Source organism: Micromonospora sp. SYSU B005 (assembly GCF_055362685.1).
This window is the reverse complement of record NZ_JAXCFU010000001.1, coordinates 168442-283244: the sequence shown is the minus strand read 5'-3', so window position 1 is coordinate 283244 and position 114803 is coordinate 168442. Positions and strand designations below refer to the sequence as shown.

98 protein-coding genes, 1 tRNA gene and 2 pseudogenes (2 of these 101 only partly in view) are annotated in these 114803 nt (G+C 73.4%); 53 read left to right on the top strand and 48 right to left on the bottom strand.

All coding sequences use genetic code 11. The features are described from left to right. Positions 1–1054: the 5' portion of a tetratricopeptide repeat protein gene (locus SM452_RS01300; RefSeq protein WP_463839183.1), read on the bottom strand. It extends 548 nt beyond the left edge of the window; the window shows 1054 of its 1602 coding nt (coding positions 1–1054); its start codon is at positions 1052–1054; its stop codon lies beyond the left edge, outside the window. 184 nt (positions 1055–1238) lie between these two features. Here SM452_RS01300 and SM452_RS01295 point away from each other — a divergent pair, with 184 nt between their 5' ends. Together SM452_RS01295 and SM452_RS01290 are read left to right on the top strand one after the other, a co-directional pair. Beyond that, a complete protein-coding gene (locus SM452_RS01295) occupies positions 1239–2267 on the top strand; it encodes an SIS domain-containing protein (protein WP_194800719.1) in 1029 nt (342 codons plus the stop codon). 25 nt (positions 2268–2292) lie between these two features. Continuing rightward, entirely contained in the window at positions 2293–3885 is a 1593-nt protein-coding gene (locus SM452_RS01290; RefSeq protein WP_355512291.1) for a histidine kinase N-terminal domain-containing protein, read from the top strand. Here the strand turns inward: SM452_RS01290 and SM452_RS01285 are convergent. Further along, a complete protein-coding gene (locus tag SM452_RS01285) occupies positions 3860–5710 on the bottom strand; it encodes a glycosyltransferase family 39 protein (RefSeq protein ID WP_355512289.1) in 1851 nt (616 codons plus the stop codon). The two genes, SM452_RS01290 and SM452_RS01285, sit on opposite strands and share 26 nt — an antisense overlap. A 496-nt stretch (positions 5711–6206) precedes the next feature. Here SM452_RS01285 and SM452_RS01280 point away from each other — a divergent pair, with 496 nt between their 5' ends. Genes SM452_RS01280 through SM452_RS01265 form a run of 4 tightly spaced genes read left to right on the top strand, consistent with a single transcriptional unit; the run spans position 6207 to position 9548 of the window. Then, complete coding sequence (locus SM452_RS01280) at positions 6207–7916, top strand: nitrite/sulfite reductase (RefSeq protein ID WP_463839182.1); 1710 nt, start codon at positions 6207–6209, stop codon at positions 7914–7916. Next, complete coding sequence (locus SM452_RS01275; RefSeq protein WP_262013941.1) at positions 7913–8071, top strand: hypothetical protein; 159 nt, start codon at positions 7913–7915, stop codon at positions 8069–8071. Before SM452_RS01280 ends, SM452_RS01275 begins: the two co-directional genes overlap by 4 nt. Then, on the top strand, positions 8068–8817 hold the full coding sequence (locus SM452_RS01270) for a phosphoadenylyl-sulfate reductase (RefSeq protein WP_463839181.1): 750 nt from the start codon (positions 8068–8070) through the stop codon (positions 8815–8817). Before SM452_RS01275 ends, SM452_RS01270 begins: the two co-directional genes overlap by 4 nt. After that, entirely contained in the window at positions 8799–9548 is a 750-nt protein-coding gene (locus tag SM452_RS01265) for a sirohydrochlorin chelatase (protein ID WP_194800504.1), read from the top strand. The genes SM452_RS01270 and SM452_RS01265 overlap by 19 nt, the downstream gene beginning before the upstream one ends. 63 nt (positions 9549–9611) lie before the next feature. Here the strand turns inward: SM452_RS01265 and SM452_RS01260 are convergent, their stop codons facing one another. Continuing rightward, positions 9612–9869 carry a WhiB family transcriptional regulator gene (locus SM452_RS01260; protein ID WP_013288358.1) on the bottom strand — a complete coding sequence of 86 codons (258 nt, stop codon included), beginning with the start codon at positions 9867–9869 and terminating at the stop codon, positions 9612–9614. A gap of 447 nt (positions 9870–10316) precedes the next feature. After that, positions 10317–11267 (bottom strand): diacylglycerol/lipid kinase family protein, encoded by a 951-nt coding sequence (locus SM452_RS01255; RefSeq protein ID WP_135241886.1) that lies wholly within the window; start codon positions 11265–11267, stop codon positions 10317–10319. Positions 11268–11310: 43 nt separating this feature from the next. Here SM452_RS01255 and SM452_RS01250 point away from each other — a divergent pair, with 43 nt between their 5' ends. Beyond that, a complete protein-coding gene (locus SM452_RS01250; protein ID WP_262013938.1) occupies positions 11311–11712 on the top strand; it encodes a hypothetical protein in 402 nt (133 codons plus the stop codon). 29 nt (positions 11713–11741) lie between these two features. Here SM452_RS01250 and SM452_RS01245 read toward each other — a convergent pair whose 3' ends face one another. From SM452_RS01245 to sodN, 3 genes are read right to left on the bottom strand one after another with little or no spacing between them, the layout of a single operon-like run. Further along, entirely contained in the window at positions 11742–12149 is a 408-nt protein-coding gene (locus SM452_RS01245; RefSeq protein ID WP_262013937.1) for an ATP-binding protein, read from the bottom strand. A gap of 32 nt (positions 12150–12181) precedes the next feature. Beyond that, entirely contained in the window at positions 12182–12706 is a 525-nt protein-coding gene (locus SM452_RS01240; protein WP_355512282.1) for a GNAT family N-acetyltransferase, read from the bottom strand. Next, positions 12703–13107, bottom strand: a complete 405-nt coding sequence (sodN, locus tag SM452_RS01235) for a superoxide dismutase, Ni (RefSeq protein ID WP_135241884.1) — start codon at positions 13105–13107, stop codon at positions 12703–12705. Before sodN ends, SM452_RS01240 begins: the two co-directional genes overlap by 4 nt. Before the next feature lie 78 nt (positions 13108–13185). Here sodN and SM452_RS01230 point away from each other — a divergent pair, with 78 nt between their 5' ends. The 3 genes from SM452_RS01230 to SM452_RS01220 all read left to right on the top strand — a co-directional run bounded on the left by SM452_RS01230 (position 13186) and on the right by SM452_RS01220 (position 15896). After that, positions 13186–13524, top strand: a complete 339-nt coding sequence (locus tag SM452_RS01230) for a S26 family signal peptidase (RefSeq protein ID WP_463839180.1) — start codon at positions 13186–13188, stop codon at positions 13522–13524. A gap of 157 nt (positions 13525–13681) precedes the next feature. Continuing rightward, the gene (locus tag SM452_RS01225; protein ID WP_262013934.1) at positions 13682–14857 is read left to right on the top strand and encodes an NAD(P)-dependent malic enzyme; all 1176 of its coding nucleotides are present in this window, start codon (positions 13682–13684) and stop codon (positions 14855–14857) included. 76 nt (positions 14858–14933) lie between these two features. Then, entirely contained in the window at positions 14934–15896 is a 963-nt protein-coding gene (locus SM452_RS01220; RefSeq protein ID WP_355512279.1) for a zinc-binding dehydrogenase, read from the top strand. A gap of 4 nt (positions 15897–15900) precedes the next feature. On the opposite strand, the gene SM452_RS01215 is transcribed toward SM452_RS01220, so the two are convergent. The 3 genes from SM452_RS01215 to SM452_RS01205 form a co-directional block, all read right to left on the bottom strand. After that, positions 15901–16866, bottom strand: coding sequence for an alpha/beta hydrolase family protein (locus SM452_RS01215; protein WP_355512277.1), 966 nt, complete (start codon positions 16864–16866; stop codon positions 15901–15903). 39 nt (positions 16867–16905) lie between these two features. Then, a complete protein-coding gene (locus SM452_RS01210; RefSeq protein ID WP_355512275.1) occupies positions 16906–17439 on the bottom strand; it encodes a nucleotidyltransferase domain-containing protein in 534 nt (177 codons plus the stop codon). Between the two features lie 124 nt (positions 17440–17563). Next, a complete protein-coding gene (locus tag SM452_RS01205) occupies positions 17564–18562 on the bottom strand; it encodes an alpha/beta hydrolase family protein (RefSeq protein ID WP_366622368.1) in 999 nt (332 codons plus the stop codon). Between the two features lie 181 nt (positions 18563–18743). Between SM452_RS01205 and SM452_RS01200 the strand changes: the two genes are divergently transcribed. Further along, positions 18744–18917 (top strand): hypothetical protein, encoded by a 174-nt coding sequence (locus SM452_RS01200; protein ID WP_262013929.1) that lies wholly within the window; start codon positions 18744–18746, stop codon positions 18915–18917. 81 nt (positions 18918–18998) lie between these two features. Here SM452_RS01200 and SM452_RS01195 read toward each other — a convergent pair whose 3' ends face one another. Together SM452_RS01195 and pta are read right to left on the bottom strand one after the other, a co-directional pair. Next, positions 18999–20111, bottom strand: coding sequence for an acetate/propionate family kinase (locus tag SM452_RS01195; RefSeq protein WP_463839179.1), 1113 nt, complete (start codon positions 20109–20111; stop codon positions 18999–19001). Continuing rightward, positions 20108–22183 (bottom strand): phosphate acetyltransferase, encoded by a 2076-nt coding sequence (pta, locus tag SM452_RS01190; RefSeq protein ID WP_262013927.1) that lies wholly within the window; start codon positions 22181–22183, stop codon positions 20108–20110. The genes SM452_RS01195 and pta overlap by 4 nt, the downstream gene beginning before the upstream one ends. Before the next feature lie 94 nt (positions 22184–22277). On the opposite strand from pta, the gene SM452_RS01185 reads away from it, so the two are divergent. After that, positions 22278–22802 (top strand): hypothetical protein, encoded by a 525-nt coding sequence (locus SM452_RS01185; RefSeq protein WP_402807405.1) that lies wholly within the window; start codon positions 22278–22280, stop codon positions 22800–22802. After that, positions 22795–25104, top strand: coding sequence for a bifunctional polysaccharide deacetylase/glycosyltransferase family 2 protein (locus SM452_RS01180; RefSeq protein ID WP_463839178.1), 2310 nt, complete (start codon positions 22795–22797; stop codon positions 25102–25104). Before SM452_RS01185 ends, SM452_RS01180 begins: the two co-directional genes overlap by 8 nt. Positions 25105–25108: 4 nt before the next feature. On the opposite strand, the gene SM452_RS01175 is transcribed toward SM452_RS01180, so the two are convergent. From SM452_RS01175 to SM452_RS01155, 5 genes are all read right to left on the bottom strand, one after another. Beyond that, a complete protein-coding gene (locus SM452_RS01175) occupies positions 25109–25288 on the bottom strand; it encodes a DUF6104 family protein (protein WP_030503218.1) in 180 nt (59 codons plus the stop codon). Between the two features lie 63 nt (positions 25289–25351). Further along, a complete protein-coding gene (locus tag SM452_RS01170) occupies positions 25352–29095 on the bottom strand; it encodes a multifunctional oxoglutarate decarboxylase/oxoglutarate dehydrogenase thiamine pyrophosphate-binding subunit/dihydrolipoyllysine-residue succinyltransferase subunit (protein ID WP_262013924.1) in 3744 nt (1247 codons plus the stop codon). A 258-nt stretch (positions 29096–29353) separates the two neighbouring features. After that, positions 29354–30181, bottom strand: coding sequence for an ABC transporter permease (locus SM452_RS01165; RefSeq protein WP_262013923.1), 828 nt, complete (start codon positions 30179–30181; stop codon positions 29354–29356). Beyond that, positions 30178–31119: an ABC transporter ATP-binding protein gene (locus SM452_RS01160; RefSeq protein ID WP_402807394.1), complete on the bottom strand. Its 942-nt coding sequence runs from the start codon at positions 31117–31119 to the stop codon at positions 30178–30180. Before SM452_RS01160 ends, SM452_RS01165 begins: the two co-directional genes overlap by 4 nt. Positions 31120–31257: 138 nt before the next feature. After that, positions 31258–31914: a hypothetical protein gene (locus SM452_RS01155; protein ID WP_463839380.1), complete on the bottom strand. Its 657-nt coding sequence runs from the start codon at positions 31912–31914 to the stop codon at positions 31258–31260. A gap of 173 nt (positions 31915–32087) precedes the next feature. On the opposite strand from SM452_RS01155, the gene SM452_RS01150 reads away from it, so the two are divergent. The 9 genes from SM452_RS01150 to SM452_RS01110 all read left to right on the top strand — a co-directional run bounded on the left by SM452_RS01150 (position 32088) and on the right by SM452_RS01110 (position 41221). Further along, entirely contained in the window at positions 32088–32864 is a 777-nt protein-coding gene (locus SM452_RS01150) for a GNAT family N-acetyltransferase (RefSeq protein ID WP_355514230.1), read from the top strand. Next, positions 32861–33748, top strand: coding sequence for a lysophospholipid acyltransferase family protein (locus SM452_RS01145; protein WP_402807390.1), 888 nt, complete (start codon positions 32861–32863; stop codon positions 33746–33748). The genes SM452_RS01150 and SM452_RS01145 overlap by 4 nt, the downstream gene beginning before the upstream one ends. A gap of 125 nt (positions 33749–33873) precedes the next feature. Then, the gene (locus SM452_RS01140) at positions 33874–34704 is read left to right on the top strand and encodes a DUF4097 family beta strand repeat-containing protein (RefSeq protein ID WP_135241867.1); all 831 of its coding nucleotides are present in this window, start codon (positions 33874–33876) and stop codon (positions 34702–34704) included. Continuing rightward, positions 34701–35321: a PadR family transcriptional regulator gene (locus tag SM452_RS01135; RefSeq protein ID WP_355514224.1), complete on the top strand. Its 621-nt coding sequence runs from the start codon at positions 34701–34703 to the stop codon at positions 35319–35321. Before SM452_RS01140 ends, SM452_RS01135 begins: the two co-directional genes overlap by 4 nt. Positions 35322–35384: 63 nt before the next feature. Beyond that, positions 35385–36086, top strand: coding sequence for a response regulator transcription factor (locus SM452_RS01130; protein WP_030271847.1), 702 nt, complete (start codon positions 35385–35387; stop codon positions 36084–36086). Beyond that, the gene (locus SM452_RS01125; RefSeq protein ID WP_402807384.1) at positions 36083–37639 is read left to right on the top strand and encodes a sensor histidine kinase; all 1557 of its coding nucleotides are present in this window, start codon (positions 36083–36085) and stop codon (positions 37637–37639) included. Before SM452_RS01130 ends, SM452_RS01125 begins: the two co-directional genes overlap by 4 nt. A 62-nt stretch (positions 37640–37701) precedes the next feature. After that, the gene (locus SM452_RS01120) at positions 37702–39219 is read left to right on the top strand and encodes a S1C family serine protease (RefSeq protein WP_262013917.1); all 1518 of its coding nucleotides are present in this window, start codon (positions 37702–37704) and stop codon (positions 39217–39219) included. Between the two features lie 135 nt (positions 39220–39354). Further along, on the top strand, positions 39355–40026 hold the full coding sequence (locus SM452_RS01115) for a BON domain-containing protein (protein ID WP_355512666.1): 672 nt from the start codon (positions 39355–39357) through the stop codon (positions 40024–40026). A 133-nt stretch (positions 40027–40159) separates the two neighbouring features. Next, the gene (locus tag SM452_RS01110; RefSeq protein ID WP_402807953.1) at positions 40160–41221 is read left to right on the top strand and encodes a glycosyltransferase family 4 protein; all 1062 of its coding nucleotides are present in this window, start codon (positions 40160–40162) and stop codon (positions 41219–41221) included. Positions 41222–41225: 4 nt separating this feature from the next. On the opposite strand, the gene SM452_RS01105 is transcribed toward SM452_RS01110, so the two are convergent. Then, complete coding sequence (locus SM452_RS01105) at positions 41226–42719, bottom strand: serine/threonine-protein kinase (protein WP_463839177.1); 1494 nt, start codon at positions 42717–42719, stop codon at positions 41226–41228. 179 nt (positions 42720–42898) lie between these two features. Between SM452_RS01105 and SM452_RS01100 the strand changes: the two genes are divergently transcribed. From SM452_RS01100 to SM452_RS01085, 4 genes are read left to right on the top strand one after another with little or no spacing between them, the layout of a single operon-like run. Then, the gene (locus SM452_RS01100; RefSeq protein ID WP_135241860.1) at positions 42899–43732 is read left to right on the top strand and encodes a patatin-like phospholipase family protein; all 834 of its coding nucleotides are present in this window, start codon (positions 42899–42901) and stop codon (positions 43730–43732) included. Then, entirely contained in the window at positions 43733–44755 is a 1023-nt protein-coding gene (locus SM452_RS01095) for a 1-acyl-sn-glycerol-3-phosphate acyltransferase (protein ID WP_262013914.1), read from the top strand. 55 nt (positions 44756–44810) lie between these two features. Further along, positions 44811–45131 (top strand): divalent-cation tolerance protein CutA, encoded by a 321-nt coding sequence (gene cutA, locus SM452_RS01090; RefSeq protein WP_030503202.1) that lies wholly within the window; start codon positions 44811–44813, stop codon positions 45129–45131. Positions 45132–45178: 47 nt separating this feature from the next. After that, on the top strand, positions 45179–48565 hold the full coding sequence (locus tag SM452_RS01085; protein WP_463839176.1) for an SCO7613 C-terminal domain-containing membrane protein: 3387 nt from the start codon (positions 45179–45181) through the stop codon (positions 48563–48565). A gap of 58 nt (positions 48566–48623) precedes the next feature. Here the strand turns inward: SM452_RS01085 and SM452_RS01080 are convergent, their stop codons facing one another. Further along, positions 48624–49403 carry an SDR family NAD(P)-dependent oxidoreductase gene (locus SM452_RS01080; protein WP_355512659.1) on the bottom strand — a complete coding sequence of 260 codons (780 nt, stop codon included), beginning with the start codon at positions 49401–49403 and terminating at the stop codon, positions 48624–48626. Between the two features lie 285 nt (positions 49404–49688). Between SM452_RS01080 and SM452_RS01075 the strand changes: the two genes are divergently transcribed. After that, positions 49689–50741 (top strand): fatty acid desaturase family protein, encoded by a 1053-nt coding sequence (locus SM452_RS01075; RefSeq protein WP_355512657.1) that lies wholly within the window; start codon positions 49689–49691, stop codon positions 50739–50741. A gap of 50 nt (positions 50742–50791) precedes the next feature. Here SM452_RS01075 and SM452_RS01070 read toward each other — a convergent pair whose 3' ends face one another. Further along, positions 50792–51553, bottom strand: coding sequence for a hypothetical protein (locus SM452_RS01070; protein ID WP_262013910.1), 762 nt, complete (start codon positions 51551–51553; stop codon positions 50792–50794). Between the two features lie 228 nt (positions 51554–51781). Here SM452_RS01070 and SM452_RS01065 point away from each other — a divergent pair, with 228 nt between their 5' ends. Next, a complete protein-coding gene (locus SM452_RS01065) occupies positions 51782–52930 on the top strand; it encodes an FHA domain-containing protein (protein ID WP_135241854.1) in 1149 nt (382 codons plus the stop codon). Positions 52931–53010: 80 nt separating this feature from the next. On the opposite strand, the gene rocD is transcribed toward SM452_RS01065, so the two are convergent. The 5 genes from rocD to SM452_RS01040 form a co-directional block, all read right to left on the bottom strand. Beyond that, the gene (gene rocD / locus SM452_RS01060) at positions 53011–54225 is read right to left on the bottom strand and encodes an ornithine--oxo-acid transaminase (protein ID WP_355512668.1); all 1215 of its coding nucleotides are present in this window, start codon (positions 54223–54225) and stop codon (positions 53011–53013) included. Then, on the bottom strand, positions 54225–54971 hold the full coding sequence (locus SM452_RS01055; protein WP_463839379.1) for a dimethylarginine dimethylaminohydrolase family protein: 747 nt from the start codon (positions 54969–54971) through the stop codon (positions 54225–54227). The genes rocD and SM452_RS01055 overlap by 1 nt, the downstream gene beginning before the upstream one ends. A gap of 286 nt (positions 54972–55257) precedes the next feature. After that, on the bottom strand, positions 55258–56136 hold the full coding sequence (locus tag SM452_RS01050; RefSeq protein WP_463839175.1) for a thrombospondin: 879 nt from the start codon (positions 56134–56136) through the stop codon (positions 55258–55260). A 113-nt stretch (positions 56137–56249) separates the two neighbouring features. Further along, positions 56250–57707, bottom strand: coding sequence for an RICIN domain-containing protein (locus tag SM452_RS01045; RefSeq protein WP_463839174.1), 1458 nt, complete (start codon positions 57705–57707; stop codon positions 56250–56252). 5 nt (positions 57708–57712) lie between these two features. Further along, positions 57713–58462: a cellulose binding domain-containing protein gene (locus SM452_RS01040; protein WP_463839173.1), complete on the bottom strand. Its 750-nt coding sequence runs from the start codon at positions 58460–58462 to the stop codon at positions 57713–57715. Between the two features lie 277 nt (positions 58463–58739). Between SM452_RS01040 and SM452_RS01035 the strand changes: the two genes are divergently transcribed. Continuing rightward, entirely contained in the window at positions 58740–59555 is an 816-nt protein-coding gene (locus SM452_RS01035; RefSeq protein ID WP_463839172.1) for an Fpg/Nei family DNA glycosylase, read from the top strand. A gap of 48 nt (positions 59556–59603) precedes the next feature. Here SM452_RS01035 and SM452_RS01030 read toward each other — a convergent pair whose 3' ends face one another. The 4 genes from SM452_RS01030 to SM452_RS01015 all read right to left on the bottom strand — a co-directional run bounded on the left by SM452_RS01030 (position 59604) and on the right by SM452_RS01015 (position 64642). Next, positions 59604–60476 (bottom strand): aminoglycoside phosphotransferase family protein, encoded by an 873-nt coding sequence (locus SM452_RS01030; RefSeq protein ID WP_355512648.1) that lies wholly within the window; start codon positions 60474–60476, stop codon positions 59604–59606. Positions 60477–60569: 93 nt separating this feature from the next. Further along, a complete protein-coding gene (locus SM452_RS01025) occupies positions 60570–61991 on the bottom strand; it encodes a WGR domain-containing protein (protein ID WP_463839171.1) in 1422 nt (473 codons plus the stop codon). 78 nt (positions 61992–62069) lie between these two features. Then, positions 62070–63452: an FAD-dependent oxidoreductase gene (locus SM452_RS01020; RefSeq protein ID WP_355512644.1), complete on the bottom strand. Its 1383-nt coding sequence runs from the start codon at positions 63450–63452 to the stop codon at positions 62070–62072. Positions 63453–63493: 41 nt separating this feature from the next. Beyond that, a complete protein-coding gene (locus SM452_RS01015) occupies positions 63494–64642 on the bottom strand; it encodes a carboxylate-amine ligase (protein ID WP_355512642.1) in 1149 nt (382 codons plus the stop codon). A 205-nt stretch (positions 64643–64847) separates the two neighbouring features. On the opposite strand from SM452_RS01015, the gene SM452_RS01010 reads away from it, so the two are divergent. The 4 genes from SM452_RS01010 (at position 64848) to SM452_RS00995 (ending at position 69204) form a co-directional block, all read left to right on the top strand. Next, positions 64848–65123: a DUF6412 domain-containing protein gene (locus tag SM452_RS01010; protein ID WP_030503186.1), complete on the top strand. Its 276-nt coding sequence runs from the start codon at positions 64848–64850 to the stop codon at positions 65121–65123. Positions 65124–65249: 126 nt separating this feature from the next. Continuing rightward, on the top strand, positions 65250–65996 hold the full coding sequence (locus SM452_RS01005) for a YidC/Oxa1 family membrane protein insertase (RefSeq protein WP_262013901.1): 747 nt from the start codon (positions 65250–65252) through the stop codon (positions 65994–65996). A 78-nt stretch (positions 65997–66074) separates the two neighbouring features. Next, the gene (locus tag SM452_RS01000) at positions 66075–67499 is read left to right on the top strand and encodes a carbohydrate-binding protein (RefSeq protein ID WP_463839170.1); all 1425 of its coding nucleotides are present in this window, start codon (positions 66075–66077) and stop codon (positions 67497–67499) included. A 142-nt stretch (positions 67500–67641) separates the two neighbouring features. Next, a complete protein-coding gene (locus tag SM452_RS00995) occupies positions 67642–69204 on the top strand; it encodes a cellulose binding domain-containing protein (protein WP_463839169.1) in 1563 nt (520 codons plus the stop codon). A gap of 13 nt (positions 69205–69217) precedes the next feature. On the opposite strand, the gene SM452_RS00990 is transcribed toward SM452_RS00995, so the two are convergent. Beyond that, positions 69218–69880, bottom strand: a complete 663-nt coding sequence (locus SM452_RS00990; RefSeq protein WP_355512638.1) for a DedA family protein — start codon at positions 69878–69880, stop codon at positions 69218–69220. A 78-nt stretch (positions 69881–69958) separates the two neighbouring features. Beyond that, the gene (locus tag SM452_RS00985; protein ID WP_355512636.1) at positions 69959–70552 is read right to left on the bottom strand and encodes a DUF1349 domain-containing protein; all 594 of its coding nucleotides are present in this window, start codon (positions 70550–70552) and stop codon (positions 69959–69961) included. Between the two features lie 53 nt (positions 70553–70605). Between SM452_RS00985 and SM452_RS00980 the strand changes: the two genes are divergently transcribed. Next, positions 70606–72258 carry an alpha-amylase family protein gene (locus SM452_RS00980; RefSeq protein ID WP_262013896.1) on the top strand — a complete coding sequence of 551 codons (1653 nt, stop codon included), beginning with the start codon at positions 70606–70608 and terminating at the stop codon, positions 72256–72258. A 12-nt stretch (positions 72259–72270) separates the two neighbouring features. On the opposite strand, the gene SM452_RS00975 is transcribed toward SM452_RS00980, so the two are convergent. Continuing rightward, the gene (locus SM452_RS00975) at positions 72271–73263 is read right to left on the bottom strand and encodes a helix-turn-helix domain-containing protein (RefSeq protein WP_262013895.1); all 993 of its coding nucleotides are present in this window, start codon (positions 73261–73263) and stop codon (positions 72271–72273) included. A 177-nt stretch (positions 73264–73440) separates the two neighbouring features. Here SM452_RS00975 and SM452_RS00970 point away from each other — a divergent pair, with 177 nt between their 5' ends. Continuing rightward, entirely contained in the window at positions 73441–76422 is a 2982-nt protein-coding gene (locus SM452_RS00970; protein ID WP_315985934.1) for a S8 family serine peptidase, read from the top strand. Positions 76423–76525: 103 nt separating this feature from the next. Beyond that, on the top strand, positions 76526–77284 hold the full coding sequence (fabG, locus tag SM452_RS00965; protein WP_262013894.1) for a 3-oxoacyl-ACP reductase FabG: 759 nt from the start codon (positions 76526–76528) through the stop codon (positions 77282–77284). Here fabG and SM452_RS00960 read toward each other — a convergent pair. Together SM452_RS00960 and SM452_RS00955 are read right to left on the bottom strand one after the other, a co-directional pair. Further along, positions 77257–77732, bottom strand: a pseudogene (locus tag SM452_RS00960) (hypothetical protein). The gene fabG and the pseudogene SM452_RS00960 overlap by 28 nt on opposite strands. After that, positions 77725–78141, bottom strand: a complete 417-nt coding sequence (locus SM452_RS00955; protein WP_114921128.1) for a hypothetical protein — start codon at positions 78139–78141, stop codon at positions 77725–77727. Before SM452_RS00955 ends, SM452_RS00960 begins: the two are co-directional and overlap by 8 nt. Before the next feature lie 131 nt (positions 78142–78272). Here SM452_RS00955 and SM452_RS00950 point away from each other — a divergent pair, with 131 nt between their 5' ends. Beyond that, positions 78273–79169, top strand: a complete 897-nt coding sequence (locus SM452_RS00950) for a Gfo/Idh/MocA family protein (protein WP_355512632.1) — start codon at positions 78273–78275, stop codon at positions 79167–79169. Between the two features lie 424 nt (positions 79170–79593). Continuing rightward, positions 79594–80400 carry an ErmE/ErmH/ErmO/ErmR family 23S rRNA (adenine(2058)-N(6))-methyltransferase gene (gene erm, locus SM452_RS00945; protein WP_463839168.1) on the top strand — a complete coding sequence of 269 codons (807 nt, stop codon included), beginning with the start codon at positions 79594–79596 and terminating at the stop codon, positions 80398–80400. Here the strand turns inward: erm and SM452_RS00940 are convergent. Beyond that, complete coding sequence (locus tag SM452_RS00940; RefSeq protein ID WP_091422483.1) at positions 80384–80578, bottom strand: DUF2795 domain-containing protein; 195 nt, start codon at positions 80576–80578, stop codon at positions 80384–80386. The genes erm and SM452_RS00940 overlap by 17 nt on opposite strands. Positions 80579–80667: 89 nt before the next feature. On the opposite strand from SM452_RS00940, the gene SM452_RS00935 reads away from it, so the two are divergent. Further along, a complete protein-coding gene (locus tag SM452_RS00935) occupies positions 80668–81924 on the top strand; it encodes an erythromycin esterase family protein (RefSeq protein WP_463839167.1) in 1257 nt (418 codons plus the stop codon). A 35-nt stretch (positions 81925–81959) separates the two neighbouring features. Here the strand turns inward: SM452_RS00935 and SM452_RS00930 are convergent, their stop codons facing one another. The 3 genes from SM452_RS00930 to SM452_RS00920 form a co-directional block, all read right to left on the bottom strand. Next, positions 81960–84140 (bottom strand): MMPL family transporter, encoded by a 2181-nt coding sequence (locus SM452_RS00930; protein ID WP_358176250.1) that lies wholly within the window; start codon positions 84138–84140, stop codon positions 81960–81962. A gap of 28 nt (positions 84141–84168) precedes the next feature. After that, complete coding sequence (locus SM452_RS00925) at positions 84169–84714, bottom strand: TetR/AcrR family transcriptional regulator (protein ID WP_120574154.1); 546 nt, start codon at positions 84712–84714, stop codon at positions 84169–84171. 91 nt (positions 84715–84805) lie between these two features. Then, on the bottom strand, positions 84806–85396 hold the full coding sequence (locus SM452_RS00920) for a PadR family transcriptional regulator (protein WP_463839166.1): 591 nt from the start codon (positions 85394–85396) through the stop codon (positions 84806–84808). 56 nt (positions 85397–85452) lie between these two features. Here SM452_RS00920 and SM452_RS00915 point away from each other — a divergent pair, with 56 nt between their 5' ends. After that, entirely contained in the window at positions 85453–86631 is a 1179-nt protein-coding gene (locus SM452_RS00915) for an FAD-dependent oxidoreductase (RefSeq protein WP_463839165.1), read from the top strand. A 1-nt stretch (position 86632) separates the two neighbouring features. On the opposite strand, the gene SM452_RS00910 is transcribed toward SM452_RS00915, so the two are convergent. After that, entirely contained in the window at positions 86633–87034 is a 402-nt protein-coding gene (locus SM452_RS00910; protein ID WP_463839164.1) for a winged helix-turn-helix transcriptional regulator, read from the bottom strand. Positions 87035–87123: 89 nt separating this feature from the next. Here SM452_RS00910 and ligD point away from each other — a divergent pair, with 89 nt between their 5' ends. Then, the gene (ligD, locus tag SM452_RS00905; RefSeq protein WP_463839163.1) at positions 87124–88083 is read left to right on the top strand and encodes a non-homologous end-joining DNA ligase; all 960 of its coding nucleotides are present in this window, start codon (positions 87124–87126) and stop codon (positions 88081–88083) included. A gap of 12 nt (positions 88084–88095) precedes the next feature. Here the strand turns inward: ligD and SM452_RS00900 are convergent, their stop codons facing one another. Further along, the gene (locus SM452_RS00900; protein WP_091422508.1) at positions 88096–88827 is read right to left on the bottom strand and encodes a DUF1275 family protein; all 732 of its coding nucleotides are present in this window, start codon (positions 88825–88827) and stop codon (positions 88096–88098) included. A gap of 186 nt (positions 88828–89013) precedes the next feature. Here SM452_RS00900 and SM452_RS00895 point away from each other — a divergent pair, with 186 nt between their 5' ends. Both SM452_RS00895 and SM452_RS00890 read left to right on the top strand, forming a co-directional pair. After that, the gene (locus SM452_RS00895) at positions 89014–89259 is read left to right on the top strand and encodes a hypothetical protein (RefSeq protein ID WP_450067546.1); all 246 of its coding nucleotides are present in this window, start codon (positions 89014–89016) and stop codon (positions 89257–89259) included. A 34-nt stretch (positions 89260–89293) separates the two neighbouring features. After that, entirely contained in the window at positions 89294–90394 is a 1101-nt protein-coding gene (locus SM452_RS00890; protein ID WP_120573329.1) for a cupin domain-containing protein, read from the top strand. A 46-nt stretch (positions 90395–90440) separates the two neighbouring features. On the opposite strand, the gene SM452_RS00885 is transcribed toward SM452_RS00890, so the two are convergent. The 8 genes and pseudogenes from SM452_RS00885 to SM452_RS00850 all read right to left on the bottom strand — a co-directional run bounded on the left by SM452_RS00885 (position 90441) and on the right by SM452_RS00850 (position 97706). Continuing rightward, the gene (locus SM452_RS00885; protein ID WP_450067545.1) at positions 90441–92399 is read right to left on the bottom strand and encodes a helix-turn-helix transcriptional regulator; all 1959 of its coding nucleotides are present in this window, start codon (positions 92397–92399) and stop codon (positions 90441–90443) included. 137 nt (positions 92400–92536) lie between these two features. Continuing rightward, positions 92537–93514, bottom strand: a complete 978-nt coding sequence (locus tag SM452_RS00880; RefSeq protein WP_120573331.1) for an ABC transporter permease subunit — start codon at positions 93512–93514, stop codon at positions 92537–92539. After that, positions 93511–94409 (bottom strand): annotated as a pseudogene (locus SM452_RS00875) (ABC transporter ATP-binding protein). The gene SM452_RS00880 and the pseudogene SM452_RS00875 overlap by 4 nt, the downstream one beginning before the upstream one ends. Further along, entirely contained in the window at positions 94406–94801 is a 396-nt protein-coding gene (locus SM452_RS00870; RefSeq protein WP_120573333.1) for a GntR family transcriptional regulator, read from the bottom strand. Before SM452_RS00870 ends, SM452_RS00875 begins: the two are co-directional and overlap by 4 nt. Positions 94802–94932: 131 nt before the next feature. Next, positions 94933–95004, bottom strand: a tRNA-Arg gene (locus SM452_RS00865). A gap of 76 nt (positions 95005–95080) precedes the next feature. Further along, a complete protein-coding gene (locus tag SM452_RS00860) occupies positions 95081–95776 on the bottom strand; it encodes a winged helix-turn-helix domain-containing protein (RefSeq protein WP_026267749.1) in 696 nt (231 codons plus the stop codon). Positions 95777–96184: 408 nt separating this feature from the next. Further along, on the bottom strand, positions 96185–96859 hold the full coding sequence (locus tag SM452_RS00855) for a DUF305 domain-containing protein (protein WP_262013878.1): 675 nt from the start codon (positions 96857–96859) through the stop codon (positions 96185–96187). Between the two features lie 10 nt (positions 96860–96869). Beyond that, entirely contained in the window at positions 96870–97706 is an 837-nt protein-coding gene (locus SM452_RS00850; RefSeq protein WP_355512466.1) for a DUF3105 domain-containing protein, read from the bottom strand. Positions 97707–97804: 98 nt separating this feature from the next. On the opposite strand from SM452_RS00850, the gene argS reads away from it, so the two are divergent. The 10 genes from argS to SM452_RS00800 form a co-directional block, all read left to right on the top strand. Next, the gene (gene argS, locus SM452_RS00845) at positions 97805–99472 is read left to right on the top strand and encodes an arginine--tRNA ligase (protein WP_262013876.1); all 1668 of its coding nucleotides are present in this window, start codon (positions 97805–97807) and stop codon (positions 99470–99472) included. Between the two features lie 60 nt (positions 99473–99532). After that, entirely contained in the window at positions 99533–100918 is a 1386-nt protein-coding gene (gene lysA / locus SM452_RS00840) for a diaminopimelate decarboxylase (RefSeq protein ID WP_355512464.1), read from the top strand. Further along, a complete protein-coding gene (locus SM452_RS00835) occupies positions 100915–102219 on the top strand; it encodes a homoserine dehydrogenase (protein ID WP_262013874.1) in 1305 nt (434 codons plus the stop codon). The genes lysA and SM452_RS00835 overlap by 4 nt, the downstream gene beginning before the upstream one ends. A gap of 112 nt (positions 102220–102331) precedes the next feature. After that, complete coding sequence (gene thrC, locus SM452_RS00830) at positions 102332–103381, top strand: threonine synthase (RefSeq protein WP_262013873.1); 1050 nt, start codon at positions 102332–102334, stop codon at positions 103379–103381. 116 nt (positions 103382–103497) lie between these two features. Continuing rightward, a complete protein-coding gene (locus SM452_RS00825; protein ID WP_463839162.1) occupies positions 103498–106743 on the top strand; it encodes an efflux RND transporter permease subunit in 3246 nt (1081 codons plus the stop codon). A 117-nt stretch (positions 106744–106860) separates the two neighbouring features. Then, positions 106861–107682 carry a polysaccharide deacetylase family protein gene (locus tag SM452_RS00820; protein ID WP_262013871.1) on the top strand — a complete coding sequence of 274 codons (822 nt, stop codon included), beginning with the start codon at positions 106861–106863 and terminating at the stop codon, positions 107680–107682. A gap of 9 nt (positions 107683–107691) precedes the next feature. Beyond that, positions 107692–108936: an MFS transporter gene (locus tag SM452_RS00815; protein ID WP_366622468.1), complete on the top strand. Its 1245-nt coding sequence runs from the start codon at positions 107692–107694 to the stop codon at positions 108934–108936. A gap of 64 nt (positions 108937–109000) precedes the next feature. After that, complete coding sequence (thrB, locus tag SM452_RS00810) at positions 109001–109903, top strand: homoserine kinase (RefSeq protein WP_463839161.1); 903 nt, start codon at positions 109001–109003, stop codon at positions 109901–109903. 336 nt (positions 109904–110239) lie between these two features. After that, a complete protein-coding gene (rho, locus tag SM452_RS00805; RefSeq protein WP_463839160.1) occupies positions 110240–112357 on the top strand; it encodes a transcription termination factor Rho in 2118 nt (705 codons plus the stop codon). A gap of 141 nt (positions 112358–112498) precedes the next feature. After that, positions 112499–114803: the 5' portion of a phosphodiester glycosidase family protein gene (locus tag SM452_RS00800; RefSeq protein ID WP_463839159.1), read on the top strand. It continues 1124 nt past the right edge of the window; 2305 of the gene's 3429 nt are visible here — the first part of the coding sequence; it begins with the start codon at positions 112499–112501; its stop codon lies off the right edge, out of view.

Sequence of the window (114803 nt, the reverse complement as noted above, 5' to 3'; positions counted from 1 at the left end):
CCGGGTGCGCGAGCTGCTGGAGCCGCCGTACCGCCGCCGCCGAGGGAGCGGGACCGTCCGGGGCCGGGGTGTCGTCGCCCGCCGGGGTCACCTGCCCGAGCCAGGGGCGGCCCCGGCAGCACTCGGCGAGGTCACCGTGCTCGTGCGTGTCGTCCGGGTGGTCGCGGACGAAGTCGGCGAGCGCCACCAGGTGGTCCACGTCGCCGTCGCGCAGGTAGCGCAGCCGGTGCGCGGTGTGTACCGCGCAGTCGAACGCGGGGTCCTTCGCCAGTGCCCTGTCGATCCAGCCCAGTGCCGCGTCGAGGCGGCCGTTGTCGGCCAGCGTGCCGGCGATGTCCGCGTAGACGGCGAGGTCGTCGGGGTCGAGCGCGACAGCGCGTTCCAGTGCGGCGAGCGCCTCGGCGGTCCGGCCGGCGCTGCGGTACGCGTACCCGAGCCACACCTCGCCGAGTTTGGTGGGCTGTGCGCGTACCCCCCGGGTGGCCCAGGTGACGGCGAGGGTGACCTCGCCGAGGCGCCGGGCCAGCGCGGACGCCGCGCCCAGCAGCAGCGGATGGGCCGGATGGACGGTGATCGCGTTGCGGGCCAGCGTGAGGTACGGCGCGAGCGGCTCGCGCAGCCGGCGCGGCGCGGGGTCCGGCGCTGCCGCGCAGACCTGCATGAGGATCCGGGCGGTGCGCTCGGGGTCGAGGCGTTCCGGCAGGTCGGAGGCGGTCACCCAGGGCACGGCGGCCCAGGGCGCGGTGGGCGCGTAGCCGGTGGCGGCGGCCAGCAGGTCGAGCCCTTCGGCGGGGCGGCCGGCGGCGGCGAGCAGGTGCGCGCGGGCCACCACGGCGCCGACGAACGCCTGCTGACCGAGCGGGAAGAGGTCCAGGTCGCCGCCGCTGGCCGCGTTCAGCCGGGCGAGCGTCTCGTGCGCCTCGGGCAGCGTGGGGGAGCGGACCAGCGCGGCGGCCACGTGGTCGGCGGCGTGCCGCAGGTCCCCCTCGCCCAGCGCCAGCCGGGCCAGTGCGAGTTCCTCCTCCGCGGAGAGCGCGGCGTCGTCCTCGGGCACGTCGTCCTCTCGCCGGTCGGGTCGGTCAGCCGGGCAAGCCTAGGGGATCTTCCGTCGATTAGTGATCCACTGCGCACTCCTGTTCGTTGCGTTGATTGAGGCTGCTCAAACGTGCAAGACTGAGCATCGAACGCGCGGGAAACGCGCAGAAGGAGGTTCTGGAGTGACGCGAGCAGGGGCCGGAATGGCCGCCGACATCGACGAGCAGCCGGCCGGTTACGAGCGTCTGCTCTCCACCGAGCACGCGGCGGCCATCGCCGAGGTGGCGGCCGTCGTCGCGCAACGGCGCCCCCGGCACGTCGTCTTCACCGCCCGGGGCACCTCCGACCACGCCGCGCTCTACGCGGCCTACCTGACCGAGATCCGCCTCGGGCTGCCCGCCGGGCTGGCCTCCCCGAGCGCGATCACCGTCTTCGGCGCCCGGCCCGACCTCTCCGACGCGCTCGTCGTCGGCGTCAGCCAGAGCGGCGGCTCGCCCGACCTCGCCGAGGTGCTGCGGGTCGCCCGCGCCTCCGGCGCGCTCACCCTCGCCGTCACCAACAACCCCGGCTCGCCGCTGGTGGAGACCGCCGAGCTGAGCGTCGACATCGCCGCCGGCCACGAACGCGCGGTCGCCGCCACCAAGACCTACACCGCCGAGCTGCTCGCGCTGCTCATGCTGATCGAGGGCGTACGCGCCGGCGACGGCGTGCTGCCCGCCGAGGAGCACGCCGCCCTGAGCCGCCTGCCCGAGCTGGCCGCGCAGACGCTCGCCGACGACACCCCGGCCCGGCTCGCCCCGCGCTACCGGTTCGCCGCCCAGCTCGTCACCACCGGCCGGGGGTACGCGTACCCGACCGCCCGGGAGGCGGCGCTGAAGCTGATGGAGACCTCGTACCTCCCGGCGCTCGCCTTCTCCGGCGCCGACCTGCTGCACGGCCCGCTCGCCATGACCGACCCGGACGTCCCGGTGCTCGCCGTGGTCGGCTCGGGTCCCGGCGGCACGTCGATGCGTGAGGTGCTGCCCCGCCTCGGCGAACGTCGCGCCGACGTGGTCGTGGTCGGCTCCGCCGAGGTCGGCGAGACCCGGATGGCGGTGCCCGAGGTCGACGAGCGGTACGCGCCGCTGCTCGACATCCTGCCGCTGCAACGGCTCGCGCTGGCCCTGGCGCTGGCCCGGGGCGAGGACCCGGACGCGCCGCGCGGCTTGAAGAAGGTCACGGCGACGATGTGAGGTCCGGCGTGGCACGCTGTGTGGCGTGTCCACCCTCCGTGACCTCGCCGAGGAGCACACCGCGCTCCGCCCGGCCGACATCGACCACCTGCACCGGATCGCCGGCGACTGGCAGCTGCTGTCCGACCTGTCCTTCGCCGACCTGCTGCTCTGGGTGCCGGTGGACGGTGACGGCACGTTCCTCTGCGTGGCCCAGGTCCGTCCCACCACCGCACCGACCGCCTACCTGGACGACCAGGTCGGGCGCATCGTCGGCGGGGCCGAGGTGGCCCACCTGGAGGTGGCCCACCGGCAGGGACGGATCTGGCGCGAGGGCGACCCGGTCTGGTACGGCGACGTCCCGGCCCGCCACGAGGCGATCCCGGTCCGGCTGCGCACCGGCGACGGTGAAGCCGGCGAGGTGATCGCCGTGGTGGGCCGGGACACCAACCTGTCCACCGCGCGCACCCCGAGCCAGCTCGAACTGAACTACCTGACCACCGCCGACGACCTCGCCCAGATGATCGCCGACGGCACGTTCCCGCCGCCCCGGCACCCCGGCGAGACCACCTCGGCACCCCGGGTCGGCGACGGTCTGGTGCGGCTCGACGCCAACGGCAAGGTCACCTACGCCAGCCCGAACGCGCAGTCCGCGTACCGCCGCCTCGGCTACGCCTCCCACCTCGTCGGGGAGGACCTGGCCAAGCTGCACCGCCGGCTCGCCGGCGACCCCCTCGAAGGCACCGACGCGGGCAACGCCGTGCTCGCCGCGCTGCGCGGCGAGGCGCCGCCCCGCCGGGAGATCGACGCCCGCGGCGCCACCATGCTCACCCGGGCGCTGCCGCTGATGCCCGCCGGAGTGCCGATCGGCGCGCTGGTGCTGGTCCGCGACATCACCGAGGTACGCCGCCGCGACCGCGCCCTGATCACCAAGGACGCCACCATCCGGGAGATCCACCACCGGGTGAAGAACAACCTCCAGACCGTTGCCGCGCTGCTGCGCCTCCAGGCCCGGCGGGTCGCCATGCCCGAGGCGCGGGTGGCGCTGGAAGAATCGGTACGCCGGGTCGCCTCGATCGCGCTCGTCCACGAGACGCTCTCCCTGTCCAGCGACGAGGCGGTCGAGTTCGACGGCATCGTGGACCGGGTCGCCAGCGCCGCCACCGAGGTCGCCGCCACCGAGGTGAGCGTGGGCATGCGCCGCCGCGGCACGTTCGGCATCCTGCCCGCCGAGATCGCCACCTCGCTGGTGATGGTGCTCAACGAACTGTTGCTCAACGCCGTGGAACACGGTTTCCCGCCGGCCGACGAGGAGACCGCTGCCCCCTCGCCCGCGGAAGCCCCCCGGCCCGAGGCCGAGGTCACCGCGCCCCGGCCCGAGGTGGTGGTCGCCGCGCACCGGGCCCGCAAGCAGTTGCACGTCACAGTCACCGACAACGGCCGGGGACTGCCCGAGCAGTTCGACGCCGAGCGCGGCGGCAACCTGGGCCTCCAGATCGTCCGGGCGCTGGTCACCGGCGAGCTGCGCGGCACCATCGAGCTGCGCAACGGCGCCGACGGCGGCACCGAGGCGGCCATCGTCGTACCGCTGGCCCGCGGTACCACCGACCGCCTCACCGGACGAGCAGGGCCACCGTGATCCCCGGCCGCGGCCACACCCGCCGCACCGTGTAGCCCGCGCGCAGCGCGTCCCCCTTCGCACCAGGCACCGCCGCCAGCGGGTCGGCGCGGCGCCCGGTGACCACCAGCCACACCCGGTCCACCCCGGCCAGGCACCGCGCCGGGTCGTCGCACTCCACGGCCCAGAGGCTCGCGTCCTGACGCTGGTCGCGGACCACGAGCACGTCGCGTGGCAGCCTCGGCCCCAGGTGGTACGCCATGCCGAGATCCGGGAACAGCCAGCCGTCCCGGGGCGAGTAGACGATCGCGTCGCCCGGTCGCTGCTCGGCGCGGATGATCCCGGCCGCGCCCGCGTAGTCGACGGGTGCGCTGCGCGGCCACTCATGGGTACGGCGCAGCGCCGCCTGATCGGGCAGCCCGAGCAGCCCGGCCAGGACCACCACCGCGATTCCCGCCGCGACCCGTCCGCGCGGCGACGTCGGTCCTTGCTCTGCTTCCGCGGGCGCGGCAGTGCGGCCGGCTGCGGCGGGTGTCGCCGTGCGCTCCGGTTCGGCGGGCGTTGCTGTGCCCGGCGTTCGGGTCGGTGCGGGAGTGACCCGCGCGGTGGCCAGCGCGGCGCCGGCCAGTACGCAGGCGAACGGCACGGTGAAGACGAGGTAGCGGGTCACCCACAGCGGCACCATCGTCCCGGCGGCGAAGACCAGCAGCACCGGCAGCAGTACGGCGGCGACCGGCAGCAGCGCCCGGCGACCCAGCCGGGCCGTGCCGAGCGCCGCGAGCGCGAGCACGAACCCGCCGACGACGCCGCTCTGCGCCAGCGCGCCCGGTAGTGCCGCCAGGTCGGGCAGGCGCGCCGGGTCCACCCAGTCGAGCTGTCGACCGCGCTGTCCCCGAGCGACGAGTGCCAGTGGGGTGACGAGCACGACGACCGGCAGCAGCGCCAGCAGCCACCCGGCCAGCGCCTCCCGAGCCTCGCCGGTCACGTTCTGCGGTTCCGCTTCCGGCGCGTCCGTGCCGTGCTCCCTGCTCCCGGGATGCGGTGACACCCGTGGCGTTCCACCGGCGCTCGATCTCGTGGCTGGATGGAACGCCATGGGTGTCTGCGGGGCGCCGTGAGACCCGTGGCGTTCCACCGGCGCTCGATCTCGTGGCTGGGTGGAACGCGGTGAGTGTCTGCGGGGCGCCGTGACCGCGTCGGGCATCTGGGCTCGGGACTGGCCGGGCGGATCGACGACCGCTGTGGGGCCACGTGCGGCGGTCAGCAGCACCACCACGGCGTGCGCGGCGAGCAGGGTGAGCGCGATCAGGTGGAGCAGGCCGAGCGCGGCGACCGCGAGGGCGTACCCGGCCCAGCGTCGCCAGGTCGGCCGGCGCAGCGCCTCGACCAGCAGCAGCGTGGCCAGCACGGCGAGCAGCGTCGCGAGGGCGTACGGGCGGGCCTCCTGGCCGTACCGCGAGGTGACCGGCAGCACCGCGAACAGCAGTCCGGCCAGCAGCCCGGCGCGACGGCCGACGAGCACCGCGCCGAGGCGGGCGGTCAACCCGGCGGCCACCGCCATCGCGAGCGCCGACGGCAGCCGCAACGCCGTCGGCGACGTACCGGCCAGCGCCGTCCAGCCGTGCATGAGGAGGTAGTACGGGCCGGTGGCGGCGTCGATCGTGCGGGTCATCCGGGCCAGGTCGGGGAGCGGGCGGGTGGCGGCGCTCCAGGTGGCCAGCTCGTCCCGCCACGGCTGGGCGTGCCCGATGCCCGCCAGCGTCACCACGAGCGTGAGCAGGCCCGGCGTCACCCACACCGCCCAGCCGGGAAGGGCGCGAACAGACGCGGGCGCGAACCTCCTCACCCCCGCAGCGTCACACGCCGGTCGCCGTCACCCCGCCCGCTCCACCAATTCCCACCCACCCGGCCCCACCCTCTCCCACCCCGGGCGCGGGCCCGACCCGGTCGATCATGAAGTTGACGGCACCCACCGTCCCTTTTGTCCCCGCCAACCTCATGATCAACAGAGTGGGTGGGTGGGCGGGGGTGGATGGGGGTCGATCTCGGGTGGTGGGCCCGTGATGTGGGATCACAGTGCGGAGCTGTGGTCGTGCGGGGCGTGGTGTGGCAGCATGAGGCACATGACCGCCGCTGTCGTCCGCCGCTTCGTGGCTCGTCGCCACGTCGATTACGGCCGCGTGCGCAGCGCGATCTGTCCGGCCCACTGACGACGCCCGACCTTTCCGTCTCGGGCGCGTACTCGCGCCGGCCGTCATCGACATCGCCGTCCACGGCCCTCTTCAGGGCCGGCCGCCGCGTCCGCGCTCCAGGCACCGCAGCAGACCATGGAGGACGCCGCGATGGCGGTCAGCAGCACCCCGACCCGTCCCGACACCCCGGCGCCTGCCGCCCGTGCGCCCCGCCGGCCACGCGGCGAGGGGCAGTGGGCGCTCGGACACCGTGAGCCGCTCAACCCCAACGAGCGGATCAAGAAGGACGACGACCCGCTGAACGTGCGGGACCGGATCGAGAACATCTACGCCCACCGCGGTTTCGCCTCGATCGACCCGCAGGACCTGCGCGGCCGGTTCCGCTGGTGGGGCCTCTACACCCAGCGCAAGGCCGGCATCGACGGCGGGCGTACCGCCGTGCTGGAGCCGCACGAGCTGGAGGACGAGTTCTTCATGCTCCGGGTCCGGGTGGACGGCGGCCAGCTCAACCTGGCCCAGCTCCGGGTGATCGCGGAGATCTCCCGCGAGTTCGCCCGGGACACCGCCGACATCACCGACCGGCAGAACATCCAGTACCACTGGATCCGAGTCGAGGACATGCCGGAGATCTGGCGCCGGCTGGAGGCGGTCGGCCTGCAGACCACCGAGGCGTGCGGCGACTGCCCCCGGATCGTGCTCGGCAGCCCGGTCGCCGGGGTGGCCCGCGACGAGGTGCTCGACCCGACGCCGGCGATCGACGAGATCGTCCGCCGGTACGTCGGCGACAAGGCGTACTCCAACCTGCCTCGCAAGTTCAAGACCTCGATCTCCTGGCTGGTCGACACGCCGTACGAGGCGAACGACATCGCGTTCCTCGGCGTGGAGCACCCGGAGCACGGGCCCGGGTTCGACGTGTGGGTCGGCGGCGGCCTCTCCACCAACCCGATGCTCGCCAAGCGGCTCGGTGTCTGGGTGCCGCTGAACGAGGTGCCGGACGTGTGGGCCGGTGTGGTCGGCATCTTCCGCGACTACGGCTACCGCCGCCTGCGCAACCGGGCCCGGCTGAAGTTCCTGGTCGCCGACTGGGGCGTGGAGCGCTTCCGGGAGGTGCTGGAGAAGGAGTACCTGGGCCGCACGCTGCTCGACGGTCCGGCCGCGGACCTGCCGGCGAAGCCGGTCGACCACATCGGCGTGCACCGGCAGAGCGACGGCGCGAACTACGTGGGCGCGGCCCCGGTGGTGGGCCGGGTGTCCGGCACCCAGCTGGCGCAGCTCGCCGACGTGGTCGAGGCGCACGGCAGCGACCGGGTGCGGCTCACCCCGTACCAGAAGCTGCTCGTGCTGGACGTGGCGCCGGAGCGGACCGACTCGCTGGTCACGGCGCTGCGCGGGATCGGCCTGGAGGCCCGGCCGTCGGCCTGGCGGCGCGGCACGATGGCCTGCACCGGCATCGAGTTCTGCAAGCTCGCCATCGTCGAGACCAAGCGGCGCGGCGAGGAACTGGTCGCGCGCCTGGAGGAGCGGCTGCGCGACTTCGACGCGGACATTTCCATCCACCTCAACGGCTGCCCGAACGCCTGCGCCCGCACCCAGGTCGCCGACATCGGGCTCAAGGGCCAGCTCGTGGTGGGCCCGGACGGCCGGCAGGTCGAAGGCTTCCAGGTGCACCTCGGCGGCGGCCTCGGCATGGCGCAGGGGCAGACCGCCGGCTTCGGCCGCAAGCTGCGCGGTCTGAAGACCACCGCCGAGGAGCTTCCGGAGTACGTGGAACGGCTCGCCCGCCGCTACCTGGCCGGCCGGACCGAGGGTGAGACGTTCGCCAACTGGGTGATCAGAGCCGACGAGGAGGAGCTCCGATGAGCGACGCCAGATCTGCGCCTCTCTACTGCCCGTACTGCGGGGAGGAGGACCTGCGACCGCACGAGGCCGGGCACGGCGCCTGGGAGTGCCACGCCTGCGCGCGGGTCTTCGCGGTGAGGTTCACCGGCCTGCTGGGCCGGGCGGTGACCCGGTGAGCGGCCTCGTCTCGGCCGCCGGCCTCGGCCTGATCGGCGCGGCCGAGCCGACGCGCCGCGACCCGGGGGAGCTGCGGGCGCTGGCCGAGGAGGCCGGCCGGGAGCTGGCCGACGCGCCGGCGATCGAGATCGCCCGGTGGGCGGTGGAGACGTTCGGCGAGCGGTTCTGCGTGACCAGCTCGATGGCCAACGGCGTGGTGGCGCACCTGGTCTCCCGGGTCGCGCCCGGCGTCGACGTGGTGTTCCTGGACACCGGGCTGCACTTCCCGGAGACGCTGCGGGTCCGCGACGAGGTGGCCCGGCGGATGCCGGTACGCGTGCGCTCGATCCGGCCGCGGATGACTGTGGGGCAGCAGGACGGCCAGTACGGTCCCCGCCTGTTCAACAGGTCCCCGGACGACTGCTGCCAGCTGCGCAAGGTGGAGCCGCTGGAGCGGGCGCTGTCCGGGTACGACGCCTGGGCCGCCGGGCTGCGCCGGGACGAGTCGCCGACCCGGGCGAACACGCCGGTGGTGGGCTTCGACGTGCGGCGCGGCAAGGTCAAGGTGAACCCGATCGCGGCGTGGACGCAGCGGGAGGTGGACGCCTACGTGGCCCGGTACGACATCCCGGTGAACGAGCTGTTCGCCCGCGGCTACGGCTCGATCGGCTGCTGGCCGTGCACCCGGCGGACGAAGGCGGGGGAGGACCCGCGCGCCGGGCGCTGGGCGATGTTCGAGAAGACCGAGTGCGGCCTGCACACCTGAGCGCCGGGCCGCCGGTGGTGCTGGTGGCCCACGGCAGCCGTGACCCGCGTGCGGCGGAGGCGACCCGGGCGCTGGCCCGGGCCGTGGCGGACACCTGCCCCGGTCGTCCGGTGCTGCCGAGCTGGCTCGACCATACCGATCCCGGGCCGGCCGAGGTGCTGCGCGGGCTGGCCGACGCCGGTCACTCCCGGGCGGTCCTTGTGCCGCTGCTGCTGACGGCCGCGTACCACCGGAAGGTGGACATCCCGGCGGCGGTCGCGGCGGCCGGCGCGGACATCGAGGTACGGGTGACGGACGTGCTGGGGCCGACCGGCGGCGGGGTGGACGGCGGGCTGCTGGACGGGCTGCGCCGCCGCCTGGCGGAGGCGACCGGTGACGGGCCGGACGGGCTGGACGCGGTGGTGCTGGCGGCGGCCGGTACCCGGGATCCGGCGGCGCGGGCCTCGGTGGGCCGGGTCGCCGCGGCGTTCGGCGCCGGGCTCGGAGTGCCCTGCCGCGTCTCGTACGCCTCGGCGGCGCCCCCGGAGGTCGGCGGTGCGGTGACGCGACTGCGTGCGGCGGGCGCCCGCCGGGTCGCGGTCGCCGCCTACTTCCTGGCGCCGGGCCGGTTCCACGACGGGGTACGCGCGTCGGCCCGTTCCGCGGGCGCGGTGGCGGTGGCGGATCCCCTGACCGACCTGCCGGAGCTGGCCGACCTGGTCCGGCGGCGGGTGGCGGCGGTGGCGGGCTGACCCGGTCCGGGACAGCAGAACGCCCCGGCCGGAAGCCCGGCCGGGGCGATCAGCGTGTACGGGTCAGGCGGAGTGAGCGCGCAGCACCCGGAGGCCGCCGCGGCGCTTCACCGCGCGACGCTCCTCTTCGCTCATCCCGCCCCAGACGCCGGCGTCCTGACCGGACTCCAGCGCCCACTGCAGGCACTGGTCGGTCACGGGGCAGCGCCGGCAGACGGCCTTCGCCTGCTCCACCTGAAGGAGGGCGGGGCCGGACGTCCCGATCGGGAAGAACAGCTCCGGGTCCTCGTCGCGGCAGACCGAATCGTGGCGCCAGTCCATGGCGGCAACACTCCTCATTCTTAGTGGGTGGCCAGATAACGCTTCGTTGCTATTTCTATATGCGTCCGCATTGCCGAATGGTGACGGTCAGCATCCATCAATTCGGCGCAGCGTGAGCAGGCTGTGGGGTGCCCGGACCTGCTGGAACAGCTCAACCGAACGAGCATATCCAGGCAATGTCCCGGCAACACGAGTTCGCTTGTGAATACTTTCACGAACTACAGCGATGTCAAGGGTGGCGCTCGGAAAAACTCCGAACAGTGAGCGGGCTCACCACCCATTTGTCCGGGTTTGCCAGAGCCCTGGTTACCCGGCGTGCCACAGTCGATAATCAATGTAGTACGGTCTGCGTGACGTTGCTGACATTTCCGGCACCCTTCCTCGGCGTGGCGGCCACCGCGCCCGCGCGGCGGGGGGTCCGCGTCAACCGACTGGGATACCCGAGACCTAGCAGATTACTCTCAGTGCGGCCGGTACGGATGTGAATCGGACTTTCTCCCGCTCGCCGAGGTAGTCCCCGTCCAGCTGGAACGGCAACGGGCGCTCCGAGACCAGCGTGAACTCCGCCACGTCGTGCAGCCGCAGCACCTGCTTGCCGTGTGGATCCGGTCGCTTCGAGAAGAACTGCACCGCCGTACGGGCGGTGCTGGCGACCCGCAGCCGCCGTAACGCGAGCACGTCGAGCCCCAGGTCGAACGACGCCTCCGGGTTCGGGTTGATCTCCCGGTCGCCCAGGTACGTCCACGGCGCGGTGTTCTGGATGATCGCGGTGGCCAGCTCCGTCGCGGGCGCCTCACCCGGGCGCTCCAGCGTGATCGACGGGTGACGGCGGTCCGAGCCGACGAAGTACTGACCCGCGGTGGAGCGGAAGTAGAGCGCCGGGGTGGAGACGCGCCCCTTCTTGCGGGCCTGCTCCACCCGGCGGATGACCGCCGCGTCCAGCCCGAAGCCGGCGCAGAACGTGAAGTAGCGGTCGTCGGCCCGGCCCAGCCCGATCGTGCGGGACCGGCCCAGCCGTAGCCCCTCCAGGATCATGCTGGTGCCGTCCGGCCACTCCCGGGGCAGCCCGAGTGCGCGGGCGAAGACGTTCGTCGAACCGCCCGGCACGGTGGCCAGCGCGGGCAGCCGCTCGGCCGAGGTCTGTCCGGTACGGAACGTCGGCGGCTCCGCCGCCATCAGGCCGTTCACCACCTCGTTGACGGTGCCGTCGCCGCCGAGCGTGACGACCAGGTCGACGCCCTCCTGGGCGGCCTCCCGGGCCAGGTCCATGGCGTGGCCCCGCCGGCGGGTGTACCGCACCGACAGGTCGACTTCACTGCGCAACGCCCGGACCAGCACGTCCCGGCTGCGCTCGCTGGTGGTGGTGGCCTTCGGATTGACCACCAGGACGGCCCGCATGGGCGGCACTGTACCGCGACTACCCACCGGTATCGTGGCGCCCGTGACGATCGACTCCGACCCGCTCCCCGGCACGCTGCGCGCCGCGGTGCTCCTGCTACGTGCCGAGGCGGTGGCGCTGGGGCTGATCGCGGTGTGGCTCATCTGGTCCGACCTCACCGCCGACACGACGGATCTGACCTCGGCGCTGCTGGTGACCGTCTTCGCGGTCGGCGGCGCGGTGGCGCTCTGGGCGCTCGGCGGCGCGCTGTCCCGCCGCCGCGCCGGTGCCCGCGCGCCGGCCATCGTGCTTCAGCTCATGCTGCTGCCGGTCGGCTGGTTCATGATCGAGGGCGGCATGGGCTGGCTCGGGGTGCCGCTGATCGCGCTCGGGATCGGCATGGTCGGGCTGCTGGTGAGCGGTCCGACCAACCGCGCGCTGGGTTTCGGCGAGCCGGCCGCCTGAGCGCCGCCGGGGCCGTGGCCGCGCGTCGGTCAGTAGATGCCGGCGCGGCGGGTCAGCAGCGAGATGGTGGCCCGGCCGCCGGACGCGTGGGCGTTCGCCCCGGTGGTCAGCGCGGTCAGCACCTTCCAGGCGAACGACGACTCGGACGGCAGCGTGGCGCCCCGGACCGTCGGCACCGTCACCTCGACGGTGAGGGCGTCGTCGGTGACCGCGAAGCGGCACTCCAGCTCGGCGTCGCGGGTGGCGATGGCGAGCAGCATGGCGCACGCCTCGTCGACGGCGATGCGCAGATCCTCGATCTCGTCGAGGGCGAACTGGAGCCGGGCCGCGAGGCCGGCCGTGGCGGTGCGGAGCACGCCGAGGTAACCACCGTCGGCGGGCACGGTGAGGTGGACGACGTCGTCATCAGTCGTCGGGTGCCCGGTCAGTTGAGTCACGGCTCCTCCCCCCGGTGCGGGACTCTACCCGGTCAGCGGGCGGGGCGCGTGGGCGCGGCGGTCGCGTGCGTGGCTAGCTCGTGCAACGCCGGCCCGGCCAGGCGGTACGGCGTCCACTCGTCCATCGGCGTGGCGCCGATCGCGGCGTAGAAGCGGGCCGCCGGGTTCCAGTGGATCATCCACCACTCCAGGCGCTGGTAGCCGCGCTCGACGCAGATCGAGGCCAGCGTGGCGAGCAGCATCCGGCCCGCGCCGGTGCCCCGGGCGTCCGGGTGGACGTAGAGGTCCTCCAGGTAGATGCCGTGCACGCCGGCCCAGGTGGAGAAGTTGAGGAACCAGAGCGCGAAGCCGATCGGCCGGTCCGAGGCGTCGACGGCGACGTGGCCGTACAGCGCCGGGGACGGGCCGAACAGCGCCGCGTCGAGCTGTGCCGTGGTGAGGTGGCACTGCTCGGGCGCGCGCTCGTACTCGGCGAGTTCGTGCACCATGGCGACGACGGCCGGTACGTCCTCGGGACGTACCGGCCGGATCGTCGGAGTGCCGTCGGGCGACGTCACGCCTGCTTGGTCTCCCAGAAGATCTTCGAGATCTCGTCGATCTTCGCCAGCAGCTCGTCGGCCTTGGCCGGGTCGGTGCCGCCCTTGGCGCCGGCCGCGCCGGCCAGCTTGGTGGCCTCGTTGAACAGCTGGTGCAGGTGCGGGTACTTCTCGAAGTGCTGCGGCTTGAAGTAGTCGGTCCAGAGCACCCACAGGTGGTGCTTGACCAGCTCCGCCCGCTGCTCCTTGATCAGGATGGCGCGGGTGCGGAACTCCGGGTCGGTGTTGGCCTGGTACTTCTCGCAGATCATTTTGACCGACTCGGCCTCGATCCGGGCCTGGGCCGGGTCGTATACGCCGCAGGGCAGGTCGCAGTGAGCGCTGGCCGTCACCCGGGGCGTGAGGATGCGGGGAAGGCGCATCAGGGTCCTCCATGGGTTGTTTGCGATGATCCAAGACGACATTACTCCTGGAGACGCCTTCCGGGGCTGGGAGGTGACATGGCGCCCACCGGGGAACCTCCGGCCCTGCGCGGCCCGCTGGTGCCGGTGCTGGTGACCGGCCCGTCCATGGCCCCGACGCTGCGTCACGGCGACGCGGTGCTGGTCCGCACGAAAGGCCGGCCGGTACGCCCCGGCGACGTGGTCGTCGCGGTGTTCCGCAGCCGTCCCGACCTGCTCGTCGTGAAGCGGGCTGTGGAACCGCGCGACGGCGGATGGTGGTTGCGCGGCGACAACGAGTTCGTCGCCGACGACTCCCGGGCGTACGGGGTGGCCGACGTCCGCGGCCGGGTGGTGGCCCGCTGGTGGCCGCGTCCGGGACGGGTCAGGGGCGGGTGACGACCGGAGCGGATATGACCCCGCTCACATACTGGGTGCCGAAGCGTGACTATGCTCGAAAAGTGCCCGGGTGACCCCCGCACCGCCGCGCCGCCGGTCGCTGACCACCGCTGACCACGCCGGCCGGTCCGTCTGCTCGACAGATCCTGGAGTCACCATGTCTTCGTCCACCCCGGACCCCGCCGATCCCGTCTTCCGCCTGCACGTCGGCGGCAAGATGGCAGTCGCCTCCACCGTGCCGCTGACCAGCCGCGAGGACCTCTCCCTCGCGTACACCCCGGGGGTTGCCCGGGTGTGTGAGGCGATCGCCGCCGACCCCGCGCTCGCCGACACCTACACCTGGGTGTCGCACACCGTCGCGGTGGTCACCGACGGGTCCGCCGTACTCGGTCTGGGCAACATCGGCCCGCGCGCCGCGCTGCCCGTGATGGAGGGCAAGGCGGTGCTGTTCAAGCAGTTCGCCGGCGTGGACGCGGTGCCGGTCTGCCTGGACACCCAGGACGTGGACGAGATCGTGGCCACGGTCAAGGCGCTCGCGCCCTCGTTCGGCGGGATCAACCTGGAGGACATCAGCGCCCCGCGCTGCTTCGAGGTGGAGCGCCGGCTCGACGAGGCGCTGGACATCCCGGTCTTCCACGACGACCAGCACGGCACCGCGATCGTGGTGCTCGCCGCGCTGCGCAACGCCGCGACGCTGCTCAACCGCAAGCTCGGCGACCTGCGGGTGGCGGTCAGCGGTGCGGGCGCGGCCGGGGTGGCGGTCACCAAGATGCTGATCGCCGGCGGCGTCGACCCGGACCGGGTGGTGGTGTGCGACTCGCGCGGCATCATCGGCCGGCACCGCGAGCTGACCGGCACCAAGGCCGAGCTGGCCGAGCTCACCAACGCCGAGGGCCGGCAGGGCGGCATCACCGAGGCGCTGCGCGACGCGGACGTGCTCGTGGGCGTCTCCGGCGGCCAGATCCCGGAGGCGGCGGTGGCCGGCATGGCCCCCGGCGGCATCGTGTTCGCGCTGGCCAACCCCACCCCGGAGGTGCATCCCGAGGTGGCCGCCCGGCACGTGGCGGTGGTCGCCACCGGGCGCAGCGACTACCCGAACCAGATCAACAACGTGCTCGCGTTCCCCGGTGTGTTCCGGGGCGCGCTGGACGCCGGGGCCACCCGGATCACCGACTCGATGAAGGTGGCCGCCGCCGACGCCATCGCCGGCGTGGTCGCCGAGTCGCTCACCGCCGACGCGATCGTGCCCTCGCCGCTGGACCCGCGGGTCGCCCCGGCGGTGGCCGAGGCGGTCGCCGAGGCCGCCCGCCGCGACGGCGTCGCCCGCCGCTGAGATGTAAGGAAGGGGCCCTTCCCAACGCCTCCGGTAGAGGACGGGCCCCTTCTTAACTCCTGCTCAGCTTGTTACCGTGCCGATCATGCGTGCTGCCTATGCCTCGGCCTTCGACGCCGACAACCCGCTCGCCGCGCTCGCCGTCGGCGACCGTCCCGAGCCGACCGCCCCACAGGACGACTGGGTCACCGTGCAGGTCCGGGCCAGCTCGCTCAACCACCACGACCTCTGGTCGCTGCGCGGTGTGGGCCTCACCGCCGGCCAGCTCCCGATGATCCTCGGCTGCGACGCGGTCGGCACCGACCCGGACGGCAACGAGGTGGTCATCTACCCGGTCGTGCCCACTCCAGGTGACCCGCGCGGGGTCTCCATCCTCTCCGAGCACTACCAGGGCACGTTCGCCGAGCGTGTCGCCGTACCCCGGATGAACCTGCTGCCGCTGCCCGACGGCCTGTCGGCGACCGACGCGGCGTGCCTGCCCACGGCCTGGCTCACCGCGTGGCGGATGCTGACCACCAAGGGCCGGGTCGCCGACGGCGAGTCGGTGCTGGTCCAGGGCGCCGGCGGTGGCGTGGCCACCGCGGCCGTCGCACTCGGCGTCGCACTCGGCAAGCGGGTGTACGCGACCAGCCGCGACGCCGGCAAGCGGGAGCGGATCGCCGAGCTGGGCGCGACCGCGCTGGAACCCGGCGCGCGGCTGCCGGAACGGGTCGACGTGGTGATCGAGACGGTCGGCGCGGCCACCTTCGACCACTCGCTGAAGTCGGCCGCCCCGACGGCCCGGATCGTGGTCTCGGGCGCCACCTCCGGGCACGAGCCGAAGATCAACCTGCGCCGGGTCTTCGCCATGCAGCTGGAGATCCTCGGCACGTCGATGGGCACCCCGGACGAGCTGACCGAGCTGCTCGCGTTCTGCGCCGAGCACGAGGTACGTCCGGTGGTCGACCGGGTGGTGCCGTTCAGTGAAATCTCCGAGGCGTTCGCCCGGCTGCACTCCGGTGACGTCTTCGGCAAGGTGGTCGTCGACCACACCTCCTGACGTCTCAGAGCCGGTCGTCCAGGGTGGCCAGGCCGCCCCGGGCGGCGTCGGCGGGGAGGCGCTTCTTCGCCGCCGGATCGCCGTAGAGCGTCCAGCGGAGGAACTCGACTGTGGTGTCGGCGACCACGCCCAGCGCCTTGCCGTCGCCGAGCAGCGCCCGGCCGTGGTCGCCCTTGGGCAGGCTGAGCATCGCCTTCGGCCACGGCACCGCGTCGTACACGGCCTTGCCCGCCGCGTACGACACCACCTCGTCGGCCTCGCCGTGCACGAACAGCTGCGGCGCGGCGGCGCCGGCGAACGCGGTACCCACACCGAGCGCGGTGCCGGCGAAGACGATTCCCGCGTCCAGCCGCTCGTCCCGGCCCGCGGTGAACAGCCCGATAGTGGTCACGCCACCGGCGCTGTGCCCGGTCGCGGCCACCCGCTCCGGGTCCAGCCGGCCGCGCAGCGGATCGCCGGCCTTCTCACCGAGCGCGAGCACCCGGGTCAGCACGTACGACACGTCGGCCGGCTGGTTGAGCACGTCCAGCGGGTTGCCGTCGGTGCCCCGGGAGGTGTGCGGGAAACGCGGCGCGGCGACCACGAACCCGGCCGCCGCCCAGCGGGTCAGCAGCGCCTGGTAGTCCTCCGGCCGGGCACTGAGCCCGTGGCTGAACAGCACCACCGGGAACCGCCCGTCCGCCGCCGGGGCGGACCGCTCGACCCCGCCACCGGCCGCGCCCGCCGCCGGGTACCAGAGCGTCACCGGCAACGGCCGGTCGCCGTCGCGGTTCAGCTTCACCTGGCGTACGCCGACAGCGAAGCTCTCCGCAGGCGCCTTGCCGACGGGTACGCGCGGAGTCGGCGCGGCACTTGTCGGTGGAGCGTCGGGAGCGGGCTGCCCGGCCGGGGCGGTGGGCTGCCCCGAGCAGCCGGCGAGGGCGGCGCCGAGCACGGCGGCGGTGAGCAGGGCGACGGGACGACGGCGCATGAACTCGATTGTGCCTCGCGATCGGGCGGCCAGGCCCGGTCAGCGCTCCGGGTGACCACCGGCTGACGCCCGGAGGCGAGCCAGGTCGGCGGCGTCCTTCGCCCGGCGCGGGCGCTCCGGCATCCAGACCGGGAACATCTCCTTGAACTCGATCTGCGCGGCCACGCTGATCACCGGTGCCGTGAGCGCGCCGATCCGGCCGGGCGGCCCGGCTAGCATCCCCTCCGGCAGGATGGTGCCCGCCCACGGTCCGGCGCCGACGACCACCCGGCCCTCCGCGTCCCGGTCGAGGTACGCGAAGCTCAGCTCGACGTCGTCGCGCAGCAGGTCGAGCTGCGTCGCGGCGGGCATCCGGGGATCGGGGCGCCAGCCGAGCGCGCCGAGCCGGTCGGCCAGCGTCGCGGCGTCGCGCCGCCAGCAGTACCAGTCGACGTCGACGTGCGGCCGGGTCACCTCGCCGAGGTGGAAGTCCATTGCCCAGCCGCCACGCAGCCACACGTCGATCCCGCAGGCGCCGGCCACATCGACGACCTCCCGGATCGCCCCCAGCTGCCGCCCCTCCAGCCTGTCCACCCCGGCACCCTACCCACCCCACTCCGCCCCAGGGGAGCGTCGATCATGAAGTTGACGGCGACAAACCGGACAGCGAACGCCGTCAACTTCATGATCGACGAGACAAAGGGGCGGGGGTGGGGCGTCAGGTGGGGAGGGCTCGGGTGGTGAAGGTGGTGGTGGCCGGCGCGGTCGCGTCGGTGGGGAGGCGGTGCAGGGCGGCGCGGTCGGCGTAGAGCGTCCAGCGCAGGAAGTCGGTGGTGGTGTCGAGCACCTGGGGGAAGCCGGGCCGCCCCGGTGTCAGGTATTCGCCGTGGCCCTGACCGGTGAGGCTCAGGAAGGCGGCCGGCCCGAGACAGCGGGCGTACGCGGCCCGGCCGATCGACTCCGGCACGATCCGGTCGGCGCTCCCGTGCACGAACAGCATCGGTGCGAGCGGCCGGGAGGGACCGGCGACCATGCGGCCACCGGCGATCACGATTCCGGCCCGCAGCGGGGACGACTGCCCGGAGGCGAACATGCCGAGCGTGGTGTGCCCGCCGGCCGAGTGCCCGGCGGCGGCGAACCGGTCCACCGCCAGGTGCGCCCCGAGCGGATCGCCGGGGCGGGCGCCCAGCCGGACCAGGTGACGGATCAGCCGCCAGGCATCGGCGGGCTGGTTGCGGACGTCCTCCCGGGTGAACGCGCGGGCGCGCTGGTTCGTCCGCGGGTAGGTGGGCGCGACCACCACGAACCCGGCGGCGGCCCAGCGGCTGGTCAGCGCCGCGTGCAACGCGGGCAGGCTGCGCAGTCCGTGGCTGTAGAGGACCACCGGGAACCGTCCGGCGGCGAACGGCGCTCCCGGCCGGACGCGCGGTCCGCGCGCCGGACCGGGGCTCGCCGGTACGGCCCGGGGGGAGCCGGAGGCAGTGGCGGAAGCAGACGTGGGCGGGCCGGGCGAAGACGGGGTGGCCGGGTACCAGACGGTGACCGGCAGTGGGCGCCTGCCGTCCGGGTCGAGCGTGAACTGCCGCATCCCCACCGCGTACGAGCGTTCCGGCGCGGGCCCGACGCCTGCCGGGACCGGGTCGGACGTGGCCACGGCCGGGCCGCAACCGGCCAGCAGCGCCGTCATCAGCGCGGCGACCAGCCGCTGCCCCCTCACACCTGCACGGTAGGCAGCCGAGCGGTCGGTCCGCGCCCGCCGTCCGGGCCGGTCGGGGTCGCCACCCGGGCGGCTCCCGCCTCCACCGGGTGGCCGGGTTTGCCCGATCCCGCCGACCGGATCCGCAGGTGGCGGCCCGGCGGGGCGGACCGGTCGGGTGGGCTTCGCTAGGGTCAGCCGCATGGCTGAGAACTACACCGACCCGAGTGGCAACACCGCGCAGTTCCGCGCATTCGTCGATTCTCCCGAGCCGGCCGCGTCGGCGTCGGCGCCGTCCCGCCTGCCGCTGATCGCCGGTGTGGCCGTTGCCGCCGTCGTGGTGGTCGCCCTGATCGCCTGGATCGCCCTGGGCTGACCGGGCTGACCAGGGCTGATCCCGGCCCGCCCGGCGCGTCCGACCCGCCCGGTCCGCGCGGGGAGGCCGGGGCGCACGCGGTCAGACGCCGAGCACCTCGCGGGTCTCGCGGGCGATCTCCCGCTCCTCGTCGGTGCCGACCACGAGCACCGCGACCTCCGCGTCGTCCGGGGAGACGACCCGGTCGCCGTGGCCGTCGTTGCGCGCCGGGTCGACGGCGACGCCCAGCCGCTCCAACCCGGCCAGCGACGCCGCCCGCACCGGAGCGGCGTGCTCGCCGACCCCGGCGGTGAACGCGATCGCGTCGACCCGGCCGAGCAGCGCGTAGTACGCGCCGACGTAGCCGGTGATCCGCCGGCAGTAGACGTCGAACGCCAGCGTCGCGTCCGGGTCACCGGCGTCGCGGCGGGCCAGCACCTCGCGCATGTCGTTGACGCCGGTCAGCCCGAGCAGGCCGCTGCGGTGGTTGAGCAGGTCGTCGATGTCGTCCACGACCATGCCGCCCTCGCGGCGCAGGTGGAAGATGACTGTCGGGTCGAGGTCGCCGCTGCGGGTGCCCATCACCAGGCCCTCCAGCGGGGACATGCCCATCGAGGTGGCCACGCTGCGCCCACCCTGGACGGCACACGCGCTCGCGCCGTTGCCCAGATGCAGGGTGATGGTGTTGAGCTGGTCGTACGGACGGTCGAGCAGGTCGGCGACGCGCCGCGAGACGTACGCGTGCGAGGTGCCGTGGAAGCCGTACCGGCGGACGCCGTACCGCTCGGCGGTGGCCTTGTCGATCGCGTACGTGGCGGCGGCCTCGGGCAGCGTGTGGTGGAACGCGGTGTCGAAGACGGCCACCTGCGGGACGTCCGGCAGCGCCTCCCGGGCCACCCGGATGCCGGCCAGGTTGGCCGGGTTGTGCAGCGGCGCCAGCGGCACCAGGTCCTCGATCGCGGTGACGACAGCGTCGTCGATGCGTACCGGCGCGCTGAACTTCCGCCCGCCGTGCACCACCCGGTGGCCGACGCCGGACAGCCCCGTCAGGTCGAGCCGGCCGATGATCTCCCGGACGGCGCTCTCGTGGTCGGCCGGCCCGCCGCCGGGTTCGCCGATCCGCTCGACGGTGCCCTTGTCCAGGACTACGTCGCCGTCGTACAGCCGGTACTTGACCGACGAGGACCCGCTGTTGAGGACCAGGATGCGGCTCATTCCGACGCCTCCGCGGCGGCCTGGATGGCGGTGATCGCCACCGTGTTGACGATGTCCGGCACGGTTGCGCCGCGGGACAGGTCGTTTACCGGCCGCCGCATGCCCTGCATGACCGGCCCGACCGCCACCGCTCCGGCGGACCGCTGCACCGCCTTGTACGTGTTGTTGCCGGTGTTGAGGTCCGGGAAGATGAACACCGTGGCCCGCCCGGCGACCGGGCTGTCCGGCAGCTTGGTGGCCGCCACCTGCGGGTCGATCGCCGCGTCGTACTGGATCGGGCCCTCGACGAGCAGGTCGGGCCGCCGTTCCCGGACCAGCTTGGTGGCCGCCGCGACCTTCTCCACGTCGGCGCCGGCGCCGGAGCTGCCGGTGGAGTACGACAGCATCGCCACCCGCGGCTCGATGCCGAACCGGGCCGCCGTGTCGGCCGACGAGATGGCGATGTCGGCGAGCTGGTCGGCGTCCGGGTCGGGGTTGACGGCGCAGTCGCCGTACACCAGCACCCGGTCGGCGAGCAGCATGAAGAAGACGCTGGACGCGACGGAGACGCCCGGCACGGTCCGGATGATCTCGAAGGCCGGGCGGATGGTGGCGGCTGTGGTGTGGGTGGCGCCGGAGACCATGCCGTCGGCGTGGCCGGTCTGCACCATCATCGTGCCGAAGTAGTTGGGCTGCGCCACGATGTCGTGCGCCAGTTCCACGGTGACGCCGCGGTGGGCGCGCAACTGCGCGTACGCCTGCGCGAACTCGTCCCGCCACGGGCTGGTCGCCGGGTCGACCACCTGGGCGTCACCGACGTCCACGCCCAGCTCCCGGGTGCGGCGGGCGATCTCGTCCGGGCGGCCGAGCAGGGTGATCTCGGCGACGCCCCGGCGCAGCAGCACCTCGGTCGCGCGCAGGATCCGCTCGTCGGCACCCTCGGGCAGCACCAGCCGGCGGCGCCGGGCGCGGGCCCTGTCGATCAGGTCGTTCTCGAACATCAGCGGGGTCACCCGCGCGGACCGGCTGACCCGCAGCCGGCGGGCCAGGTCGTCGGTGTCCACGCAGCGTTCGAACGCGCCGAGCGCTGCTTCGACCTTGCGCGGGTTGGCGGTGCTGGGGCGTCCCTCGATCCGGCTGGACGCGGAGACCGTGTCGTAGCTGTCGCTCGGCACCGACAGCACCGGCAGCCCGGTGTTCATCCGCTCGACCAGGCGCATGGCCCGCGGGTCGGGCTGCTCGCCGAGCGTGAGCACCAGCCCGGCCAGCGACACCTGCCCGGCCACGTGCGCGGCGCCGGCGGCGACCAGCAAATCCGCCCGGTCGCCCGGGGTGATCACCAGCGCCCCGTCGGTGAGGTGGTCCAGCAGCGTCGGCACGTGCGCCGCGCCGACCACGTAGTCGAGCACGTCGCGGTCGAGCGCGGTCTCGTCGCCGGTGAGCACGGTGCCGCGCAGCGCCGCGGCCACCTCGGCCACCGTCGGCGCCGACACGGTCGGCACCTCCGGGATCGCGTACGCGGGCACCGGCAGCTCGGGCAGCGTCATCGGCTCCGGTACGCGGTTGGCCAGCGCCGCGATCACCGTCGCGCCGAGGTCGACCAGATCGTGGTACGCGCCACGCAGCGCCGCCGCGATCGTGTCGGACGTCTGCCCGAACCCGTCCACGACGGGCACCACGACGCTGCCGAACTCGGTCGCCAGCCGGGCGTTGAAGGCCAGCTCACGGGGGCCGGTGCCGTCGCCGTAGGCGAAGTCGCTGCCGACCACCACTATCGCCGGGCAGCGCCGTTCCACCTCGCGGTAGCGGGTGACGATCCGGGAGATCAGCTCCTCCCGGCGGCCGTCCGCGACGAGCGCGCTCGCCTCGGCGTACGTGGCGCCGTACAGCTCGTCGACCGGCAGTTCCATCCGGTAGCGCTCGGTGAGCAGGGCGAGGATCGGGTCGGCGCCGTCACCGGCGACGAGCGGCCGGAACGCGCCTATCCGTTCCACCTGGCGGGACAACAGCTCGGCCAGCCCGAGCGCCACTGTCGATTTTCCCCCGCCCGAACCAACGCCGGTCAGGTACACGCTGCGCGCCACGGCACCCAACCTACAAGATCGAGGTCAGTGTTGCCTGTTCTGCCTGGTCACACGAGCTGCCCGGCGGAGAAGGTGGGGATTTTTCGCATCTACACTTGGCCGCGTGGATGGCCCGACCGCACTGATTCCTGTCGTACCGGAATCGCCCCCCGTCTTCGTCGACCCGAGCGGGCGGCGACGTCGGCGGCTGCGCCGTCTCGCCTACTGCGCCGGCGCGGCGGGTGTGGTCTACACGGTCATGGTCGGAGTCAGCTTCGCCGGCGGGCCGATCACTCCGGACAGCGTCATCCCGTTCGTCGAGCCGAGCACCGAGCAGCGGCTGCCGTCGCCGGGCCAGCCGGCGTCGCCGTCACCCGCGGTGACCCGGCCCACGCCGGACGCGCCCACCGACGTCCGAACCGCTCCGGTGCGGGTGCCGGCCACCTCCGTCGCCCCCGCCGCCACGGCCCCTCCGAGCCCTCGGTACCCCCGGCCGACCCGGACCGCCCCGACCGCGCCCCGGCCCGTCCAGACGCCGGCCACCACCGCGCCGCCCACCGCCCCCACCGCTGAGGTGCCGCCGCCCGTTGTCGACCCGCCGCCCGTCGTCGACCCGCCCGCCGCGCCGGCCGCGCCCGCCGATGAGTGACGAGGCACCCGCCCGCCCGTCGAACCGCGATCAGCCCACCGTCCCGCTGGACCCCCGCCGCGTGCACGCCCTCCGGCGGCACCGGGCCGGGCGGCAGCCGGACGACGCCACCGTCGTCCTGGACGTCCGGCAGATCCCCGGCGCGCCCCGGTCCCGTGGGCGGCGTCTGCTGCCCCGGCCGAGCTGGGCCCTGGTCGCCATGGTCGTGGTCGTCCTGGGCGGCCTGCTGGTCGTCGAGGCGTACACGAACGCCGCGTTCGTACCCGACAACCGGGTGACGCCCGGCAGCCAGCGGGAGGTGCCCAGCTCGGTGATCGGGGGCGGCCCGATCGTCAACGTCGGCGCGGAGGGCCGCACCCAGTCGCACCGCCTGCCGCCGCGCACCGTCGCGCTCACCTTCGACGACGGGCCGGACCCGCGGTGGACGCCGGAGGTGCTGCGCGTCCTGGACAAGCACCAGGTCAAGGCCACCTTCTTCGTCATCGGCTCGCAGGTCGTCCGCAACCCGGAGGTGACCCGCCGGCTGGTGGCCGAGGGGCACGAGCTGGGCGTGCACACGTTCACCCATCCAGACCTCGCCTCGCTGCCGCAGTGGCGGCGCGAACTGGAGTACGCACAGACGCAGCTCGCCATCGCCAGCACCACAGGCGTCCGGCCGTCGCTGCTGCGCTTCCCGTACTCGTCCCGCGCCGACGCCTACAGCGACCGGGACTGGCCGATGCTGCGGCAGGCCGGTGAGCTGGGCTACCTCACAGTGGTGAACGACGTCGACAGCCGGGACTGGGAGCTTCCGTCGGTAGAGGAGATGGTCGCCAGCGCCACGCCGGACGGGACGGCCGGCACGATCGCGCTCTGGCACGACGCGGGCGGCGACCGGTCCGGCACCGTGGCCGCGCTGGACCGGTACATCCCGATGATGCTGGAGCGCGGGTACCGCTTCACCACGGTCAGCGAGGGGCTCAACCAGACGTTCGCCGCCGCAGGCGTGTCCGGCCCGGTGGGCGGGCAGACGGCGGCCCCGCTCGACGAGCGGTGGCGGGGACACGTGCTGGTCGGCGCGGTACGCGTGGCCGACGGCATGTTCGGGGTGCTCGGCGTCTTCTTCGTGCTCGTCGGGGTGCTCACGATCGGCCGGACCCTGCTGCTGTTCGTTCTGGCCCCACGGCACGCGCGCCGCCGCCGTCGCCGCGACTGGTCGTGGGGTCCGCCGGTCACCGAACCGGTCTCGGTGATCGTGCCCGCGTACAACGAGCGGGAGGGCATCGCCGCGGCGGTCCGCTCGCTCGCGCTCGGTGACCACCCCGGCGGCATCGAGGTGGTGGTGGTCGACGACGGCTCGACGGACGGCACCGCCGACATCGTGGCGGCGCTTCGGCTGCCGAACGTCCGGGTCGTCCGCAAGCCCAACGGCGGCAAGCCGAGCGCGCTCAACACGGGCCTCGCGCTGGCCCGGCACGACCTGATCGTCATGGTCGACGGCGACACGATCTTCGAGCCGGACTCGGTCCGCCGGCTGGTCCAGCCGTTCGCCGACCCCCGCGTCGGCGTGGTCGCCGGGAACGTCAAGGTCGGCAACCGCCGCAGCCTGATCGCCAAGTGGCAGCACATCGAGTACGTCATCGGCTTCAACCTCGACCGCCGCCTCTACGAGACGCTGCGCTGCATGCCCACCGTCCCCGGCGCGATCGGCGCGTTCCGGCGCCAGGCGCTGGAGCAGGTGGGCGGCATGACCGACGACACGCTGGCCGAGGACACCGACGTCACCGTCGCCATCGGCCGGGCCGGCTGGCACATCGTGTACGAGGAGAGCGCCCGCGCCTGGACCGAGGCGCCGGCCACCATCGGCCAGTTGTGGAAGCAGCGGTACCGGTGGAGCTACGGCACCCTGCAGGCGATGTGGAAGCACCGGCGCTCGGTGATCGAGAGCGGCCCGTCGGGCCGGTTCGGCCGCCGGTCCCTGTCGTTCCTGACGCTGTTCGGCGTGCTGCTGCCGCTGGCCGCCCCGGTGATCGACCTGCTCGCGATATACGGGCTGATCTTCCTGGACCGCAGCGACACGGTGGTGGCCTGGCTGGCGATGCTCGCGCTCCAGTTCCTCACCGCGGTGCTGGCCTTCCGGCTGGACCGGGAGAAGCTCGGCGTGCTCTGGGTGCTGCCGTTGCAGCAGTTCGTCTACCGGCAGGTGATGTACCTGGTGCTGCTGCAGGCGGTCGGCACCGCGCTGACCGACGGCCGGCTGGGCTGGCAGAAGCTGCGGCGTACCGGAGACCTCCGGGTCGCCGGGCGGGGCGCGACCGGCTGACCCGTCAGTCGTCGTCCGGGTCGTCGAGGCGGGCCAGCCAGGTGGCGAACCGCTCGATCGGGGTCTCGAACTCCGGGTTCAGGTCGACGAAGTCACGCAGCCGCTCGCCCAGCCACTCCAGGCTGACCTGCTCGTCGCCACGGCGCTCGACCAGCTCCTCGATGCCACGGTCGGTGAAGTACACGGTTTTCCTCTCGTCGTACGGCAGCGGCCCGCCCCGGGTCGGGACGGGCCGCTGCCGGTGGTGTCACGGGCGGGGGAGAGCCGCCTCGATCAGCGCGTTCTGCTCGACCTCGTGCATCTTCGCCGAGCCCACCGCCGGCGCGGCGGCGGCCGGCCGGGAGATGCGGCGCAGCCGGACCTCGGGCAGGTGCTCCAGCAGGTTGAGCGCGACGAACGACCAGGCGCCCTGGTTGGCCGGCTCCTCCTGGACCCAGGCGAAGTCCTCGGCGTTCGGGTACTGCGCGAGCGCGGCCCGGACCTCCTCGACGGGCAGCGGGTAGAGCTGCTCCATCCGGATGATCGCGGTGTCGGTCACGCCCCGCTCCTGCCGGGCCTGGAACAGGTCGTAGTAGACCTTGCCCGAGCAGAGCAGCACCCGCTTCACCTGCTCCGGTGCCGGGGCCGCGGTGTCGGCCAGCACGGGCTGGAACGTCCCGGTGGTGAAGTCCTCCACCGGCGACACGCACAGCTTGTGCCGCAGCAGCGACTTCGGCGTGAACACCACAAGCGGCTTGCGCTTGGGCGACAGGGCCTGGCGGCGCAGCAGGTGGAAGTAGTTCGCCGGCGTGGTCGGGATGGCCACCCGCATGTTGTCCTCGGCGCAGAGCTGCAGGAACCGCTCCGGGCGGCCGGACGTGTGGTCCGGGCCCTGGCCCTCGTGGCCGTGCGGCAGCAGCAGCGTCACCGCGGAGCGCTGGCCCCACTTCACCTCGCCGGACGAGATGAACTCGTCGATCACCGACTGGGCGCCGTTGACGAAGTCACCGAACTGGGCCTCCCAGGCCACCAGCGCGTTGATGTTCTCCACCGAGTAGCCGTACTCGAAGCCCATGGCCGCGTACTCGGAGAGCAGCGAGTCGTGGACGAAGAAGCGCGACCGCTCGCCGTCGGCGGTGAGCGACATCAGCGGCAGGTAGTCCTCGCCGGTCTTGGCGTCGACCACCGAGGCGTGCCGCTGGACGAACGTGCCGCGGCGCGAGTCCTGCCCGGCGAGCCGGACGGTGACGCCGTCGTGCAGCAGCGTGCCGAACGCGATGATCTCGGCGAAGCCCCAGTCGATGCCGCCCTCGACGGACATCTTGCGGCGCCGCTCCAGCAGCTGCTGGATCCGCTTGTGCGGGGTGAAGCCCTCCGGCAGGTTGACGTGCGCCTCGCCGATCGCCTTGACCACTGCGGCGTCGGTGGCGGTGTCGACCTGCGGTTCCGGCTCCTCCTCCCGGGCCGGGCGGCTGAGCTGACGCGGGGTGGTGGCGGCGTCCCGGGTGGCCTTGAAGACCCGCTCCAGCTGCCCCTGGTAGTCGCGCAGCAGCTCCTCCGCGTCCTCCACGGTGATGTCGCCGCGCCCGATCAGCTCCTCGGTGTAGAGCTTCCGGACCGACCGCTTCGAGTCGATGATCTTGTACATCTCCGGGTTGGACATCGACGGGTCGTCACCCTCGTTGTGCCCGCGCCGGCGGTAGCAGACCATGTCGATCACGACGTCCTTGTTGAACGCCTGCCGGTACTCGAACGCGAGCCGGGCCACCCGGACCACTGCCTCCGGGTCGTCACCGTTCACGTGGAAGATCGGCGCCTGGATCATCCGGGCCACGTCGGTGCTGTAGAGGCTGGACCGGCTGTACTCCGGGGCGGTGGTGAAGCCGACCTGGTTGTTGACGACCACGTGCACGGTGCCGCCGGTGCGGTAGCCGCGCAGCTGGGAGAGGTTGAGCGTCTCGGCGACCACACCCTGGCCGGCGAAGGCGGCGTCACCGTGCACCGCCAGCGGCAGCACGGTGTAGCCCTCCAGCTTGAGGTCGATCCGGTCCTGCTTGGCCCGGACTATGCCCTCCAGCACCGGGTCGACGGCCTCCAGGTGCGACGGGTTCGCCACCACCGACACCTTGACCGCGTGCTCGCCGTCCGGGGTGGTGAACTTGCCGTTCTGGCCGAGGTGGTACTTCACGTCGCCCGAGCCCTGCGTGGACCGCGGGTCGAGGTGTCCCTCGAACTCGGAGAAGATCTTCTCGTACGGCTTGCCGACGATGTTCGCCAGCACGTTGAGCCGGCCGCGGTGGGCCATGCCGATGACGACCTCGTCCAGCCCGGCCTCGGCGGAGCACTCCAGCACCTCGCCGAGCAGCGGGATCAGCGACTCGCCGCCCTCCAGCGAGAAGCGCTTCTGGCCGACGTACTTGGTCTGCAGGAACGTCTCGAACGCCTCGGCGGCGTTGAGCCGGTTCAGCACGTGCTTCTGCTCGTCGGAGCTGGGCTTCTCGTACTTGCGCTCGACCCGCTCCTGGATCCAGCGCCGCTCCTCCGGGTCCTGGATGTGCATGTACTCGATGCCGACGCGGCGGCAGTACGAGTCGCGCAGCACGCCGAGGATCGAGCGCAGCTTCATCCGCTGCTGGCCGGCGAAGCCGTTGACCGGGAAGACGCGGTCGAGGTCCCACAGCGTGAGCCCGTGCTGGAGGACGTCCAGGTCCGGGTGCTTCCGGATCTTGAACTCCAGCGGGTCGGTGTCGGCCATCAGGTGGCCGCGGACCCGGTACGCGTGGATCAGCTCGTGCACCCGCGCGGTCTTGTTGATCTGGCCTTCGCTGTCGACTGCGACGTCGCGCATCCAGCGCACCGGCTCGTACGGGATCCGCAGCGAGGTGAAGATGTCGTCGTAGAAGCCGCGCTCGCCGAGCAGCAGCTCGTGCATGACCTTGAGGAACTCGCCGGACTGCGCGCCCTGGATGATCCGGTGGTCGTACGTGCTGGTCAGCGTGATGACCTTGCTGACCGCGTTCTCGGCCAGGGTGGCCTCGCTCATGCCCTGGTAGGGGGCCGGGTATTCCATCGCGCCGACGCCGATGATGGCGCTCTGCCCCTGCATCAGGCGCGGGATCGAGTGCACAGTGCCGATGCCGCCCGGGTTGGTGAGCGAGATCGTGGTGCCGGAGTAGTCCTCCATGGTCAGCTCGTTGCGGCGGGCGCGCCGGACCACGTCCTCGTACGCCTGCCAGAACTGCCGGAAGTCCATCTGCTCGCAGCCCTTGATGGACGGCACCACCAGGTTGCGCGAGCCGTCCGGCTTGACCAGGTCGATCGCGATGCCCAGGTTGACGTGCTCCGGGCGGACCATCGCCGGCTTGCCGTCGACCTCGGCGAAGGAGTTGTTCATCTCCGGGTGCTCGACGACCGCGCGGACGAGCGCGTACCCGATCAGGTGGGTGAAGCTGACCTTGCCACCGCGACCGCGGGTCAGGTGGTTGTTGATCACGATGCGGTTGTCGACGAGCAGCTTGGCCGGGACGGCGCGCACGCTGGTGGCGGTCGGGACCGACAGCGACGCGTCCATGTTCTGCACGATCTTGGCGGCGACGCCGCGCAGCGGCGTGGTGCCCGCGGCGCTCGCGGTCGGCGCCTTGGCGGCCGGCTTGGCCGGGGCGGACTTCTTGGCCGGCTCAGGGGCCTTCGCCGCCGGCTTGGCGGCGGGCTTGGCCGGAGCGGGCGTGGCCTTGGGTGCGGCCTTCGGCTCCGCCTTGGCGGGCTGCTCCTTGACGGTTGCCACTGCTTCCTGCTGCTCGGCCGGCTCCGGCTTCGCGGCCGGCTTGGCCTGCCCGTCCGGGCGCGGCGTGGCGGCGCCCGGGGCCGGCCGGTAGTCGGCGAAGAAGTCGTGCCAGGCCGAATCGACGCTCGAGGGGTCGGCGAGGTAACGCTGGTACATCTCCTCGACGATCCACTCGTTCGGGCCGAAACCCGCCAGTGGGTTCTCCTGCGAAGTCTGCTGGGTCGACACGGCCGCTAATCGCCTCTTTCACGCGGTTGTGAATGTCACGGTGGCCCCCGGTGACCCCCGGTTGCCGACGCTGGGTAAACCGATGCCAAGGCTACGCCGTGCGCTGCGCGCAGGCATTCTCGCCTCCGGCTGGTGGTCCGTTTCACAGAAGATGCCAGAAGTTCGGCAAACGCTGCGTGATCCACCGACTCCTGCTAGACGGAACGAACCCCGGCCGGTGACGTCCGTCACCGGCCGGGGTCCGTTCCGACCGCGAGGTCAGGAGATGTCGCGCTTGCGGATCGTGGCCACGCCGATCGCGCCGGCCACCACCGCGTATCCGATCAGCACGAGGGCGCCGGCCCACTGCGGCGGGTTGCCCGGGATGTCGGTGTCACCGCCCACCATGAGCCCGGAGGCCAGCGACGGCACCAGCAACTGGAGCTTGTTGATCCAGTCGCCGTACCGCGAGGCGAGCAGGCTCAGCACGATGACCGCGCCGATCGCGCCGCCCAGGTAGAACAGGATGCCGGTCACCGTGGCGCCGATCTGGCTGCGGATCAGCACGCCGAGCCCGACGCCGAGCACCGACCAGAGCAGGTAGGCCAGGCCGTTGAGCGCGATCGCCCGCCAGACGGCGCCGCTGCCGAGCTGCGAGCCGACGTCCACCGAGTTGAGGATCAGCGGCGAGATGATCAGGTTCAGCACTGTGGTGACGAGCCAGAACAGCAGCGCCAGCACGCCGGCCGCGACCAGCTTGGCCAGCATCACCGCGGTGCGGTGCGGTGCGGTGAGGAACGTGGTGGTCACCGTCTGGTGGAAGAACTCGCTGGTCACCACCACGATGCCCAGCAGCAGCACGATGAGCAGCCCGAAGAACTGCCCGTTGGTGTAGAGGTTGGCCGCCAGGTTGTCGGCGGCCGAGATGGCCTGCAACTGGTCGGACTGGTCGGCCGGCACCTCGCCGAAGTCTCCGCCGGCCAGCGCCTCGGTCTGCAACCAGTTGAAGAACAGCGTGAGCGCCCACAGCGCCAGGCTGATCAGGCCGAAGATCCACCAGGTGCTGGTGGTACGGATCTTGAGCAGTTCGGATCGGACAAGCGTCATCGGATCTCCGCCTTTCCGGCCGTCAGCTCCAGGAAGACCCCTTCGAGGTCGGGGCGCTCGGTGGTCAGCTCGTGCAGCTCCACCTTGGCGGCCAGCGCGACCCGGCCCACAGTCGGCGCGTCCACGCCGGTCACCAGCAGCGCGCCGTGCGGGTCGGTGTCGACGGTGGCCGACTGCTCGCGCAGCGCCGCGACCAGGTCGTCGGCCTGCGGGGTGCGCACCCGCACCCGCACGTCGTGCGTCATCGACGCCATCACCTGATCGACCGGGCCCTGCCGGACCAGCTTGCCGGCCGCGATGATCACCACGTCGTCGGCGAGCAGCTGCATCTCGGAGAGCAGGTGGCTGGAGACCAGCACGGTGCGCCCCTCGGCGGCCAGCCCCTTGAGGAAACCGCGCATCCAGCGGATGCCCTCCGGGTCCAGGCCGTTGGCCGGCTCGTCGAGGATCAGCACCTGCGGGTTGCCGAGCATCGCGGCGGCGATGCCGAGCCGCTGCTTCATGCCGAGCGAGTAGCCCTTGAACTTGCGCTTGGCCGCGGGCGTGAGCCCGACCAGGGCGAGCGCCTCGTCGGCGCGCTCCTTCGGCAGGCCCGCCGCCGCGCAGATCACCCGCAGGTGGTTGATGCCGGTGCGGCCCTTGTGCGCGCTGGACGCCTCCAGCACCGCGCCGACGGTACGCAGCGGGTCGGGCAGGTCGGCGTACCGGCTGCCGCCGATGGTGGCCGTGCCGGCGCTCGGCGTCACCAGGTTGAGCAGCATGCGCAGCGTGGTCGTCTTGCCGGCGCCGTTGGGGCCGAGGAAGCCGGTGACCCGGCCCGGCTCGACAGTGAACGACAGGTTGTCCACCGCGCGGACGGTCTTGTACTGCTTGGTCAGGCCGGACACGATGATCTGGCCGGTCCCGGCACTGGGGCGTGGCTGCCCGTCGGACATCATTCTCCTCTCCTGCCCCGGCGGGCTCGACGCGCGCCGGTGGGGGCGCTGTTGCGGGGGCGCCCCGCAACAGCCTTCCAACCCGGCGCAAGGGGGTCAATCAGGCGGGACGCGTACGCGCCGTCCTCCTCAGGGAGGAGATCACCGGGGCGGCAGCGCCACCCAGGTGGCCCGGGCGCGGCCGAGCAGCGCGCCGTCCGAACCGTACAGGCTGGTGTGCACCTCGGCCTTGCGTCCCTCGCCGCCGACTGCGAGGCCGGTCACCACGCACTCGTCGCCGGGCCGTGGCAGCGCCGTGACCTGCGCGGCGATCCGCCCCAGCACGTACGGCCGGCCGGGCGCCAGCACCGCCCAGCCGCCCGGGCAGTCCAGCGCCGCCCACACCGTCGCGGGAACCACCTCGCCCGGCGCGCGGAACGGCGCGGCGGTCCGCCCGTCCGGCAGCCGGCCGGGGAAGATCCGCAGCCCGTCCGGGTTCGCCGGGCCGCAGACGTAGCAGCGGGGGAACGGGTGGTCGACCAGACCGGGGTACGCCCGCGCGGCCTGTTCCGCCGTCGCCGGGTCCACCGGCGGCACCACCGCGTCGACCGGCTCGATCCGGCGCACCTGGGCGATCACGTGACCGTCCGGGTCGCGTACCTCGCCGTCGGCGGCGGTCAGCGGCGTGTCCAGCGGCGGCGGTCGGCGCAGGGTGACCTCCACCGGCCCCCGGTCGTCGATCAGCGCGGCGAAGATGCCGGCGCTCCAGCCGCCGTTGCCGGAGCCGTCCGGCCCCTGAAAGCGGGCCTCGACCAGCATGTGCACCTCCGGGTTCCCCTCCGCCGGCGCCGTCGCGGCGGTCCGCCCGGCAGCCTCGCACACGCCGGTCCCGTCCCGGCCGTCCCGGTTCGCACGCCGCCGCCGACCGGCGTTCACCGGATCGACACCCCTCATCCCGTCCGGCGGCAACCCGGCGCACCTACACAGGAGTCATGGCCGTTCTGCACGCCGCTGGCGCACCGCTCACGACCAGCGGTTACACCCTGCTGATCGCCGACGACCCGACACTGGTCGCGGCCGCGCAACGCCTGCGCCACGAGGTGTTCGCCGGCGAACTCGGCGCCACCCTGCCGACCGCCGCCACCGGGCTCGACACCGACGGGTTCGACGCGTACTGCGACCACCTGGTGGTGCTGCACGAGGGCACCGGCGAGGTCGTCGGCACGTACCGGCTGCTGCCGCCCGGCCGCACCGACCGCCGGTACGCCGACGCCGAGTTCGACCTGAGCCCGCTGGCGCCGCTCCGCGACCACCTGGTCGAGGCGGGCCGCTCCTGCGTCCACCCTGATCACCGCACCGGCGCGGTGATCAACCTGATGTGGGCCGGGATCTGCCGCTACCTGCACCTGCGCGGCGCCCGCTGGCTCGGCGGCTGCGCCTCGGTGTCGGTCGCCGACGGCGGGACCGCCGCCGCGCAGGTGTGGTCCGAGGTCACCGCCCGGCACCTCGCCCCGCCACTGCTGCGGGTCACCCCGCGCCGGCCCTGGTTCGCCGAGGCGCCGGCCGCCGACCTCGCCGCGCTTACTCCGACGCAACGCCGGGCGCTCGTGCCGCCGCTGCTGCGTGGCTACCTGCGGCTGGGCGCCTGGGTGGCCGGCGAGCCCGGGTACGACGCGGACTTCGGCTGCGCCGACTTCTACGTGTTGTTCTCGCTGGACCGGATGAACCCGCGCTACCTGCGGCACTTCCTCGGCGAGGCGAGGTCGTGACCACCGCCGCCGCCGAGCCGTGGACGGCCGGTCCGGGTGCCGGGGAGGGCCTGTGGCGGCCCGCCTCGGGCTGCGGGCCGGACTGCCTGCCGCCGCCCGCCGCCCCGGACGTGTCGCGGCTGCGCCGGGCCGGGCGGCTGCTCGGCGTACTCGGCATGCTGCTGGCCGGGGCGGGCCTGACCGTGCTGCTACCGCTGCTGTCCGCCGCCCGGGGCCGGGCCGCGTTGCGCGCCTGGGCACGGTGGACGCTGCGTACCCTCGGGGTCCGGCTGCTGGTCCGCGGCCGGGTGCCGCGCGGGCGCGCGCTGCTGGTCGCCAACCACGTCTCCTGGCTGGACGTCCTGGCGGTGCTCGCCGTGTCGCCGGTCCGGATGGTGGCGAAGCGCGAGGTCCGGAGCTGGCCGCTGGTCGGCGGCCTGGCCGCCGCGGCGGGCACCGTCTTCGTGGACCGGTCCCGGCCGCGTGACCTGCCGGCCACCGTCGCGCGGGTGGCCGGCGCGCTGCGGTCCGGGCGGTCGGTGGCGGTGTTCCCGGAGGGTACGACCTGGTGCGGCGCCGCGACGGACTGCCGCCCGAGCCGCGGCTTCCGGCCGGCGATGTTCGAGGCCGCACTGGCGGCGGGCGCACCGGTGCTGCCGCTGAGCATCGGCTATCGATACGCGGGCGACCCGAGCACGCTGCCCGCCTTCCTGGGTGCGGAGACGCTCTGGGCGTCGGTACGCCGCGTGCTCGCCGCCCGGGGCCTGACCGTGTCGGTGACGGTGAGCGCGGCGCTGCACCCGGCCGAGGACGCTGATCGCCGCGCGCTGGCCCGGATCGCCGAGGCCGCCGTCCACCCGGCCCCGCGTCCCGTGCTCGCGGCGCAGCTCGACCTGGCGGCCTGACCCGCTCAGCCGTCGGGGACGCGACACAGTCGCGATAGTGTCTTGTTCAGTCGCGATGTATCGCGTTATGCTCCTCGCAACACCTGGCACGCCGTGGGTCGGCGCGCCGACGAGGGGAGCGTGTCATGGCCAGTTGGACGGTCGAGAACCCGCAGCGCATCACGCTGGACGAGCCGATCACCCGGCTCGACGCCGAGCTGATCAGCGGCCGGCTCAACGTGGTCGGCGCCGACGGTCCGGCCCGGGTCGACGTGACCCGGGTCAGCAGCCGGCCGCTCCTCGTCGAGGTCCGCGACGGGCGGCTGACGATCCGGCACAAGCGCAAGCCCGGCCTGTTCGGCATCTTCTCGTGGTTCGGCAACCGGATCCGGGCCGAGGTGTCGGTAGCGGTTCCGCCGGACGTGCTCGCCACCCTGTCGGTGGTCAGCGGCGCGCTCGTCGCCTCCGGGCTGCGCCGGGAGACCCGGGTCGACGTCACCTCCGGGCAGGTCACGCTGCGCGGGCTGCGGGGACGCACCAGCGCGAAGGTCATCTCCGGGCCGGTCGAGGCGCTCGGCATCGGCGGCGACCTGGACCTGGAGACGGTCTCCGGTGAGCTGATCCTCGCCGACAGCGCGCCCGACCGGGTCCGCGCCCACGCCGTCTCCGGCTCGATCACCTGCGACCTGGACAACCCGCGCGGCAGCGAGATCCGGCTCAGCGCCATCTCCGGCAGCATCACCGTCCGGGTCCGCGAGGACAGCGACCTCACCGTGCACCTGCACACCACGTCCGGCAAGATCACCAGCGGCTTTCCCCAGGTGGACAGCGGTGGACGCGGGCTCGGCTCGATCAAGGACAGCCACGGTGTGCTCGGCGGTGGTGCGGGTAGGCTCTGGGCCTCCGCGACCTCCGGCAGCATCGCGCTGCTCGCCCGCCCGGTCGCGCCCGCCGACCATGTGGAGGACGTGCCGTGACCGCGGTGTTCAGCCACGGCCGGCTCCGGCTCTACCTGCTGAAGCTGCTCGACGACGGCCCGAAGCACGGCTACGAGCTGATCCGCCTGCTGGAGGAGCGCTTCCTCGGCCTGTACGCACCAAGCGCCGGCACCATCTACCCGCGCCTGCAACGGCTGGAGGCGGAGGGGCTGGTCACGCACACCGCGGCGGGCGGGCGCAAGGTCTACGAGATCACCGAGGCGGGCCGCGCCGAACTGCGCCAGCGCGCCGACGAGCTGTCGGCGCTGGAGAACGACATCGGCGCCGCCGTCGAGGATCTCTCCGCGCTGGCCGGGGAGATCCGCACCGAGGTACGGGGATCGGTGCGCGACCTGAAGCGGGAGCTGCGCGAGGTGGCCCGGCAGACCCGGCAGGGCGGCTGGGCGACGTCCGCCACCGCCCGGCCGGCGACCGGCGAGGGCGCGGCCCGTCCGGACGACTCACCGCTGCTCGCCGACTTCGACAAGCGGCTGGCCGCGTTCACCGTCGAGGTCGGGGCGTTGGTCCGGGCCCGGCGGCTGAGCGACAACCAGCTCCGTACCGCGATCCGGCTGCTCGACGGCGCGCTGGAAGGGCTCCGGCGGCTGCTCCGCTGATCTCACAGGTTGTTTCCAGGGAGCATCCAGCGCGACCGCAGCCGGAGCGCGGATGATGGGGCCATGGCGGCTACCCAGACCGAGGCCCGGCTTCTCGTCGTCGAGGACGACCCCAACATCCTCGAACTGCTCTCCGCGAGCCTGCGGTTCGCGGGCTTCGACGTGGCCACCGCGACCAGCGGCAGTGCCGCGCTGAACGCCGCCAAGGACCACCGGCCCGACCTGGTGGTGCTCGACGTGATGCTGCCCGACCTGGACGGCTTCGAGGTCATCCGGATGCTGCGCGAGGGTGGTACGCGTACCCCTGTGGTGTTCCTGACCGCGCGCGACGCCACCGACGACAAGATCCGCGGGCTCACCCTGGGCGGCGACGACTACGTCACCAAGCCGTTCAGCCTGGAGGAGCTGACCGCGCGGATCCGGGCCGTGCTGCGGCGTACCGCGACCGGTGAGCAGGCCCCGTCCCGCCTCACCTTCGCCGACCTGGAGCTGGACGAGGAGACCCACGAGGTGCACCGGGCCGGCCAGCGGGTGCAGCTGTCGCCGACCGAGTTCAAGCTGCTGCGCTACCTGATGCTCAACGCCAACCGGGTGCTCAGCAAGGCGCAGATCCTCGACCATGTCTGGAACTACGACTTCCGCGGTGACGACAACATCGTCGAGTCCTACATCTCGTACCTGCGGCGCAAGGTCGACAACACCCAGCCCCGGCTGATCCACACGCTCAGGGGAGTCGGTTACGTGCTCCGCAAGCCGGCGGCGTGAACGTCGTCCACGACGCGAAGGGCAGGCTGCGCAGCGTCCCGCTCCGGCTGAAGCTCGTCGCCGCGGTCCTCGCGCTCGTGGCTGTGGCGCTGGTGGTGATCAGCGGCCTGACGGCGTTCCTGCTGCGGAACTATCTGATCGGGCAGGCGGACGACCAGCTTCGCGGCGGCGCGTACACGGTGGCCAACACGCTCGACAAGGCCGGTGGCGGCCCGATCAAGATCACCATTCCGTCGGACTACGTGGCCTCCGTCATGGGTCCCGGTGAGCTGCCGGAGGAGCCGACGCGCTACGAGAACCTGCGCGAAGAGGAACTGCCCCGCTTCCCCACCGAGTTCGCGGGCTACCAGGAGCGGGTGGGCGACCCGTTCACCGTGCGCTCCGAGGACGGCCGGAGCCGGTGGCGGATGCTCTACACCGCCCTGCCCGACGGGCGGATCATCGCGCTCGGGCAGCACCTCACCGGCGTCGACTCCGCGGTCGGGCGGCTGGTGTGGATAGACCTCCTGGTCGGTGGCGCGGTGCTGATCTCGCTGGCGTCGGTGGGCGCCGGGATCGTCCGTACCAGCCTGAAGCCGCTGGTGGAGATAGAGCGTACGGCGGCCGCCATCGCCGGGGGCGACCTGACCCGGCGGGTGCCCGACCCGGAGATGGGGCGGCCGTGCCCCACCTCGGAGCTGGGCCGCCTGTCCCGGGCACTGAACGCCATGCTCGCGCAGATCGAGGCCGCGTTCACCGCGCGGGCCGCCTCCGAGGCGGCGGCGCGCAGCGCCGAGATGGGCGCGCGGGACGCGGCCGCGTACGCACAGGCGTCGGAGGCGCGGGCCCGCCGGTCCGAGGAGCGGATGCGGCAGTTCATCGCCGACGCCTCGCACGAGCTGCGCACGCCGCTGACCACCATCCGGGGCTTCGCCGAGCTGTACCGCCAGGGCGCGGCGCGCGCGCCGGAGCAGACCGCCGACCTGCTGCGCCGCATCGAGGACGAGGCGTCCCGGATGGGTCTGCTGGTGGAGGATCTGCTGCTGCTGGCGCGGATGGACCGGGAACGGCCGATCGCACTGGCCCCGGTCGAGCTGCCGGTGCTGGCGTCCGACGCGGTCGAGGCGGCCCGGGTGATCGCCCCGGACCGGCGGATCGAGCTGGAGCGGGAACCGGGCGCCGGGCCGCTGGTGGTGCTCGGCGACGACGCGCGCCTGCGCCAGGTGATCGGCAACCTGATGACGAACGCGCTCACCCACACGCCGCCGGACGCCTCGGTGACGCTGCGGCTGCGGGCGGAGGCGGGCAACCTCGCCGTGGTGGAGGTGGCGGACACCGGTCCCGGCCTCACCCCGGAGCAGGCCGAACGGGTCTTCGAGCGGTTCTACCGGGTGGACGCCGCGCGTACCCGCCGGGCCGGCGGGCCGATCAGCACCGGCCTCGGCCTGGCCATCGTGGCCGCGCTCGTCGCCGCGCACCACGGCACCGTCGAGGTGGCGGAGACGCCGGGCGGCGGGGCGACGTTCCGGGTGAAGCTGCCGCTGCTGCCGGAGGAGCCCGAGCCCGGGGAATGACATTCAGAAAACTTCCAGGCGGATTCCAGGCTGGTGACAGTGCTACGGGGAAAGCTGGTGACATGACCGACCACGAGACCGATCCGCAGCGGTCGCCGGCCCCCGCCGACGCCGAGCCGTCGCACCACACCGCCGAGCTGCCCCGCGTCGAGAGCGGGACGTCGGACTCCTCCAGCAACCCGGCCGCGGCGTCGGTTCCGGCCGACTCCCCGGCCGCCGGAACCGGCACACCCGCCGGAGACACGAACCCGGCCGGCAGTGCCGGAGACGCCGCGCCCGCCGGGCCGTACCCGCCGCAGCCGGCGACGCCGTCCGCGCCGCCGTACCCGGCCTCGGGGCAGCCGCACCCCTGGTACGGGCAGCAGCAGCACCAGCAGGGCGGCTGGAACCAGCAGACCGCGGGCGGCTACCCGTCCACCCAGCACGGCGGGCCGGTGCCGTCGTACCAGGCGCAGCCGTACCAGACGCAGCAGGGCTACCAGGCGTACCAGCCCGGGCAGCAGATGCCGCAGTGGGGCTCGCAGCAGCCGCCGCGCCCCAGCCGGGCCGGGAAGTTCGTCGGCGCGGGCGCGCTGGCGCTGGCCCTGATGTTCGGCTCCGGCGTGGCCGGTGGCGCGCTGGCCCTCGCGCTCGACGGGGACGGCCCCACCCGCACCTACTCCGCCGCCCCGGTGATCAACAGCGCCGACCTGCCCAAGATCGCGGCGTCCGTCCAGGACAGCATCGTCACGATCATGACGAACAGCGGTGAGGGCTCCGGGGTGATCCTCAGCGCCGACGGGTTCGTGCTCACCAACAACCACGTCGTCGCGGGCGCCGGTGGCGACACCGTGCGGGTGGTCTTCGCCGACGGCAAGAGCGCCTCCGCGAAGATCGTCGGCACCGACCCGAAGACCGACCTCGCGGTGGTCCAGGCCAGTGGCGTGAGCAACCTGAAGGCGGCCAAGTTCGGCGACAGCGACGCCATGCAGGTCGGTGACCAGGTGCTCGCCCTGGGCAGCCCGCTCGGCCTTCAGGGCTCGGTGACCGCCGGCATCCTCAGCGCCCGCGACCGCACCATCCAGGCGGGCGAGGGCGGCCAGCAGAACCCGCAGCAGGGCGCCAGCTCGATCTCCGGCCTGCTGCAGACCGACGCCCCGATCAACCCGGGCAACTCCGGTGGCGCGCTCGTCAACACCCGCGGCGAGGTGATCGGCATCAACACCGCCATCGCCACCGCCGGGCAGGGCAGCACCGGAAACATCGGCGTGGGCTTCGCCATCCCGAGCAACAAGGCCAAGAACGTGGCCGAGAAGCTCCAGCGCGGCGAGAAGATCAGCCACCCCTCGCTCGGGGTGAGCGTGAACGGCGCCGAGGACGGCGGGGCGCTCGTCGCCGCCGTCACGCCCGGCAGCCCCGCCGAGAAGGCCGGGCTCCAGCGCGGCGACGTGATCACCAAGTTCGGTGACAAGGTGATCAACGACTCGAACGACCTGGTCGGCGCCGTGCAGGCCGGCAAGGTCGGCGACCGGGTCGAGGTGCAGTACAAGCGAAACGGATCCAACGAGAGCGCAACCGTGACGCTCGCCGAGACGTCATAGTCCCGAGGACCTGCCTCCCTCCCGGGCGGCGGGTGACGGAGCCAAGGGGGTTGGCTCCGTCACCCGCCGCCCCTCCTCGTTTCTCACCCGGTCCGGGTGAACGCGCCTCACCCGTACCGGCGGGAGGCTCGGGGCATGACCACAACGTCCGCCGTGCGTACCGACCAGCAGATCCAGCGCGACGTCCTCGCCGAACTGGACTGGGACGCGCAGACCCGGGCCACCGAGATCGGCGTGACGGTCTCGCGGGGCGTCGTGACGCTCACCGGCCAGGTGGACAGCTACGCACGGCGGTGGGCCGCCGAGCGCTGCGCCCACCGGGTACGCGGCGTCCGGGCCGTCGCCAGCGACCTGGCGGTCGACCTGCCCGCCACGGACCGGCGTACCGACGCCGACATCGCGATCGCGGCGAGCCGGGCGCTGGAGTGGGACAGCTTCGTGCCCGCCGAGCGGCTGGACGTGACCGTCGCCGACGGCTGGATCATGCTGCGCGGCGAGGTCGAGTTCGGCTTCCAGCGCCGTACCGCCGAGCGGGAGCTGCGCCGGCTGCGCGGCGTACGCGGGCTGACGAACCTGGTCGAGGTGCGGCCCCCGACGCCGCCGAGTGACGAACAGAAGCGACTCGACCTGCGCGCCCTGCTGCTGCGGCGCACCGGAACCGAACGGATCGACGCCCGGGTCGACGGCGACACCGTGGTGCTCGACGGCGTGGTGAGCGCCTGGTGGCAGCGGGAGGACGCGGAACGGGCCGCCTGGGCGCTGCCCGGCGTACGGGAGGTGCACGTCGGGATCGTGGTGTCCGGCTGACCGCCGGTCGTTTACCGCGGGCCGGGCCGGGAACCCGCGCGCAGCGGGGTACGCCGGGGACCGACGGGGAGGACTCGTGGCCGTGAACCAGCAGTCCCCGGAGCGCGCCTGGGCCGGGCCGTTGCGGATCGCCATGGTGGTGCCGCCGTGGCTGTCGGTGCCGCCGCCCGGCTACGGCGGACTGGAGACGGTGGTGGCGGGCCTCGTCGACGCGCTTGTCGACCGGGGGCACCGCGTCACGCTGTTCGGCGCGGGCACCGAGCACGGCACCGCCGCCGACTTCGTCTCCACCTGCGACGACCTCCAGTACGAGCGGATGGGCGAGTCGCTGCCCGAACTGGCGCACCTGGCCCACGTGGACCGCCTGGTCGACCCGGCCGGCTTCGACCTGATCCACGACCACACCACGATCGGCCCGATGGTGGCCGGCCGCCGGCGCGTGCCCACTGTGGCCACCGTGCACGGCAACCCGGTCGGCGAGTACGGCACCGTGCTCGGCAACACCGACCGGGGGGTGGGCCTGGTCGCGATCTCGCACGCCCAGCGCCGCGCGAACCCGGGACTGCCCTGGGCGGGCACCGTGCACAACGCGATGCCGCTGCGGGACATCCCGCGCAAGCGCGTCCCGGGCGCGGGCCCGGTGCTCTGGCTGGCCCGGTTCAGCCCGGACAAGGGCCCGGACGTGGCGATCGCGGCCTGCCGGGCCGCCGGGCTGCCGCTCACGCTCGCGGGCAAGAGCAACGAGCCGGCCGAGCGCCGCTACCTGGAGCAGGTGGTCCGGCCGCTGCTCGGCGACGACGTGACGCTCGTGGTGAACGCGGACCGTGCCACCGCGCTGCGGCTGCTGCTGGACGCCCGCTGCCTGATCATGCCGATCCAGTGGGCGGAGCCGTTCGGCATGGTGATGGTGGAGGCGATGGCGACGGGTACGCCGGTGGTGGCGCTGGGCCGGGGCGCCGTGCCGGAGCTGGTCCGCGACGGGATCACCGGTTTCGTCTGCGAGCACCCCGGCGAGCTGCCGGCGGCGCTGCGGGCGGCGGCGGACCTGGATCCGCAGGACTGCGTCGCGCACGTCGCGGAGAACTTCTCGGTGGAGCGGATGGCCGCCGACTACGAGGCGGTCTACCGGGGCTTCCTGGCCGCGCGGGCACCCGCCCTGGCATCCCGGACGGTCGCGCCCGCCGTGGCCGGCTGACCGGTCAGGTCTGCCCGGCCACGAGTTCCGCCGCCGCGGCGTCGAGTCGCCGCGCGTACCCGGGGCTGATGCTGCCCTCCCGGCGACGCTCGTCGATCTTGCCGCGGAGCCGGTCCACTGCGGCGGTCACCTCGCCCTCGCCGTTCGCGGCGACCGCGTTGCGCAGCAGGTTGCGTAGGTCCACCCCGACGTCCTCGCGGATCTGGCCCTCGGTCAGCCCGGCCTCGATCAGCCCGTCCACCCGTTCGGCGGCGTCGGCCTGACCGGTGGCCGGCGGGCGGGCGCCCCCGCTCGGCGGCACTGACGTCGGCGCGGCCGGCGGCGTGGTGGCCGGTTCCTCGACCACCGGTGGGTCGGCGGGCGACGGCTGCACCGGCCCGGCGGTCGGCAGCACCCGCGGGTCGGTGGTCCGGTCCGGCGTCAGCGCGGGCGCCAGCAGCGCCGCGGCGGCGACCACAGTCACTCCGACGGCGGCCAGCGTGAAGGTGCGGCGCCGGCTCGGCGCCGGCTGCGCGGCGGGATCCTGCCCCGGCTCCGGGCTCGGCTGCGCGGCGGGGGCCGGGCCCGAGGTCGGCGGCTCGGCCGGTTCCGGGCCGGCCGGCGGCGGCGAGGTCAGCGCGGGCAGCGTCATGGTCGGCGCCAGCATGGTGGCGGCCTGCGGGTCGGCGGGCAGCAACTGGTCGCGCAGCACGGCGGCGACCCGGTGCGCGGTGGGCCGCCGGCGCGGGTCACGGGCCAGGCAGCGCAGGCAGATGTCCGCGACCGGACCGGGCAGTCCCGGTACGTCGTCCAGTGTGGGCTCCGGACAGTCCGCGAGGGCCGCGCTCAGTTGTTCCCAGGTCTCCGCCGGGTACGGCGGGTGCCCGGTCAGCGTCTCGAACAGCAGCACGCCCAGCGAGTAGACGTCGGTGGCGGGCTGGGCGGGCGCGCCGTCGAGCCGTTCCGGCGCCACGTACGCCGGGGTGCCGAACGTGCCGCCGTCCTCGTCGTCGTCCGGCGCGCCGATCCGGGTGGCGATGCCGAAGTCGAGCACCTTCGCGCCGGTGCCGGTCATCATCACGTTGGCCGGGGTCACGTCGCGGTGCACGATGCCGAGCCGGTGTGCCGCGGCCAGCGCCTCGGCCACCTGCGCGCCCGTCTCCACCGCCGCCGGCCAGGGCAGCGGACCCTCGGTGAGCCGGTGTTCCAGCTCCTCGCCGCTGAGCAGCTCCATCACCACGAACGAGGTGATCGAGCCGTCCGGGGCCACCGTCTCGCCGTAGTCGTGCACGGCGGTGACGTGCGGGTGGTCGAGCTGGGCGGCGGAGCGGGCCTCCTCGCGCACCATGTCGCGGAACCGGGCGTCGGCGGCGAGCGAGGGAGCGAGCACCTTGACCGCCACGATCCGGTCGAGCACCTCGTCGCGGGCACGCCAGATCACCGACATGCCACCGGCACCGATCCGGTCGATGAGCCGGTACCGCCGGGCCAGCAGACGGCCGGCCTGGAGTGTCGCCATCAGCTCGCACCTGCCTGGGCTCGGGAGCGCTATCAGGTTGCGGGAATGTGTCTGACCTGTCAACAGTCGTCCGGTTGACGATCGCGCTGCGTCACAACTCGGCCGGTGTCGCGTGACGGTCCGGTCACGGGCGGGGCGGCCGGCCGGCCGGGTGTGGGCCGCGTGCCAGGATGAACGGCATGGCAGCAGGTCCGGTGGCGTTCGTGCTCGGCGGCGGGGGAGTGCTCGGCGCGGTCGAGGTGGGCATGCTGCGCGCCCTGTTCCGCGCCCGGATCAAACCCGACATGGTGCTGGGTACGTCGATCGGCGCGGTCAACGGCGCCCTGGTCGCCGCCGACCCGACCGAGGCGGTCACCGACCGGCTGGTCCGGCTCTGGGCGTCGCCCGAGGCCAGCGAGGTGTACGGCGACTCGGTCGCCCGGCAGCTGCGCCGGTTCGCGGCACGTACCCACCTGCACTCGCCCCGCCCGCTGTACCGCCTGCTGGAGAGCGCGCTGGGCGAGGACACCACGTTCGCCGACCTGGCCGTGCCGTTCCGCTGCTGCGCCGCGAACATCGAGCGCGCGGCCGAGCACTGGTTCCACACCGGACCGCTGGTGCCGGCGGTGCTCGCCTCCGCCTCGGTGCCCGGGCTGCTGCCTCCCACCCAGATCGACGGCCAGCACTACATCGACGGCGGGGTGGTCAACTCGATCCCGGTCGGCGAGGCGGTGCTGCTCGGCGCGAAGCAGATCTTCGTACTCCAGGTGGGCCGGATCGAACGCGAGCTGACCCCGCCGCGCCGCCCCTGGGAGATCGCCCAGGTGGCGTTCGAGATCGCCCGCCGGCACCGGTTCGCGCGGGAGATGGCGGCGCTGCCCGAGGACGTCGAGGTGCACGTGCTGCCCACCGGCGGGCTGGAGCCGCGCGACGACAGCCCGTGGGCGTACCGGGACACGGCGGCGGTGGGACGGCGGATCAGTCGCGCGTACACTGCCTCCCGCCGATACCTGGACACCGCGCTGGAGCGCTGAATGCCGCTGCCACCCCGCTGGCTACGCCGGTTGGTGCTCGCCCCTGGTGTGGTGCTGCTGGCCTTCCTCGTGGTGACCACGCTGCCCGGCTGGGCGCTGCTGGCGCTGGCCGCGTCCCCGCTGGTGCCGGGGCGGCTGCGCCCGCTGCGGCTGCTCTGGATCGGCACCGTCTACCTGGTCTGGGACGCCGCCGCGCTGCTCGCCCTGTTCCTGCTCTGGCTCGCCTCCGGCTTCGGCGTGTACAAGCGCGCGCCGGCCTTCCAACGGGCCCACTACGTGCTGGCGGGCTGGTTCCTGCGGATCATGTTCTGGCAGGCCCGCTGGACGCTGCGGCTGAGCATCGACGTGGTCGGCACCGACCCGGACACCGCCCTGCCCGGCCGCCCCGAGCTGGTGGTCTGCCGGCACGCCGGGCCCGGCGACTCGTTCATCCTGATCCACGCGCTGGTGAACTGGTTCAACCGGGAACCCCGGATCGTGCTCAAGGAGACCCTCCAGTGGGACCCGGCGATCGACGTGCTGCTCAACCGGCTGCCCAACCGGTTCATCGCGGCCGGGCCGGACGGGCGCGAGTCGGTGGCCCGGCAGGTCGGGCACCTGGCCACCGGCCTGGACGACGACGACGCCTTCGTGATCTTCCCGGAGGGCGGCAACTTCACCCCGGCGCGCCGGCAGCGCGCGATCGACCGGCTGCGGTCGCTCGGTCTGGAACGGATGGCGCGCCGCGCCGAGCGGATGCGGCACGTGCTCGCCCCGCAGCCGGGCGGTCTGCTCGCCGCGCTCGACGCCGCGCCGGACGCGGGCGTGATCTTCGTGGCGCACACCGGGCTGGACCAGATGCTCACCGTCGCGGACGTGTGGCGCGAGCTGCCGATGGACAAGCGGATCGTGATGCGGTTCTGGTCGGTGCCGCCGGAGGAGATCCCGGCCGGCAAGCAGGAACGCATCGACTGGCTGTTCGACTGGTGGGCCCGCATCGACAGGTGGATCGCGGACAACCGCAACGGCACCGTGGACGCCTGAGCTGTTTCCCCGCGCCTGCTCGGCGTGGTGGCAGCGGGCCGCGTAGGGTGCGCTCGTGGAGCAGATCTGCGTGGTGACGACTGTGGTGGACGCCCGCGGGGTCGCGGACGTGCTGGCGGCCGCGGCCGTCGCCGGCCGGCTGGCGGCCTGCGCCCAGGTCGGCGGTCCGGTGGACAGCACCTACTGGTGGCAGTCGGCGATCCAGACCACCGCCGAGTGGCAGGTGCGGTTCAAGACCGCGCCGGACCGGGTGGACGCCCTGGTCGACCAGCTCCGCGCCAACCACCCCTACGAGGTGCCGGAGATCCTGGTCAGCCGGGAGGACAGCGGCAATCCCGGCTACACCGCCTGGGTGCGCGAGCAGACCCGGCCCTAGGTACTCCTACTCTGTCCGTCCGCCCCGCCGCCCGCGAAGCTGGCCGGGTGGAGAACACCGGCTACCCCTGCCCCGGTTGCGGCGCCCCGGCCGACCTCGTCGCCGGATGCCGCGGCTGCGGCCGTCCGCCCTACCCGCCCGCCGCCGAGGTGGTCCGGCTGGACCGGGAGATCACCGAGCTGGTGCCGCGCGTCGAGGCGGCCCGGCTCGCGTACCAGGATCTGTCCGGCCGGCTGGTCACGGCCCGGCAGCGGCGGGCGGTGCTGGCCGCCCGGGTCCGTCAGGAGATCCCCGCGCCGCGCGCCGCCGGTCCCGCGCCGCTCCCGGCGCCGCCGCCGCGTCAACTTCCGCAGGCCCCCGCCGCGGTACGCCCCGGCGGCGCGGAGACCTCCACCCGCGCGGTCCAGGGCCTGCTGTTCGTCCTCGGCGGGCTGCTGCTCGGCACCGCCGCCGTGGTGTTCACCGCCGTCGCCTGGAGCACGTTCGGGGTGGCCGGCCGGGCGCTGATCCTGCTCGCCGTCACCGCGCTGGCCCTGGTCGCGCCGCTCGTCGCCCGGGCCCGCGGGCTGCGCGGCACCGCCGAGACGCTCGCCTCGGTGGCGCTGCTCCTGGTGGTCCTGGACGGATCCGCCGCCTGGTCGGTGGACCTGTTCGGGGTGACCGGCCTGCCCGGCAGCCGGTACGCGGCGCTGGTGGCGGCGGTCAGCGCCGCGGTGGCCGCCGGTTACGCACTGGTCAGCCGCCTCACCGCACCCTGGTTCGCGGCGTGGCTGCTCGCGCAGCCGGTGCTGCCGCTGGCCGCGTCCGCGTTCCGGCCCACCGCCGCCGGTTGGGCGCTGGTGCTGACCGCCGTAGCGCTCGGTGACCTCGCGGTCGTGGTCGTGCTGCGCCGCCGTACCTCCGGCAATCGCACGGCGCTCGTGGCCGGGCGGGTGCTGGGCTGGACCGGGCACGGCACGGCGCTGGTCCTGGCGGCCGGCTGCGCGCTGGTGCCGCTGGCGGTCGGCCACGCGGCGGGCACGCCGCTGCTGGCCGGCGGCCCGCTGCTGGTGGTGGCGCTGGCGCTGGTCGCCGGCGCGCTCGCCGCGGGTGGCCGCCTCTGGCGTGCGACGACCACCGGGCTGCTGGTGCCGGTGCTCGCTCTCGCGCTGATCCGGCCGGTCGGCGAGCTGCGGCCCGGGCTGCTGCTGATCGCCGCCGGCCTGGTGGTGGCGGCGCTCGCCGGTGCGGTCCGGGCGCTGCCGGCGCCGGTCCGGACCGGTCCGCTCGTGGGCGCGCTCGCCGTGGCCGCCGTGCTGGGCCAGGTGGCGGTCGTGCTCACCGGCCTGGTCGCCGCGTCCACCGCGAGCGTCGGCTTCCCGGCCTGGCAGGGCGGGCGGGACGTGCCGGTCCCGTCCTGGGGCTGGCAGCTTCCGGTAGTCCTGCTGCTGACCGCCGGGGCGGTCGCGCTGCTGACGCCCCGGGCCGTCCGGCCGCTCGCCGGTGTGGCCGCCGCCGGGCTGGTCGCCCTCGCCGCGCCGGCCTTGACGGCGACGCCGTGGCCGCTGGTGCTGGTCGTGGACCTGGCGACCGCCGCCGCGCTGCTGCTGGCGGCGGTGGCCCGGCCGCGTGAGGGACGGGTCGTCGTGCCGGTCACCGCGTCGGCCGGGGCGGTACTGCTCGGGCACGCGCTGCTCGTCGGCTGCGCCACCCCGGGCGGGGTCGTCGCAGTGCTCGCCGTGACCGCGGTGCTCGGCGTGGCGCTCGCCGCGCTGGGCCGGCGCGGGCGGGGCGCGCAGCCGGTGGTGGGCGGTGTCGCGCTGGCGGTGGCGCTGCTCGCCGTACCGGCGGCCGTGGCGGTCGCGCTGCTCGGCCTGGGCGCGCCGCTCTGGTGGCAGCTGCGGGGTGCCCTCGCCGCCGTCGTGGTGCCGGTCGTCGTCGTCCTCGCCGTCCGTCGCCTGTGGACCGACCTGAGCGGGTACGCCTCGACGGGGCTCGCCGTGGCGCTCGCCGGGACCGGCCTCGTGCCGCTCGTCGCGCCGGGCGGGGAACCGGTGGCGCCGTACGCCACGGCGGGGGTGCTGCTGGCGCTCGCCGCCGGGGCCGGCTCCCGGCCGGCGGTCGCGCTGCGCGCGGTCGGCGGCGCGCTGGCCGTCGTGGCGTTGCTGGCGGTGTCCCCGGTGGTGCTGACAGTGCTCGTGGACCTGCCGGTGCAACCCTGGTCCGGGGTGCCCGCCGCCGCGGCGGCGTCCGCCGGGACCGCCCGCGCCGGGCTGGTGCTGCTGCTCCTGGGCGTCGCCGCCGGGGCGTACGCCGCGACGGATCGCCGCGTCGCCTGGTGGCTCGCCGCGCTGCCGTTCGGCGCTGTCGCGCTGCCGGTGCTGGCGGAGGCGGCCGGTGCGCCCTGGCCGGTGGTGCCGGCGGTCGCGTTCGGCATCGGGCTGGGCGCGCTGCTGGTCGCCGCGCTCACCGGTGCCCGCCCGGCGGTGCTCGTGCCGCTCGGGGCGGTGCTCGCCGTACCCGGGTTCGGTGGCCTGCTCGCCACCCGGGCGCTGACGCTCGCCGCACTCGGGGTGCTGGTGGTGGCCGGTGCCGTGACCGGGGCGGCCGGGCGGCCGGCGGTGGTCCGGATCGCGGGGTGGCTGGGCGCGGTCGCGACTGCCACCGGGTTCGCGGTCACCGCGTCGCTGGCGGCGGGGCTGCCGCTGCGTACCGCGGCGTTCGCCGCCCTGGCCGTCGCGGCGGTGACGCTGCACGCGGCGCCGCTGCTGCGCGCGGGCCGATCCGGGCGGCCGGGTGTGTGGGCGCTGGAGGCGGCGGGGCAGGCCGTGGCGCTGCTCGCGCTGCTGCTCACCGGCGGCTCGCTGCGGTACGCGGCGGCGGTCTGCGTGCTGTGGGGGGTGGCCGTCGCGGTCCGGGTGCCGCGCCGGGGTGAGTCGCCGGCCGGGCGTCGCGTGCTGGCCGCGGTGGCCGCCGGCAGCGAGCTGGTCGGCGGGTGGCTGCTGCTCGCCGCGGGCGGCGTGGTCGTGCTGGAGGCGTACACGCTGCCGGCGGCGGCGCTCGCCCTGGGCGCCGGGCTGCTGGCGCTGCGGCGCCGGCCCGGGCTGACCAGTTGGCTGGCGCTCGGCCCGGGGCTCGGTGCGGCGTTCCTGCCGAGCCTGGTGTCGGTGCTGGTCTCCGGTGAGCCGCAGCCGTGGCGGCGGCTGGCACTCGGCGCGGCGGCGCTCGCCGTCGTGCTCGGCGGGGCGACCCGGCGCTGGCAGGCGCCCGTGGTGCTGGGCGCGGCCACGCTGGTGCCGCTGGCGCTGCACGAGCTGGCCCGGGGCTGGGACCTGCTGCCCCGCTGGATCTTCCTGGGAGTGGGCGGGCTGCTGCTGATCGGGCTGGCCGCCACCTACGAGCGGCGCCGGCGCGACCTGGTCCGGTTGCGCGACGCCGTCGCCCGGCTCGGCTGACCCGAGCGGCGAGCCCTCTCACCGACTGTGGTGAGAGGGCTCGCCGCGCCGGTGCGTCTCACCTGATCGGCGAACCGCCGTCGACCGGGATGGTGTGGCCGTGGATGAAGGACGCGTCGTCGCTGGCGAGGAAGCAGACCGCGCGGGCGATCTCGTGCGGCTCGCCGTACCGGCCCGCGGGCGCCTGCATGGTCAGGTCGTAGAACGGGAAGTCGCTGGTGATCTCCGCACCCTCGAAGGCCGCGGTCTTGATCACGCCGGGGCCGATGCCCACAGCGCGGATGCCCTGGTGGCCGTAGTCGTAGGCGATCTGCTTGGTCAGCCCGATGACGCCGTGCTTGGCGGTGGTGTACTCCGCGCCGACCTCGCTGGCGACCACGCCGGAGGCCGAGGACACGTTGATCACGACGCCCTTGCCGCGCTCCAGCATGTGCGGCAGCGTCGCCTTGGTCGCCAGGAAGACGCCCTTCAGGTCGACCTCCATCACGCGGTCCCACTGCTTGTTCTCGATCTCCAGCAGTGGCACGTACGCGCCGAACACACCCGCGTTGTTCACCAGCACGTCGATGCGCCCGTACGCGTCGAGGGCGGCGCTCACCATGGCGCGTACCGAGTCCTCGTGGGTGACGTCGGCCGCCACCGCCACCGCGTCGCCGCCGGCTTCCTTGACGCGCGTGACAGTCGCCTCGGCACGTTCCAGGGAGAGGTCGGAGACGACCACCTTCGCGCCCTCGGCGGCCAGCTCGACGCACATGGACATGCCGAGTCCGGAGCCCACCTGGTCCGGGCTGAAGCCGCCGCCCGTCACCAGCACCACCTTGTCCGTCAATCCACGCACCGCGCTGTCTCCCGTCTCTCGATGACCGTGCAGCCTGCCTATCGGCCGTTCGGCTGAGTGGTACTCATCTTTACGTACAGATTAGCTGGTCAGAGGGGGTGCGCCCACCGGCGATAGGGTCCACTGCGGTGTGACGAAGATCGTTTGCGCTGCGCCGGCCCGGAGGGGTAGGGACAGCACCACCCCCGAGCCGGGGGTCTGCGGGATTACCCACGGCGACGATCATCGGCAAAATCGGTGACGGAGAGTCGCGTACGGACCGTGGCTCGCGGCATCGGGGGCGACATGACTACTTCCACGTCGACGGAACCCGCGGCACGGCGGGGCAGCGACTACGCGCGGCTGTCCCGCCGGATCGCCGAGGCGGGCCTGCTCGAGCGGCGGCCCGGCCGGTACGCGCTGCGGATCGCGCTCACGCTCGGCGCGTTCCTGGCCGGCTGGGTCGTGGTGGCGCTCGTCGGCGACTCATGGTGGCAGGTGCCGCTGGCGGTGGTGATGGCGGTGGCCACCACGCAGGTGGCGTTCCTCGGCCACGACGCCGGGCACCGGCAGATGTTCCGCCGGCGCGGGCCGAGCGAGGCGGCCGGACTGGTCGCCGGCAACCTCGCGGTCGGGCTCAGCTACGGCTGGTGGGTGGACAAGCACAACCGGCACCACGCCAACCCGAACCACACCGACGAGGACCCGGACGTCGGCGCGGGCGCGCTGGTCTGGACGTACGAGCAGGCGATGGCCACGCGCGGCCTGAGCCGGTGGATGGCCCGCCGCCAGGCGTGGCTGTTCTTCCCGCTGCTCCTGCTGGAAGGGCTGGCGTTGCACGTGGCGAGCGTGCAGGCGCTCGTCGGCCGGGAACCGGACGGGCGGTGGCGGGTGCCGATGCGGCACCGGGCCGTGGAGGCGCTGCTGCTCGCCGTGCACGCCGCCGGCTACCTCGGGCTGCTGTTCGCGGTCATGTCACCGGCGAAGGCACTGCTGTTCGTCGCCGTGCACCAGGGGCTGTGGGGTTTCTACATGGGCTGCTCGTTCGCCCCGAACCACAAGGGCATGCCGATGCCCACCGCCGACGACGAGCTGGACTACCTGCGCAAGCAGGTGCTGACGTCGCGCAACGTCCGTGGCGGACGGTTCGTCGACCTGGCGCTGGGCGGGCTCAACTACCAGATCGAGCACCACCTGTTCCCGAACATGCCGCGCGCCAACCTGCGCCGGGCCCGGCCGCTGGTGATGGCGTACTGCGCCGAGCAGGGCGTCCCGTACGCGGAGACCGGGCTGTTCGAGTCGTACCGGCAGGCCCTGGCGCACCTGCACGACGTGGGCCGGCCGCTGCGCGCGGCCTGAGCGCGGCGGGCCGGGCGGGGGCGAGTGGGGCGCCCCCGCCCGGCGCCGGCTCAGATCGGGGTGCCGGAGAAGGCCGCGGCGATCGCCGCGGGCGCCTCCTCCACCGCGCCGGGTGCGGGCGGGCTCAGCCGCACCGGCGTGCCGAACTCGGAGTAGGTGACAGACATCCGGCCGAGTGACGCGTCGATCGGCGTCATGTCCAGCGTGAACGTGCTGAGGCGCCCCTGCTCGTCCAGCGTCGCGGTGAACGGCAGCGCCTTCGCCTTGTCACCCGCCGCGGCGAGGGCCTTCCCGGTGGCGCCGCTGCGCGTGTAGTCGAGCGTCCCGGCGTACGAGCGGTCAGCCGAGCCGCGGACGTCGACCACCGCGGCGAGCAGCTTCTTCACCCCGCCCGGATCGTCCACCGGCATCACGCCGTCGCCGGTGTCCATGCGCAGCCACTTCCGGGAACCGCCGAGCTGCTCGCCCAGCTCGCCGTCGAACTTGACCCAGGTGTCGGGGCCGATGACCAGCATGCGCACCTCACCGAACGCGGCCATCGTCAGGGTGGTCTGCATGGTGCGGGCCCGCGGATCGGTCACCCCGTGCGCGCTGAGCATGGCCGAGTCCAGCTTGACCCGCAGCGTCTGCTCGTTGAGCTTCTCGATGGCGGCGGTCAGTTCGTCACGCGGCGTCGTCGGGCTCGCGGAGCCCGCAGCGGCGGCCCGTTCGGCCGGCGCGTCCGCTCCGGTCCGGTCGCCGCATCCGGTCAGACCGAGGCCGAGCACCGCGACGATCGCGACCCCCGTGGTCGCCAGCCGTCGTTTCGTCATCAGTGATGGTCCTCCGCGAAAGGGGCCCCTCACCGGGGCCGGACGATCAATGTAACGGCGCCCGCCGGGTGGCGTGCGCCCCTTTTCCGCAGTGCGCGGCGAGGCCGCCGACGGGGGTGGCCGGTAGGGTCGTCGCATGGTGGAGGGCGCGCCGCGGTGGTGGCGCGCGGCGCGGCGGGCCGACCGGCCCTGGCCGCGTCACGGGACGACATCGTGCGGAGCTGCGGCATGAGATTCGAGATCAGCAAGGTGCTCGACGCCATCGAGGGTCGGGTCTGCACCGATCCGTCGCTGGCCAGGGCCGTGGTCGACCTGGCCGAGGTGATCCGCTGGCAGAACCTGGACGGCGGCCGACCGGCCAGCCTGCTGCGGCTCGGCATGGTGATCGACGCGCTGTCCCGGCAGATCGGCGAGGACAGCGTCCCGGTCTACGCGATCGTGCACCGGGCGCTGCTGTCCGACGCCGACCTGACCTCCAACGAGCGGATGGTGGTGCGCCGGTGGGCCGACGACGGCCTGGTGGAGGTGCTCGACCAGCCCGGTGACCGGATGCTGGAGGTGGCCGACCTGCTCGGCCTGCCGGTGCTCACCCGGGCGCGGCTGGACGGGCTCGTCGGGCGGTACCCGTGGGTCGCGCAGGCGGGCCGGGTGCTCGCCCCGGTGCCGGGCGCCGGCGGGCCGGTCTTCATCGCGCACGTCGGCGGCGGCCAGGACCCGGCCACCGGGAGCCGCTCACCCGCCGGCGTCAAGGTGCTCTCCCGGAAGTGGCGCTGTCCCGAGCCGGGCTGCGCGCTGTTCGGCGGCGGTGGGGGCGGCGGAGCCTTCGCCGACCTGGCCGCCGTGGACCGGGTGCCGGCCGAGCAGCCGCCGCCCACGCTGCGGACCGGCGCGCCGACCTGCCCCCGGCACGGCGCGCGGCTCTCCGACGCCGGCCCGCGCCCGCGTACCGCGGTGCTCGCGGCGCGCATCGGCGGGCTGGTCCGCAAGCGGTTCGTGCTCACCGAGACCGAGCCGGTGGCGATCGGCCGGGCACCGGACGGCCCGGGCGGGGTGACGCTCGGCCAGTGGCTCAACGACGAGGCCCGTCGCTGGATCAGCCGCAGCCACATCCGGCTGGAACTGCGGGTGGGCGAGGTGGTGGTCACCGACACCAGCACCAACGGCTCCGGCGTACGCCCCGGCGGCTCGATGGCCGAGCACGAGCGGATCGCGCTGGCACCGCAGCAGTCCCGGGTGCTCGCCGAGGGCGACCTGATCGAGCTGTACCCGGGCGTGCAGGTCGGCCGCGCCGACGACATGACCAGCGACGCGAAGTACACCCCGAACTCGGTGATGGCCGAGGCGCCGACCATGGCGATGCGGCTGCCGCGTCAGTGACGGGCACGTGCGAAGGCGCCGGGACCGTCGTGGTCCCGGCGCCTTCCTCGCGTACGGAGTGAGCCTTCTCGCGTACGGCCTCAGCCGGCGAGCACGGCGGCGAGCTGCGCCACCGCGTGGTCGATCTCCTCTTCGGTGATCACCAGCGGCGGGGCGAGCCGGATGGTCGAGCCGTGCGTGTCCTTGGCGAGCACACCCCGCTCCATCAGCCGCTCGCACGCCTGCCGGCCGGTCATCAGCGCCGGGTCGATGTCCAGCCCGGCCCACAGCCCGCGACCGCGTACCGCCACCAGGCCCTTGCCGATCAGGCCGCGCAGGCCGGCGTGCAGCCGCTCACCCAGCTCGGCCGAGCGGCGCTGGAACTCGCCGGTCGCCAGCAGCCGGACCACCTCGGTCGCGACCGCGCAGGCCAGCGGGTTGCCGCCGAACGTCGAGCCGTGCTGGCCCGGCTGGAGCACACCCAGCACGTCGCGGTTCGCGGCCACCGCCGACACCGGCACGATGCCGCCGCCGAGCGCCTTGCCCAGCAGGTACATGTCCGGCTCGACGCCCTCGTGCTCGCAGGCGAACGTCGCGCCGGTACGCCCCAGACCCGACTGGATCTCGTCGGCGACGAACAGCACGTTGCGTTCGGTGCAGACCCGGCGCACACCCGGCAGGTAGCCCTCCGGCGGCACCACGACGCCCTGCTCACCCTGGATCGGCTCCAGCAGCACGGCCACCGTGTTCTCGTCGATCGCCGCGGTCAGCGCGTCCAGGTCGCCGTAGGGGACCACAGTGAAACCCGGGGTGTACGGCCCGAAGTCGGCGCGTGCGTCCTCGTCGGTGGAGAAGCTGACGATGGTGGTCGTACGGCCGTGGAAGTTGCCCTCCGCCACCACGATGTTGGCCTGGCCCGGCGCGACGCCCTTGACCTGGTAGCCCCACTTGCGGGCCACCTTGATGCCGGTCTCCACCGCCTCGGCGCCGGTGTTCATCGGCAGCACCAGGTCCTTGCCGCAGAGCGCGGCCAGCTCGCGGCAGAAGTCGGCGAACTGGTCGTGGATGAACGCACGGCTGGTCAGCGTGAGCCGGTCGAGCTGCGTGTGCGCGGCCTCGATCAGCTTCGGGTGCCGGTGGCCGAAGTTCAGCGCCGAGTATCCCGCCAGGCAGTCCAGGTAGCGGCGGCCGTCCACGTCGGTCAGCCAGGCGCCCTCGGCCGACGAGATCACCACGGGCAGCGGGTGGTAGTTGTGCGCCGTGTGACGCTCCGCGTCCCGGACCGCGGACGGAGTCCGCAGCATGTCGTCGATGATCACTTGCTCGCCTTTCCCTGACGGAGTCGCAACGTGCAGCACTTCGGTCCGCCGCCGGCCTTGCGCAGCTCGGACAGGTCGATCCCGATGGTCTCGTAGCCCCGGTCGCGCAGCTTCGCGGCCAGGTCGGTGGCCTGCGCGGGCAGCACCACGTGCCGGCCGTCGCTCACCGCGTTCAGGCCCAGCACCTCGGCGTCGGCCATGGTGGCGTGGATCGCGTCCGGGAACAGCCGGCGCAGCACCGCCCGGCTGCCGGGGGAGAACGCCTCCGGCAGGTACGCCACGGTGCGCTCGTCGAGCACCGTCAGCGCGGTGTCCAGGTGGTAGAAGCGGGGGTCCACGAGCTGCATGGTGATCACCGGGTAGCCGAAGACCTCCTGGAGCTGCGCGTGCGAGGCGTGCGCGGTGCGGAACCCGGTGCCGGCGAGCAGGTGGTCACCGGCCAGCAGGACGTCGCCCTCGCCCTCGTCGGCGCGCTGCGGGTCGCGGAACTGCACCGCCATGGCCTTGCCGTCGATCACGGTTCCGCCGTTCGCGGCGAAGACCATGTCCGGCAGGCCGGCGACCGGCTCGATCAGGTCGACCTCGTGGCCCAGGTCCAGGTACGTGCGCCGAAGCTGCTCCCACTGCCGGATCGCCAGGTCGGCGTCGACCGGGGCGGTGGGGTCCATCCACGGGTTGATCGCGTAGTCGACGGCGAAGTACGTCGGCCGGCACATCAGAAAGCGCTGGCGGATGGCGTCCATCGTCATGTCGTGCTCCCAGGGTCGGGCGCGCCCGGCCACCGTCGGCCCACGGGCTGGCGCCGTGGTCCAACGTTATGCGGCCCGGGTAGACGACATCCACCGTGGGAAGTTGCGTCCGGCAGCGGATCGTTGCGTTGAATCGGTCACCGACGAGCGATCGTTGCGCCGACGCCGGACACACTTCGGGGGCGGCGAACCGCCGCCCCCGAAAGAGGTGTTGCCCGGCCGGTGAACCACCGGAACTGATCAGGCTGGCCGGCCCTGCCGGCGATCGGGACAGTGCCCGTCAGAACCAGGCACCAAACTGTGAGTCAAGCCACTCGCGGAAGCGGCCCACCCAGTCGCCGTCGGTGGTCGGCCAGTCGAACTGGCCGGTCATCGCCACGATGCCGAGCACCACGGCGGCCAGGCCGACAGCGATGCCGATCAGCGCGTCGGTCTTGCCGGCCACGTGCCGCCGACGGGTGGCGATCAGGCCCAGCACCGCCAGCACGGCACCGACCGCGCCGACGCCGATGCCGTACCCGGCGAGCGTGCCGGAGAGCACGAACATCGCCCCGACCACGGAGACGATCAGGCCGAGCGTGGCGAGCAGGCTGGCCCGGGGACGCTTGGTCGTGTACGGCTCCGGGCGGTCCACCCGGCCGTCGCCGTCGGTGTCCGTACCGTCGGGCCGGCCGTCCCGGTCGAGGTCGGTGCGGTCCGGCCGGCCGTCGCGGTCCAGGTCGACGGTGCGCTCGGCGACGGGCGCCGCGCCGGCGGTCCGGGCGTCGGTCACCGGAGCGGTCCGCGTGTCGGCGTCGACCCGGCGGCCGGTGACCGCACGCGCCGCCGCGCCCCGGTCCGCCGCCCGTCGCCGGGCCTCCGCGTCCCGCTCGTCGTCGGCCGCCGCGATCCGGCCGTCGGTCGTCGTGGCCGCCGTCCGGCCGTCGGTGGCCGTGGCCGCGCCGAGGTCGCGTGCGTCCCGGTCGGTCGCCGCGTCCCGGGCGCGCTCGTCGTCGGTAGCGGTGGCGGCGCTGCGGTACGTGGTCCGCTCCTCGTCGCGGTCGGTGACCACGGGCCGGTCGGCCGGCTGCTCGGCGGTCCGGTCGCGCTCGTCGACCACGCCGTCGCCGTTGGTATCGGTACTGGTCGCCGGAGCGTTCCGGCGGGACAGGATCTTCACTGTGGCACCTCCTGATCCAGGCGCGGAGGCCGCGCATGACAAGCAGGAAGTACCCAGGTGTGCCGAAATCGACACCCCTGGGTCCACTCCGCACGCCGAGGTGCGCCACCCGGTCAGGACACCGTGCGTGACCACTGCTGGTTGGTGCCCGCACCGCAGGCGTACTGCTGGACGTCCGCGCCGTCGCCGGTGCCGGCGTTCACCACGTCCAGGCACTTGCCGCTGTGCCGGGCCCGCAGCTGGAACCAGCCGCCGAGCGCGGCCCACTGCCACTGCTGGTTGGCGCCGCTGCCGCAGGTGTACTGGATGATGTTGGCGCCGTCGGCGGTGGACGCGTTGGCGACGTCGAGACACTTGCCGCTCGCCGCGTTGACGAGGCGGAACCAGCCGCCACCGGCGTCCTGGAACTCCCACCTCTGGTTGCCGCCGCCGTTGCAGCCCCACTGCTTGACCTCGGCGTTGTTGGCCGTGGAGCCGTTGATCACGTCGAGCACCCGGCCGCTGTGCCGGGCGGTGACGCGGTGGTAGGTCGGCGAGTTGCCGGTGACGGTGCCCGCCGCCGTGTCGACGGTGACGGACGGATACCAGGTCAGGCTCATGCTGGTGGCGGTCGGGAAGGCGATCGGCAGCCACACGTACTGGGAGTCGTTGGCCGGGCCGCCCCAGGCGCCCGCCCACCTGTCACCCAGGTAGAGGTAGTTGGTGCCGGAGGTGCCCTGGATCGGCAGCACGAACGCCGGCTGGGAGTTGAACGTGGTGCCGTTGCCCACGTCGGTCCAGCCGCTCCACGGTCCCGAGATGCTCGGCGCGGTGGCGTACCGGGCCTGGTTCGGGCTCCAGCCCGTCGCCCCCGAGGTCAGCAGGAAATAGGTGGAGCCCCGCTTGAACATCGCCGGTGCCTCGCGGTGCGCGCCGTCCCAGAAGTTGCCCACCAGGGCGGCCACGTTGAGGTAGTCCGAGGTGAGCCGGTAGATGTTCAGGTCGTAGTTGTCGTCGGCCGCCGAGATCATGTACGCGGTGCCGTTGTCGTTGTAGAGCGTGATATCACGGGACATGTGCTGCCCGAGCGGCCGGAAGCTGCCGTGGTACGTGTAGTTCCCGTCCACGGTGGCCGACGAGGCGACGGCGGCCCGCGCCTCGTTGTAGTCGGACCCGTTCTCCTTGTGCATCCACATCACGAACCGGCCGGTGGCGGCGTTGTAGACGACCTTCGGCCGTTCGATGTTGGCGACCCGCAACTCGGCCGCCGACGACTGGGTGAGCACGTTGTTGCGGAACTCCCAGCTGCGCAGGTCCGTCGAGCGGTAGACGGACACCGCCCGGAACGTGTTGTCCGGGTTACGGTTCTCGCCGAACCAGTAGTAGTAGTCGCCCACCTTGAGCACGCCGCCGCCGTGGGCGTGCACCACCGCGCCGCTGGTGTCGGTGAACTGGGTGCCGTTGGTGACTGTCACCGGAGCCGCCAGCGCACCCGCCGCCGGACCCACCACCGTCGCCGCGAGGGCCACTGCGAGCGCCAGCCCGGCCGCCAGGAGGCGACCGGTGCCGCCGTGCCGTGCCGCCCGTCGCACGCCGGTCACCGCGCGCAGACCGGCGTGATCGTGGCGGGTGTCGCGCTGCTCGCCACGAGCAGGCCGAACGTCGCCGACGCGCCGGGCGCTAGCGTCCCGTTCCAGGAGGCGTTACGGACCGCGGCGTCCTGGCCGGAACCCTCGGCCACCCCGCCCCAGACCGACTGGATCCGCTCGTCGCCGGACCACCGCCACGAGACGAGCCAGCCCGGGACCGGCTCGGTGCCGCCGTTGCGCACCGTCACGGTGGCGACGAAGCCGCCGCCCCACCTGCTGTCGATCGTGGCCGTCGCGGAGCAGAGCGACAGCGTGCGCGCCGGTCCGCCGATCACGTACGGATCCCGCGTGCCCTTGGTGTCGCCGAACCGGAACCAGTACTCGGTACCAGGGGCCAGGCCGCCGATGGTCACCGTCCCGGATCGTTCCGGCCCGGTGACGGCCTCGGCCACCGGATCGCGCCACCCGGTGGCGTCCTCGCGGCTGGTGAAGAGGCTGATGAGGAGCGGCGGGTCGTAGCCGCAGGGCGGGCTGAGCACCATCCAGTAGGTGATGGTGAGGCTGCTGGTGGTGGCGCCCGTCACCTGGCCGGTGACCGGCAGCGCCGGCGGGCACGCGAACGTGGGCGTCGGGGTGGGCGTCGCCGCGGTGGCGGGCGTCATCGCCGTGGTGGCGGGCGACCGGTCGGCGCCGGCCGAGGCGGCCAGGCCGGTCAGGGCGAGGGCGGCGGCCAGTGCCGCGCCGAGCGTACGGAGCATCTGTCTCTCCCGAGCTGGGGGCGCCGGGGGCGGTCGGCGCCGGAGTGGTGGTGGACCGCGATGTCGCCGCCGCGGCGGCACGGCGGAGCGCCGGAGAGGACTGCCCGGCACCGGGGTGGCGCATCACCCCGCGCTTGTCCCTCCGGCGAGATCGAGCTGCTCGCACTGGCTCCCGAGCGCTGCCGCCGCCAGTCTTTCAGTCGACGACCGTCGATTCAATGGCGTCCCAGGACCCGACGTCGCCGGCGGCCCGATCCGCTGGCTACGCTTGGTCGTTGTGCCAGAGGGACACACCATCCACCGCCTCGCCGCCCGGCACGCCGAGCTGTTCGCGGGCGACAAGGTGCACGCCGACAGCCCGCAGGGCCGCTTCGCCGAGGGTGCGGCCCGCCTGAGCGGCACCGTCCTGGACGGCACCGAGGCGTGCGGCAAGCATCTGCTGCACCACTACGCGGGCGAGCTGACGCTGCACGTACACCTGGGTCTGTACGGGAAGTTCGCCGACGGGCCGGGGGAGCCGCCGGCCCCGGTCGGGCAGGTGCGGTTGCGTCTGCACAGCGACCGGCACTGGCTGGAGCTGCGCGGCCCGACCGCATGCGAGCTGCTGACCCCGCCCGAGGTGGCGGCGCTGCGCGACCGCCTCGGACCCGATCCGCTGCGCGCCGACGCCGACGCCGACCCGGATCGGGCATACGCGCGGATCCGCCGCAGCCCCACCCCGCTGGCCGCGCTGCTGCTCGACCAGTCGGTGGTGGCCGGCACCGGCCTGATCTTCGTGACCGAGGCGCTGTTCCGGGCCGGGCTGCCGCCGCTGCTGCCCGGCCGGGAGCTGACGCCGGGCGGCTGGGCCGAGCTCTGGGCGGACCTGGTGATGCTGATGGCCCGCGCGGTCGAGCGGGGCCGGATCGACACGGTGCGCGACGCCGACCTGCCGGAGGTGACCGGCCGTGCGCCGCGCGTCGACAGGCACGGCGGCGAGGTGTACGTCTACCGCCGCCCCGGCGCGCCCTGCCACGTCTGCGGCACCCCGGTCAGCCGGGGCGCGCTGGCCGGACGCAACCTCTACTGGTGCCCCACCTGCCAGGCGGGCTGACCCCTCGGCGTGCCTGCCGCTGCGCCCGCCCCGGGTGCGGCGGCGCTGTCACATCTCGTCGAGCAGCCAGCGGGCCGCCTCGACGTTGCCGGGGAAGACCTGGTCGCCGCCGATGCTCCAGGCCACCGTCTGGCCGATCGCCCAGCCGCGTACCCGCTCCCGGTTCAGGCCCAGCTCGGCGCCGAGCCGGTCGAGCCGGTGCCGCACCGCCGCGGGGGAGTGACCCAGCTCCGCGCCGCGCACGAGCGGCACCGCAGCGAACTCCCGCTCACCGACCAGCGGCTTCGGGTCGATCACCAGCCACGGTTCGCGCCCGGAGGCCAGGATGTTTCCCGCGTGCAGGTCCTGGTTGACCAGCACCTGCTCACCCTGACTCGGCGCCAGGTCGGCGAGCAGCCCGAGCGCGGTGTCGAGCAGCCGTCGCTCGTACGGGCGGCCGGCCCGCCGCCAGTTGCCGGGCATCCGGTCCGCCCAGCCGGCCGCCTCCTCGGCCAGCGGCGTGAACGGCGCGCCGGCCGGCACCGCGAGCCCCGGCAGCAGCCCGATCGCGACGTCGAGCGCCGCGTCGGGCGCCAGCGCGTGCAGCGGCGTACCCGGGTCGCACCGCTCGACGAGCAGTGCGCGCCGGTCGGGATCGTGGGCGAGCAGCCGGATCGCGCCCCGCCCGTCCCAGTGCGCCAGCGCGGTGGCCTCGTGGACGCTGTCGTCGTCCGGGTACTGGAGCTTCAGCACCGCCCGGGTCCCGTCCGGAAGCGTCGCGGGCAGCGCCAGCGAGGCGAACGCGTACGCGAACGGCGGGCCGACCGTCAGCTCCCACCGCGCGACGCAGTGGGCCAGCCGGCCGGGCAGCTCCGCGAGCCAGGCCCGGCCGGCCTCCGTCCGCTCGACCCAGCGCAGCCCTTCGGGAATGTCGCACCGCATCCGGACATCCTGACCGGTAGGGCGACGATCCGCTGTCCCCGGGCCGGTCTCGCGCTCGCCGGTGCGGCCGGCCCTGCGCCTCGCCGGTGCGCGTCAGCGCAGCCGGCGGATGTCCCCGTACGCCCGGTAGAAGCCGCCGCGGCCGGACTCGCGGACCTCGGTGACCAGGTAGCGCGCACCCGGCTCGCGGATGCCCTTGGGGAACTGCACCGACCAGTCCCGCCGGTAGCCGTCGGCGAGCACGTGCACGCGCAGCCGGCCGCCCTGCTCGACGCACTGCACCAGCACGCCGTCGCGCGCGTCGGTGGTCACCTCGACCGAGGTCCAGGCGGCCGTCTCGGGCATCCGGGCCGGTGCCTTCACGTCGACCACGTCGGGCACGCTGCCCGCCTCGGCCGCCCGGATCGCCGCCTCGCTCGCGTCGATGCAGGCCAGGTAGCCGCTCGTGGTGACCACGTAGAGCCGGTTGTCGTGGTACTGCATCGAGTACGCCGAGCCGCAGCCGGTGCCGAGCTTCCACAGCCGGTTGCCGGCCTGGTCGAAGCAGTAGATCGAGGAGGCGCTGTCGCCGGCGAACACGTACCGGCCGCCCTCGGCGGTGGCGCAGGAGAAGACCGCCGAGTCGCAGCGGTAGACCTGCTCGGCCCGGCCGTTCTTACGCAGGCGCACCACCTCGCGGGTGCCCGTGCCGGCGAACACGGCGTCCCGCTCCTGCCAGCCGAACAGCACCGCGCCGGTGCCGGTGTGCCACAGCTCGCGCCCGGTACGCCAGTCGTAGCCGGTGACCCCCTGCGAGTGGCCGTGGTAGAGCGCGTCGGCGTCGCAGCGCACCATCCACGCCGACCGGCCCCGTCCCGGCCGGCGCCAGAGGAACTCGTCCTCGTGGTCGATCGCCGAGATGCCACCGTCGCGGTCGGACACGCCCAGCACGCCGTCGTGGATGTCCAGCCAGTAGATGTCGATCTCGGGCGCGATCGCGTACGCCGCGCGGGGCACCTTGCCGGACAGGTCGTAGACGTTGCCGTCGTCGCAGCCCGCGTAGACCCAGGCGTCGTCGGCGACGATGCACTTCACCCCGTCGGGCAGCCGGACCTGGTTGACCAGCCGGGCGTCGTGGTCGAGCGTGGTGATCACGCCGTGCTCGTTGCCGACCATGCAGTGCCTGTCGTCGACGAAGATGCCGAAGGCCGGCGCGCCCGAGGCGTACCGCCACAGGACCGGGGCGGTGCGGGCGGTGGAACGGGTGCTGACGATCTGCCGGCGCGACACCGTGCGCTTCTGGCGTACGCCCGGCACCGCCGGGGCGTACCCCTTGCGGACCTTCTCGCCGATCTTCTTCGCGGCGGCGGCGCGGGCGCGGGCGTTGTCCGGGTAGGTGCTGGTCTTCACCTGGCCCTGGTCGCCGATCCGCCCGTAGCGCACTGTCATCGCGGTGTCGTCGACCACCACCTCGTAGAACTTGTGCGCTCCACCGTCCACTTCGGACAGTTCGAGGTAGGTCGTCTCCTGCGACATGGGGGGTTACCTCCGAGGGGAAGTGCCGGACCGGCAATGCGACAGCGCGCACACGCTAACGCCGGCCACCGACACTTCTCATCTGCCGTCGGCGGCCAGCGCGTCGACGGCCTTGCGGGCGGCGATCAGCACCGGGTCCCACACCGGGGCGTACGGCGGCGCGTACCCCAGGTCGAGCGCCGTCATCTCGTCCACCGTCATGCCGTTCCACAATGCCACCGCGAGCGCGTCGATCCGCTTGGCCGCCTCGGACCAGCCGACGATCTGCGCCCCGAGCAACCGCCCGCTGGGCCGCTCGGCGATCAGCTTGACCGTCATCGGCCGCGCGCCCGGGTAGTAGCCGGCCCGGTTCGTCGACTGGGCCAGCACCGTCACGAACTCGAAGCCGGCGTCCCGCGCGTCCCGCTCGCGCAGCCCGGTGCGGCCGACCTCCAGCTCGCACACCTTGGTGACGGCGGTGCCGATGACCCCGGGGAAGGTGGCGTACCCGCCGCCGATGTTGATGCCCGCGACCCGGCCCTGCTTGTTGGCGTGCGTGCCGAGCGGGATGTGCACCGGCATGCCGCTGACCCGGTGCAGCGACTCGACGCAGTCGCCGGCCGCCCAGACACCGGGTACGCCGGGTACCCGCATCCGGCGGTCGGTCCGTACCGCGCCGGAGGGACCGATCGGCAGGCCGGCGGCCTCGGCGAGCGCGGTGTTGGGGCGTACGCCGAGACCCAGCACCACGACGTCGGCCGGGATCGGCCCCTCGTCGGTGACCACTGCGGAGATCCGGCCGTCCCGCTCCTGGAGACCGGTGACCGTGAGGCCGGTGCGGACGCCGATGCCGGTGCCGCGCATCGCGTCGGCCACCAGCTCGCCCATGTCCGGGTCCACAGTCGACATCGGCTGGTCGGCCTGCTCCACGAGCTGGACGGAGAGCCCGCGCTGCACGAGCGCCTCGGCCATCTCGACGCCGACGTAACCGCCGCCGACGACGACCGCGCGCCGGGGCCGGGGCTCGCGTTCGAGCCAGGCGATCAGCGCCGCGCCGTCGTCCAGCGTCTGCACGCCGAACACGCCCGACACGTCGTCGCGTGCCCAGTCCGGCTGCACCGGGGACGCGCCGGTGGCGTACACCAGGGTGTCGAAACCGGCGCGGACCTCGCCACCGCCGTCGAGATCCCGCGCGAGGATCTCGCGGCGGTCCAGGTCGATGGCGGTGACCTCGTGCCGGGTACGGACCTCGATGCCGAACTCGTCGCGGAAGGTCTGCGGGTCACGGGAGATCAGCTCGTCCCGTTCCTCCACCAGGCCGCTCACCCAGTAGGGGATGCCGCAGGCCGAGTAGGAGGTGAAGTGTCCTCGCTCGAATGCGACGATCTCCAGGTCGGAGCGGTCGCGGCGGCGGCGTCGCGCCTGCGACGCCGCCGACATGCCGGCGGCGTCGCCACCGATGACGATCATGCGCTCGGCCACGTCGCCCATCCTGTCACGCCGGGCCGCGGCCGCACGGCCGCTCAGCCACGGGTCTGCCGTGCCACGTCCGCGACCACGTCGACGAGGCTGCCGGTACGCGCGAACACCGCCCGCTGCCGCGCCGCGCCGCTGCCGTGCCGGCGCAGCCCGCCCAGCAGGCCGGTCACCCGGTCCAGGTCGTCGTGCCGCTCCAGTTCCGGGCGCAGCCGGTCGACGAGCCGGTCCAGCAGCTCCCAGGCCGGGCGCAGCTCACCGTCGGTGAGGTCGACGCCCTCGCCCTCCAGCCCGTCGTGGGCGGCCCGCCAGTGCGCCGCCACCAGCAGGTGGTGGTCGGTGTTGACGGCCGGACGGCCGGCGGCGATGTCGGTGAGCGCGGTGGCGACGAGCGCGCGGACCAGCGCCGCCACCAGCACCGCGTCGTCCACGGACGGGCAGACGTCGCCGATGCGGATCTCCACCGTGGGGTACTTGGCGGACAGGCGGGCGTACCAGTAGAGCATCCCCTCGTCCAGCATCACGCCGCTGGCGATGAGCTGCCGGATCAGCCGCTCGTAGTGCTCGTGCGACTCCAGGAACGGGGTGGGCGCGACCGACGGCCAGCGTTCCCACTCCACCGAGCGCCAGCTCGCGTACCCGGTGTCCTCGCCCCGGGAGAACGGGGAGTTCGCGGTGACCGCCTGCAGGATCGGCAGCCAGGGCCGGACGTGGTTGAGCACCTGCACACCGGTGTCCGGATCGGGGATGCCGACGTGGATGTGCATGCCGTTGTTGCCGGGACCGGGCACCAGCAGCCGGAACCGCTCGATCATCCGGTCGAAGCGCGGCTTGTCCACCACCGGCGGCACCGGCCCGTCGACCGGCCCGGTGCCGATCGCGAGCAGCCGTACGCCGGCCCGCTCGGCCGCGTCGGCCAGCTCGGCGCGCAGCATCGACAGCGAGTGCCGGATCGAGGACAGGTCCAGCCCGGGCGGGCTGCCGATCTCGATCTGGCTGGTCTGGAACTCGCGCTCCACCTGACCGCGCAGCTCGGCCGGCACCTGCTCCATGACCAGGTCGACGGCGGGTACGGCGGTCCCGGTGTGCGGGTCGGCGAGCAGGAACTCCTCCTCGACGCCGACTGTCAGCAGGTCGGTTCCGCCCGATGCGGCGCTCCGCTCCCGCTCCGCCACTGAGCCACTCATCGTCACCACCGTCTCCTCCGGACCGCTCGCGGCACCGTGCCGCGTGGTCGAGGATCTGTTACCCACCGTGTCCGTTTCGGGAAACGTGCCGGTGGGCGTGTCGGCCGGTTCGCCCGTTCGGGGTACGCCGGCCGGGTCGGCCGGGCACGGACCGGTGTGCGCGCAGGGGCCCGCGGGGCGTGACACGGCGGGCTAGGGTGGCCGTGTGGCGGGGATGCTGGCGGTGCTGACGGGAGCGTGGGCGTACGCCCTCGCACTGTTCGCCGACCGCCCGGCCGGGCTGCTCGCCGGTGCGGCGGTCGTCGCCGCGCTGCTGCTCGCCACCCTGCTCGCGCTGCGGGTCCGCGCGCTGCCCACGCCGCCCGGCACCCGGTTCGCCGCCGCGCTGCGTGCCCGCGCCCGCCGTCGCGGGGTGCCCCGGCAGGTCGACCCGGACGCGCCGGGCCGTCCGCGGCCCCGCGCACCCGGCCTGCGCCCCTCGGCCGCGTAGCCACCTCCCGGCCCGCGTCGGCGGGCCGCCCTCCCCGGCTTCCGCGGCCGATTCCGTCGTCATCCGTCCCGCCGTGCGGCACGTCGCCGCCCGGGACACCCGGAATCGCCATCGAGGGGTCCACCCATGCTCGCCTTCGCACCGTTGCACTCCGCGGCCTCGGCCGCGGCCACCGTCGTCACCTGGCTCGCCGACGTGCTCGCCCCGCTCACCGGCGGCGCCGCCACGGCGGCCGCCATCGTCCTGTTCACCGTCGCCGTCCGGCTGCTGATCTCACCGTTAACGGTGGCCCAGGTCCGCGGGGAGCGGCGCCGCACCGCGCTCGCCCCCGAGGTACGGGAACTCCAGCGCCGGTACGCCGACGATCCGGCCCGCCTCCAGAGCGAGCTGTTCGCGCTCTACCGCAACGCCGGGGCCAGCCCGGTCGCGGGTTGTCTGCCGGCGCTGTTGCAGGCGCCGTTCTTCCTTGTCATGTACCGCCTGTTCGCCACCGGTGACGGCGCGCCGCAGCTGCTGGGGGAGCGGCTGGCCGGCGTACCGCTGGGGTGGCACCTCGGCGACGGGCTGGCCGGCCCGGTGCCGCTGGTGTTCGGGGTGCTGCTGGCCGCGCTGCTCGCGCTGGCCTGGTGGTCGTCGCGGCGGATGCGCCGGGCGGCTGCCGCCACCGGCACGGTGGCCGGGACGCCGGCCGAGGGTCCGGGCGCGGCGGTGCTCGGGCGGGTGCTGCCGTTGCTGCCGTACGGCACGGTGCTGGTGGCGCTCGTGGTGCCGCTGGCGGCGGTGCTCTATCTGGTCACCACCACCGCGTGGACGGCGCTGGAGCAGGTGGTGCTGCGTCGGCCGCAGCCGGCGGCAGCCATCGACAAGCGTTGACAAATGCGGGGGCGGGCGCGTAGAAATCGCTCTCAGAGAGCGCTCTCCCGGACCCGTCCCCGCAGAGAGGCACCCCGAATGAACCCGATCCCGGCGGCTGCGGCCGCCTCCGCCACCGTGCCCCGATCACGCCGCCGGCTCGCCCTGGCCGCCGGCGTCCTCGCGCTCACCACAGCGCTCGCGGGCGTCTCGATGACCGCCCAGGCCGCCGTGCCCCCGACGCCGTCCGGATGGAACCTGGTGTGGAGCGACGACTTCACCGGCTCCGCCGGCACGCTGCCCTCGTCCGCCAACTGGATCATCGACACCGGCACCGGCTACCCGGGCGGCCCGGCCAACTGGGGCACCGGCGAGATCCAGACCTACACGTCCAGCACCGCCAACCTGGCCCACGACGGCTCGGGCAACCTGCGCATCACGCCGCTGCGGGACTCGGCCGGCCGCTGGACCTCGGCCCGGATCGAGACGGTACGGGCGAACTTCAAGCCGCCGTCGGGCGGCGTGCTGGCACTGGAGGGCCGGATCCAGATGCCGAACGTGACAGGCGCGGCGGCGTCCGGGTACTGGCCGGCGTTCTGGGCGCTCGGCTCGCCGTACCGGGGCAATTACCAGAACTGGCCGGGCATCGGCGAGTTCGACGTGATGGAGAACGTCAACGGGATCAACTCGGTCTGGGGCGTCCTGCACTGCGGCGTCGCGCCGGGCGGCCCGTGCGGGGAGTTCAACGGCATCGGCGCGTCCCGGGCCTGCCCGGGCAGCACCTGCCAGTCGGCGTTCCACACCTACCGGTTCGAGTGGGACGCCTCGATCAGCCCGCAGCAACTGCGCTGGTACGTCGACGGCCAGCTCTTCCACACCGTCGGGCAGAACCAGATCGGTGAGCCGTACTGGAGTCAGATGACCAACCACGCCGGCTACTTCCTGCTGCTCAACGTGGCGATGGGCGGCGGCTTCCCGGACGGCGTGGCCGGCTCGGCGACGCCCACCGCCTCGACCGTGTCCGGCCGGTCGATGCTCGTCGACTACGTGGCCGTCTACACCCGCGGCGGCGGGAGCAACCCGTCGCCGACGCCGACCACGCCGCCGCCGGGCGGGGTGCGGGACGCCTACGCGACGATCCAGGCCGAGTCGTTCAACGCGCAGAACGGCGTGCAGGTGGAGACGTGCGCCGAGGGCGGCCAGGACATCGGCTGGCTCGCCAACGGCGACTGGGTCCGCTACGACAACGTCGACTTCGGCTCCACGCCGCCGCGCGACTTCGTGGCCCGGGTCGCCTCCGGCGCGGCGTCCGGGGTGAGTGGGCTGGTGGAGGTCCGGGTGGACAGCCCGACCGCGCCGCCGATCGGCAGTTTCGCGGTGGGCAACACCGGCGGCTGGCAGACCTGGCGCTCGGTGCCGGGCAACGTCGGTGCGGTGACCGGCCGGCACACCGTCTACCTGACGTTCAGTAGCGGCCAGCCGTCCGACTTCGTCAACGTCAACTGGTTCACCTTCCGCCGCTGAACGCGACCGGGGCGCGGCCCGGACCCCCTCCGGGGTTCGGGCCGCGTCGGTGCTGGACAGAAACAGTTAACACTCCTAATAATAGGCGCACGTCGACGGTTGTGAATTCCTCTCCACCCCCGCCCGTCCCCTGGAGGACGCCGTGAGACTCCGCCCCCGCCTGGCGACGCTCGCCGCCGCGCTGACCACCGCAGTGGTCGCCGGTGCCCTGCTCGCCGCGCCGCCCGCCTCCGCCGCCACCGCGGCCTTCGTCCGCACCTCCAGCTGGAGCAGCGGGTACGAGGCCCGGTTCACCGTCACAAACGACAGTTCCGCCGCGATCTCCTCGTGGAACGTCCAGTTCGACCTGCCGGCCGGCAGCACGCTCGGCTCTTTCTGGGACGCCCGGCTGACCACCTCCGGCCAGCACGTCACCGCCGTCAACCAGTCCTGGAACGGCGCGCTCGCCCCGGGCGCCAGCACCAGCTTCGGCTTCGTCGTCAGCGGCACCGGCGACCCGGTGAACTGCACAGTCAACGGCGCCTCCTGCGCCGGCGGCAACCCCGGCAACCCGGGCGCGCCCGCCACCCCCGGCGGGCTGCGGGTCACCGGCACCACCGCGTCCTCGGTCTCGCTCGCCTGGAACGCCGTCTCCGGGACGGTCACCGGCTACCGCGTGTACGAGGGCAGCACCGTCAGGGCCACCGTCACCGGCACCTCGGCCACCGTCTCCGGGCTGGCCGCGTGCAGCGGGCACAGCTACACAGTGACCGCGTACAACGGCAGCGGCGAGTCGGCGAAGTCGGCGGCGGTCGCGGCCACCACCAGCGGCTGCACCGGTGGCGGCGGCGGTGCCATGGCCGCCGCGCCCTACCTCTACCCGGGCTGGGGCGACCCGCCCGCGCCCGCCACCGTGATGGGCGCGACCGGGATCAAGTGGTTCACCATCGCGTTCGTGCTCTCCGGCGGCGGCTGCACCCCGGCCTGGGACGGCACCGGGCCGCTGACCGGCGGCACGCACGCCGCCACCATCGCCGCGATCAAGGCGGCCGGCGGCGACGTCATCCCGTCCTTCGGCGGCTGGAGCGGCAACAAGCTCGGCCCGAACTGCTCGACCGCCGCCGCGCTGGCCGGCGCGTACCAGCAGGTCATCAACGCGTACGGGCTGAAGGCGATCGACATCGACATCGAGAACAGCGACGAGTTCGAGAACGAGGTGGTGCAGGACCGCATCCTGGACGCCCTGAAGATCGTCAAGCAGAACAACCCGGGGATCAAGACCATCATCACGTTCGGCACCTCGACCACCGGGCCGTCGTACTACGGCACCCGGCTGATCAACCAGGCGGCGGCAAAGGGCACCGGGATCGACGTGTTCACGATCATGCCGTTCGACTTCGGCGGCGGCGCGAACATGTACCAGAACACGGTGAACGCGGCCGAGGGCCTGAAGACCGCGCTGCGCAACGCGTTCGGCTGGTCCGACGCCACCGCGTACGCCCACATGGGCCTGTCCGGCATGAACGGCCTCTCCGACCAGCAGGAGCTGACCTCGCCGGCCACCTGGACGCAGATCCGCGACTGGGCCAAGGCGCGCGGCCTGGCCCGGTTCACGTTCTGGTCGGTCAACCGGGACCGGCCCTGCCCGGGCGGCGGCGTGGTCGCCAACTGCTCCGGCATCGCGCAGAACACCTGGGAGTTCACCGGCATCACCGCGGGCTTCTGAGCCCGCGCGGCGGTCAGCGCCCGGCGGTCACCGACCGCCGGGCGCGCCGCCGGCGCACCTTCTTCACCGCCCAGCTCACGATCATGAAGCCGAAGACGGCGAAGATCGCGTAGTTGAACCACTGGCTGTACCTGTCGACGTCCTCCCACCGCGACCCGAGGGCGAACCCCGCGCCGACGATCAGGGCGTTCCACACGCCGCTGCCGAGCGTGGTGAGCAGGATGAACTCGCCCAGCGGCATCCGGTTGGCGCCGGCCGGGATCGAGACCAGGCTGCGCACCACAGGCACCACCCGGCCGATCAGCACCGCCCACCGGCCGTGCCGCTCGAACCAGCGGTCGGCCTTCTCCAGATCCTCCAGGTCGACCAGCGGGATGTGGTCCAGCCAGCGCTTGAGCCGGTCCTCGCCGAGCGCCGCGCCGAGCCAGTAGAGCACCAGCGCGCCGAGCAGCGAGCCGGCCGTCGCGGCGACCACGATCAGCACCACGTTGAACCGGCCCTCGGCGGACAGGTATCCGGCCATCGCCAGCACGATCTCGCTCGGGATCGGCGGGATGATGCTCTCCAGCGCCACCAGCAGCGCCACACCGACCGCGCCGAGCGAGTCGATCACGCTCGCCACCCAGCCGGTCAGCCCGGTGAACTGGTTCGGGTCGACGTCCTGGGCCAGGGCCATGGCGGTCCTTCCACGCGAGAGCCGGAGAGCCGGAGATCCGAAGGTGTTACCCGGACCGGCCGGTGTCACACCTGTGACTCAGGCCTCCGGGTGCAGCGCGGCGTCCGCCGGACCCCGCCGCCAGCCGGTGAAGCGGACCAGCAGCCCGCCCCGGCTGGGCGAGCAGCAGTACGGCCCGGCCGACGCCTGCGCCGCCGGGTCGAGCGGCGCGACCCGGACCAGCCGCCACGGCTCGTCCGCGCACCGGGCCCGTACGGTGAGCGCGTCCCCGGCCCGGCTCACCCGGACCGTCACCTCCCGGCCCGACCACTGCGGCACCGGCGCCACCGACCAGTCGGAGAACTCGTCGGTGACCACGGCGCCGACCTGCGGCGCGCCGTCGCTCACCTCCACCCCGGCCTTGGTCCACCGCCGGTCGTCCACCCGCACCAGCACGCCGGCCTGGTCGAACTGGGCCGTGTAGTCGAGCACGAACGACACCTCCACGGCGCTGTCCACGCCGAACGGCGCGAGCAGCGCCGAGCCGTCGTCGTGCACGAAGCCGTAGCTGGTGCGCCGCCAGAAGTCGCTGCCGCCGCGCGGCTCGACCAGCAGGCCGCCGTCGACCGGCTCGGCCCGCTCCGGCGGGTTCAGCCAGGTGCCGGCGGACCAGTCGTACGCCTCCTCGCTCATCGGAGCACCGTACCGGGTTTGCCGTCGCGCGCGTTCGGAGAAGTAGTCCTCGCATGGGTGACAGGTGGTATCAGGAGGCGGTCGTCTACTGCCTCGACGTCGACACGTACGCGGACTCCGACGGCGACGGGGTGGGTGACTTCCAGGGGCTGATCGGCCGGCTGGACTACCTGGCCCGGCTCGGCGTGACCTGCCTGTGGCTGAACCCGATCCACCCCTCGCCCAACGAGGACGACGGGTACGACGCGACCGACTTCTACAACGTCGACCCGCGCCTGGGCACGCTCGGCGACTTCGCCGAACTGCTGCACCAGGCGAGCAACAGGGGCATCCGCGTCATCATCGACCTGGTGGTCAACCACACCTCCGACCAGCACCCGTGGTTCCAGTCCGCCCGGTCCTCGCCGGACTCGCCGTACCGGGACTGGTACGTCTGGGCCGACCACGAGCCGGCCGACCGCCACCAGGGCATGGTGTTCCCCGGCGAGCAGCACGAGACGTGGACCTACGACCGGACCGCCAAGGCGTGGTACTACCACCGCTTCTACAAGTTCCAGCCGGACCTGAACATCGAGAACCCGAAGGTCCGCGCGGAGATCAAGAAGATCACCTCGTTCTGGCTCCAGCTCGGCGTCTCCGGCTTCCGGATGGACGCCGTGCCGTTCATCATCGAGCGCACCGAACCGGGTAACCCGAACTCGCCGAAGGACTTCGACTTCCTCACCGATCTGCGTCAGCACGTGCAGTGGCGGCGCGGCGACGCGGTCCTGCTGGCCGAGGCGAACGTCGAGCCGGACGAGCTGCCCGTCTACTTCGGTGACGGCAGCGGTTCGGGCAACCGGATCCACATGCTGTTCGACTTCATGCTCAACGGCCGGCTGATGCTCGCCCTGGCCCGTGAGGACCCGGAGGTGATCATCGAGGCGTTGCGCGACACCCCGAAGCTGCCCACCGGCGGCCAGTGGGCCACGTTCCTGCGCAACCACGACGAGATCGACCTGTCCCGGCTCACCGCCGACCAGCGCAACGACGTGCTGGCGAAGTTCGGCCCGGACGAGAACATGCAGCTCTACGGCCGGGGCATCCGCCGCCGGCTGGCGCCCATGCTGGGCAACGACCGCCGGCACATGGAGCTGGCGTACTCGTTGCAGTTCTCGTTGCGCGGCACTCCGGTGCTGCGCTACGGCGAGGAGATCGGCATGGGGGAGGACCTGTCGCTGGACGGGCGCGACGCGATCCGTACCCCGATGCAGTGGTCCTACGCCGACAACGCCGGCTTCTCCGCCGCCGAGCCGGAGAAGCTGGTCCGCCCGGTGATCGACAAGGGCGAGTACGGCTACCAGAACGTCAACGTGACCGCCCAGCGCAAGGACCCGCGGTCGCTGCTCGGCTGGTTCGAGCGGATGATCCGGACGCTGCGGGAGGCGCCGGAGACCGGCTCGGGCAGCACCACCCACATCGACGTGCCGATGCCGCCGGGCGTGCTCGCGCACCGCGCCGACGGGCGTACCGGGACGATGGTCTTCCTGCACAACCTGGGGACCGAGGACGTGGAGGTGGACCTGAGCACGCTGGCGCCGGAGGCGGACCTGCCGATCGACGTGCTCAGCGACCGCAACTACGAGGACGTGGGCAAGCTCGACCGGCTCAAGCTCGCCGGGTACGGCTACCGGTGGATCCGGCTCTGCCGGGGCCACGATCGGTAGGCGTGGACCCGGTCAGAGCCAGCCCCGCGCCGCCGCCTCGGCACCCGCCTGGAACCGGCTGGTCGCCCCCAGCCGGTCGATCAGGGCGGCGATCCGCCGGGTGGCGGTGCGGGCACTGACGCCGATCTGGCGGGCGATCGCCTCGTCCTTCAGCCCGGCCCGGAGCAGCCGCAACAGCAGCAGCTCCTCGTCGCTGGGCCCGTCCTCGACCGGCGGCCGGTCGCTTGTGAGCGGCGTGCCCTGGTTCCAGTACACGAGGAACAGTTCGATGAGCGCGTCGAGCAGCCCGGACGGGTGGATCAGCGCCAGGTTGTCGTAGCCGTCGCCGGTGAGCGAGACCACAGCCACCCGAAGGTCCACGATCCGGAGCTTGAACGGCAGGCTGGGCAGCATCCGTGCCTGTTCGCCCGCCTCGCTGAGCCGCACCAGCAGCTCGAACCGGCCGGGCCGGTACATCGAGTCCGGGCAGTAGACGGAGCGGAGATCCACCCCCTGGGCGACCAGGCTCGCGGTCATCGCGGCCTCCGCCTCGTTGGTGCGGGGGACACCGGCGATCTCCGTCCGGTACGGCGGCCGGTCCAGCACCCAGAAATGGGTCCGGATCGACGTGGTGACCTCGTCCATCCGGGCGGCGACCGCCGCGCCCGTCACCACCTCCACCCAACGTGCCGGGTCGCTCAGCCGTGCGGTGCGAAACAGGTGGTCGAAGTCGCCGATCGCGGCCTGTACGCCGTTGAGCGCCGTCTCGTGCGCCAGCCGCCGCCGGGCGACGAGCGTCGTCAGGGCCGCCTCCGGGCTCACCGCCTCGTAGTGGCCGGGTGAGATCCGCCGCACCAGGCCGAGTCGCGCCAGCCGGGTGACGGCGGTGCGTACCCGGGTCGGTGTGGCTGCCAGCGCGTCCGCGCTCGCGGCCAGCGGACGCCGGGGTTCCGCCAGCAGCAGCCGGTAGACCCGCTCGTCGAAAGCACCGACGCCGAGCGCGCCCAGGACCGGGTCGGATCGCATCGCACCTGCCTGTTGCCGTTGTTCCTCCACCGTGGCGGGTTCCGCCACGTGGCCGAAGAGGACACGAAGATATCTCGACTTGGATCCCTGCCAGGACGTTCACTACTTCCCATCCCAACCGGTGACCCTGCCGGGCGGGACCGGATCTGATCACCCCTGGTTCCCGGAAGAGGAGCAATGGCCCGTAGGTATCGACCATCCTTCCGCTACGGCGTCGCGCTGGCAGCCACCGCGCTGGCGGTCACGTTCAATCCCGTCCCCGCATCCGGTCAGACGACCCCTCCGGCACCGGCGGACGTGCTGACCGCCCGTTCCGGCGGCACCGTCGGCACCTACGTCGTCACACTCACCGAGAAGCCGCTCGCCACCTACGAGGGCGGGGTCGCCGGGATCGCCGCGACCAGGGCCGCCAAGGGCGGGAAGGTCGACGTGGGCAGCCCGGCCGCCCGGCGCTACCGCGACCACCTGACGAGCCGGCACCGCGAGGTGGCGCGCAACGTGGGCGCGCAGGCGCGGCGCAGCAACTACGTCGTCTCGAACAGCTTCGTCGCCGACCTGACCCCGGCCCAGGCGGCGCGGTTGCAGCTCAGTGGCGACGTGCTGTCGGTCTCGCCGAACAAGGTCTACACGACCACTGACGACCGCAACTCCGTGGACTTCCTCAAGCTGTCCGGCCGCGACGGCGTGTGGTCGAAGGTCGGCGGCACGGCCGAGGCCGGCAAGGGCGTCGTCGTCGGCGTGCTCGACACCGGGATCTGGCCGGAGAACCCGTCGTTCGCCGCCCCGGCGCTGGGCACCACCGCGCCGACCACCGCGGATCCCTACCGGCCGTACCGGGAGGGCTCGGCCACCGTCATGCGCAAGGCCGACGGCGGCACGTTCCGGGGCACCTGCCAGACCGGCGAGGAGTTCACCGCGAGCGCCTGCAACGAGAAGATCATCAGTGCCCGCTACTTCGGCGAGGGCTGGAAGCAGGCCGTTCCGCCGGAGGAGCGCGCCGACTACGAGTCGCCCCGCGACGCGCACGGGCACGGCACCCACACCGCCGGCACTGCAGCAGGCAACACCGCGGTCCCGGTCCGTGAGCGCGGCATCGACTTCGGGGCGATCTCCGGAGTGGCGCCCGGGGCCGCGATCGCCGTCTACAAGGTCCTCTGGAACGACACCGACGGCGGCGGCAGGGGCACCACAGTCGACATCGTCGCCGCTGTCGACCAGGCCGTCGCGGACGGCGTCGATGTGATCAACTATTCGATCGGCAGTTCGTCCGAGTCGAGCCCGGGGGACGCGGCCAAGCTCGCCTTCCTCAACGCCGCGTCGGCCGGCATCTTCATCTCCTCGGCCGCCGGCAACAGCGGACCGTCGAGCAGCTCGCTGGACAACACCACGCCGTGGGAGATGACGGTCGGCGCCAGCACCATCGCGTCGTACTCGGCCAGCGTGAAACTGGGCGACGGCACCCTCGTGAACGGCACCAGCACCACAGTCGCCACGACGTTCGGCCCGAAGCCGCTCATCGCGTCCCGGGCCGCGAAGGCCGGTGGAGCCACCGACGCGGACGCGGACTACTGCGCCCCCGGCACCCTCGACCCGGCGAAGGTCACCGGCAAGGTGGTGGTCTGCCTCCGGGGCATCATCGGTCGTACCGCGAAGTCCGCCGAGGTCGCCCGGGCCGGCGGCGTCGGCATGGTGCTGGGCAACCCGTCCGTCCAGGACCTCAGCGGTGACCTGCACGGCCTGCCGACTGTGCACGTCAACGCGCCCGACACGCAGACGGTGCTCGACTACGCCGCCACCCCCGGCGCGCAGGTCACGCTGCTGCCGACCGGCAACGACCAGCCGTACCCCCAGGTGGCGGCGTTCTCCTCGCGCGGCCCGTCGCTGAAGAACCAGGACCTGCTGAAGCCGGACCTCACCGCCCCCGGTGTCGGGATCCTCGCGGCCGTCTCCCCGCGCGGCGAGGGGAAGAACTTCGACTTCTACAGCGGCACCTCGATGGCCACGCCGCACGTCGCCGGCCTCGCCGCGATCTACCTCGCCGAGCGTCCGACCGCGACGCCTGCCGAGATCAAGTCCGCGCTGATGACCACCACCTACGCCACCAGGACCACCACCGGCGCACCGAACACCGACGTCTGGGCGCAGGGCACGGGTCACGTCGACCCGACCCGGATGCTCAACCCCGGCGTGGTCTACGACGCGTCGGCGGCCGACTGGCTGGGCTACCTGGAGGGCAAGGGGTACCGGACCGGCAGCGGGGTCGCCCCGATCGCCGGCAGTGACCTGAACTATCCGTCCATCCGCGTCGAGAACCTCTTCGGCACCCGGACGGTCACCCGCCGGGTCACCGCGGTCACCCCGGGCGTCTACACCGCGAAGGTCGACCTGCCCGGCGTCAAGGTCAAGGTGACCCCCTCGACGCTGCGCTTCCGCTCGGCCGGGGAGACCCGGGAGTTCACCGTCACGATGCAGCTCACCTCGGCCACCGGACCGGACACGATCCGCGGTGGGCTGACCTGGACGGGCGCCGGCACCACCGCGCGCAGCCCGATCGTCGTGACCCCGCACACCGCTACCGCGCCGGAGCAGGTGCAGGGCAGCGGCGCGAAGGGCTCGCTGAGCTTCGAGGTGACCCCCGGGCTGGCCAAGTTCCCGATCAAGGCATACGGGATGGTCGCGGGGCGGCCGGCATCCGACACCGTCACCCCCGAGGACATCTGGGGCAAGGAGTACGAGGTCTCGCTGGGCACCGGCACGAAGGCGGCCGAGGTCACCGTCCGCACCGACGATCCGCGGGCACAGCTCGGAGTCGTCATCTACCGCGTGGTGGAGGGCGTCGCGGAACTGGCCGACCTCTCCGACTACCCCGCGGCCGAGCAGCGGTTCGTCCTCAAGCCCGCGGCCGAGCCGTACCGCGTGGCGGTGGTCGTCTGGGGCGACATGGCGCCGGGCACCACCGCCACGCCGTACACGGTGCAGGCCAACGTGGTCACCGACAAGGGAGGAGTGGGGAACCTGACGGTGTCCCCGAAGAACCCCAGGGCCACGCCGGGAACCCCGCTGACGGTCACGACGACGTGGTCGGGGCTGCCCGGTGGGCGGCACACCGGCTACATCGAGTACGCGGGCGGCACCGGAACCGTGGTGAGCGTCAACTGACCCGCCGGTGAGCGCGGCGGGGCCGGACAGCGTCGTCCGGCCCCGCCGTCGCCGGCCCGGGTTAAGCTCCTCCGATCGAGCCACAAGTTACCGGGAGGTAAGCATGTCGGAGGAGCCCCGCGTCGCCATCGTCACCGGAGCCGCGCGCGGCATCGGCGCGGCGACCGCCCGCCGGCTGGCGGCCGACGGCATGGCCGTCGCCGTGGTCGACATCGACGAGTCCGCCACCAAGGAGGCGGTGGACGCCATCGGCTCGGCCGGCGGCCGGGCGCTCGGCGTCGGCGCCGACGTGTCCGACCGGGCCCAGGTCGAGGCCGCCGTGGAACGGGTCGCCGCCGAACTCGGCGCGCCGACTGTGCTCGTCAACAACGCCGGCGTGCTGCGCGACAACCTGCTGTTCAAGATGACCGACGGCGACTGGGACACGGTCATGGGCGTGCACCTGCGCGGGGCGTTCCTGTTCAGCCAGGCCGCGCAGAAGCACATGGTCGAGGCGAAGTGGGGCCGGATCGTCAACCTGTCCAGCACGTCCGCGCTCGGCAACCGGGGCCAGGCCAACTACTCGGCCGCGAAGGCCGGTCTCCAGGGCTTCACCAAGACGCTGGCGATCGAGCTGGGCCCGTTCGGGGTGACTGTCAACGCGGTCGCGCCGGGCTTCATCGTCACCGACATGACCGCCGCCACCGCGGCCCGGATGAAGGTCGACTTCGACGACCTCCAGAAGCACGCCGCCGCCGAGATCCCGGTCCGCCGTCCCGGCCGCCCGGAGGACGTCGCGCACACCATCTCGTTCCTGGCCAGCGAGGGCGCGTCCTTCGTCTCCGGCCAGGTCATCTACGTCGCCGGCGGTCCGAAGGACTGACCGGCCCGACCCGGCGCGGGCCCGCTCAGGCGGGGTCGCGCCGGGTGCGCCACAGCCAGAACAGGCCGAGCACCGGCAGCACCAGCGGCACGTAGCCGTAGCCGCTGCCGAAGTCGGACCAGACCGTCTCGTCCGGGAACAGATCCTTGTCGACGATGCTCAGCACGCCCACGCCGAGCACGCCGACCAGTTCGACCGTGCAGCAGGCGAGCGCGACCCGCCGTCCGGTGTGCCCGGCGCGGGCCAGCCCGACCGCCGCCACGATGTAGATCAGCGCCGCCACCGCGGACAGCAGGTACGCCACCGGCGCCTCGTCGAACTTCGTGGCGATCTGCAGGCTCGCCCGCGAGGTCGCGGCGATGGCGAAGACGATGTAGACGGCGATCAGCAGCCGGCCCGGGCCGCGGTTGGTGGCGCGCTTCTCGTGCGCGGTCGTCGGGTCAGCCACCGAGGACCTCCCAGGTCTGCTGGAGCCGTACCGCCACCACGGGCGTGACCAGGCAGATCGCGCAGACGATGCCGGAGCCCCAGCGGGTCGGCTCCATCCGGGCCAGCACCCAGGCCAGCGGCGGCAGGCAGACGAGCGTCGCCAGGTAGCCGAAGAACGCACCCGGCTCGCCCGGCCGCTCGCCGCCGCCGAGCGCGACGAGAGCCGTCACGGTGAGCGCGAGCAGCGCCACCTCCAGCACGGCCAGGCCGACGAACTGGATCCGGTCCGGCGGCCGGTGGCGTACCGCCGCCACCAGGGCCCAGACGGCGAGCGCCAGCGAGATCACGATCGCGACCGTGGCGAGCGGCCCGTCCACCGGGGAGGCGGAGGCGGCCGCCGCGCTGGTCGTCGACACGGTGTCGTTCACCGGCACAGCCTACTAATCCGTGTAGTAGCGGCTCGCCCGCCGGGTCGTGGCGCGCCGGACGGGCCGGGGGACTAGCGTGGATCACGGTCCCGGCGTACGCCGGTGGCGGACGTCGACGGCAGGGGGTCGGGGTGCGGTTCGGGTTGTTCGGCACCGGTTACTGGGCGGCGGAGACGCATGCCGCGGCCATCGAGGCGCACCCGCGGGCACGGCTCGCCGGCGTCTGGGGACGCAACCCGGCGAAGGCGGAGGAACTGGCGACCCGGCACGGCGTACCGGCCTTCACCGACGTGGACGCGCTCATCGACGCCTGCGACGCGGTCGCCGTGGCGCTTCCGCCGGACGTGCAGGCCGACATCGCCGTCCGGGCCGCCACCGCCGGGCGGCACCTGCTGCTGGACAAGCCGCTGGCGCTCGACCTCGCCGACGCCGACCGGGTGGTCGACGCGGCACAGGCGTCCGGGGTGGCCTCGGTGGTCTTCTTCACCCAGCGCTTCCACCCGAACGTCACCGGGTTCCTCGCCTCGACCGCCGCGGCGGGTGGCTGGCAGCACGCCCGGGCCACCATGTTCGCGTCGATCTTCCAGCCCGGGAACCCGTACGGCGACTCGACCTGGCGGCGGGAGCGCGGCGCGCTGTGGGACATCGGCCCGCACGCGCTGTCGCTGATCCTGCCGGTGCTCGGCCGGGTCACCCGGGTCGCCGCGATGGACGGCCCGAGCGGTCTGGTGCACCTGCTGCTCACCCACGACGGCGGCGCGACCAGCTCGCTGTCGCTGACCCTGGACGCGCCGTCCGAGGCGGTCACCCGGGACTTCGTCTTCTTCGGCGAGAACGGCACCGAGACCGTCCCGCCCGGCGACGGCAGCGCGCTCCAGGCGTTCGGCGCCGCGCTCGACCAGTTGCTGGAGGAGGTCGACGCCGGCACCCGCGACCACCGCTGCGACGTGCGGTTCGGCCGCGAGGTGGTGGCCGTGCTGGACGCCGCGCAGACCGCCCGTGCGCAGGGACGCACCGTCGACCTGTAGAAAACCGGTCGCCCGGGCCGGACCCGGTCGTTAGCGTGGCGGCATGTTCACGCATGCCCTGATCCGCGTGGCCGCCGCGCCGGCCGCGTGTGGGCTCCTCCTGGACGCCCGTCCGCGGTTCCGGCGCCCGGCCCTGGCCGGCCGGTACGCCGCCCGCGTCTGACCCGACCGCCGGTTCCCGACCCGCCCCGAGGGGCGCCGGTCGTGCCACCTCGCCGAGGTGGCGGTACCCGTGGTTCGTCCACGCCACCTCGCCGAGGTGGCCCGCTCAGGCATGCGCCGCGTCCCGGCCACTGTCCAGGGTCGTCCGAGTCCCGATCCGCTCGGACCGCCCGCCCGATCCGCCCTACGCCGCCTCGACGGCGGGGGACACCAGCGCAGCGGTCCGTACCCGTCGCCGTCCGGCGACAGACAGGACGAACCCGTGGCGCCCCGCCGAACCACCGCACGCGACCGGTCCCGTCGCGTACTGTCCCAGAACTTCCTCGCCGACCCGGCCGCCGTCGCGCGGATGGTCCGCGCGGCCCGGCCCGGCCCGGACGACCTGCTGCTGGAGGTCGGCGCCGGACGCGGCCGGCTGACCCGGCCGCTCGCCGCGCGGTGCGGGCGGCTGATCGCGTACGAGGTCGACCCGGCCGTGCTGCCCGAGCTGACGGCGGCCTGCGCTCCGCTGCCGAACGTCGAGGTACGGGCGGCCGACTTCCTGGCCGCTTCCCCGCCCGTCGGGCCGTTCTCGGTGGCGGGCAACATCCCCTGGTCGCTCACCGCGGCGGTGGTCCGCTGGTGCCTGGCCGCACCAGGGCTGGGCGCAGCGACGCTGCTCACCCAGCTCGACTACGCCCGCAAGCGCACCGGCGACCACGGCCGGTGGAGCCGGCTCACGGTGCTCACCTGGCCGGAACACCACTGGCGGCTGGCCGGGCGGGTGCCCCGGGCCGCGTTCCGGCCGGTGCCGGGGGTGGACGGGGGCATCCTGCGGCTGGAGCGCCGGACGACGCCACTCGTGGCGCCGGCCGCGCTGCCCGCGTACCGGCGGATGGTGGAGCTGGGCTTCGGCGGAGTCGGCGGCTCGCTCGCGGCCTCGCTGCGCGCGGGCCATCCCCGGCCGCGGGTCGACGGCGCGTTGCGGGCCGCGCGGATCGCGCCGGACACCCCGGTCGGGCTGGTCTGGCCGGAACAGTGGCTGGTGCTGTTCCGGCTGCTGCACGCGCCGGTCAACCGGCGAGGGTGACGAGCGCCTCGACCAGTTCGGCCGGGGTGTCGAACTCCTCGGCCGGCAGCGTGCGCAACCGCTGGAGCGTCTCGGTGCTGGCGCCGTTCTCCTGGCCCCAGCGGACCAGGTCCTCCCGGGAGACCGGGTAGTCCAGCCCGGCCAGGAACTCCTGCAACTGCGCGCCGGTGACGGTCATGCCGCCCGGCTACCCGCTGGGCCCGGCGGCATGCCCGCCGCCGGGCCGCGGCGGCGGTTTGTCCCGGCGGGCCCCGGGTAGCCGCGGACATGCTGGTACAGCGGCTCGGCGCGCCGAGCGACTTCGACCCCTTGCTGGACCGCGTGCGGGACGCCCGGGTGGTGATGATCGGTGAGGCGACGCACGGCAGCTACGACTACTACCGGCTGCGGGAGCAGTTGACCCGGCGGCTCATCGCCGAACAGGGGTTCGACTTCGTGGCGGTGGAGGGGGACTGGCCGGACTGCGACCGGGTGCACCGGTCGGTGGTGTGCGCGCCGGGCGGGGCGGCCGATCCGCTCGCCGCGCTGGAACGGTTCGAACGCTGGCCCACCTGGATGTGGGCGAACGCCGAGGTGGCCCGCTTCTGCCGCTGGCTGCGGGCGTGGAACCTGGAACGCCCCGAGGGGGAGCGGGCCGGCTTCCACGGGCTGGACGTGTATTCCCTCTGGGAGTCGATGCAGGCCATCTTCGACTACCTCGGTGAGGAGGATCCGGCCTCGCTGGAGGCCGCCCAGGAGGCGTACCGCTGCTTCGAGCCGTACGGCAAGCGGCCCGAGGAGTACGGGATGGCCAGCCGGTTCGTCTCCGCCCGGTGCGAGGAGGAGGTGGTCCGGCTGCTGGCGCGTACCCGGGAACAGGCCGCCGCGGACGGCCCGGACCGCTTCTCGGCCTGGCAGAACGCGGAGGTGGTGGCCGGCGCGGAGCGGTACTACCGGGCCATGGTCGGCGGCGGCCCCGAGTCGTGGAACGTGCGGGACGTCCACATGGCCGACACGCTCGACCGGCTGCTGGACCGGTACGGGCCGGGCTCGCGAGGGATCGTGTGGGCGCACAACACGCACGTCGGCGACGCCCGGGCCACCGACATGGCGGCGGACGGCATGGTCAACATCGGGCAGCTCGGCCGGGAACGGCACGGCCGGGACGCGGTGGCGCTGATCGGCTTCGGCAGCTGGCACGGCAGTGTGGTGGCCGCGCCGCGCTGGGGCTCACCGGCCGAGACGATGGTGGTGCCGCCGGCCCGGGAGGGTTCGGTGGAGCACCTGCTGCACGAGCTGATGCCGGACCGGGCGGTGCTGGTCTTCGGCGGCGACGACCAGCCGGAGTGGGTGACCGGCGAGGCGGACCACCGGGCCATCGGGGTGGTGTACGACCCGAGCTTCGAGTCCTGGGGCAACTACGTGCCGACCCGGCTGGGCGAGCGCTACGACGCGTTCATCTGGTGCGACGAGACGACGGCGCTGCATCCGCTGCCGACGCTCGTGACGCCGGGCGAGATGGAGACGTACCCGGCGGGTGTGTGAACGGGTGGGGCCCGGACGGACCCCACCCGCACGGATCACACGTTCGCGTGCTGCTTCTCGGCGAGGTGGGCGCGCAGGCCCTCACCCTCGACGTCCACGTTGGGCAGGATCTTGTTCAGCCAGCGCGGCAGCCACCAGGCGGCGTTGTTCAGCAGCGACATCACCGCCGGCACGATCGTCATCCGGACCACGAACGCGTCGATGGCGACACCGATCGCGAGCGCGAAGCCCATCGACTTGATGATCGGGTCCTCCAGGAACACGAAGCCGCCGAACACCGAGATCATGATGAGCGCGGCGGCGGTGACCACCCGGGCGCCGTGCCCCATGCCGTTGATGGTGGCCTGCTGGGCGGTGTCGCCGTGCACGAAGTCCTCGCGCATCCGGGAAACCAGGAAGACCTCGTAGTCCATGGCCAGGCCGAACAGGATGCCGATGAGCAGGATCGGCAGGAAGCTGACCAGCGGTGCCGGCGTGTCCAGGCCGACCAGGTCGGCCAGGTGGCCCTGCTGGAACACCGCGACGGTGATGCCGAACGTGGCCGCCACGGTGAGCAGGAAGCCCAGCGCCGCCTTGACCGGCACCAGGATCGACCGGAACACCAGCATCAGCAGCAGGATCGACAGGCCCACCACCAGCAGCAGGTAGACCGGCAGCGCGTCGGACAGCTTCTCCGACACGTCGATGCCGACAGCTGTGACGCCGGTGAGCAGCACGTCGGCGTTCTGGATGCCCGAGACCTGCTTGCGGATGTCGTGCACCACGGTCTCGGTGGCCTCGTCGGTCGGCCCGGTCTTCGGGATCACCCCGATCAGCGCGGTACGCCCCGACGGGTCGACCTGCGGCGGGGCCACCGCCAGCACCCCGTCGGTCTTCTGCACCAGCGCGGTCACCTGCGGGATGGCGGCCTGGGTGTCCTGCGGCGAGTCGGCGGTCACCACGACGGCGAGGCGGCCGGTGAAGCCGGGGCCGAAGCCTTCCCGGATCAGGTCGCTGCTGACCCGGGCCGGGGTGCCCTCGGCGGCGGCGGAGGCGTCCGGCAGCGCCAGGCGCATGTCCTGGGCCGGGATGGCGAGCAGGCCGAGGCCGAGCAGCCCGACCAGGATCACCGGGATGCGCAGCTTGGTCACCCACCGCGCCCAGCGGAAGCCGAAGCCCGAGCGGTCCTCGGAGCCGGTGGTCGGGTCCTCGACCGCCTTGCGGTCACGCAGCTTGCGCGGCAGCACCTTGTGGCCGGCGAAGCCGAGCAGCGCCGGGGCCAGCGTGATCGCCACCAGCACGGCGATCGTGACGGTGCCGGCCGCGGCCAGGCCCATCACGGTCAGGAACGGGATGCCCACCACGGCCAGGCCGGCGAGCGCCACCACCACGGTGGCGCCGGCGAAGACCACTGCCGAGCCTGCGGTGCCGACCGCCCGGCCGACCGCCTCCTCCGGGGAGAGCCCGTCGAGCAGGTTCTGCCGGTGCCGGGAGGTGATGAACAGCGAGTAGTCGATGCCGACCGCGAGGCCGAGCATCAGCGCCAGGATCGGCGCGGTGCTGGTCAGCTCGACCGCACCGCTGAGCGCGAACAGACCGGCCATGCCGACACCCACGCCGATCAGCGCGTTCAGCATGGTCATGCCGGCCGCCACGAGCGAGCCGAACGTGATCACCAGGACGATCGCCGCGACCAGCACGCCGATCGCCTCGGTCGAGCCGACCTCCGGCTCGGCGTTGAGCACCTCACCGCCGGGGGCGATCTGCCAGCCCTGCGCCTCGGCCTGCGCGCCGACCTTCTCGTACGCGTCGCGCTGCTCGTCGGTGACGTCGTCGGCACCGCCGGCGAACTGCACCTGGACCAGCGCGTACCGGCCGTCCGGGGTGAGCGCCTGCGCCTGGTACGGGTCGACCGCGCCGACCACGCCGGGCAGCGTGGCCGCCTCCTGCGTGACCTGCTTGACCACCGCCTGACCGGCGGGCGTGGTCAGGGCGCCGTCCTGTGGCGCCTTGATCGCGATCGTGCCGGTGGCGCCGCTGGCCGCCGGGAAGCGGTCGGCGAGCAGGTCGATCGCCTTCTGCGACTCGGTGCCCGGCATGGTGAAGTTGCTCGCCGTCGGGCCCCGCAGCGTGGCCGCGGCCAGGCCGAGGCCGACGAGTACGACGAGCCAGACGACGGCGACGAGTCGCCGCCGGCGCAGGGATGCCCGGCCGAGCCGGTACAGCAGGGTCGCCATGGACCTTCCTTGTCCTCGCAGAAACGGATCAGGTGGTGACTTCGAGCGCGCGGTACGCCACGGCGAGCAGTGCGGGTCGCAGCTGTTCGTCGGGGATGTCCAGGAACTCGCCGCAGGTCTCGGCGATGCCGGCGAGCACGACGAGCGCCGCGACGCGTGCCTCCGGACGGTCGGAGAAGCCGGCGAACGCGGCGACGAGCCGTTCGGAGATCTGCTGGATGTGGGCGAACGCGGGCTGCTGGAGCAGGTCGGGGAACTCTCCCCGGAGCAGGGCGATCTCCCGGCGGAAGCGGACCGCCAGGTCGACGAAGCCGTCCGCGGCGACGCGCTGGGCCTCTGCGCCGGTGTGCGCCGCGATCCGGGCGTCCAGCTCCTCCAGCACGGTGATGGCCGGGGCCATCAGCTCGCAGAGCAGGGCGTCCTTGCTGGCGAAGTGGTAGAGCACCGTCGCCTTGGAGCAGCCCACGTCGCGGGCGATGTCCTGGAGAGAGGTGCCCTTGTACCCGGTGACGGCGAACCGGCGAGCGGCCGCGGCCAGCAGCTCGTCGTGGGTGGCGGTGGTGGGTCGCGCCATGTCCTCCAGCATGCCTGACCGATCGGTCAGGTGCTGACCGATCGGTCAGATCCGCCGCGTGGCGTTCGCCACAGCGTCCTGTTTTCGCAGCTCAGTCCGGTGTTCCGGTCCAGTCGGCCAGCCATTCGCCGGACCAGGTGAGCGCGCCGGAGCGCAGGTCGGCGACGAGTCCGCGTACCCAGTCCAGCTCGGCGCGGAGCACTGTCAGCTGGTACTCGTCCTCGACCAGGAAGAGGCGGGGCAACTCCACGGCGCTCAGCGCCGCCTCACGCTCGCGCAACCGTGCCTCGATGGCGCCCGCCCGCTCGTCGAGCCGCCGGGCCGCCTCCTCGGGCGGCAGGATCGGCAGGAACGACAGGGCGGCGGGGAACTCCGGGAACTCCCGGGCGGGGGTGGCGAGCGCGTCGGCGAGCCACCCGTCGAGCGTGCGGCGGCCGGCCGGCGTGAGCGCGTACACGGTGCGCTCCGGCCGCCCCTCCTCGCGCCTGGTCTCGGCCACCCGGATCAGCTCGTCGCGGCGCAGCCGCTCGATGGTCTGGTAGATGCTGTTGCGCTGCGCGACGTTCACCACGTCCTGCTTCTCGCGCTCCCGGATGAGCTGCTGCATCCGGTACGCGTGCATCGGCTCCTCGACCAGGAGGGCCAGCACCATCATCGCCAGCGGCGAGCGACGAACCGTCATGGCCCCACCCTAGGTGGCCCCTGTCGCGCCATAGTCATTTTATGTATAGTCATGACATGACTAAAGCTCTCGTCGTCGGTGCCGGACTGGCCGGCCCGGTCGCCGCCATGGCCTTGCGGCGCGCCGGCATCGACGCTGCGGTGTACGAGGCGTACCCGCGGGACGCGGTCGGGGTGGGCGCCTTCCTGACGCTCTCCGCCAACGGGCTCGACGCGCTGCGCGCGATCGACCTCGACGACCTGGTGGCCGGGCTCGGACACCCGACACCCCGGATGCTCATGCACAACCACAGAGGGCGCCGGCTCGCCGAGTTCGGGGCCCCCGGCAGTCGTACCGTCGGTCGTTCCGACCTCTACCGGGCGCTGCGCGACGAGGCGCTGCGCCGGGGCGTCGAGTTCGTCCACGGCGCCCGGCTGGCCGGCGCCGACCCGACCGACGGCGGCGTGACCGCCCGGTTCGCCGACGGCCGCACCGCAGACGGCGACCTGCTGGTCGGCGCGGACGGGCTGCGCTCCCGGGTCCGCACGCTGATCGACCCGGCCGCCCCCGCGCCGCGCTACGTGCCGCTGCTGAACGCCGGTGGCTTCGCCCGCGGGCTGCGCCTGCCCGACGAGCGCGGCGTGATGCAGATGATGTTCGGCCGGCGCTGCTTCTTCTGCTGGATCGTGGTGGGGGAGGACGAGGTCTGGTGGTTCGCCAACCCGCCGCAGCCGGTCGAGCCGAGCCGGGAACAGCTCGCCGCGATCGGCCCGGACGAGGCCCGGACCCGGCTGCGCGCTCTGCTCGCCGACGATCCGGGACCGGCGACGCGGATCCTCGACCACACCGCGCGGATCGAGTACGGCTGGCCCACGTACGACCTGCCCTCCGTGCCGGTCTGGCACCGCGACCGGTTGATCGTGATCGGCGACGCGGCCCACACCGCCGCCCCCTCCTCCGGGCAGGGCGCGGCGATGGCCTTCGAGGACGCCGTCCAGCTCGCCCGCTGCCTGCGCGACCTGCCGGACGTACCGGCCGCGTTCCGGGCCTACGAGCGGCTGCGCCGCGACCGGGTGGAGCGGGTGGTGGCGCAGGGGCGGCGGACCAGCACCACGAAGGTCGCCGGCCCGGTCGGGCGGCTGGTCCGGGACCTGGGCATGCCACTCGCCGCCCGCTACCTGGCGCGCGACGGCGGCGCCGCCCAGGCCTGGCTGTTCGACCACCACATCGACTGGACCGAGCGGGTACGGGACTGAGTCAGGCCGGTGGGCCGCCGTGCCGGCGGTCGTACTCGGCCCGGGCCGCGCTGATCGCCTCGCGGTGCCGCTCGGCCCAGCTCGTCAGCGCCACCAGCGACTCGTACAGCTCCCGGGCCATCGGCGTGGCGGTGTACTCCACCTTCGGCGGCACCGTGGGATGCACGTGCCGGTCCAGCAGCCCGTCGCGCTCCAGGTTGCGCAACGTCAGCGTGAGCATCCGGCGGCTGATCCCCTCCACCCGGCGCTCCAGCTCGCTGAAGCGGACCGGCCCGGCCGAGGCGGCGATCAGGATGCCGATGGCCCACTTGCCGCCGACCCGGTCCAGCGCCTCCCGCACGGTGCACGCGCTGGCCTGCCCGGCCGCGCCGGCCCCGCACTCGTCCGCCTCTGCCTCACCCACGCCCCGATCGTCGCAGGTGCGGGCCGGCGAGGCGCGCCGGGCACCGTGTCGGGGTTGCCGAGCCGGGCCCGGCCCGGGATGGTGGTCCGATGGGTGCCGCCGACGAGACCCGGGCCGGAGTGTCGCTGACCAACCTCGACCAGCCGCTGTTCGACGGCGCCGGGGCGACCAAACGCGACCTGGTCGACTACCTCGACGCGATGAGCGACCGGATCCTGCCGGAACTGCGCGACCGGCCGCTGTCGGTGCTGCGGGTGCGGCCCGGCCAGGAGCCGTTCATGCAGAAGAACCTGCCGAAGTACACGCCCGACTGGGTGCGCCGCACCGAGGTCTGGGCGGAGGCGTCGCACCGGCGGATCTCGTACGCCCTCTGCGACGACCGGCGGACGCTGCTCTGGTTCGCCAACCAGCGGGCGGTGGAGTACCACCCGACGTTCGCCCGCGCCGGGCAGCCCGAGCATCCGACCCACCTGGTGCTCGACCTGGACCCGCCGGAGGGGGACGCGTTCGGCGCCGTGGTGCGGGTCGCGCTGCTGGTGCGGCAGGCGCTCGCCGACGCCGGGCTGGCCGGCGCGGTGAAGACGAGCGGGGCGAAGGGGCTGCACGTGATCGTGCCGGTCGACCCGGCCACCACGGCCGAGGAGGCCGCCGCGGCGACTCGGGCGCTCGCCGCCCGTACCGAACGGCTCGACCCGGCGGCCGCGACCACCGCGTTCATCGTCGCCGACCGCGGCGGCCGCGTCTTCGTCGACTCCACCCGGGCGTACGGGGCGACTGTGGTGGCCGCCTACAGCCCTCGGATCCGGCCCGGCGCCCCGGTGTCGTACCCGGTGGGCTGGGCCGACCTGGAGAGCGCGAGCCCGGCCGACTTCACCGTGCGGACCGTGCCCGCGCTGCTGGGCGACCGGGATCCCTGGGCGGAGGCGCTGCCCGCGCCGCAGCGCCTGCCGGCGGAGCTGGTCGAGCAGGGGCGGACCATCCCGGTGGCCCGGGTCCAGGCGATGCACGAGGGCAAACGCCGCGCCAAGGCCCGCCGCGAGGCCGGGTGACGCCGGTCCGCGTCAGCGGCGCCGGGTCGCCGTCGCCGGCGGGCGCTTGCCCCAGGTGAGCGCGATCAGCACCACTGCCAGGGCCCAGGTGACGATCATCGTCCAGATCGGGCGGGTCTCGGTGGCCGCGCCGACGAACCCGCCGATCGCGTAGCTGACCAGGCAGAGCAGGCCGGTCGCGGCGAGCCGCCCGGCCGCGCTGCGGCCCTCCGGCTCGAACACCCAGTCGGCGATGCCCTTCGTGGTGCGCAGCACGGTGCCGGTCTGGTACGACGTGGCGGTCTGCACGCCGAACGTGCGGACGATCAACCCGCCGAGGATGCCGACCGGGAACGCCAGCAGCGCGGTCAGGATCGTGCGCTCGGTCAGCGAGTCGCGCCCCGAGTCGAGGGAGCGGTCCACCAGGCCCCAGAGCACGAGCAGCGCCAGCATGGCGAGCAGTTCCATGCCCGGCGGGGTGAGCGGGCCGGCCGGGCGCAGGCGGCGGATGCCGGCGCCGAGCAGGCCGCCGAGGCCGAACGCGACAAGCGACGCCACCGCGGCCGGCCAGGGCGGAAAGTGATCGGCGGCACCCATTCCGACGAACGCCACATTGCCGGTCTGAATACCGACGAACACCTTGTACTTGAGGAACGAGAATGCGTCGACAACACCGGCGAGGCCGGTGGCGAGCGCAAGTGCCAGAAACGGTACGTGGAAGTCGTATTCCCCCACCCGCCAGCGATCCTCCGCGTTGTTGGACATCGCCCTCCCTACCCCTGCTCGCAACCGCGAAACCGGTGCGGCGTGCGATGCGCGGAAGTGCCGGGAAAGGGTGTCCCGTCCGTTCCGGTGAATGGCGCGATCGCGTTATTCACCGGGGGGATCCGATTCGGCAGCATCGTAATTGCGTCTCGACGGCGAGACTCGAAGCCGAAGGAGGCCGAGCGCATGTTCGTGCTCCCCGTCGCCAGAATCCGCGTCACGTTCTATTCGATCGCGGCCCTGGCCGTCGCCGGAGTCGCCACTGATGCTCCGATCTGGAGCATCGCGGCGTCGCTGTTCCTCTGTGTCGCGATTCCGCTCGCGGTGGCCTTTCAGAGCCCGGAACACCTGCGGGCGTTGTTCGTCCCGTCCCGGGCCGCCGAATCGGCGGCCCTCACCCGGAAGGACATCCGTCATGCCCAGATCCACTGACCCCGTCGGAAAGGGATCGGCGAAGGACCACTCGATGGTTGGCACCGTTCCGCGCAACCCGGCGATCGACGACACCCACCCGGACCTGGTGAACCCGCCGTCGACCGACCACGGCCTCATGCCGAACCTGGTGTTCCCGTTCTCGCTGGCCCACACCCGCCGGGAGAGCGGCGGCTGGACCCGGGAGGTCACGAACCGCCTGCTGCCGATCGCCCACGACCTGGCGATCGTGAACATGAAGCTCGACCCCGGCGCCTACCGGGAACTGCACTGGCACATCCAGTCCGAATGGGCCTTCATCCTGTCCGGCAGTTGCCGGATCGCCGCGGTGGACCAGGAGGGGCGCAACTTCCTGGAGGACGTCAAGGCGGGTGACCTCTGGTATTTCCCGGCCGGCATCCCGCACCACATCCAGGCCCACGACGAGGGCGTGGAGTTCCTGCTCGTCTTCGACGACGGCTGCTACTCCGAGGACGGAACGTTCCAGGTCACGGACTTCTTCGCGCACGTGCCGAGGGAGGTCATCGCCAAGAACTTCGGCTGGACCATGCAGCAGATGGCGAACTTCCCGGCGGAGTCCGAGCGGTACATCTTCCCGGGGCAGGTGCCGCCACCGCTGGCCGAGGACCGGGTGTTCAGCCCCACCGGCGACGTGCCCCGGACGTTCAAGCACAGCCTCCTCGCGCAGACGCCGGAGAAGTTCGAGGGCGGCAGCGTACGCATCGCCGACTCGAGCAACTTCGCCGCGGCGATCACCACCACCGCCGCCCTGGTGGAGATCGAGCCCGGCGCGATGCGGGAGCTGCACTGGCACCCGAACGGCGCAGAGATGCAGTACGTGATCTCGGGCAAGGGACGCATGGGCGTCTTCGCCAACCACGCCACGGCCCGCACCTTCAACATGGAGACCGGCGACGTCGGCTACGTACCGATCTCGATGGGCCACTACATCGAGAACATCGGCGACAAGCCCTTCGTCTACCTGGAGCTGTTCCGGACCGCGAAGTTCGAGGACGTGTCGCTCGCGCAGTGGCTGGCGAACATCCCGCCGGAGGTGGTCGCGGACACGATCAACGTGCCACGCGAACTGGTCGAGGCGCTTCCGAAGACGAAGAGCCCGCTGCAACGGCACTGAGGACGTGGTGCTGAGCGCGGACGCCACAGGGTCGTGGCGTCCGCGCTCAGCCTTCGTCCCGCGACTCCCAGACCAGCGCCAGCTCCACCCGGTTGTGGACGCCGAGCTTCGCGTAGATCGAGCGCAGGTGGGTGTCGACGGTGTGGAACGAGACGAACAGGTCCCGGGCCGCCTCCTGCTTCGTCATGCCGACCGCGAGCAGTTCGGCCACCCGTACCTCGGCGGGCGTCAGCGCGGCCACGGCCGGGCGGCAGGCGTCCTCACCGGCCGTGCCGTCGGGTTCCCGCGTCCCGTCCCCGGCGCCCATCCGGGTGTACATCGCGGCGCACTCGGCGAGCAGGCCGGGCACCTCCGCCGGCGGCAGCCCGGGCGACCGCGCCAGGTCGTGCAGCGCGTCGGCCAGGGCCGGCCGGGCGGAGGTGGTGCGGAGCAGCCGTACCGCCGCGCGCAGCGCCGCCGGATCGCCGGTCAGCAGCCCGTCGGCCTGGTGCGCCACCCCGCGCCAGAGCGCGTTGTTGGTCATGCCGGCGGCCCGCTTCAGGTGGTCGGCGAGGATCCCGGCCCGCTGCCGGTCGCCGAGCGCCAGCGCCGCGCGAACCAGTCGCGGGCCGTGGTGCGGCACCAGCAGCAGGGGAGCCGCCGAGCGGTCCGGCATGGCGAAGGCGGCCTCCAGGAGCGCGGCGTGCCGGCCCGGTTCCGGATCGCCCGCGGCGGCGCAGCCGAGCCGGAACCACTGCATGTCGTCGGGCCAGCCCACCGCGGGACGTTCGTCGGCCAGCAGATCCCGGGCCGCGGCCACCTCACCCCGGCGCAGCAGCACCTCCACGACCGTGGCGAGCAGGTCCACCCGCGCCTGCGCCGGCAGGGCGCCACCGCGTTCGGTCAACGCGAGCCGGGCCCGGACCTCGGCCTCGGCCAGCTCACCGGTGGTCAGCCGCAGGACGCAGTCCAACGCGGTCACCAGCGGCTGCCCCACCGTGCCGAGCGTGTCGATCTCCGCGGAGACGCTGTCGAGCGCGGTCGCCGCGTCGACGTACCGGCCGAGCGCGATCTGGTTCGCCACCCGGTCGACGCGCAGGAAGACCGCCTGGGTGCGGGCGGTGGGCTCGCCCGCGTCCACCTCCCGCAGGATCCGCGCGGCGCGGGGCAGATCGCCGGCCGCGGTGGCCCGGGACGCGTGCGCCAGGGCCAGGCGGATACCGCCGCCGGGGGAGGGGCTGCGTTCGTGGGCCCGCTCCGCCGCCGCCACCAGCTCGGCGGCGTCCGGGTGCCCGAACCGGGCCGCCAGCGACGCCAGCATGGTGAGCGTCCAGCTCCGCCCGGCGGCGTCCAGCTCCTGGTTGAGCGCCTGCCCGAGGTACGTCAGGGACAGCGAGGGACGCTGCGTCGCGTAGTAGGCGCCGAGCCGCCCGAGCAGCATCGCCCGCTGCCGTGGCCCGTACCGGTCGGCGGCGACCTCCCGGTGCAGCATCCGCAGCGTCTCGTCCACCCGGCCGGCCAGATAGAGGTTGTCGGCGACGTCGACCAGCCGGGCCAGGCGCTCGTCGGCCGGGCCGGGCGCGGGGGTGGCGAGCAGCAGGTCCGCAGCGAGGCTCGGGCCGACCGCCGGGTCGCCGGCCAGCCGCGCGGCGAGCGCCCGGGCGGACCGGCTCACCGCCGGGAGCACCCGGAGGAGCTGCCGGGCCGCCTGGGCCGGGCGCCCGGCGTCGGCGAGCACCTCGGCCGCCGCCTCGCGCAACGCCTGGCGTACCGACGGCGGGGTGTCCCGCAGGACGTCGTCGCGCAGCGCGATCGAGGCCAGCCGGAGCCCGGCGGCGGTGTCGACGAGGAACCCGCGCGAGATCAGCTCCTCCACCGTCGCGTCGACCGGCTCGTCCGGTGCGGTGCCGGTGCATGTGGCCACCGCTTCGAGGAACCACAGGCCGCAGGGGGCGTCGGCGACGGCGATGCCGCGCAGGACCCACCGTTGCGTGGTGGTCAGCGAGGAGGGAACGCCCGTGTGCATCTTGGGACGGTTGGTCAACGGCGTCTCGGGCAACTGGCTCACCTTCGCAGGTGCTGTGGTTCGACCCGTTCACCGCGAGGTTAGCCAGCTCACGACCGGCCCATCCGCGAATCGGGGACAAAGGTGAGGGTGGCTCACTAGAGCACGCGGCGCCGGACCCGCCAGACCACCACACCGACCAGGATCGCCGCGACGGCGACGAACACTGCCGCCTCGATGAGCTGGAACGTCCAGAACCGGTCGGCCGGGTGGTAGACCCCGAACTGCTGGATGCCCCGCGCGTGCAGGAACTGGTTGACGTTGGCGCCGGCCCGGTTGGCGGCGTCCTCCAGCTCGTAGTACTCGACGCTGCTCAGCCTGTGCCCGGTGGCGTCCGCGTAGCCGCGTTCGATCACCCAGTCGGCGACGCCGGGCACGAACCGGTGCCCCGCCTGGTCCGTCGCGCCGCCGGCGGGGACCGGCTCCATGGCCGTGAGCGGCGTGGCGTACGCGGGACGGGCCAGCAGCGCCACCGACATCCGGGCGGCGAGGAACGCCCCGAACGCGACGCCGAACGCGGGCAGGCTGCGCCGCAGGATCGCCCCCGCCGCGGTGGCCACGCCGAACGCGAACAGCGCGTACGCCACCGGCACAAGCCCCTCCAGGTCGAAGGCGTCGTACTGGAACCGCCCCTCCCACGCGTCGAACGGCTGACGGAACCAGGTGAGCACCGCGGTGAACATCCCGGTGAGCACGACCGTGACGCCGGCCAGCGCCACGAGCTTGGCCGCCAGCCAGCGCATCCGCGGCACGGCCTGGGTCCAGGCGAGCTGCCAGGTGCCGTCCTCCAGCTCGCGCGCGAGCAGCGGCGCACCGAGGAACGCACCGATGACGACGGGGACCAGATAGAAGGCCGCAAGGAGGTTCTCGACGTACCCGTACTCGTCGTCGAGCCGGCGGAAGGAGGCCGCGCAGGCGTCGCCGACACCTGCCTCTCCCGCACAGCGGGCGGGACCGCCGGGGAACAGGTCGTGGGCCTGCGTCCCGAGCACGAGCAGGGCGATGCCGAACACGCCGACGAGCAGGCCCAGGACGCAGACCTCGGTCCGGTGCTGACGCCAGATCAACCACGTCACGCCGCCACCCCCGACGGGACACCGGCGCTCGGCTCGGACGGCCGGCGCAGGTACGCCAGCACCAGGTCCTCCAGCGCGACCGGCCGGGCCTGCCATCCCGGCGCGGCCGGGATGCCGCCGTCGCGTACCAGCAGGGTCGTGTGCCGGTCGCTGTGGACGGCCTCCACGACGGCGGCGGCCCGGTCGAGGTCGTTGGCCGTGCGCGGGCCGACGAGCAGCCGGTGTTCGGCGAGGAGGGCGTCGATGTCACCGGCGAGCGTGACCCGGCCCTGGTTGAGCACGACCAGGTGGTCGCAGACGCGCTCCAGCTCGTGCACGACGTGGGAGGAGAACAGGACTGTCACCCCGCCCTCGGCCACCGCGCCCATGAGGACCTGGAGGAACTCGTGCCGGGCCAGCGGGTCGAGGCTGGCCACCGGCTCGTCGAGGACGAGCAGCTCCGGCCGCTTCGCCAGGGCCAGAGCCAACGCGACCTGGGCCTGCTGCCCGCCGGAGAGCGAACCGGCCCTGCGGTCGAGCGGGATGCCCAGCTTCGCCAGCCGGCGCTCGGCCAGCCCCTGGTCGAACCGCAGGTTGCAGGCCCGGCCGAAGCGGAGCATCTCGGCGACGGTGAAGCGCTTGTACAGCGGGTGGTCCTGGGCCAGGAACCCGACCCGGGACAGGGTCTGCGGGTGCTCGCAGTGACGTCCCGGCCGAGGACCTCCACCGTGCCGGTGCTCGGTGCCAGCAACCCGACGACCAGGCGCAGCAGCGTGGTCTTGCCCGCGCCGTTCGGCCCGACCAGGGCGATCACGCCGCCCGCAGGCAGGGCCAGGGTGCAGTCGCGCAGCGCCCAGCCCTTCCGGTACCGCTTGCCCACACCGTCGGTGCGTAGCGCCGACCCGGTCGCTGTCACGCCACGTCCTCTTTCCTGGTCTGCTGGTGGACGGAGGTGAAGAGCGCGTCCACCGCCTGCTCGTCGAGGCCGGCCGCGTAGGCGCGGCGCAACCAGGTCTCCAGGCCGCGGCGCAGCGACGTGTACGTGGACGCCGACATGGCGGCCGACTGCTGTTCGTTGACGAACGTGCCCTGGCCGGGCCGGCCGGTGACCAGGTTCTCCTGCTCCATCTGCCGGTACGCCTTGGCGACGGTGTTCGGATTGATCGCCAGGTCCTCGACCACCTCGCGGATGAGCGGGAGGCGGTCACCGGGCTGGAGGAAGCCCAGCAGCACCGCCTGGCGGACCTGCTGGACGAGTTGCAGGTACGGCGGCACGCCGGAGTGGGTGTCGAGCCGGAAGACGAACACGATGCTCCTCACTGCTTTACTAGTAACGTAGTAAAGCAGTGAGCCGGTGGTCAAGGAGGCCGGCTCGCCCGGGAACGGAACGAGCCCGGCAGCCAAGGTGGCTGTCGGGCTCGTGAAGGTCTTCTGTGAGGTGCCCCCGGCAGGATTCGAACCTGCGCTCCCGCCTCCGGAGGGCGGTGCTCTATCCCCTGAGCTACGGGGGCTCAGCGACCCGAGAAGAGTAGCAAACCCCCTCCCGGATCACCGAATCGGTACCCCCGCGAGTCGATCTTCGTCGGATCAGGCCGCGGCGACGGCGCGACCGCAGCTCGGCAGCGGGTGCAGCACGACCCGGCGGGGCAGCCGGCGGGGCCACTCGTTGCGCGGCCACGAGCCGTCCACGATCAGGTGCACGGTGCGCTCCTCGGCGCCGCTGAGCCGCAGCACGAAGTCCCGGGGCAGCGGCGGGTCCACCGACGGCGTGGTCACCATGAACCGCACCCGTCCCCGCGAGGACACCGCCGAGACCACGTCGGCGGCGGGCATGGTGCCGCGCAGACGTACCCGGCCGATCCAGTAGACCTCCGCGGCGTGCTCCTGGGCCGCCCGCGTGATCGCCGGGTACTCGCTGCGTACCCAGCGCTCGACCGCGCCGACGCACAGGCCGCAGGCCCGCTCGCGCGGCTCGCGCGGCCCGAGACCCCAGGCCCGGAGGTACGCCCCGACGGTGCCGGCGTCCATCGCCAGCCCGAACCGCCGCTCGATGAGAGCGGTCAGGCTCTGCCGTGTCCACAGCTCCTCGTCGAGGCCGAACTCGTCGGGGTGGACGCCCCGGAGCACGTCGATGAGTTCGAGTTCCTGTTCGCGGCTGAGCGTTCCCGGCTCGCCCTGCCGCAGTCCGCGACGGACGGCTGCCACCGCTCCGTCACCGCCGATGGTGTGGCGTCGGCACCAGCTGGTCACCGACCGCCCTGCGTCTCTGAGTGCAACCCCCACGTCTTGGGCAACGAGCCCGAATCGCAACTGGTCACGATATGTGGGTAGAAAACTCTCCAACCCCCTCAATGACCCGTTAACCCCAAACCGTTACAAACCCCCATACCGAACATTCCGGACAGCCCGCAGCTGTCCACAGTCAAGATCTTGGTACGAAACGGCCCGCCCAGGGGCCCCTTCGTACCAAGATCTCCGCGCCGCGACCCCCGCACCCCCCCTGTGCGCGATCTTGCAGTTGCGGCCCCTCGATAACGGGGCGAATCTGGCATCACCGGGGCAGTAACTGCAAGATCGCCGGCGCTCCGCGGGGCGGCGCGGGGCGGGGCGGGGGCGGGCGGAGGGCGGGGATGGTGAGGCCCGGTGCCCCTGGGTGGGGGACCGGGCCTCGGTGGATCGGGTGGGCGGGTGTTACGGGGTTCCGCCCAGGCGCTTCAGGGCGGCGTTCAGGTTGGTCAGGTCGTTCTGCTGGGTGTTCTTCATGATCTGGGCGACCGCCAGCACGTCGTCGTCGTGCCCCTCGTCGAGGATGCCGTCGATCATGTGCACCCCGCCGATGTGGTGGCGGATCATCATCTGGAGGAACAGCACGTCGAACTCGCGACCGCTCGCGCCGCGCAGCTTCGCCATCTCCTCCGGCGTCGCCATGCCCGGCATCAGGCCGTTCTTGACCAACCCGCCGCCGTCCTTCATCCACGCCATCGGCGCCTGCTCGCCGGTCGGGTCCAGCTTCCAGGACCGCAGCCAGGTCTGCATGGTGCCGATCTCGCCCTGCTGGCCGGTGGCGATGTCCACGCCGACCTGGCGTACCTCCGGGTCCTGACCCTGGCTGAACGCCAGCAGACCCATCGCCACGGCCTGGTTGTGGTGGGCCGTCATGTCCCGGGCGAACCCGGCCTCCGCCGAGTTCTCACCCGGACGGGTGAGCGTCGGCGTGAGCAGGCCGCCCGCGTACCCGAGGACCAGCCCGACCACGAGGGCGGCGGCCACCGCCAGCAGGCCGTAACGGCGCGCGGCGCTCCGGCCGCCCTGGTCGGCGGCCGGGGCCTCGTCCAGTTCGCTGTCGGTGGTCACCGGAGCGGTCATCGCGGCGTCCTCACTGGGTGGGCTGCTGGGGCATGGTGTTCTGCAGGTTGTCCCGCGGGGTGGTGCCGGTGGCGGTGACGCCCTGGTCGCAGAGCGCGTTCGGGCCCTCGATCGAGGCGTTCACCCGCAGGGTCTTGATGAAGTCGTCGATCCGGCCGTCGTCGGCGTTGTCGACCTTGAGCTGGTAGCCCCAGGCCTGGAGCGAGATCGGCTTGTCCAGCCCCTCGAACGGGCTGAGCATCGTCTTCTCCTTGCCCTGCACCTTGCTGCGGAGCTTCTCCACCTGGTCGGCGGGCAGGTCCGGGCGGTAGGTGATCCAGACGGTGCCGTGCTCCAGGCTGTGCACCGCGTGCTCGTTGGCGATCGGGGCGTCGTAGACGTCACCCATGCAGTTCTGCCACGCCTGGTTGTGCGGGCCGCCGACCGGCGGGAGGATGTCGTACTTGATCGCGCCGGGCTGGTGGTTGCCGCCCTTGACCAGGTCCTTGTCCTTGGCGTGGTAGTCGACGATGCCGTCGATCGCCTCGGCCCGCTTCTGCCACGGCTGGCCGCCCTGGTAGACCGCCCAGGCGCCGACGCCGATGATGCCCACGGCCAGGACGCCGACCGCGACGAAGAGGGCGATCGGGCCCCACGAGCGGCCCTGGCTCACCTTCACCGGGGCGACCGGCTTGCGGCCCTTGCCCCCGGCGCCCTGCCGTGGCGTGCCCTTGCCGCCCCCGGCCTTGCCCGAGCCGGCCTTCGCGGCGGGCTTGTCGGCAGCCGCGGGCCGGCCGGCGGCCGGCTTCTTGCCGGTGCTGACCACGGTGGGACGGCGCTCCGGGCCGCCCGGGGTGCTGATGCTCATCGTGCCTCGTCAGGTCGGTCGGTCAGGGGAGCGCGGGGCCGGTTCACATGCTGGGTCGCCTCCGCGGTGCCCGAGTCTACCCCCGATAACATGGATCAGTGACTCCCGCAGAACTCGCCGAGGTCGTCCTCGCCGCAGCCCACGCCGTCTTCGACGAGCGGGGACTGGACCGCGCCGCGCTGCCCGCGCAGACCACCGTCGAGCGACCACGTAATCCCGATCACGGTGACTACGCCTCGACGCTGGCGCTCCAGCTCAGCAAGAAGGTGGGCGTACCGCCGCGGGAGCTGGCGACAGCGCTGGCCGACGAGCTGGCCAAGGCGCCGGGGATCAAGTCGGTGGAGATCGCCGGTCCCGGCTTCCTGAACGTCCGCCTGGACGCCGCCGCCGCCGGCCAGCTCGCCAAGGTCATCGTCGAGGCCGGTCCGGCGTACGGGCGCAGTGACACCCTCGCCGGTCAGCGGATCAACCTGGAGTTCGTCTCGGCGAACCCGACCGGCCCGGTGCACATCGGCGGGGTCCGCTGGGCGGCCGTCGGCGACGCGCTCAGCCGCCTGCTCCGCGCCACCGGTGCCGAGGTGGGCACGGAGTACTACTTCAACGACGCCGGCTCCCAGATCGACCGGTTCGCCCGGTCGCTGCTGGCCGCCGCGAAGGGCGAGCCCGCGCCGGAGGACGGCTACGGCGGCGCGTACATCGCGGAGATCGCCGCCGAGGTGGTGCGGCTGCGGCCGGACGTGCTCGACCTCAGCGAGGACGCCGCCCAGGAGGTGTTCCGGAACGAGGGCGTCCAGCTGATGTTCGCCGAGATCAAGTCCTCGCTGCGCGACTTCGGTGTGGAGTTCGACACCTACTTCAACGAGAAGGACCTGCACGACGGGGGCGCGCTGGACGCGGCGCTGGACCGGCTGCGGGAGCAGGGGCACGTCTTCGAGTCCGAGGGCGCGACCTGGCTGCGCACCACCGAGTTCGGCGACGACAAGGACCGGGTGCTGCGCAAGTCCAACGGCGAGTGGACGTACTTCGCCGCCGACTGCGCCTACTACCTGAACAAGCGGGAGCGCGGCTTCGACCGGGTCGTGATCATGCTGGGCGCCGACCACCACGGCTACATCGGCCGGATGAAGGCGATGTCCGCGTGCTTCGGCGACGACCCGGCGCGCAACCTGGAGATCCTCATCGGCCAGCTGGTCAACCTGGTCCGCGACGGCGCCCCGGTGCGGATGAGCAAGCGGGCCGGCACCGTGGTCACGCTGGAGGACCTGGTCGACGCGATCGGCGTGGACGCGGCCCGGTACGCGCTGGCCCGCTACTCTGCCGACTCGCCCATCGACATCGACGTGGAGCTGTGGACCCGGGCCAAGAACGACAACCCGGTCTACTACGTGCAGTACGTCGCGGCGCGTACCGCCGGGGTGGCCCGCAACGCGGCCGAGATCGGGCTGACCCGTGGCGACGCCGCCGCGTTCCAGCCGGAGCTGCTCGGCCACGACAAGGAGAACGAGCTGCTCAAGGCGCTCGCGGAGTTCCCCGCCGTGGTGGCCACCGCGGCCGAGCTGCGCGAGCCGCACCGGGTGGCCCGCTACCTGGAGGAGAGCGTCGCGCAGGCGTACCACCGGTTCTACGACAACTGCCGGATCGCCCCGCAGGGCGACGAGGAGATCACCGACACCCACCGGGCGCGGCTCTGGCTCAACGACGCCACCCGGGTGGTCATCGCCAACGGCCTGCACCTGCTCGGGGTGTCCGCGCCGGAGCGGATGTAGCGTGCGAGCGCGAGGAGTGAGCTTGCGAGCCCCGCAGTCGCGAAGCGGAGACGAGTAGACATGCGGGCCCACGAGGCAGGAGCGCTGCACGGCGAGATCGGCACCCGGGGGCCGGCCTGGCTGCGTACCCCGGTCGACGTCAACGCCCTGGTGCCGCAACTGTGGCCGCGCAACGTGGCGCGCGGCCCCGGCGGCGCGGTCACCGTCGCGGGCCTGGACGTCCGCGACCTGGCCGCCGAGTACGGCACCCCGGCGTACGTGCTGGACGAGGACGACCTGCGTGAGCGCTGCCGCGAGTTCCGCGCGGCCTTCCCGGACGCGGACGTGTACTACGCCGGCAAGGCGTTCCTGTGCCGCGCCGTGGTCCGGATGATCGCCGAGGAGGGCATGTTCCTCGACGTCTGTACCGGAGGCGAGCTGGCCACCGCGCTCTCGGCGGGGATGCCTCCGGAGCGGATCGGCTTCCACGGCAACAACAAGTCGGTGGCGGAGCTGACCCGGGCGGTCGACGCCGGGGTGGGCCGGATCGTCGTCGACTCGTTCACCGAGATCGACCGGCTGACCGAGCTGGCCCGTGAGCGCGGGGTACGTCCGAAGGTGCTGGTCCGGGTCACCGTCGGCGTGGAGGCGCACACCCACGAGTTCATCGCCACCGCGCACGAGGACCAGAAGTTCGGCTTCTCCCTCGCCGGCGGGGCCGCCGCGGCGGCCGCGTTCAAGATCCTCGACGAGGACGTGCTGGAGCTGCGCGGGTTGCACTCGCACATCGGCTCGCAGATCTTCGACGCCAGCGGCTTCGAGGTGTCCGCCCGCCGGGTGCTCGCCCTCCAGTCGCAGATCCGCGACGCGCGGGGCGTGGAGCTGCCCGAGCTGGACCTGGGCGGTGGTTTCGGCATCGCGTACACCACGCAGGACGACCCGGCGTCGCCGCACGACCTGGCGAAGCGGCTGCGCAAGATCGTCGACGGGGAGTGCGCGGCGGAGAACCTCGCCGTGCCGCACCTGTCCGTCGAGCCGGGCCGCGCGATCGTCGGCCCGGCCGTGTTCACGCTGTACCAGGCCGGGACCGTGAAGGACGTCGACGGCCTGCGGACCTACGTGAGCGTGGACGGGGGGATGAGCGACAACATCCGGACCGCGCTCTACGACGCCTCGTACTCGGCCACGCTGGCGAACCGCACGTCAGCCGCACAGCCGATGCTCGCCCGCGTGGTGGGAAAGCATTGTGAGTCCGGGGACATCGTGGTGAAGGATGAATTCCTGCCCGCTGACGTGCAGCCCGGAGATCTTGTCGCGGTGCCCGGCACCGGGGCGTACTGCCGGAGCATGGCGAGCAACTACAACCATGTCCCGCGGCCCCCGGTCGTCGCCGTCCGCGAAGGTCGGGCGCGGCTGATCGTCCGCCGGGAGACCGAAGACGACCTGCTGGCATTGGATGTGGGATGACCTCACCGGTTCGCTTGGCGCTGCTCGGCTGCGGCACTGTCGGCAGCGACGTGGTCCGGCTGCTGCACGAGCAGTCGGAAGACCTCGCCGCCCGGATCGGCGCCCCGCTGGAGATCGCCGGGATCGCCGTACGCCGGATCGGCCGTGACCGCGGCGACCTGCCTGTCGACCCGGCGCTGTTCACCACCGACGCGCTCGGGCTGATCAAGCGCGACGACGTGGACGTGGTGGTCGAGGTGGTCGGCGGCATCGAGCCGGCCCGCGGCTGGCTGGTCGAGGCGCTGCGCGCGGGCAAGAGCGTGGTCACCGCCAACAAGGCGCTGCTCGCCGAGGACGGCGCCGCGCTGCACGACGCCGCCGCCGAGGGTGGCGCCGACCTCTACTACGAGGCCAGCGTCGCCGGGGCCATCCCGTTGCTGCGCCCGCTGCGCGAGTCGCTGCACGGCGACCGGATCACCCGGGTCACCGGCATCGTGAACGGCACCACGAACTTCATCCTCTCCGCCATGGACTCCACCGGCGCCGGGTTCGCCGAGGCGCTGGAGGAGGCCACCGAGCTGGGGTACGCCGAGGCCGACCCGACGGCCGACGTGGAGGGCTTCGACGCCGCCGCGAAGGCCGCCATCCTCGCCTCGCTGGCGTTCCACACCCGGGTGACCGCCGCCGACGTGCACCGCGAGGGCATCACCGAGGTGACCGCCGCCGACGTGGCCAGCGCCAAGGCCATGGGCTGCACGATCAAGCTGCTCTGCATCGCGGCCCGCGGCGTCGACGCGGAGGGCCGGGAGACCGTCAACGTGCGGGTGCACCCGGCGATGATTCCGCTGACGCACCCGCTCGCGAGCGTCGGCGACGCGTTCAACGCGGTCTTCGTCGAGGCCGACGCCGCCGGGCAGCTCATGTTCTACGGCCGGGGCGCCGGTGGCGCGCCCACCGCCAGCGCGGTGCTCGGCGACGTGGTGGCGGTGGCCCGCAACCGCCTCGCCGGGGTGCACGCGGCGAGCGAGTCGGCGTACGCGGACCTGCCGGTGCGGCCGATGGGCGAGGCGCTCACCCGCTACCACATCAGCCTCGACGTGGCCGACCGGCCGGGCGTGCTGGCCGGGGTGGCGGGCGTCTTCGCCCGGCACGAGGTGTCCATCGCCACCGTCCGTCAGGGCCCGGCCGGCGGTGACGCGGAACTCGTTATCGTCACCCACGTCGCGCCCGACGCCGCGCTCGCGGCCACCGTGCGTGAGCTGCGCGGACTCGACATCGTCAGGTCGGTGACGAGTGTGCTTCGGGTGGAGGGCGGCGCGTAACCCACGCGTCCCGCCTGATGGTTAGAGCAGGGTGTGCCGGTGGCCGGGCGGGCAGGCTGGTCCACGCTGTTGGCAGGCCCCGGAGCGGGGCGACAGAGGCGAGGAGCACGACATGTGGCGGGGACTGATCGAGGCGTACCGGGATCGGCTGCCGGTCACCGAGGCGACTCCCGTCGTCACCCTGCACGAGGGCAACACGCCGCTGCTGCCGGCGCCGGTGCTCTCCGCCCGGGTCGGCGCGGACGTGTGGCTCAAGGTCGAGGGCGCCAACCCGACCGGCTCGTTCAAGGACCGCGGCATGACCGTCGCGGTCTCCAAGGCCGTCGAGGCCGGTGACAAGGCGATCATCTGCGCCTCTACCGGCAACACCAGCGCCTCCGCCGCCGCGTACGCGGCCCGCGCCGGGATCACCTGCGCGGTGCTGGTGCCGCAGGGCAAGATCGCGCTGGGCAAGCTGGCCCAGGCGCTCGTGCACGGCGCGAAGCTGCTCCAGGTGCAGGGCAACTTCGACGACTGCCTCGGGCTCGCCGGCAAGCTCGCCCAGGACTACCCGGTCGCGCTGGTCAACTCCGTCAACATCGACCGGCTGCACGGCCAGAAGACCGCCGCCTTCGAGATCGTCGAGGCGCTCGGCGACGCGCCCGACATCCACTGCCTGCCGGTCGGCAACGCCGGCAACATCACCGCGTACTGGATGGGCTACTCCGAGGACCTGCGCGACGGCAACGCCACGAAGGCCCCCCGGATGTACGGCTTCCAGGCGGCCGGCGCCGCCCCGATCGTCACCGGTCAGGTGGTGCCGGAGCCGTCGACGATCGCCACCGCCATCCGGATCGGCAACCCGGCGAGCTGGACGAAGGCCATCGACGCGCGGGACGCCTCGGACGGCCTGATCTCGGCGGTCACCGACCGGGAGATCCTGTCGGCGTACCGGCTGCTGGCCCGCGAGGTGGGCGTCTTCGTCGAGCTGGGCAGCGCGGCGAGCGTCGCCGGTCTGCTCCAGCAGGCCGAGGCCGGCCGGGTGCCGGCCGGGTCGCGGGTGGTCTGCACGGTCACCGGGCACGGCCTGAAGGACCCGGAGTGGGCCATCTCCACCGCGCCGGCGCCGGTGACCATCGCCAACGACGCGCTGGCCGCCGCCCGCTCCCTCGACCTGGTCTGAGGTCGGGTACCAGCGGCCGAAGTGTCATCGGCTGGGGCGGATGCCGGGAGTGTCGGGGCGTGCGGCAGACTCAGACACCCCCCTGCCGGACACCTCTCCAGGAGTGAGTAACGCCGATGTCGCTGCTCGCCAGATTCAGCCTCGCCAACCGGGGGCTGATCGCCCTCGTCGCGTTGGTGACCACGGCCTTCGGCCTGTTCGCCGTGCCGTCGCTGAAGCAGCAGCTCCTGCCGTCGCTGGAGTTCCCCGCCGCGTTCATCGTGGCGACGTACCCGGGCGCCGCGCCGGAGATCGTGGAATCCCAGGTCGCCGAGCCGATCGAGAACAGCCTCAAGGGCATCCCGGGCCTCGACGAGGTCACCTCGACCTCGCGCGAGGGCGCGGCGACGGTCCAGGTGCAGTACGAGTTCGGCACCGACCTGGACGACGTCGTGAACAAGATGGGGACCGCGCTCAACCGGATCGACTCCCAGCTCCCCGAGGGCGTCGACCCGCAGGTCATCGCCGGCAGCACCGACGACCTGCCCGCAGTGGTGGTCGCCGCGACCGGTGACGGCGACGAGCGGGCGCTGGCGGAGAAGCTGCGCAACGCCGTCGTACCGGAGCTGGAGGCGCTGGACGGCGTCCGCTCGGTGGACGTCACCGGCGCGCGCAACCAGGTCGTGACGATCACGCCGGACCCGGCGAAGCTGGCCGCCGCCAAGGTGGCACCGACCGCCATCGCGTCGGCGCTCAAGAGCAACGGCGTGGCTGTGCCGGCGGGTGCGCTCGCCGACGGCGACCGGTCGCTGCCGGTGCAGGTGGGCACGCCGATCCGGACCGTCGACGACCTGCGCGGCATCGTGCTGACCACGGCTCCCGCCGCCCCGGTACGCCTCGGCGACGTGGCCGCCGTGGAGCAGCAGCTCGCCCCGGCCACCTCGTTCACCCGGACCAACGGCAGGCCCAGCCTCGGCATCGCGGTGACCGCCGCGCCGGACGGCAACGCGGTGGAGATCTCGCACGAGATCCGGGACCGGTTGGACGAGCTGTCGAAGACCTCCGGCGCCGAGCTGACAGTGGTCTTCGACCAGGCCCCGTTCGTCGAGAAGTCCATCGAGAGCCTGACCACCGAGGGCCTGCTGGGCCTGGTCATGGCCGTCGTGGTGATCCTGGTGTTCCTGCTGTCGGTGCGCTCCACCGTCGTCACCGCGGTGTCCATCCCGCTGTCGGTGCTGGTCGCGCTGATCGTGCTCTGGTCCGGCGACTACTCGCTGAACCTGCTCACCCTCGGCGCGCTGACCATCGCCGTCGGCCGGGTGGTGGACGACTCCATCGTGGTGCTGGAGAACATCAAACGCCATCTGGAGTACGGGGAACCGAAGCGGGACGCGATCCTCACCGCGGTCCGCGAGGTGGCCGGCGCGGTGACCGCGTCCACGCTCACCACTGTCGCCGTGTTCGCGCCGATCGCCCTGGTGGGCGGCTTCGTCGGGCAGCTGTTCGCACCGTTCGCGATCACCGTGACGGTGGCGCTGCTCGCCTCGCTGCTGGTGTCGCTCACAGTCATCCCGGTGCTGGCGTACTGGTTCCTGCGGCCGCGCGGCGGCGCCGACGACGCCGCCGCCCGGCGGGCCGCCGAGGAGAAGGAGCTGCGCAACCCGTTGCAGCGGGCGTACCTGCCGGTGATCGACTTCGCCACCCGATCGCGCAAGACCCGCTGGGCCACTGTGGGCCTGGGGCTGCTCGTGCTGCTGGGCACGTTCGGCCTGGCGCAGAAGCTGGAGACGAACTTCCTGGACGACTCCGGCCAGGACACGCTCGCCATCCGGCAGGAGATGCCGGCCGGCACCTCGCTCGCCGGCACCGACCGGGCCGCCGCGCGGGTCGAGGAGGTGCTGCGGCGTACGCCGGGGGTGGAGACCTACCAGGTCAGCGCCGGTGGTGGGGACAACCCGTTCGCGGGCGGCGGCAGTGACCGGGCCACCTGGTCGCTGTCGCTGTCCGACGACACCGACGCCGCGGCGGTACGGCAGGACCTGCGCAAGGAGTTCGACGCGCTCGGCGCGGAGGTGGGCGAGCTGACGTTCGGCGGCGGGCAGAACGCCTCCGCCAACCAGGTCGAGGTGGTCGTGCAGGCCGCCGACCAGGAGACGCTGACCCGGGCGGCCGAGGCGGTACGGGGCGCGATGGCCGGCACGCCGGGCGTGGAGGACGTCACCAGCAGCCTGGCCACGCAGGTGCCGCGCGTCGAGGTGACTGTGGACCGGGTGGCGGCGGCCCGCGCGGGTCTCACCGAGGCGGCAGTCGGGCAGCTCGTCGCGCAGACGTACCGGGGTGCGCCGCTCGGGCAGGTGACGCTCGACGGTACGGCGCAGAGCGTGGTGCTGAGCAGCGGCGCCCGGCCGCCGCTGACCGTCGACGAGCTGCGGGCGCTGCGGGTCGGCGCGGTGCCGCTGGACGCGATCGCCGACGTCGAGCAGGTGGACGGTCCGCAGCAGGTGACCCGGATCGACGGGGAGCGCAGCGTCTCGGTCAGCGGCACGGCGACCGGCTCGAACCTGGGCGCCACCACGCAGGAGCTGCAGAAGCGGCTGGACGCGCTGGACGTGCCGGGCGCCACGTACGTGATCGGCGGTGTCAGCGCCGACCAGGCGGACGCGTTCGCGGACCTCGGTCTCGCGGTGCTGGCCGCCATCGCGATCGTCTTCCTGATCATGGTGGCGACGTTCCGCAGCCTGACCCAGGCGCTGATCCTGCTGATCTCGGTGCCGTTCGCCGCGACCGGCGCGATCGGGCTGCTGCTCGTCACCGGCACGCCGTTGGGTGTGCCGGCGCTGATCGGCGTGCTCATGCTCGTCGGCATCGTGGTGACGAACGCGATCGTGCTGATGGACCTGATCAACCAGTACCGGGCCCAGGGCATGGACGTGACCGAGGCGGTGGTGGAGGGCGGCCGGCGCCGGCTGCGGCCGATCCTGATGACCGCCGTCGCCACCATCTTCGCGTTGCTGCCGATGGCGCTCGGCCTGACCGGCGAGGGCGGCTTCATCTCCAAGCCGCTGGCGGTCGTGGTGATCGGTGGCCTGCTCAGCTCGACGCTGCTGACGCTGGTGCTCGTGCCGACGCTCTACACGATGGTCGAGCACACGAAGGGCTCGTTCCGGAACCGGCGGCGGGGCGGCGCTCCCGAGCCGGTCGGGCCGCAGCCGGAGCCGGACCCGGTGCCGGTGACTGTCGGCGGCGGGGAGCGCGCCGAGGAGCGGGCCGTGGTGGCGCCGCCGCCGGCCCGCCCGTCGGGCGCGCTTGTCGACGGCACCGACCAGTTCGAGGTGCTCCGCCTGCCCAAGAGCCGCCAGTCTCCGCTGCCGCCCACCGAGTGACGGACCGGGAGGGGCCCCGCGCGGGCCCCTCTCGGCGCCTCGGCGCGCGGGACACACCGGAACCGCGTCGGACGGTACGCTCAGTGAACTGCTGCCTACTTTCGGTTCGGGGGTGCGATGGCGGGGGGTGCGGGCCGGTGGGACCGGCGTGCCGTGTTGCGCCGCTCCGCGCTGCTGCTCGGCGGGGCCGCGGTCGGCTCGTTCGCGACCGCTGAGAGCACCTGGGTGGCCGACCGGAGGCTCCCGATCGCGGGCGGGCCGGCGAGCGCCACGCTCGGCAACCGCCACCAGGAGGTCGGCACCGGCGGGCTGCAGGTCGTCTGGGGCGTCCGCACCGAGGAACCCCTGGTGGCGCTCACCTTCGACGACGGCCCCCGCCCACAGTGGACCCCGATGGTGCTCGACACGCTCGCCGAGCACCGGGTGCCGGCCACCTTCTTCCTGGTCGGTGAACGGGCCCGCGAGCACGCCGCGCTGGTCCGCGGCCGGATGGACGCCCACGAGGTCGGCAACCACAGCTGGGCGCACCGCGACCTGGCCCGGATGGACGCCGCGACGGTCTACGACGACCTGCGCCGCAGCCACGACGCGATCACGGCGGCCACCGGCTCGGCGCCCCGGCTGCTGCGCCCGCCGTGGGGGCACCTCGGCGGGTCGGTGCTGTACGCGTCGGCCCGGCTGGGCTACCGCCTGGTGCTCTGGACGCTCCAGATGGTCGAGAGCGAGTTCCCGCACGACCCGGCCGGCCACGCCCGGCGCATCGTCGCCGACGTACGCCCCGGCACGATCCTGCTCGGCCACGACGTCGGCACCGACACCCGGCTCGTCGCGCTCCGCGGCCTGCCCGACATGATCAACGGTCTGCGGGCCCGGGGATACACCTTCGTCACGGTCTCCGACCTGCTGCGCCGCGCTGCCGCGACAGGGGCGGCCCGGTAGGGTGCCCGCGTGTCACCCACCCTGTCGGTCCTCGTCCGCAACCGCGACTTCCGCCATCTGTTCCTCGCCGAGCTGGTCGTCTTCGGCGCGGACTGGTTCGTCATGGTGCCGCTGCTGGTGCTGCTGCCCGACCTGACCGGCAGCGGGGTCTGGGGCGCGCTGGTGCTGGCGGTGGACACCGGCACGACCGCGTTGCTGCTCCCGTACGCCGGAACGATCGCCGACCGGTTCGACCGCCGCAAGGTGATGATGGTGGCCAACGTGGGCGCGCTGGCCGGGGTGCTGCTGCTGCTCGGCGTGCGCAACGCCGGTACGGCCTGGCTGGCGCTGGCGGCGATCGCGCTGGTGGCCGTGGCGAAGGCGTTCTACTCGCCGGCCGCCCAGGCCGCGCTTCCGAACGTGGTCGACCCGGAGGACCTGGCCGCGGGCAACGCGGTGGCCGGTTCGGCGTGGGGCACGATGACAGTGGTCGGCGCCTCGCTCGGCGGGATCCTGAGCGCCGTCGCCGGCCCGTACGCCAGCTTCTGGGTCGCCGCCGTCGGCCTGGTCGCCGCCGCGGGCCTGGCCGCGCTGATCCGCCGGCCGTTGCAGGCGCCGCGCGACCCGGCGGCGACGGCGCCGCGCACGTGGGCGGCGATCCGGGAGGCGCTGCGCTACATCGCCCACCGCCCGCGCGTGCTGGCGCTGGTGACGGTCAAGTCGGCGGTCGGCCTGGGCAACGGCGTGCTGACCGTCTTCCCGCTGCTCGCCGGGGTGTACGGGGTCGGCGCGGTCGGCGCCGGTCTGCTCTTCGCCGCCCGCGGCGCCGGGGCGCTGGTCGGCCCGATCATGATGCGCCGGGTGCTGAGCAACCGGACCTGGCTGCTCACCGGCCTGGCGATGTCCATGTCGTTGTACGGCCTGGCCTACCTGGGCGCGTCGGTGGTGACCTGGTTCCCGCTGGTGCTGGTCCTGGTGTTCCTGGCCCACCTGGGCGGCGGCAGCAACTGGGTGCTGTCCAACTACGCGTTGCAGGGCGAGGTGCCGGATCGGCTCCGGGGCCGGGTCTTCGCCACCGACATGATGCTGGCGACGCTCGCCATCGCGGTGAGCCAGCTGGTGGTGGCGCTCGTGGTGGACCGGGTGGACGAGCGCACCGTGCTGGCCGGCTGCGGCCTGGTCACCGTCGTGTACGCGATCGGCTGGCGGTTCGCCACCCGGCGGCTCTCGCTCACCGACCCGGTCGACACGCCGACCCCCGAGCGCACCGGCTGACACGCCGGTCCCACGCTCCGGGCGGTCCGGCCGGGCTGTCGGGGTGACGTCCTAGCATGAGCCGGTGCCGACCACATTCACCACCGGCCCGGTGCGGGTCCGGGTGCCCGCGACCAGCGCCAACCTGGGCCCCGGCTTCGACGCGCTCGGGCTGGCCCTGGGCCGCCACGACGACGTCACGGCCGAGGTGACAGACGGCGGCGTACGGGTGTCGGTCACCGGCGAGGGCGCCGGCGAGCTTCCGTCGGACGAGCGGCATCTGATCGTCACCGCGATGCGGGCCACCTTCGACGCGCTCGGCGCGCAGCCGGCCGGCCTGGCGCTGGAGTGCGCCAACCGCATCCCGCAGGCCCGCGGTCTCGGCTCGTCGTCGGCGGCGATCGTGGCCGGGGTGCTGGCGGCCCGCGCGCTGGTTGCAGGCGGCGAACGGCGGATGGACGACGACGCCGCGCTGCGCCTGGCGGCCGAGCTGGAGGGGCATCCGGACAACGTCGCGCCCTGCCTGCTCGGCGGCTTCACCATCGCCTGGACCGAACCGGGTGGCGCGCGGGCGGTCTCGTTGCCGGTGGCGCCGGCCGTGCGCCCGACCGTCTTCGTGCCCGCCGAGCGGGGTCTGACCTCGGTGGCCCGGGCGGCGCTGCCGGCCACCGTGCCGCACGCCGACGCGGCGTCGAACGCGGGCCGGGCGGCCCTGCTGGTGCACGCGCTGACCGCCGATCCCGCGCTGCTGCTGCCGGCCACCGTCGACCGGCTGCACCAGGAGCAGCGGGCGCCGGGGATGCCGGCCACGGCGGCGCTCGTCGCTGAGCTGCGTGCGGCGGGTGTGGCGGCTGTGGTCAGTGGGGCGGGGCCGACCGTGTTGGCGCTCTCCGAGGTCCCGGCGGGATTCCGGCTGGGAACAGACTGGCGCCGGTGGGAGTTGCCGATAGATGTCAGCGGTGCCCGGGTCATCCGGGGTAGACTTTGACACGCCGAGCGGGGCCCTGTTGCCGCAGGTCGGACGAGGCGATTACGCTCTAGACCTAGCACAGCCGCGAAGCATGCGATCTTCCTGCGGTTCGGCGCACCCCCGAAGCTCTCGGCGGTAGCCCGTCACCCCTGCTCAAGGCCCACGCCGCACCGCAGTTTCCACAGGTCGCCGCAGACGGCGAGACCTGCTCACCGATGGTGGTGAGTCGGGAAACCACCGGCTGCTGTGTCACAGACTCCCGCGACGCGTCCATGCGAGGCGGGTGCACCGAGGCCGCCCGGCCACCTGGTTCCACGACTCCGGGCAGCCCGGCCTATCGAGGGAAGGAATCCATTGAGCGACACCACCGACGTGACGTCGGATGTTTCCAACGTCGCTGGCGATGCCACCACCGCCGCCCCCACGCGCCGCCGGCGGAGCGGCACCGGTCTGTCGGCGATGCTGCTGCCGGAGCTGCAGAGCCTGGCCGCGTCGCTCGGCATCTCTGGTACCGCTCGCATGCGCAAGGGCGAGCTGATCAGTGCCATCACCGAGCGGCAGCAGGGCGGCGCGGCCGGAACCCCTCGACCACGAGCCGAGGTGGCGGCGGCTGCTGCTCCCGCCCGTGAGGAGGTGCACGCGGAGGTCCGTGAGGAGCGGGCCGAGGCACGCCCCGCCGAGCAGGCGCCGGCCGCCGAGGTGACCGAGGGTCGTACCCGCGGTCGCCGCAGCCGGGCCGCCGCCGCGACCACCGATGCCCGACCGGCCGAGGCGCCGGCGACCGAGGCGCGGCCGGCCGAGACGACGCGCGCCGAGGAGGCGCCCGCCGAGACCGGCGAGCGCGCCGAGCGTGGCGGTGACCGGGCCGAGCGCGGTGAGCGCACCGAGGGCCGGGGCCGTGAGCGCGGCGGCGACCGGGCCGAGCGTGGCGGTGACCGGGCCGAGCGTGGCGGCGAGCGGGCCGAGCGCGGCGAGCGCAACGACCGGGGTGACCGCAACGACCGTGGTGACCGGGCCGAGCGTGGCGAGCGGGCCGAGCGTGGCGAGCGGGCCGAGCGTGGTGACCGCAACGAGCGGGGCGACCGGGGCGAGCGCGCCGAGCGCAACGACCGGAACGAGCGCGGCGACCGCAACGACCGCAACGACCGCAACGACCGCAACGACCGGGGTGACCGTAACGACCGTGGTCAGCGCGCCGAGCGGGACAACGACGGCGACGACGACGGCGAGGGCGGCGGCCGGCGGGGCCGGCGCAGCCGGTTCCGGGACCGTCGTCGCGGCCGCGGCGAGCGGGGCGAGGGCGACAGCGGTGGCGGCCGCGAGCCGCAGGTCGGCGAGGACGACGTGCTCGTCCCGGTCGCCGGCATCATCGACGTGCTCGACAACTACGCCTTCGTCCGGACCACCGGCTACCTGGCCGGCCCGAACGACGTGTACGTCTCGATGTCCCAGATCAAGAAGTACGGCCTGCGCCGCGGTGACGCGATCACCGGCGCCGTGCGGGCCGCACGGGACGGCGAGCAGCGGCGCGACAAGTACAACCCGCTGGTCCGGCTGGACACCATCAACGGGATGGAGCCGGACGAGGCGAAGCGCCGGCCGGAGTTCTACAAGCTCACGCCGCTCTACCCGCAGGAGCGCCTGCGGCTGGAGACCGAGCCGCACATCCTCACCACCCGGGTGATCGACCTGGTCATGCCGATCGGCAAGGGCCAGCGGGCGCTCATCGTGTCGCCGCCGAAGGCCGGTAAGACGATGGTGCTGCAGGCGATCGCGAACGCGATCACCCGCAACAACCCGGAGTGCCACCTGATGGTGGTGCTCGTCGACGAGCGGCCCGAAGAGGTCACCGACATGCAGCGGTCGGTGAAGGGCGAGGTCATCGCGGCCACGTTCGACCGTCCGCCGCAGGACCACACCACCGTGGCGGAGCTGGCGATCGAGCGGGCGAAGCGCCTGGTCGAGCTGGGCCACGACGTGGTCGTGCTGCTCGACTCGGTGACCCGGCTCGGGCGGTCGTACAACCTGGCGGCGCCGGCCAGCGGCCGGATCATGTCGGGTGGTATCGACTCCACCGCGCTCTACCCGCCCAAGCGCTTCCTCGGCGCGGCGCGCAACATCGAGAACGGCGGTTCGCTGACCATTCTCGCCACCGCGCTTGTGGAGACCGGGTCCATGGCGGACACGGTCATCTTCGAGGAGTTCAAGGGCACGGGTAACGCCGAGCTGAAGCTGGACCGGAAGATCGCCGACAAGCGGGTCTTCCCGGCGATCGACATCAACCCCTCCGGCACCCGCAAGGAGGAGGTCCTGCTCGCGCCGGAGGAGCTGGCGATCATCCACAAGCTCCGCAAGGTGCTGCACTCGCTGGACTCGCAGGCGGCGCTCGACCTCCTGCTGGACCGGCTCAAGCAGTCCCGCACCAACATCGAGTTCCTGATGCAGATCGCGAAGTCCACTCCGGGCGAGTGAGCTGACGGTTCCGACGAACGAGGGGCACGGCCGCATCGGCCGTGCCCCTCGTCGCGTACCGGGTGGCAGGTCGTGAAGTTTTTCTACGGTTAAGCCGCTAGGTATTGAAACTTCTGTTCACCGTCGGGTTGACTGTCGTCCATGCGAACCCGCAGTCGACCCGCCCGCCTCGCCGGCGTCCTGCTGCTGACGCCGTTGCTGACCCTCACCGCGCCGCCACCGTCCGCCGCGACTGCCGCGCCGTCGGCCATCGCGCCGGCGGGCGCCACCGCCGCCGAGGACGCGCCACGCGCCTCCTCCCGCCCAGACTCCGCCGTCGCGCTCGCCGGTGTGGAACCGGCCGGCGGCCTGGAGACCGCCAAGACCACCCGGCCGGTCGCGCCCGGCCTCGACCTGACCTCCTTCGACAGGTACGACGCGGCCGGCTGGCTGCGCGCCGACGCCCTCACCGCGGACCTGGCCGGCGGGCTCACCGTCGACTACGTGAACTCCGGTGAGGTCACCAAGGACGAGCCGCTGCGCGCCGCGGTGGATCGCTCCCGTGCCGTCGCGGCCGTGAACGGCGACTTCTTCGACATCAACAACTCCGGTGCCGCCCAGGGCGTCGGCGTCCGCTCCGGCGAGCTGGTGCAGTCCCCAGTCGCCGGGCACCCCAACGCCGTCGGGATCAGCGCCCAGGGCATCGGCCGGGTCGTCGAGGTCGGCTTCGAGGGCACCGCGACGCTGCCCGCCGGGCCGGTGCCGCTCACCCAGTTCAACAACATGGTGCAGCGCGACGGCGTGGGCGTGTTCACGCCGCTCTGGGGGTCGTACACCCGCAAGCGGGCCGTGGAGGGCGCGACCCGGACGGTCGAGGTGACGGTGACCGGCGGCCGGGTGGCGAGCGTCGCCACCACGGCGGGCGAGGGGCCGATCCCGGCCGGCACCACCGTGCTGCTCGGCCGCGAGGCCGGCGCCGACGCGCTCGCCGTGCTGCGTCCCGGCGACGCGGTGGACCTGACCTGGCGGCCGCGGGCCTCCGACGGCGGTGACCTGCGCGCCGCCGTGGGCGGCGGCAACGTGCTGGTCCGCGACGGCGTGGTGCAGAGCATCGCCGACGCGTCGCTGGCCCCGCGCACCGCAGTCGGCTTCTCCGCCGACGGCCGCAAGATGATCATGCTGACGGTGGACGGCCGGCAGGTGGACAGCCGTGGCGTCACCCAGACCGAGATGGGCCGCATGATGGCCGAGCTGGGCGCCGCGAACGCGCTCAACCTCGACGGCGGCGGCTCCTCCACGCTGCTCGCCCGGGAGCCGGGCGCGGCCACGGTCCAGGTGGAGAACAGCCCGTCCGACGGCAGCGAGCGGCCGGTACCGAACGGGCTCGCCGTCTACGCGCCGAAGGGCAGCGGCCGGCTCACCGGCTACTGGCTTGAGACCGCCAGCGACCCGACCGCCGCACCCGGCGTCGCGCCGGTGCGCGGCGGCCGGCCGGACCGGGTCTTCCCGGGCCTCACCCGCCGGCTCACCGCCGCCGGATACGACGAGACGTACGGCCCGGCCGCCGGCGAGCCACGCTGGCACGCCACCCACGGACGGGTCGACGGCGACGGCGTGTTCCGGGCCGCCGTCCCCGGCCGCAGCACCGTCACCGCCGCCCGCGGCCGGGCCCGGGGCACCATCGAGCTGACGGTGCTCGGCCCGCTGCAGCGGATCGACGGCACCGTCGACCGGGTCGGCCTGGACCGGGCCGGCGACAGCGGCCTGTTCGGCGTCGTCGGCTACGACGCCGAGGGCAACACCGCGCCGATCGAGCCGGCCGACCTGACGCTGGAGTACGACAGCGACCTGCTCTCCGTCACCCCCACCGCCGACGGCAACCTGGCCGTCAAGGCGCTCGCCGCGACCGGCTCGGCGCTGGTCACCGCGCGGGTCGGCAACCGCACCACGGTCCTGCCGGTGACCGTCGGGCTGACCGACGTGCCGGTGGCCGGGTTCGACGACGCGGCGTCCTGGAAGTTCAGCCAGGCCCGCGCCTCCGGGTCGGTCGCACCGGCCGAGGGGCACACCGGGGGCGGGCTGCGGATGTCGTACGACTTCAGCCAGTCCACCGGCACCCGGGCCGCGTACGCCGACCCGCCCGCCTGGATCGACGTCCCCGGCCAGCCGCAGGCGTTCGGTATGTGGATCAAGGCCAACGGCACCGGCGAGTGGCCCAGCCTGCACCTGCACGACGCGCAGGACACCCAGTTCGTGCTGCGCGGCCCGTACCTGGACTGGACCGGCTGGAAGTACGTCGAGTTCGCCGTACCGCCGGGCGTGCAGTACCCGGTGCGGGTGCGCCGGTTCTACGTCGCCGAGACCGACCCGGCCAAGCAGTACCGCAGCGAGGTGGTGATCGACGACCTGGTGGCCCGGGTGCCGCCGGACGTGCAGGCGCCGCCGGAGCCGAACCGCACCGACCGGG

Excerpts from the sequence above, each read along its gene's own strand:
- SM452_RS00915 (WP_463839165.1), top strand. The coding sequence starts at position 85,453 with ATGACTAAAGCTCTCGTCGTCGGTGCCGGACTGGCCGGCCCGGTCGCC.
- SM452_RS01230 (WP_463839180.1), top strand. The coding sequence starts at position 13,186 with ATGGCGCCCACCGGGGAACCTCCGGCCCTGCGCGGCCCGCTGGTGCCG.
- SM452_RS00850 (WP_355512466.1), bottom strand. The coding sequence starts at position 97,706 with ATGAGCATCAGCACCCCGGGCGGCCCGGAGCGCCGTCCCACCGTGGTC.
- SM452_RS00930 (WP_358176250.1), bottom strand. The coding sequence starts at position 84,140 with ATGGCGACCCTGCTGTACCGGCTCGGCCGGGCATCCCTGCGCCGGCGG.
- SM452_RS00940 (WP_091422483.1), bottom strand. The coding sequence starts at position 80,578 with ATGACCGTCACCGGCGCGCAGTTGCAGGAGTTCCTGGCCGGGCTGGAC.
- SM452_RS01105 (WP_463839177.1), bottom strand. The coding sequence starts at position 42,719 with ATGGCGACACTCCAGGCCGGCCGTCTGCTGGCCCGGCGGTACCGGCTC.
- SM452_RS00855 (WP_262013878.1), bottom strand. The coding sequence starts at position 96,859 with ATGACCGCTCCGGTGACCACCGACAGCGAACTGGACGAGGCCCCGGCC.
- SM452_RS01010 (WP_030503186.1), top strand. The coding sequence starts at position 64,848 with ATGCTGGCGGTGCTGACGGGAGCGTGGGCGTACGCCCTCGCACTGTTC.
- SM452_RS00900 (WP_091422508.1), bottom strand. The coding sequence starts at position 88,827 with ATGTCCAACAACGCGGAGGATCGCTGGCGGGTGGGGGAATACGACTTC.
- SM452_RS00820 (WP_262013871.1), top strand. The coding sequence starts at position 106,861 with ATGGCGGGGGGTGCGGGCCGGTGGGACCGGCGTGCCGTGTTGCGCCGC.
- thrC (WP_262013873.1), top strand. The coding sequence starts at position 102,332 with ATGTGGCGGGGACTGATCGAGGCGTACCGGGATCGGCTGCCGGTCACC.
- SM452_RS01255 (WP_135241886.1), bottom strand. The coding sequence starts at position 11,267 with ATGCGGGCCGTCCTGGTGGTCAATCCGAAGGCCACCACCACCAGCGAG.
- SM452_RS01000 (WP_463839170.1), top strand. The coding sequence starts at position 66,075 with ATGAACCCGATCCCGGCGGCTGCGGCCGCCTCCGCCACCGTGCCCCGA.
- SM452_RS01275 (WP_262013941.1), top strand. The coding sequence starts at position 7,913 with ATGAGCGACGCCAGATCTGCGCCTCTCTACTGCCCGTACTGCGGGGAG.
- SM452_RS00920 (WP_463839166.1), bottom strand. The coding sequence starts at position 85,396 with ATGACGGTTCGTCGCTCGCCGCTGGCGATGATGGTGCTGGCCCTCCTG.
- sodN (WP_135241884.1), bottom strand. The coding sequence starts at position 13,107 with ATGCGCCTTCCCCGCATCCTCACGCCCCGGGTGACGGCCAGCGCTCAC.
- lysA (WP_355512464.1), top strand. The coding sequence starts at position 99,533 with ATGCGGGCCCACGAGGCAGGAGCGCTGCACGGCGAGATCGGCACCCGG.
- SM452_RS00895 (WP_450067546.1), top strand. The coding sequence starts at position 89,014 with ATGTTCGTGCTCCCCGTCGCCAGAATCCGCGTCACGTTCTATTCGATC.
- SM452_RS01115 (WP_355512666.1), top strand. The coding sequence starts at position 39,355 with ATGACCACAACGTCCGCCGTGCGTACCGACCAGCAGATCCAGCGCGAC.
- SM452_RS00970 (WP_315985934.1), top strand. The coding sequence starts at position 73,441 with ATGGCCCGTAGGTATCGACCATCCTTCCGCTACGGCGTCGCGCTGGCA.
- fabG (WP_262013894.1), top strand. The coding sequence starts at position 76,526 with ATGTCGGAGGAGCCCCGCGTCGCCATCGTCACCGGAGCCGCGCGCGGC.
- SM452_RS01195 (WP_463839179.1), bottom strand. The coding sequence starts at position 20,111 with ATGAGCCGCATCCTGGTCCTCAACAGCGGGTCCTCGTCGGTCAAGTAC.
- SM452_RS01180 (WP_463839178.1), top strand. The coding sequence starts at position 22,795 with ATGAGTGACGAGGCACCCGCCCGCCCGTCGAACCGCGATCAGCCCACC.
- SM452_RS01155 (WP_463839380.1), bottom strand. The coding sequence starts at position 31,914 with ATGCTGGTCGAGGCCCGCTTTCAGGGGCCGGACGGCTCCGGCAACGGC.
- SM452_RS01075 (WP_355512657.1), top strand. The coding sequence starts at position 49,689 with ATGACTACTTCCACGTCGACGGAACCCGCGGCACGGCGGGGCAGCGAC.
- SM452_RS01110 (WP_402807953.1), top strand. The coding sequence starts at position 40,160 with ATGGTGGTGCCGCCGTGGCTGTCGGTGCCGCCGCCCGGCTACGGCGGA.
- SM452_RS00825 (WP_463839162.1), top strand. The coding sequence starts at position 103,498 with ATGTCGCTGCTCGCCAGATTCAGCCTCGCCAACCGGGGGCTGATCGCC.
- SM452_RS01260 (WP_013288358.1), bottom strand. The coding sequence starts at position 9,869 with ATGGACTGGCGCCACGATTCGGTCTGCCGCGACGAGGACCCGGAGCTG.
- SM452_RS00975 (WP_262013895.1), bottom strand. The coding sequence starts at position 73,263 with ATGCGATCCGACCCGGTCCTGGGCGCGCTCGGCGTCGGTGCTTTCGAC.
- SM452_RS01165 (WP_262013923.1), bottom strand. The coding sequence starts at position 30,181 with ATGACGCTTGTCCGATCCGAACTGCTCAAGATCCGTACCACCAGCACC.
- SM452_RS01040 (WP_463839173.1), bottom strand. The coding sequence starts at position 58,462 with ATGCTCCGTACGCTCGGCGCGGCACTGGCCGCCGCCCTCGCCCTGACC.
- SM452_RS01120 (WP_262013917.1), top strand. The coding sequence starts at position 37,702 with ATGACCGACCACGAGACCGATCCGCAGCGGTCGCCGGCCCCCGCCGAC.
- SM452_RS01100 (WP_135241860.1), top strand. The coding sequence starts at position 42,899 with ATGGCAGCAGGTCCGGTGGCGTTCGTGCTCGGCGGCGGGGGAGTGCTC.
- SM452_RS01065 (WP_135241854.1), top strand. The coding sequence starts at position 51,782 with ATGAGATTCGAGATCAGCAAGGTGCTCGACGCCATCGAGGGTCGGGTC.
- SM452_RS01070 (WP_262013910.1), bottom strand. The coding sequence starts at position 51,553 with ATGACGAAACGACGGCTGGCGACCACGGGGGTCGCGATCGTCGCGGTG.
- SM452_RS00835 (WP_262013874.1), top strand. The coding sequence starts at position 100,915 with ATGACCTCACCGGTTCGCTTGGCGCTGCTCGGCTGCGGCACTGTCGGC.
- SM452_RS00980 (WP_262013896.1), top strand. The coding sequence starts at position 70,606 with ATGGGTGACAGGTGGTATCAGGAGGCGGTCGTCTACTGCCTCGACGTC.
- SM452_RS01030 (WP_355512648.1), bottom strand. The coding sequence starts at position 60,476 with ATGCGGTGCGACATTCCCGAAGGGCTGCGCTGGGTCGAGCGGACGGAG.
- SM452_RS00890 (WP_120573329.1), top strand. The coding sequence starts at position 89,294 with ATGGTTGGCACCGTTCCGCGCAACCCGGCGATCGACGACACCCACCCG.
- SM452_RS00925 (WP_120574154.1), bottom strand. The coding sequence starts at position 84,714 with ATGGCGCGACCCACCACCGCCACCCACGACGAGCTGCTGGCCGCGGCC.
- SM452_RS01005 (WP_262013901.1), top strand. The coding sequence starts at position 65,250 with ATGCTCGCCTTCGCACCGTTGCACTCCGCGGCCTCGGCCGCGGCCACC.
- SM452_RS01225 (WP_262013934.1), top strand. The coding sequence starts at position 13,682 with ATGTCTTCGTCCACCCCGGACCCCGCCGATCCCGTCTTCCGCCTGCAC.
- SM452_RS01055 (WP_463839379.1), bottom strand. The coding sequence starts at position 54,971 with ATGGACGCCATCCGCCAGCGCTTTCTGATGTGCCGGCCGACGTACTTC.
- SM452_RS00935 (WP_463839167.1), top strand. The coding sequence starts at position 80,668 with ATGCTGGTACAGCGGCTCGGCGCGCCGAGCGACTTCGACCCCTTGCTG.
- SM452_RS01280 (WP_463839182.1), top strand. The coding sequence starts at position 6,207 with ATGGCGGTCAGCAGCACCCCGACCCGTCCCGACACCCCGGCGCCTGCC.
- SM452_RS00990 (WP_355512638.1), bottom strand. The coding sequence starts at position 69,880 with ATGGCCCTGGCCCAGGACGTCGACCCGAACCAGTTCACCGGGCTGACC.
- SM452_RS01295 (WP_194800719.1), top strand. The coding sequence starts at position 1,239 with ATGGCCGCCGACATCGACGAGCAGCCGGCCGGTTACGAGCGTCTGCTC.
- SM452_RS01140 (WP_135241867.1), top strand. The coding sequence starts at position 33,874 with ATGGCCAGTTGGACGGTCGAGAACCCGCAGCGCATCACGCTGGACGAG.
- SM452_RS01200 (WP_262013929.1), top strand. The coding sequence starts at position 18,744 with ATGGCTGAGAACTACACCGACCCGAGTGGCAACACCGCGCAGTTCCGC.
- SM452_RS00985 (WP_355512636.1), bottom strand. The coding sequence starts at position 70,552 with ATGAGCGAGGAGGCGTACGACTGGTCCGCCGGCACCTGGCTGAACCCG.
- SM452_RS01025 (WP_463839171.1), bottom strand. The coding sequence starts at position 61,991 with ATGTCGCAGGAGACGACCTACCTCGAACTGTCCGAAGTGGACGGTGGA.
- SM452_RS01150 (WP_355514230.1), top strand. The coding sequence starts at position 32,088 with ATGGCCGTTCTGCACGCCGCTGGCGCACCGCTCACGACCAGCGGTTAC.
- SM452_RS01130 (WP_030271847.1), top strand. The coding sequence starts at position 35,385 with ATGGCGGCTACCCAGACCGAGGCCCGGCTTCTCGTCGTCGAGGACGAC.
- ligD (WP_463839163.1), top strand. The coding sequence starts at position 87,124 with ATGGGTGCCGCCGACGAGACCCGGGCCGGAGTGTCGCTGACCAACCTC.
- SM452_RS00885 (WP_450067545.1), bottom strand. The coding sequence starts at position 92,399 with ATGCACACGGGCGTTCCCTCCTCGCTGACCACCACGCAACGGTGGGTC.
- SM452_RS01160 (WP_402807394.1), bottom strand. The coding sequence starts at position 31,119 with ATGATGTCCGACGGGCAGCCACGCCCCAGTGCCGGGACCGGCCAGATC.
- SM452_RS01095 (WP_262013914.1), top strand. The coding sequence starts at position 43,733 with ATGCCGCTGCCACCCCGCTGGCTACGCCGGTTGGTGCTCGCCCCTGGT.
- SM452_RS01215 (WP_355512277.1), bottom strand. The coding sequence starts at position 16,866 with ATGCGCCGTCGTCCCGTCGCCCTGCTCACCGCCGCCGTGCTCGGCGCC.